General features: G+C 63.7%; 105 protein-coding genes, 7 tRNA genes, 5 pseudogenes and 1 riboswitch (1 of these 118 cut by a window edge). Of the genes and pseudogenes, 46 read left to right on the forward strand and 71 right to left on the reverse strand.

Annotated elements, in window-relative coordinates; all coding sequences use genetic code 11:
* The 3 genes from IAQ70_RS07810 to IAQ70_RS07820 form a co-directional block, all read right to left on the reverse strand.
* Nucleotides 1–854: MFS transporter (locus tag IAQ70_RS07810; RefSeq protein WP_190988760.1), on the reverse strand; the 854-nt coding region annotated here is incomplete at its 3' end.
* 131 nt (nt 855–985) lie between these two features.
* A complete protein-coding gene (locus tag IAQ70_RS07815; RefSeq protein ID WP_190988761.1) occupies nt 986–1,417 on the reverse strand; it encodes a PaaI family thioesterase in 432 nt (143 codons plus the stop codon).
* 186 nt (nt 1,418–1,603) lie between these two features.
* Nucleotides 1,604–2,995 (reverse strand): class I adenylate-forming enzyme family protein, encoded by a 1,392-nt coding sequence (locus IAQ70_RS07820; RefSeq protein ID WP_190988762.1) that lies wholly within the window; start codon nt 2,993–2,995, stop codon nt 1,604–1,606.
* A gap of 228 nt (nt 2,996–3,223) precedes the next feature.
* On the opposite strand from IAQ70_RS07820, the pseudogene panD reads away from it, so the two are divergent.
* Both panD and IAQ70_RS07830 read left to right on the forward strand, forming a co-directional pair.
* Nucleotides 3,224–3,559: pseudogene (gene panD, locus IAQ70_RS23050) on the forward strand (aspartate 1-decarboxylase); the annotation flags it as partial.
* A gap of 310 nt (nt 3,560–3,869) precedes the next feature.
* Nucleotides 3,870–4,438: pseudogene (locus tag IAQ70_RS07830) on the forward strand (adenylate kinase).
* A gap of 208 nt (nt 4,439–4,646) precedes the next feature.
* On the opposite strand, the gene IAQ70_RS07835 reads toward IAQ70_RS07830, so the two are convergent.
* From IAQ70_RS07835 to IAQ70_RS07885, 11 genes are all read right to left on the reverse strand, one after another.
* On the reverse strand, nt 4,647–4,931 hold the full coding sequence (locus IAQ70_RS07835) for a hypothetical protein (RefSeq protein WP_190988764.1): 285 nt from the start codon (nt 4,929–4,931) through the stop codon (nt 4,647–4,649).
* A 173-nt stretch (nt 4,932–5,104) separates the two neighbouring features.
* A complete protein-coding gene (locus tag IAQ70_RS07840) occupies nt 5,105–6,457 on the reverse strand; it encodes an MFS transporter (protein ID WP_190988765.1) in 1,353 nt (450 codons plus the stop codon).
* Between the two features lie 311 nt (nt 6,458–6,768).
* The gene (locus tag IAQ70_RS07845) at nt 6,769–7,254 is read right to left on the reverse strand and encodes a MaoC family dehydratase (protein WP_190988766.1); all 486 of its coding nucleotides are present in this window, start codon (nt 7,252–7,254) and stop codon (nt 6,769–6,771) included.
* 56 nt (nt 7,255–7,310) lie between these two features.
* On the reverse strand, nt 7,311–8,177 hold the full coding sequence (locus IAQ70_RS07850) for an HpcH/HpaI aldolase/citrate lyase family protein (protein ID WP_190988767.1): 867 nt from the start codon (nt 8,175–8,177) through the stop codon (nt 7,311–7,313).
* Complete coding sequence (locus tag IAQ70_RS07855; RefSeq protein ID WP_190988768.1) at nt 8,174–9,937, reverse strand: acetyl/propionyl/methylcrotonyl-CoA carboxylase subunit alpha; 1,764 nt, start codon at nt 9,935–9,937, stop codon at nt 8,174–8,176. The genes IAQ70_RS07850 and IAQ70_RS07855 overlap by 4 nt, the downstream gene beginning before the upstream one ends.
* A gap of 41 nt (nt 9,938–9,978) precedes the next feature.
* Nucleotides 9,979–10,797 (reverse strand): fumarylacetoacetate hydrolase family protein, encoded by an 819-nt coding sequence (locus IAQ70_RS07860; protein WP_190988769.1) that lies wholly within the window; start codon nt 10,795–10,797, stop codon nt 9,979–9,981.
* On the reverse strand, nt 10,794–12,329 hold the full coding sequence (locus tag IAQ70_RS07865; RefSeq protein WP_190988770.1) for a class I adenylate-forming enzyme family protein: 1,536 nt from the start codon (nt 12,327–12,329) through the stop codon (nt 10,794–10,796). Before IAQ70_RS07865 ends, IAQ70_RS07860 begins: the two co-directional genes overlap by 4 nt.
* Nucleotides 12,330–12,546: 217 nt before the next feature.
* Nucleotides 12,547–12,936, reverse strand: a complete 390-nt coding sequence (locus tag IAQ70_RS07870; protein ID WP_190988771.1) for a universal stress protein — start codon at nt 12,934–12,936, stop codon at nt 12,547–12,549.
* On the reverse strand, nt 12,933–13,727 hold the full coding sequence (locus IAQ70_RS07875) for an ABC transporter ATP-binding protein (protein WP_223859501.1): 795 nt from the start codon (nt 13,725–13,727) through the stop codon (nt 12,933–12,935). The genes IAQ70_RS07870 and IAQ70_RS07875 overlap by 4 nt, the downstream gene beginning before the upstream one ends.
* Nucleotides 13,724–15,676, reverse strand: coding sequence for a branched-chain amino acid ABC transporter ATP-binding protein/permease (locus IAQ70_RS07880; RefSeq protein ID WP_190988772.1), 1,953 nt, complete (start codon nt 15,674–15,676; stop codon nt 13,724–13,726). The genes IAQ70_RS07875 and IAQ70_RS07880 overlap by 4 nt, the downstream gene beginning before the upstream one ends.
* Nucleotides 15,669–16,538 carry a branched-chain amino acid ABC transporter permease gene (locus IAQ70_RS07885; RefSeq protein WP_190988773.1) on the reverse strand — a complete coding sequence of 290 codons (870 nt, stop codon included), beginning with the start codon at nt 16,536–16,538 and terminating at the stop codon, nt 15,669–15,671. The genes IAQ70_RS07880 and IAQ70_RS07885 overlap by 8 nt, the downstream gene beginning before the upstream one ends.
* A gap of 167 nt (nt 16,539–16,705) precedes the next feature.
* On the opposite strand from IAQ70_RS07885, the gene IAQ70_RS07890 reads away from it, so the two are divergent.
* On the forward strand, nt 16,706–17,941 hold the full coding sequence (locus tag IAQ70_RS07890) for an ABC transporter substrate-binding protein (protein WP_190988774.1): 1,236 nt from the start codon (nt 16,706–16,708) through the stop codon (nt 17,939–17,941).
* Between the two features lie 75 nt (nt 17,942–18,016).
* Here the strand turns inward: IAQ70_RS07890 and IAQ70_RS07895 are convergent, their stop codons facing one another.
* The gene (locus IAQ70_RS07895; protein WP_190988775.1) at nt 18,017–18,655 is read right to left on the reverse strand and encodes a TetR/AcrR family transcriptional regulator; all 639 of its coding nucleotides are present in this window, start codon (nt 18,653–18,655) and stop codon (nt 18,017–18,019) included.
* A 146-nt stretch (nt 18,656–18,801) separates the two neighbouring features.
* Here IAQ70_RS07895 and IAQ70_RS07900 point away from each other — a divergent pair, with 146 nt between their 5' ends.
* Genes IAQ70_RS07900 through IAQ70_RS07910 form a run of 3 tightly spaced genes read left to right on the forward strand, consistent with a single transcriptional unit; the run spans nt 18,802 to nt 21,757 of the window.
* Nucleotides 18,802–19,911: an alkene reductase gene (locus tag IAQ70_RS07900; protein ID WP_190988776.1), complete on the forward strand. Its 1,110-nt coding sequence runs from the start codon at nt 18,802–18,804 to the stop codon at nt 19,909–19,911.
* A 54-nt stretch (nt 19,912–19,965) separates the two neighbouring features.
* Complete coding sequence (locus IAQ70_RS07905; protein WP_190988777.1) at nt 19,966–20,724, forward strand: SDR family NAD(P)-dependent oxidoreductase; 759 nt, start codon at nt 19,966–19,968, stop codon at nt 20,722–20,724.
* Entirely contained in the window at nt 20,714–21,757 is a 1,044-nt protein-coding gene (locus IAQ70_RS07910) for an MBL fold metallo-hydrolase (protein WP_190988778.1), read from the forward strand. Before IAQ70_RS07905 ends, IAQ70_RS07910 begins: the two co-directional genes overlap by 11 nt.
* Nucleotides 21,758–21,763: 6 nt before the next feature.
* Here IAQ70_RS07910 and IAQ70_RS07915 read toward each other — a convergent pair whose 3' ends face one another.
* The 5 genes from IAQ70_RS07915 to IAQ70_RS07935 are packed head-to-tail and all read right to left on the reverse strand — an operon-like array spanning nt 21,764 to nt 25,818.
* The gene (locus IAQ70_RS07915; RefSeq protein ID WP_190988779.1) at nt 21,764–22,267 is read right to left on the reverse strand and encodes a nuclear transport factor 2 family protein; all 504 of its coding nucleotides are present in this window, start codon (nt 22,265–22,267) and stop codon (nt 21,764–21,766) included.
* Nucleotides 22,264–23,187 carry a DMT family transporter gene (locus IAQ70_RS07920; RefSeq protein WP_190988780.1) on the reverse strand — a complete coding sequence of 308 codons (924 nt, stop codon included), beginning with the start codon at nt 23,185–23,187 and terminating at the stop codon, nt 22,264–22,266. Before IAQ70_RS07920 ends, IAQ70_RS07915 begins: the two co-directional genes overlap by 4 nt.
* Before the next feature lie 53 nt (nt 23,188–23,240).
* Nucleotides 23,241–23,900 carry an EthD domain-containing protein gene (locus IAQ70_RS07925; RefSeq protein WP_190988781.1) on the reverse strand — a complete coding sequence of 220 codons (660 nt, stop codon included), beginning with the start codon at nt 23,898–23,900 and terminating at the stop codon, nt 23,241–23,243.
* Nucleotides 23,900–24,223: an EthD family reductase gene (locus IAQ70_RS07930; RefSeq protein ID WP_190988782.1), complete on the reverse strand. Its 324-nt coding sequence runs from the start codon at nt 24,221–24,223 to the stop codon at nt 23,900–23,902. Before IAQ70_RS07930 ends, IAQ70_RS07925 begins: the two co-directional genes overlap by 1 nt.
* 11 nt (nt 24,224–24,234) lie before the next feature.
* Nucleotides 24,235–25,818, reverse strand: a complete 1,584-nt coding sequence (locus IAQ70_RS07935) for an acyl-CoA carboxylase subunit beta (RefSeq protein ID WP_190988783.1) — start codon at nt 25,816–25,818, stop codon at nt 24,235–24,237.
* Between the two features lie 133 nt (nt 25,819–25,951).
* Here IAQ70_RS07935 and IAQ70_RS07940 point away from each other — a divergent pair, with 133 nt between their 5' ends.
* Together IAQ70_RS07940 and IAQ70_RS07945 are read left to right on the forward strand one after the other, a co-directional pair.
* Complete coding sequence (locus IAQ70_RS07940) at nt 25,952–26,446, forward strand: MaoC/PaaZ C-terminal domain-containing protein (protein WP_190988784.1); 495 nt, start codon at nt 25,952–25,954, stop codon at nt 26,444–26,446.
* 6 nt (nt 26,447–26,452) lie between these two features.
* Nucleotides 26,453–27,649, forward strand: a complete 1,197-nt coding sequence (locus tag IAQ70_RS07945; RefSeq protein ID WP_190988785.1) for an acyl-CoA dehydrogenase family protein — start codon at nt 26,453–26,455, stop codon at nt 27,647–27,649.
* Nucleotides 27,650–27,718: 69 nt separating this feature from the next.
* On the opposite strand, the gene IAQ70_RS07950 is transcribed toward IAQ70_RS07945, so the two are convergent.
* Nucleotides 27,719–28,168: a cupin domain-containing protein gene (locus IAQ70_RS07950; RefSeq protein WP_190988786.1), complete on the reverse strand. Its 450-nt coding sequence runs from the start codon at nt 28,166–28,168 to the stop codon at nt 27,719–27,721.
* 348 nt (nt 28,169–28,516) lie between these two features.
* Between IAQ70_RS07950 and IAQ70_RS07955 the strand changes: the two genes are divergently transcribed.
* Complete coding sequence (locus IAQ70_RS07955; RefSeq protein WP_407682569.1) at nt 28,517–29,041, forward strand: aminotransferase class III-fold pyridoxal phosphate-dependent enzyme; 525 nt, start codon at nt 28,517–28,519, stop codon at nt 29,039–29,041.
* A gap of 509 nt (nt 29,042–29,550) precedes the next feature.
* On the opposite strand, the gene IAQ70_RS07960 is transcribed toward IAQ70_RS07955, so the two are convergent.
* The 3 genes from IAQ70_RS07960 to IAQ70_RS23295 all read right to left on the reverse strand — a co-directional run bounded on the left by IAQ70_RS07960 (nt 29,551) and on the right by IAQ70_RS23295 (nt 34,532).
* Nucleotides 29,551–30,240, reverse strand: a complete 690-nt coding sequence (locus IAQ70_RS07960) for a hypothetical protein (RefSeq protein WP_190988787.1) — start codon at nt 30,238–30,240, stop codon at nt 29,551–29,553.
* A 43-nt stretch (nt 30,241–30,283) separates the two neighbouring features.
* Complete coding sequence (locus IAQ70_RS07965; protein ID WP_190988788.1) at nt 30,284–32,980, reverse strand: FG-GAP-like repeat-containing protein; 2,697 nt, start codon at nt 32,978–32,980, stop codon at nt 30,284–30,286.
* Between the two features lie 748 nt (nt 32,981–33,728).
* On the reverse strand, nt 33,729–34,532 hold the full coding sequence (locus tag IAQ70_RS23295; protein WP_407682570.1) for an IPT/TIG domain-containing protein: 804 nt from the start codon (nt 34,530–34,532) through the stop codon (nt 33,729–33,731).
* Between the two features lie 798 nt (nt 34,533–35,330).
* Between IAQ70_RS23295 and IAQ70_RS07975 the strand changes: the two genes are divergently transcribed.
* Nucleotides 35,331–35,768 (forward strand): AfsR/SARP family transcriptional regulator, encoded by a 438-nt coding sequence (locus IAQ70_RS07975; protein ID WP_190988790.1) that lies wholly within the window; start codon nt 35,331–35,333, stop codon nt 35,766–35,768.
* A gap of 29 nt (nt 35,769–35,797) precedes the next feature.
* Here IAQ70_RS07975 and IAQ70_RS07980 read toward each other — a convergent pair whose 3' ends face one another.
* Together IAQ70_RS07980 and IAQ70_RS07985 are read right to left on the reverse strand one after the other, a co-directional pair.
* Nucleotides 35,798–36,469, reverse strand: a complete 672-nt coding sequence (locus tag IAQ70_RS07980) for a response regulator transcription factor (RefSeq protein ID WP_190988791.1) — start codon at nt 36,467–36,469, stop codon at nt 35,798–35,800.
* Nucleotides 36,466–38,304 carry a sensor histidine kinase gene (locus IAQ70_RS07985; RefSeq protein WP_190988792.1) on the reverse strand — a complete coding sequence of 613 codons (1,839 nt, stop codon included), beginning with the start codon at nt 38,302–38,304 and terminating at the stop codon, nt 36,466–36,468. Before IAQ70_RS07985 ends, IAQ70_RS07980 begins: the two co-directional genes overlap by 4 nt.
* 900 nt (nt 38,305–39,204) lie before the next feature.
* Here IAQ70_RS07985 and IAQ70_RS07990 point away from each other — a divergent pair.
* On the forward strand, nt 39,205–39,561 hold the full coding sequence (locus IAQ70_RS07990; RefSeq protein ID WP_190988793.1) for a hypothetical protein: 357 nt from the start codon (nt 39,205–39,207) through the stop codon (nt 39,559–39,561).
* Between the two features lie 227 nt (nt 39,562–39,788).
* Here the strand turns inward: IAQ70_RS07990 and IAQ70_RS07995 are convergent, their stop codons facing one another.
* From IAQ70_RS07995 to IAQ70_RS08005, 3 genes are all read right to left on the reverse strand, one after another.
* Nucleotides 39,789–39,947 carry a hypothetical protein gene (locus tag IAQ70_RS07995; RefSeq protein WP_190988794.1) on the reverse strand — a complete coding sequence of 53 codons (159 nt, stop codon included), beginning with the start codon at nt 39,945–39,947 and terminating at the stop codon, nt 39,789–39,791.
* A gap of 2,521 nt (nt 39,948–42,468) precedes the next feature.
* The gene (locus IAQ70_RS08000; protein ID WP_190988795.1) at nt 42,469–43,191 is read right to left on the reverse strand and encodes a hypothetical protein; all 723 of its coding nucleotides are present in this window, start codon (nt 43,189–43,191) and stop codon (nt 42,469–42,471) included.
* 618 nt (nt 43,192–43,809) lie between these two features.
* Nucleotides 43,810–44,958, reverse strand: a complete 1,149-nt coding sequence (locus IAQ70_RS08005) for a hypothetical protein (RefSeq protein WP_190988796.1) — start codon at nt 44,956–44,958, stop codon at nt 43,810–43,812.
* 637 nt (nt 44,959–45,595) lie between these two features.
* Between IAQ70_RS08005 and IAQ70_RS08010 the strand changes: the two genes are divergently transcribed.
* Nucleotides 45,596–46,678, forward strand: a complete 1,083-nt coding sequence (locus tag IAQ70_RS08010; protein ID WP_223859505.1) for a pentapeptide repeat-containing protein — start codon at nt 45,596–45,598, stop codon at nt 46,676–46,678.
* Nucleotides 46,679–47,185, forward strand: a pseudogene (locus IAQ70_RS08015) (DDE-type integrase/transposase/recombinase); the annotation flags it as partial.
* A gap of 65 nt (nt 47,186–47,250) precedes the next feature.
* On the opposite strand, the gene IAQ70_RS23300 reads toward IAQ70_RS08015, so the two are convergent.
* Nucleotides 47,251–47,445: a DUF1016 N-terminal domain-containing protein gene (locus IAQ70_RS23300; RefSeq protein WP_223859507.1), complete on the reverse strand. Its 195-nt coding sequence runs from the start codon at nt 47,443–47,445 to the stop codon at nt 47,251–47,253.
* Nucleotides 47,446–48,107: 662 nt separating this feature from the next.
* On the opposite strand from IAQ70_RS23300, the gene IAQ70_RS08025 reads away from it, so the two are divergent.
* The 3 genes from IAQ70_RS08025 to IAQ70_RS08035 all read left to right on the forward strand — a co-directional run bounded on the left by IAQ70_RS08025 (nt 48,108) and on the right by IAQ70_RS08035 (nt 54,338).
* Nucleotides 48,108–52,082 carry a choice-of-anchor D domain-containing protein gene (locus tag IAQ70_RS08025; RefSeq protein WP_190988797.1) on the forward strand — a complete coding sequence of 1,325 codons (3,975 nt, stop codon included), beginning with the start codon at nt 48,108–48,110 and terminating at the stop codon, nt 52,080–52,082.
* A 238-nt stretch (nt 52,083–52,320) separates the two neighbouring features.
* Nucleotides 52,321–53,289 carry a hypothetical protein gene (locus IAQ70_RS08030; RefSeq protein WP_190988798.1) on the forward strand — a complete coding sequence of 323 codons (969 nt, stop codon included), beginning with the start codon at nt 52,321–52,323 and terminating at the stop codon, nt 53,287–53,289.
* Nucleotides 53,290–53,915: 626 nt separating this feature from the next.
* A complete protein-coding gene (locus IAQ70_RS08035; protein ID WP_190988799.1) occupies nt 53,916–54,338 on the forward strand; it encodes a hypothetical protein in 423 nt (140 codons plus the stop codon).
* Between the two features lie 190 nt (nt 54,339–54,528).
* On the opposite strand, the gene IAQ70_RS08040 is transcribed toward IAQ70_RS08035, so the two are convergent.
* Both IAQ70_RS08040 and IAQ70_RS08045 read right to left on the reverse strand, forming a co-directional pair.
* Nucleotides 54,529–54,666, reverse strand: a complete 138-nt coding sequence (locus tag IAQ70_RS08040) for a hypothetical protein (protein WP_190988800.1) — start codon at nt 54,664–54,666, stop codon at nt 54,529–54,531.
* 260 nt (nt 54,667–54,926) lie between these two features.
* The gene (locus IAQ70_RS08045) at nt 54,927–55,397 is read right to left on the reverse strand and encodes a hypothetical protein (protein WP_190988801.1); all 471 of its coding nucleotides are present in this window, start codon (nt 55,395–55,397) and stop codon (nt 54,927–54,929) included.
* Between the two features lie 460 nt (nt 55,398–55,857).
* On the opposite strand from IAQ70_RS08045, the gene IAQ70_RS08050 reads away from it, so the two are divergent.
* Nucleotides 55,858–56,094, forward strand: a complete 237-nt coding sequence (locus tag IAQ70_RS08050) for an HAD family hydrolase (RefSeq protein WP_190988802.1) — start codon at nt 55,858–55,860, stop codon at nt 56,092–56,094.
* 264 nt (nt 56,095–56,358) lie between these two features.
* Here the strand turns inward: IAQ70_RS08050 and IAQ70_RS23305 are convergent, their stop codons facing one another.
* Complete coding sequence (locus IAQ70_RS23305) at nt 56,359–56,748, reverse strand: transglycosylase SLT domain-containing protein (RefSeq protein ID WP_190988803.1); 390 nt, start codon at nt 56,746–56,748, stop codon at nt 56,359–56,361.
* 117 nt (nt 56,749–56,865) lie between these two features.
* The gene (locus tag IAQ70_RS08060) at nt 56,866–57,177 is read right to left on the reverse strand and encodes a LysM peptidoglycan-binding domain-containing protein (RefSeq protein ID WP_190988804.1); all 312 of its coding nucleotides are present in this window, start codon (nt 57,175–57,177) and stop codon (nt 56,866–56,868) included.
* Here IAQ70_RS08060 and IAQ70_RS08065 point away from each other — a divergent pair.
* Together IAQ70_RS08065 and IAQ70_RS08070 are read left to right on the forward strand one after the other, a co-directional pair.
* A complete protein-coding gene (locus tag IAQ70_RS08065; protein ID WP_190988805.1) occupies nt 57,176–57,313 on the forward strand; it encodes a hypothetical protein in 138 nt (45 codons plus the stop codon). The genes IAQ70_RS08060 and IAQ70_RS08065 overlap by 2 nt on opposite strands.
* Before the next feature lie 139 nt (nt 57,314–57,452).
* Nucleotides 57,453–57,755 carry a hypothetical protein gene (locus IAQ70_RS08070; RefSeq protein ID WP_190988806.1) on the forward strand — a complete coding sequence of 101 codons (303 nt, stop codon included), beginning with the start codon at nt 57,453–57,455 and terminating at the stop codon, nt 57,753–57,755.
* Nucleotides 57,756–57,769: 14 nt separating this feature from the next.
* Here the strand turns inward: IAQ70_RS08070 and IAQ70_RS08075 are convergent, their stop codons facing one another.
* Nucleotides 57,770–58,111 carry a hypothetical protein gene (locus tag IAQ70_RS08075; protein ID WP_190988807.1) on the reverse strand — a complete coding sequence of 114 codons (342 nt, stop codon included), beginning with the start codon at nt 58,109–58,111 and terminating at the stop codon, nt 57,770–57,772.
* A 77-nt stretch (nt 58,112–58,188) separates the two neighbouring features.
* On the opposite strand from IAQ70_RS08075, the gene IAQ70_RS08080 reads away from it, so the two are divergent.
* The 4 genes and pseudogenes from IAQ70_RS08080 (at nt 58,189) to IAQ70_RS08095 (ending at nt 61,263) form a co-directional block, all read left to right on the forward strand.
* Nucleotides 58,189–58,509 carry a hypothetical protein gene (locus IAQ70_RS08080; protein WP_190988808.1) on the forward strand — a complete coding sequence of 107 codons (321 nt, stop codon included), beginning with the start codon at nt 58,189–58,191 and terminating at the stop codon, nt 58,507–58,509.
* Nucleotides 58,510–58,619: 110 nt separating this feature from the next.
* Nucleotides 58,620–59,717 (forward strand): integrase catalytic domain-containing protein, encoded by a 1,098-nt coding sequence (locus tag IAQ70_RS08085; protein ID WP_223859514.1) that lies wholly within the window; start codon nt 58,620–58,622, stop codon nt 59,715–59,717.
* Nucleotides 59,621–60,833, forward strand: a pseudogene (locus IAQ70_RS08090) (IS110 family RNA-guided transposase). The gene IAQ70_RS08085 and the pseudogene IAQ70_RS08090 overlap by 97 nt, the downstream one beginning before the upstream one ends.
* A 211-nt stretch (nt 60,834–61,044) precedes the next feature.
* Nucleotides 61,045–61,263: a Panacea domain-containing protein gene (locus IAQ70_RS08095; RefSeq protein ID WP_190988809.1), complete on the forward strand. Its 219-nt coding sequence runs from the start codon at nt 61,045–61,047 to the stop codon at nt 61,261–61,263.
* A 161-nt stretch (nt 61,264–61,424) separates the two neighbouring features.
* On the opposite strand, the gene IAQ70_RS08100 is transcribed toward IAQ70_RS08095, so the two are convergent.
* Entirely contained in the window at nt 61,425–61,880 is a 456-nt protein-coding gene (locus IAQ70_RS08100) for a hypothetical protein (protein WP_223859516.1), read from the reverse strand.
* Nucleotides 61,881–62,389: 509 nt separating this feature from the next.
* On the opposite strand from IAQ70_RS08100, the gene IAQ70_RS08105 reads away from it, so the two are divergent.
* Nucleotides 62,390–62,800: a hypothetical protein gene (locus IAQ70_RS08105; protein ID WP_190988811.1), complete on the forward strand. Its 411-nt coding sequence runs from the start codon at nt 62,390–62,392 to the stop codon at nt 62,798–62,800.
* A gap of 116 nt (nt 62,801–62,916) precedes the next feature.
* Here IAQ70_RS08105 and IAQ70_RS08110 read toward each other — a convergent pair whose 3' ends face one another.
* From IAQ70_RS08110 to IAQ70_RS08120, 4 genes are all read right to left on the reverse strand, one after another.
* The gene (locus IAQ70_RS08110; protein ID WP_223859536.1) at nt 62,917–63,171 is read right to left on the reverse strand and encodes a type II toxin-antitoxin system death-on-curing family toxin; all 255 of its coding nucleotides are present in this window, start codon (nt 63,169–63,171) and stop codon (nt 62,917–62,919) included.
* Nucleotides 63,168–63,290: a hypothetical protein gene (locus IAQ70_RS23055; protein WP_263406491.1), complete on the reverse strand. Its 123-nt coding sequence runs from the start codon at nt 63,288–63,290 to the stop codon at nt 63,168–63,170. The genes IAQ70_RS08110 and IAQ70_RS23055 overlap by 4 nt, the downstream gene beginning before the upstream one ends.
* A gap of 69 nt (nt 63,291–63,359) precedes the next feature.
* Nucleotides 63,360–63,911 carry a hypothetical protein gene (locus tag IAQ70_RS08115; protein ID WP_190988812.1) on the reverse strand — a complete coding sequence of 184 codons (552 nt, stop codon included), beginning with the start codon at nt 63,909–63,911 and terminating at the stop codon, nt 63,360–63,362.
* Between the two features lie 170 nt (nt 63,912–64,081).
* Complete coding sequence (locus IAQ70_RS08120) at nt 64,082–64,852, reverse strand: SHOCT domain-containing protein (RefSeq protein WP_190988813.1); 771 nt, start codon at nt 64,850–64,852, stop codon at nt 64,082–64,084.
* Between the two features lie 271 nt (nt 64,853–65,123).
* Between IAQ70_RS08120 and IAQ70_RS23060 the strand changes: the two genes are divergently transcribed.
* Both IAQ70_RS23060 and IAQ70_RS22670 read left to right on the forward strand, forming a co-directional pair.
* The gene (locus IAQ70_RS23060; RefSeq protein ID WP_263406492.1) at nt 65,124–65,258 is read left to right on the forward strand and encodes a hypothetical protein; all 135 of its coding nucleotides are present in this window, start codon (nt 65,124–65,126) and stop codon (nt 65,256–65,258) included.
* 54 nt (nt 65,259–65,312) lie between these two features.
* Nucleotides 65,313–66,230 carry a DUF2510 domain-containing protein gene (locus IAQ70_RS22670; protein WP_223859538.1) on the forward strand — a complete coding sequence of 306 codons (918 nt, stop codon included), beginning with the start codon at nt 65,313–65,315 and terminating at the stop codon, nt 66,228–66,230.
* Nucleotides 66,231–66,794: 564 nt separating this feature from the next.
* Here IAQ70_RS22670 and IAQ70_RS22675 read toward each other — a convergent pair.
* The 4 genes and pseudogenes from IAQ70_RS22675 to IAQ70_RS08145 form a co-directional block, all read right to left on the reverse strand.
* The gene (locus tag IAQ70_RS22675; RefSeq protein ID WP_317983610.1) at nt 66,795–67,088 is read right to left on the reverse strand and encodes an IS3 family transposase; all 294 of its coding nucleotides are present in this window, start codon (nt 67,086–67,088) and stop codon (nt 66,795–66,797) included.
* Nucleotides 67,089–67,190: 102 nt separating this feature from the next.
* Nucleotides 67,191–67,484: pseudogene (locus IAQ70_RS08135) on the reverse strand (IS3 family transposase); the annotation flags it as partial.
* A 160-nt stretch (nt 67,485–67,644) separates the two neighbouring features.
* Nucleotides 67,645–67,971, reverse strand: a complete 327-nt coding sequence (locus IAQ70_RS08140) for a helix-turn-helix domain-containing protein (protein WP_190988814.1) — start codon at nt 67,969–67,971, stop codon at nt 67,645–67,647.
* A gap of 312 nt (nt 67,972–68,283) precedes the next feature.
* Nucleotides 68,284–68,365, reverse strand: a tRNA-Leu gene (locus IAQ70_RS08145).
* Nucleotides 68,366–68,568: 203 nt separating this feature from the next.
* Between IAQ70_RS08145 and IAQ70_RS08150 the strand changes: the two genes are divergently transcribed.
* The gene (locus IAQ70_RS08150; RefSeq protein ID WP_190988815.1) at nt 68,569–69,174 is read left to right on the forward strand and encodes an ANTAR domain-containing response regulator; all 606 of its coding nucleotides are present in this window, start codon (nt 68,569–68,571) and stop codon (nt 69,172–69,174) included.
* A gap of 101 nt (nt 69,175–69,275) precedes the next feature.
* Here IAQ70_RS08150 and pyk read toward each other — a convergent pair whose 3' ends face one another.
* The 11 genes from pyk to hisI all read right to left on the reverse strand — a co-directional run bounded on the left by pyk (nt 69,276) and on the right by hisI (nt 84,578).
* Nucleotides 69,276–70,760 carry a pyruvate kinase gene (gene pyk, locus IAQ70_RS08155; protein WP_190988816.1) on the reverse strand — a complete coding sequence of 495 codons (1,485 nt, stop codon included), beginning with the start codon at nt 70,758–70,760 and terminating at the stop codon, nt 69,276–69,278.
* A 73-nt stretch (nt 70,761–70,833) separates the two neighbouring features.
* Nucleotides 70,834–72,291, reverse strand: a complete 1,458-nt coding sequence (locus IAQ70_RS08160) for a glutamate synthase subunit beta (RefSeq protein WP_190988817.1) — start codon at nt 72,289–72,291, stop codon at nt 70,834–70,836.
* The gene (gene gltB / locus IAQ70_RS08165; RefSeq protein ID WP_190988818.1) at nt 72,284–76,894 is read right to left on the reverse strand and encodes a glutamate synthase large subunit; all 4,611 of its coding nucleotides are present in this window, start codon (nt 76,892–76,894) and stop codon (nt 72,284–72,286) included. The genes IAQ70_RS08160 and gltB overlap by 8 nt, the downstream gene beginning before the upstream one ends.
* Nucleotides 76,895–77,157: 263 nt before the next feature.
* Nucleotides 77,158–78,363: a prolipoprotein diacylglyceryl transferase gene (lgt, locus tag IAQ70_RS08170; protein ID WP_190988819.1), complete on the reverse strand. Its 1,206-nt coding sequence runs from the start codon at nt 78,361–78,363 to the stop codon at nt 77,158–77,160.
* 5 nt (nt 78,364–78,368) lie between these two features.
* Nucleotides 78,369–79,175 (reverse strand): tryptophan synthase subunit alpha, encoded by an 807-nt coding sequence (trpA, locus tag IAQ70_RS08175; RefSeq protein WP_190988820.1) that lies wholly within the window; start codon nt 79,173–79,175, stop codon nt 78,369–78,371.
* Nucleotides 79,175–80,602: a tryptophan synthase subunit beta gene (gene trpB, locus IAQ70_RS08180; protein ID WP_190988821.1), complete on the reverse strand. Its 1,428-nt coding sequence runs from the start codon at nt 80,600–80,602 to the stop codon at nt 79,175–79,177. Before trpB ends, trpA begins: the two co-directional genes overlap by 1 nt.
* Nucleotides 80,603–80,675: 73 nt before the next feature.
* Nucleotides 80,676–81,497 carry an indole-3-glycerol phosphate synthase TrpC gene (trpC, locus tag IAQ70_RS08185; RefSeq protein ID WP_190988822.1) on the reverse strand — a complete coding sequence of 274 codons (822 nt, stop codon included), beginning with the start codon at nt 81,495–81,497 and terminating at the stop codon, nt 80,676–80,678.
* Complete coding sequence (locus IAQ70_RS08190) at nt 81,497–81,784, reverse strand: HGxxPAAW family protein (protein WP_190988823.1); 288 nt, start codon at nt 81,782–81,784, stop codon at nt 81,497–81,499. The genes trpC and IAQ70_RS08190 overlap by 1 nt, the downstream gene beginning before the upstream one ends.
* A 115-nt stretch (nt 81,785–81,899) precedes the next feature.
* Nucleotides 81,900–82,502, reverse strand: a complete 603-nt coding sequence (locus IAQ70_RS08195; RefSeq protein ID WP_190988824.1) for a Trp biosynthesis-associated membrane protein — start codon at nt 82,500–82,502, stop codon at nt 81,900–81,902.
* Nucleotides 82,499–84,067, reverse strand: coding sequence for an anthranilate synthase component I (locus IAQ70_RS08200; protein ID WP_190988825.1), 1,569 nt, complete (start codon nt 84,065–84,067; stop codon nt 82,499–82,501). The genes IAQ70_RS08195 and IAQ70_RS08200 overlap by 4 nt, the downstream gene beginning before the upstream one ends.
* 103 nt (nt 84,068–84,170) lie before the next feature.
* Entirely contained in the window at nt 84,171–84,578 is a 408-nt protein-coding gene (gene hisI, locus IAQ70_RS08205; RefSeq protein ID WP_190988826.1) for a phosphoribosyl-AMP cyclohydrolase, read from the reverse strand.
* Between the two features lie 136 nt (nt 84,579–84,714).
* Between hisI and IAQ70_RS08210 the strand changes: the two genes are divergently transcribed.
* Nucleotides 84,715–85,359, forward strand: a complete 645-nt coding sequence (locus IAQ70_RS08210) for a TIGR03085 family metal-binding protein (RefSeq protein ID WP_190988827.1) — start codon at nt 84,715–84,717, stop codon at nt 85,357–85,359.
* A gap of 86 nt (nt 85,360–85,445) precedes the next feature.
* On the opposite strand, the gene hisF is transcribed toward IAQ70_RS08210, so the two are convergent.
* From hisF to IAQ70_RS08280, 14 genes are all read right to left on the reverse strand, one after another.
* Nucleotides 85,446–86,222 carry an imidazole glycerol phosphate synthase subunit HisF gene (gene hisF / locus IAQ70_RS08215; protein WP_190988828.1) on the reverse strand — a complete coding sequence of 259 codons (777 nt, stop codon included), beginning with the start codon at nt 86,220–86,222 and terminating at the stop codon, nt 85,446–85,448.
* A 52-nt stretch (nt 86,223–86,274) separates the two neighbouring features.
* Complete coding sequence (gene hisG, locus IAQ70_RS08220; RefSeq protein WP_190988829.1) at nt 86,275–87,135, reverse strand: ATP phosphoribosyltransferase; 861 nt, start codon at nt 87,133–87,135, stop codon at nt 86,275–86,277.
* Nucleotides 87,136–87,225: 90 nt separating this feature from the next.
* Complete coding sequence (locus IAQ70_RS08225) at nt 87,226–87,489, reverse strand: phosphoribosyl-ATP diphosphatase (protein ID WP_056345618.1); 264 nt, start codon at nt 87,487–87,489, stop codon at nt 87,226–87,228.
* Between the two features lie 109 nt (nt 87,490–87,598).
* Entirely contained in the window at nt 87,599–88,084 is a 486-nt protein-coding gene (ribH, locus tag IAQ70_RS08230) for a 6,7-dimethyl-8-ribityllumazine synthase (protein WP_160670188.1), read from the reverse strand.
* 17 nt (nt 88,085–88,101) lie between these two features.
* Entirely contained in the window at nt 88,102–88,833 is a 732-nt protein-coding gene (gene ribA / locus IAQ70_RS08235; protein WP_190988830.1) for a GTP cyclohydrolase II, read from the reverse strand.
* A 10-nt stretch (nt 88,834–88,843) separates the two neighbouring features.
* Nucleotides 88,844–89,560: a 3,4-dihydroxy-2-butanone-4-phosphate synthase gene (gene ribB / locus IAQ70_RS08240; RefSeq protein WP_190988831.1), complete on the reverse strand. Its 717-nt coding sequence runs from the start codon at nt 89,558–89,560 to the stop codon at nt 88,844–88,846.
* Nucleotides 89,557–90,192: a riboflavin synthase gene (locus tag IAQ70_RS08245; protein ID WP_190988832.1), complete on the reverse strand. Its 636-nt coding sequence runs from the start codon at nt 90,190–90,192 to the stop codon at nt 89,557–89,559. Before IAQ70_RS08245 ends, ribB begins: the two co-directional genes overlap by 4 nt.
* Nucleotides 90,192–91,307, reverse strand: a complete 1,116-nt coding sequence (ribD, locus tag IAQ70_RS08250) for a bifunctional diaminohydroxyphosphoribosylaminopyrimidine deaminase/5-amino-6-(5-phosphoribosylamino)uracil reductase RibD (protein WP_190988833.1) — start codon at nt 91,305–91,307, stop codon at nt 90,192–90,194. The genes IAQ70_RS08245 and ribD overlap by 1 nt, the downstream gene beginning before the upstream one ends.
* Nucleotides 91,308–91,481: 174 nt before the next feature.
* A riboswitch (FMN riboswitch) is annotated at nt 91,482–91,636 on the reverse strand.
* Nucleotides 91,637–91,676: 40 nt separating this feature from the next.
* On the reverse strand, nt 91,677–92,357 hold the full coding sequence (rpe, locus tag IAQ70_RS08255; protein ID WP_190988989.1) for a ribulose-phosphate 3-epimerase: 681 nt from the start codon (nt 92,355–92,357) through the stop codon (nt 91,677–91,679).
* A gap of 18 nt (nt 92,358–92,375) precedes the next feature.
* On the reverse strand, nt 92,376–93,941 hold the full coding sequence (locus tag IAQ70_RS08260) for an RsmB/NOP family class I SAM-dependent RNA methyltransferase (protein WP_190988834.1): 1,566 nt from the start codon (nt 93,939–93,941) through the stop codon (nt 92,376–92,378).
* Complete coding sequence (fmt, locus tag IAQ70_RS08265; protein ID WP_190988835.1) at nt 93,938–94,861, reverse strand: methionyl-tRNA formyltransferase; 924 nt, start codon at nt 94,859–94,861, stop codon at nt 93,938–93,940. Before fmt ends, IAQ70_RS08260 begins: the two co-directional genes overlap by 4 nt.
* On the reverse strand, nt 94,858–95,451 hold the full coding sequence (gene def, locus IAQ70_RS08270; protein ID WP_190988836.1) for a peptide deformylase: 594 nt from the start codon (nt 95,449–95,451) through the stop codon (nt 94,858–94,860). The genes fmt and def overlap by 4 nt, the downstream gene beginning before the upstream one ends.
* Before the next feature lie 96 nt (nt 95,452–95,547).
* Nucleotides 95,548–96,408 (reverse strand): cytochrome, encoded by an 861-nt coding sequence (locus tag IAQ70_RS08275; RefSeq protein ID WP_190988837.1) that lies wholly within the window; start codon nt 96,406–96,408, stop codon nt 95,548–95,550.
* Nucleotides 96,409–96,501: 93 nt separating this feature from the next.
* Nucleotides 96,502–96,573, reverse strand: a tRNA-Val gene (locus IAQ70_RS08280).
* 228 nt (nt 96,574–96,801) lie between these two features.
* On the opposite strand from IAQ70_RS08280, the gene IAQ70_RS08285 reads away from it, so the two are divergent.
* From IAQ70_RS08285 to IAQ70_RS08310, 6 genes are all read left to right on the forward strand, one after another.
* Nucleotides 96,802–96,874, forward strand: a tRNA-Gly gene (locus IAQ70_RS08285).
* A 47-nt stretch (nt 96,875–96,921) separates the two neighbouring features.
* A tRNA-Cys gene (locus IAQ70_RS08290) sits at nt 96,922–96,992 on the forward strand.
* Between the two features lie 41 nt (nt 96,993–97,033).
* Nucleotides 97,034–97,108 (forward strand) — tRNA-Val (locus tag IAQ70_RS08295).
* Nucleotides 97,109–97,165: 57 nt separating this feature from the next.
* Nucleotides 97,166–97,238: transfer RNA gene (locus IAQ70_RS08300), tRNA-Gly, on the forward strand.
* A 44-nt stretch (nt 97,239–97,282) separates the two neighbouring features.
* Nucleotides 97,283–97,354, forward strand: a tRNA-Val gene (locus tag IAQ70_RS08305).
* Between the two features lie 235 nt (nt 97,355–97,589).
* On the forward strand, nt 97,590–97,853 hold the full coding sequence (locus IAQ70_RS08310) for an antitoxin (RefSeq protein WP_190988838.1): 264 nt from the start codon (nt 97,590–97,592) through the stop codon (nt 97,851–97,853).
* A gap of 212 nt (nt 97,854–98,065) precedes the next feature.
* Here the strand turns inward: IAQ70_RS08310 and zapE are convergent, their stop codons facing one another.
* Complete coding sequence (gene zapE / locus IAQ70_RS08315) at nt 98,066–99,103, reverse strand: cell division protein ZapE (protein WP_190988839.1); 1,038 nt, start codon at nt 99,101–99,103, stop codon at nt 98,066–98,068.
* A gap of 214 nt (nt 99,104–99,317) precedes the next feature.
* On the opposite strand from zapE, the gene IAQ70_RS08320 reads away from it, so the two are divergent.
* From IAQ70_RS08320 to ybaK, 3 genes are read left to right on the forward strand one after another with little or no spacing between them, the layout of a single operon-like run.
* Complete coding sequence (locus IAQ70_RS08320; protein ID WP_190988840.1) at nt 99,318–100,229, forward strand: sulfurtransferase; 912 nt, start codon at nt 99,318–99,320, stop codon at nt 100,227–100,229.
* 10 nt (nt 100,230–100,239) lie between these two features.
* Nucleotides 100,240–100,701: a SufE family protein gene (locus tag IAQ70_RS08325; RefSeq protein ID WP_190988841.1), complete on the forward strand. Its 462-nt coding sequence runs from the start codon at nt 100,240–100,242 to the stop codon at nt 100,699–100,701.
* Nucleotides 100,702–100,719: 18 nt separating this feature from the next.
* Nucleotides 100,720–101,217: a Cys-tRNA(Pro) deacylase gene (gene ybaK, locus IAQ70_RS08330; RefSeq protein ID WP_190988842.1), complete on the forward strand. Its 498-nt coding sequence runs from the start codon at nt 100,720–100,722 to the stop codon at nt 101,215–101,217.
* A gap of 66 nt (nt 101,218–101,283) precedes the next feature.
* Here ybaK and IAQ70_RS08335 read toward each other — a convergent pair whose 3' ends face one another.
* Complete coding sequence (locus IAQ70_RS08335; protein ID WP_190988843.1) at nt 101,284–102,573, reverse strand: alpha/beta hydrolase family protein; 1,290 nt, start codon at nt 102,571–102,573, stop codon at nt 101,284–101,286.
* Nucleotides 102,574–102,669: 96 nt separating this feature from the next.
* Here IAQ70_RS08335 and IAQ70_RS08340 point away from each other — a divergent pair, with 96 nt between their 5' ends.
* The 9 genes from IAQ70_RS08340 to IAQ70_RS08380 form a co-directional block, all read left to right on the forward strand.
* On the forward strand, nt 102,670–103,161 hold the full coding sequence (locus IAQ70_RS08340) for a hypothetical protein (protein ID WP_190988844.1): 492 nt from the start codon (nt 102,670–102,672) through the stop codon (nt 103,159–103,161).
* 14 nt (nt 103,162–103,175) lie between these two features.
* Nucleotides 103,176–103,685, forward strand: coding sequence for a peptide-methionine (R)-S-oxide reductase MsrB (gene msrB / locus IAQ70_RS08345; protein ID WP_190988845.1), 510 nt, complete (start codon nt 103,176–103,178; stop codon nt 103,683–103,685).
* Nucleotides 103,686–103,843: 158 nt separating this feature from the next.
* Nucleotides 103,844–105,211 (forward strand): DUF6421 family protein, encoded by a 1,368-nt coding sequence (locus tag IAQ70_RS08350; protein ID WP_190988846.1) that lies wholly within the window; start codon nt 103,844–103,846, stop codon nt 105,209–105,211.
* Nucleotides 105,208–105,981, forward strand: a complete 774-nt coding sequence (locus IAQ70_RS08355) for an SDR family oxidoreductase (protein WP_190988847.1) — start codon at nt 105,208–105,210, stop codon at nt 105,979–105,981. Before IAQ70_RS08350 ends, IAQ70_RS08355 begins: the two co-directional genes overlap by 4 nt.
* 16 nt (nt 105,982–105,997) lie before the next feature.
* On the forward strand, nt 105,998–107,113 hold the full coding sequence (locus tag IAQ70_RS08360) for a threonine aldolase family protein (RefSeq protein ID WP_190988990.1): 1,116 nt from the start codon (nt 105,998–106,000) through the stop codon (nt 107,111–107,113).
* Between the two features lie 57 nt (nt 107,114–107,170).
* On the forward strand, nt 107,171–107,824 hold the full coding sequence (locus IAQ70_RS08365; RefSeq protein WP_190988848.1) for a DUF3000 domain-containing protein: 654 nt from the start codon (nt 107,171–107,173) through the stop codon (nt 107,822–107,824).
* A 45-nt stretch (nt 107,825–107,869) separates the two neighbouring features.
* A complete protein-coding gene (locus IAQ70_RS08370; RefSeq protein WP_190988849.1) occupies nt 107,870–109,189 on the forward strand; it encodes an HRDC domain-containing protein in 1,320 nt (439 codons plus the stop codon).
* Nucleotides 109,190–109,309: 120 nt separating this feature from the next.
* Entirely contained in the window at nt 109,310–110,617 is a 1,308-nt protein-coding gene (locus tag IAQ70_RS08375; RefSeq protein ID WP_190988850.1) for a thiolase family protein, read from the forward strand.
* Nucleotides 110,614–111,574, forward strand: partial view of a 3-hydroxyacyl-CoA dehydrogenase NAD-binding domain-containing protein gene (locus IAQ70_RS08380; RefSeq protein ID WP_190988851.1) — the 5' end (the start) only. 1,223 nt of this gene lie beyond the right edge of the window; only the first 961 of its 2,184 coding nucleotides appear in the window; it begins with the start codon at nt 110,614–110,616; the stop codon falls past the right edge of the window. The genes IAQ70_RS08375 and IAQ70_RS08380 overlap by 4 nt, the downstream gene beginning before the upstream one ends.

Here is a 111,574-nt window from a genome sequence, read left to right on the forward strand (position 1 = left end):
GCGGTGATCAGGACCGTTCCACCGATGGCAATGAGCCGGGTGTGGGTGTAACGGTGAACCAAAAATTGCATCAGTCGGGCACCGGCAATAACGCCGAGACCATAACCGGCCGCCAGGACGCCGGCCAAGGAGATCCCCATGCCGGTCTGCTGCAGCGCCGGGACGATATACGTCAACGCCCCCATCAGAACCGCTCCCTCCAGCACAGCAAGCCCGTAAACGCCGAGGGGCCCGCCGGCAAAAGCCCGGCGAAGCTCCACGCGTTCCGTCCTAAAGGGTCCTGGGCCGACCCCGCGCAGGGCGACAAGCAAAGCCAGGGAGCCGAGCGCAGGCAACGCGAAAATCAGGCGCCAATCCACCACGGCGGCCAACGTTCCGGCGGCAAGGGTCGCGATCGTGGTTCCCATGGATGAGTAGATCTGCAGATCGGACAGGCCTTTGGCCCGCAGGATTCCGGTCCGGGTGTCGCCCAGTAGCGTCAACAGGGTTGGATACAGCGCACCGACCATGAGCCCGGTGAACGCCCTGGCCAGGAGCAGGGGGATGTACGCGTTGAACAATGTGCTGGCCACCGCTCCGAGCAGCACTCCGGCAAGGGCCGCCCGCAGCACCGTGATCCGTCCGAAACGGTCGCTGATGAGCCCCCATACCGGTTGCCCAACGGCGTAGAGCAGGGCGTATGCGGCCACGAGTTGAACGGCCTGGCCCAGGGAGAGGTCGGTCCGCTCGGTGAGCACGAGCAGCATGGGCGGCGTGGCGAAGCGGTCGAAGAACGACAAGAATCCTACCGACCGCAGAATGGAGTCGGGCACCTCGTCCCGCCGGTCGCCGGATCGTCGCGCGTGGTCCAGCATCTGGTTAACTCCTCCTCGTCGTTAACCGCCCTCCCGGAGGGCAGCGGTTCAGCAGCCCCGCAGGCAGACAAGCATCGGTCGCACTCTAGGCAGAAGGACCGCCAATAAGGTGCCTATGGGGTGGAGAAGTGCTACTTCCTCTTCTCCATCAACAGGTTGGTGATGCGCATGGTGCACAGCCGCTGTCCTGCCTCGTTGGCGATGAGCACCTCGTGGGTAGTGAGTGTCCCGCCCAGGTGGATCGGTGTGGCAGTGATGGTGATCTGTCCCTGGCGGGCGGAACGGTGGTGCGTGGCCGAAACGTCTATGCCCACTGCAGTCTTGCCCAGGGTGCCGGCGTGTATCACGGCCGCCCAGGATCCCACGGCTTCTCCTACCGCGAGGGATGCGCCGCCGTGCAACAGGCCGAACGACTGCCTGTTGCCCTCCACCGGCATGGTGGCGATCACGCGCTGCACCGACTCCTCCGTGATCTTCACACCCATCTTCTCGTCCAGCTCACCGAGCGTGATCTTCCAGGGCGACGTATCCGTGTCGGGTTTGTCCTCGGACGGGGTGGTCATGTGCTCTCCTTTGAAGGTTGAAGTGTGTGGTGTGCATGTGCGCCGCACTCATGCTCTGTGGTCCTGAGACCGAGCGGACGGACAGTGATGATCTGGGGCCTGTGTTTCGCCATCCTTGGGCCAGCTTGGGCAGTGACCCGTTGGCATCGGCGGGGTGTCTTCCGTGCGCGACACGATTTTCTGTGTCTAGAGCAGGCGATTGAGTCGTGCATCGTTGTTGTTGATCCATTCCAGAAACATCCGGCGGTCCACTTTTCCTCGATCGGTCAGGGGCAGATCGCTCAGTGAGTAGTAGTGCAGCGGCCTTTTGTTCCTGCTTAGGACGGCTTCCAGCCCCCGGGTGAGGGAGGTTGCAGTGAGCCCCCCGCAGGAAGGAACGCTTCCGGCCACCACACGGTGACCGCGCAAGTCATCAGGCGTACCGACTGCCAGTGCAGTTTCGACGCCGGGGATGGAAGACAGGGCGAGCTCGATTTCGTGTGGGTAGACGTTTTGGCCCGCGGTGTTGATCATGTCCGAGCTCCGGCCGAGTATGTGTAAATCGCCGTCTTGAAGGTATCCCTGATCTCCAACGGTGAAGTGGCCGTCCAGGCAACGGAGGGCCTTCCCGTCATCGCCCCACAGGTAGCCCTGACACACCATGGGACTCTTGACGCTGATGTTCCCCGGAGTGCCGTCCGGCAGGGACCGCCCGTGGTCGTCGAGTATCTGTACTTCCACACCGGGGAAGGGCCCGCCAATGGCGGTGCCGGCGGCATCGAGCGGCTCCCCCGCGGCAAAGCCACGACCGGACACGAAGCTGAGTTCCGCGGCGCCGTAGTACTCGAAGATGGTGGCGTTCGGAGCCCAGCGCCTGGCTGCATCCAAGGTCCGGGCGTCCAACTTGGACCCTGCGCAGATGATGGTCCTGATCGAGGAGGCATCTACTGATGCCATGAGTCCACGTTCGCTAAGGAGGCGGAGCATCGTTGGGACGAGAACCAACCTGGTGATCCCGTCATGGATGATTACCGCGTGCGCATCCCCGACATCGAAACTGCGCAGGGTATGGAATTCAGTGCCGGCATAGAGGCACTCAGAGAGTGCGTAAAGGTTCAGACTCGCGGAGAGCGGCCCCGGGGCGAACGTCTTGTCGTCCGGACGGAGGCCGAAAAACTCGATGGACGCGTCAAAAGAGGCCTGCCAGGACCGGCGGGAGCGCGTGAAGGCCTTGGGTGCCGACGTCGTGCCGGCGGTAAAGCCGATGAGGAAGGTCGAGTCGGGGTCGCCGTCTTCCAGCGCGGTGCCGCCCGCACGGGACGGGGAGGAGAGCCTTCGCGTGATCTCTTCCGTGGCCTGCGGCGTCCAAGCCGGATCGAGTACAGCGATCTGTCGTCCGCCGGCTATTCCGGCGCAGTACAGCGCAGCAAACTCGGCCGTGTTGGGTTCGGACAGGATGTACGTTTCCGGCGTCGAGGGGACGAGCTCCTCGGCTGCTCCGCGAAGCTCGGACCAGCTGAATCCACGACCGCCGACGGCGATGGCTGTATCAGCCGGGCGGAGGTCCGCCCACCTCTGGATTCTGTTCAGGAATGGCAAGGGTTCACGTCCTGTTGACTGGCTTGGCTTCTCGCCCGGCAAATGACCCGCCGGCATACGTCATTCATCATGGTCCTTGGGAGAGGCAGCGGTCGTCTGTTCCGGCGGTTCGATGGGGCGGAAATACCCTTCAGTAAGTATGCAACTGAGCATCGACTGAGTCAAGACAAACGTTTGTTCGTATATAGTTGTTCGGTAGATCTTCTCTTGATCAAGGGTGCTTAACGGATGAATCGAAAAATGCTCAAGTCCAGTATCCAGGGGGCAACCATGACTCAGGCTGACCTGCATTATGTGGGGTCGGTGACGGTGGACCTCGACCTTGTGGACGCTGCAGATATCCTGCCCGGTGAGTTGGTCGCGATCCTCGACGGCACCAACGGCCTGCGCCTCGAAACGTATGTCATCGCCGGTGAGCGCGGTTCCGGAGTGCTGGGCATCAATGGGGCGGCTGCACACCTGGTCCACGTTGGAGACACGGTTGCTCTCCTCACGTACGCGGAAATGACAGCCGAAGAAGCCGGGGCTTACCGGCCGGCAGTAGTGCACGCCAGTGAGCGAAACGCGTATCCAACGTCGTGTCGGTCCCGTCCAAGGCGGCCTCGCAGGGACGGGCTGTGGCATCTCCTCCCCTCCAACCAGGGAGCCCCCTTGAGGAGCCCAAGATCCTTGCGTGGGGCGGCCCTATCCCCCACTGATCGTCGTCCTCAGGATGCCTCCTGAGGAGTGCGCCGATGGCCGGTTGTGTGCGGGCAGAACCCAGCTGAACCTGACCGCCAAGACTTGAATGACCAACGCGGTCCAAACTCACCGCATCCACAAAAACCGACGGACAACAGCAGCGTCATTACCAAGGGCTTTAGAGATGACGAAAATGTTGATTATTGGACCACGCGGTTCCGGTAAAGGAACCCAAGCGGAACGTATTTCCGAACGCGTCGGTGTTGTGGCGATCTCGACCGGCGATATCTTCCGCGCCAATGTGAAGGGCGAAACGCCCCTTGGCATCGAGGCCAGGAAGTACATGGACGCCGGGGACTTTGTTCCGGATAGCGTGACCAGCAAGATGGTCCGCGACCGCCTCAGCGAGGACGTCGTCGAAAACGGCTTCCTCCTGGACGGCTACCCGCGCACCTCCGCGCAGGTTGATTACCTCGACGGGATCCTCGCCACGAGCGAGGAGAAGCTCGACGTCGTCCTGCTGCTCACGGCCGACGACGAGGAACTCGTTCCGCGCCTGCGGGGCGTGCGAAGGTAACCGGCCGGAGCGACGACAATGAAGCCGTGATCCGCCACCGTCTGGATCTGTACCACGAGCAGACCGAAGCCGTTGTGGCCAAGTATGCCGAACGCGGCATTCTGACCCAGGTTGATGGCATCGGCGGCATCGATGAGGTCACCGACCGCGTCATGTCTGTCATCAAAGCAACCCAGGCGGCCTGACCCGGCGCCGCGACGAGCCACACAAGCCAGACACGCGCCCGTGTTCACTGAGAGGGCGTGCTTCGTCCCCGCGAGTAGTCCGAGGGTTCAGCATCCTATTTTGGGGAATGTCGGTGTGCCCGCGCTTCCGTCCGCACGGCGGCATATATATACGGAATGTCGCACACACCGCGTCCGATGACGCCTTCTGAAGGTGGGCAATTGGATGCTAGTCGCTTAGCTGATGGGTCAACACTTCAAATTCGTCCACCCCGAGGATTTCCATGTGTTGCTCGGCAGTGGTCTCGGCGCGGATACGGTCCACGACCGGACGGCTGGAAGCAAGAGCATCCTCGTCGTCCCACAGGGTGAGGGCAAGCGACGTGTTTTCTTTTCCCAGCAGGTAATAGATACCTCGGCACCCTGGCAACCCAAGCACTTGCTGGACAGTTTCCTCTGAGGGCTCCCCCGTGCTGCCAGGAGCTGGCCGGTACGTGCTGACGCGAGCGAACATTGTTGATCCTCCAGCAGTCGTGGCGAGCCTGCACGTCACTGAACTATAGGTGGCAAGCCCGGGAGGCTTCGCCTCCTCCCACCAGTAAGGACCCGGGCTCGTGGAAGCGCAAGATTTCGTGAAATCTGCTGCCCCAGCCCGGGTCCTTACCTCCACCACAGTGTGGTCTGCGGTTAGTGTTCCTCGTGGAGTGACTGCTTGTACCGCTCCGGCAGTGTCAGGGTGGCAATGACGGAGATGAGCACCAGTCCGAGTGCGATTGCTGTAAGGGCTACCGTTCCGTTCGTGGTGTTCTGGAAGATCCAGGCCGCGATGAACGGGATGGGGGCGCCGAAGATCAGGCCGGCGAGGGTCATGCCCAAAGCCGAACCCGTGTAGCGCATGCTCGTGGGGAGCGATTCCGAGAAGAACGCTGCCTGGGTACCTGCTGTGACCTGGATGCCGCAGAGGGCCACGGCGATTATGGCCACGCTGGCGGGGTAGTTCATGGAGTTCATGATGGGGAACATGGTGGCAGCGGCGATGCCCTGAAGGGCCAGGCCAAGGAGGAAGGTCTTCTTGCGGCCGATGCGGTCACTGAGCTTGCCGCCGAAAATAGCGGCCGGGATGGAGATCAGGTTGGCCACGAGCAGCAGGCCGAACGTAATCGAGTTTTCGTAACCGAGTTCCTTGGTCAGGTAGTTCACCGCGTAGGTGACGCTGATCCAGAACAGGCCGGCGGATGCGGCCCAGGACAGCACCAGCTTGATGACGGTTCCCGGCCTCTTGGCGATCACGGCCAGTGCACGTTCCTGCGGAACTATTGATTCGGCAGCTTTTTTCTGGTTCTCCTTGAAGGCCGGGGTTTCTTCAACGCGGCGGCGGATAAATACGCCCACTACGAGCAACAGCACGCCCATCAGGAACGGGATCCTCCAGCCCCATGCGGCGAAATCGTCCTTGGAAAGGAACATCGCCAGCCCGGTGAGGGTAATGGACGCGAAGGTTTGCGCCAGCGGAGAGCCGGTGGCGAGGATCCCGCCGAAAAGGCCGCGATGGGCTGCGGGGGCGTGCTCGACCACGAGCACTTGAACGCCGGTGGCCTCGCCGCCGAGGGCGAAGCCCTGGAGGAAACGAAGCACCACCAGGAGTGTCGGCGCAATGAGCCCCGCCACCGCGTAGGTGGGCAGCAGGCCGATCAGGACCGAGGACACGCCCATGAGAATCAGGGTGAACATCAGGACGTTGCGGCGGCCGATCTTGTCACCCAGGGCGCCGAAGATGATTCCACCGAGGGGGCGGGCCACCATGCCCGCCCCGAAGGTGGCAAACGAGGCAAGGATGGCCGAGTTCGTATCGAAGCTGGGGAAGAAGAGGGCGGGGAAGAGGGTCGCCGACAGGGTCCCGTACACGGCGAAGTCGAACCATTCCAGTGCAGTGCCGAACGTGCCGCTCGCCACTGCGGTCCTCGCTGTTTTCGGATCGAACGTAGGTGCTTCGGCCGTTTGGGGCGGGAAAGGCTGGACGGGTGTGGTCAATTCCGACATTGGAACTCACTCCTTGGATTGGTGGAAAATCAGTGGCGTTTGCCGGTCGAAGTCGCGTATGGCGAGTACTGGCGAACCACGCCACTGCTCGGGTACGACTTCGGGGGAGGTCCTGCGTCATAGAGGGAGGCGCCAGTGGCAGCGCCTGAAGAACAAGCGTTCGTTTGTAAGTGTACGGTGTGATGCGCGTCGCATGCAACAGTTTGGGGGCGGAAAGGGCCGTAACGTTTCCGAGTGCGGTTCCCGGGTATTCACCGGGTTAACGTGGCAAGGACCCGGTTTAGACCGGGCCCTTGCCACGATACCTGTGGCTATGCGCCGGTTGTGGCAGTTTCTTCCGCTGGCTGGTCGGCGCGGCGCTTCATCAGGGCCGTCCGGCGGACAACGCAGACCACGTCGTTGTCTTGGTTGTAGCCGCGGTGTTCGATGCCCACGATGCCTGTTTCCGGGCGTGACTTCGATTCCCGCTTGTCCAGGGCCTCGGTCTCCACGCGCAGGGTGTCGCCGAAGAACACTGGCTTGGGGAATTCGATGTCCCGGAAGCCGAGGTTCCCCAGGGTGGTCCCAAGTGTGGTGTCCTGCACCGGAATTCCGGTAACAAGGCCAAGGGTGAAGATGCTGTTGACGATCTGGCGGCCGTACATGCTGTTCTTGGAGAATTCGGCATCCAGGTGCAGCGGCTGGACGTTCATGGTCAGGGCGGTGATCAGCAGGTTGTCCGTCTCGGTGACGGTGCGGGTCACCTCGTGTTTGAGGACGTCGCCAACAATGAAATCTTCGTAGTACATTCCGGCCATGACAGGCCTCCTTTAGTGGTGGTTCGTATGTTTGGATGGTTTAGCTACAAGGCGGATTAGGCGTTGGCTAGTGCCAAAGCTTCGCGTGCGTGGTTGGCATGTGCCAGGTCGATGTGGTCGCCGCGGTAGGAGACGGCGCCGTGGCCGTTGCGCTGGCCTTCTTCAAAGGCGTCGATGAGGCCCTCGTAGTAGTCCTTCAATGTCGCTGTCAGGCCGTATTCCTCGTTGGCGATGGGGGCGTGGGACGGGTGGATGAGGACCTGCCCGGTGTAGCCGAGTCCGCTGTTGTCCTGGGCGAAGGTGCGCATGCCGTCCAGGTTCCGGACTTCCTGCCAGAGCCCCAGCACGATGGTACGGATGCCCGCGGCACGTGCGGCAACCACCACTTTGGAGCGCAGGTAAAGGGTCTCCACACCCGCGGCGGTCCAGCGGAAGCCTACTTCCCGTGAGACGTCCGCATCCTTGGCGGCGGCCGCCATCACACCACCCACTCGTGGGCCGGCCAGGATTTCGTCAACCTTGCTGATGGACGCCGCCGTCTCAAGTGATGGCACCAGTTCCACTGTTCCGCGGTCGATGCCATGGTCCAATTCTGCGGCGGTGACCAGGGCATCGAACCGGACCACGTCGTCCCGGGAGAACAACTTGGGGAGCAGGAAGGCGGTCAGGTTCTGGTGGGTGACCGTGGCAACATCGCGGCCAAAGTAGACCGTGTCCAGGGCGTTGGGGCGGACCAGGATACCTTTCGAACCGTGGTGGGCTTCAAGGGCCTCCCGGGCATTGGCGCGGGCAAGCTCCTTGTCCTGCGGGGGGACGGAATCCTCAAGGTCGATGATCACGGCATCGGCCTCGGAGTTCAGCGCCTTGTCGATCCAGTCCCGTTTGTGTCCTGGGACAAAGAGCAGGGAGCGGTAGGGCTTCATGCCGCAGCCTCCGCCGTGACCTTGGTCAGCAGGATGCCGGCAGCCATGGACTCGCCAATGACGGCGGTGATGTCACCGACGACGCCGGACACGGGTGCCGCGATGGGGTTCTCCATCTTCATGGCCTCGAGGACGAACATCACTTCGCCCTTTGCCACCTTCTGGCCCGGCACTACGTTGATCTTGATGATGGTGCCCTGCATGGGGGCCTTGACGGTTCCGTCACTGACCACCTCGCGCTTGGCCCGTGCCTGCCGGGTACGGCTCACGGCGGCGACGGGATCGAGGGTTGAGGAGTCCGCCGCCACGGCGGGAGCTGCGGCACCGTAGCCACCGGCAGAGCCGTAATCGCTAAAAGTTGGGATGATGAAGAAGCGTCCGGCCACTTCGACGTTGGCGCGGTCCACTGGCTCGGCTTCCGTGAAGTCCACGGATTCCTCCAGCCACAGGGTGCTGAAGCGCAGTTCCTGGAAGTCCGGGTGGGAAACGATGATCTTCGCGGCCGGGGCTGTGGTGGGCAGGCCCTCGATCTGCAACCGGTCCAGGCCGTCGAGCAGGCGCTTAATGGCCGTTTCGCGGTCAGGACCGTAGGCGATCAGCTTGCCGATCAGACTGTCGTAGAACGGCAGCACGGTGTCGCCGGACTCGTAGCCGGCATCAAAACGCAGGCCCTCCCCCTCTGGCGCCTTCAGCACATCTACCGGTCCCGGCGCGGGCAGGAAGCGGCCCTCGGCGACGTCCTCGGCGTTGATGCGGGCTTCGATGGCTGCACCCTTGGGCTTCAGGTTGCCAAGGATGGAGAGCTTCTCCCCCGCTGCTACGCGGATCTGCTCCGCGATCAGGTCCACGCCGTGGACCATTTCCGTGACCGGGTGTTCGACCTGGATGCGGGTGTTCATTTCCAGGAAGTAGAACTTCTCGTCTTCGACCAGGAACTCGACGGTTCCGGCGCCGACGTAGCCCACTTCGCGGGCCAGCCGCACGGCGGACTCGCCCATCGCCTCGCGCAGTTCATCGGACAGGCCAGGAGCCGGGGACTCCTCAACCAGCTTCTGGTGGCGCCGCTGCACCGAGCAGTCGCGGTCACCGATGTAGACCGCGTTCCCGTGGGTGTCAGCGAAGACCTGGACCTCGACGTGGCGTGCGTGGGTGAGGTAACGCTCGAGGTAGACCTCGCCGTTGCCGAAGGCCGCAGTGGCTTCGCGGACGGCTGCGTCGAAGGCTTCCTTGGCCTGGGGCTCGGAGTCGATGCGGCGCATGCCGCGTCCGCCGCCGCCGGCTGAGGCCTTCACCAGTACGGGGTAGCCGTGCTCGGCGCCGAACGCCTCGACTTCAGCGGCGCTGGCAATGGCGCCCTCGGTGCCGGGCGCCAGGGGAACCTTGACGCGGATGGCGACGTCGCGGGCGGCGACCTTGCCGCCCATGGTGGTGATCGCGTGCGCGGAGGGCCCAATGAATGTCAGGCCCGCGGCCGTGACCGCCTCGGCGAACTCCGGGTTTTCTGAGAGGAAACCGTAGCCCGGGTGGATCGCCTGGGCGCCGGACTCGAGGGCGGCTGCGATGATCTTGGGGATGTTCAGGTAGTTTTCGCTGGCGGGGCCGTCACCGAGGTTGATGGCGGTATCAGCCACGCGGACGTGCAATGAGTCAGCGTCGGCAGTGGAGTACACGGCCACGGACTCGATGCCCAGGTCACGGCAGCTGCGGGACACCCGGACGGAAATTTCGCCTCGGTTGGCGATGAGGATCTTGGTGAACATGATGGTCCTTAGTAATAGGGCGCGGGATTCAGGGGCCGAATTCAGCGCAGGATGCAGGCGTTGCGGCATTCGCCGATGCCGGAGATCGAAGTGGTGACGACGCTGCCGTCAACCAGGAATTCCTTGGGGTTGAGGCCGTCGCCCACACCCCCGGGTGTTCCGGTGAGGATCACGTCACCGGGGTTGAGCGTGGTGACCGCCGAGATGTAGCGGACCAGTTCAACCGGGCTGAACACCAGGTCCGCGGTATCGGCCTTCTGCTTGGTGAAACCGTCCACGGTGCAGGAGATCTCCAGCCCCGGCGCGGTGCCGGACTCGTCCGCCGTCAGGAGGAACGGGCCCAGCGGAGTGGTTGCGTCGAAGGTCTTGCCTTGGAGCCACTCGGTTGTCCGGCGCTGGAAGTCGCGGGCAGAGATGTCGTTGGCCACCGTGAACCCGGCAATCGCGGCGCTGGCTTCCTCCTCCGTGGCCCGTGAGACCCGGCTTCCGATCACAACGGCGAGCTCGGCCTCCCAGTCCACGGCCTCTGAGCCGGGCGGCAGGACGATGGGATCGTTGGCCCCGATCAGCGCGTCAGCGAACTTCGCAAAAAGCGTGGGGTGGGTTGGCAGCTCGCGGCCCATCTCCAGGATGTGCTCGCGGTAGTTCAGGCCAACGCAGACGATTTTTCCGGGCGCTGTGACCAGCGGCGCGAAGTCAGCATCTTCCAGCGATAGGTTCGCTCCGTTGTACTGGTCCACGTCCGGTGAACCGGCGCGCAGCCACTCGCCGACGTCGGCAAACGGCAACAGTGCCAGGGCGCCGTTTACCTCGACAGCGGCCGAGGTGCCGCCTTCAGTGCGTACTGTTGCGAGTTTCATGCTCCCCACCCCAGGTTGGCTTTAAGTGTGGACTTCACGAGTTTGCCGGCGGCGGAGCGCGGCAGCTGCTCTGCGCCCATGAAGACGATCTTTTTGGGAATTTTGTACCCGGCCAGATGCGATCGCAGGAACGTGGACAGTTCCTCGCCGCTGGCACTGAGTCCGTTGCGGAGTACGACGACGGCGCGCACCTCTTCGTCCCAGCGGGGGTCCGGAACTCCCACCACTGCGGCTTCGAGGACGGCGGGATGCAGGTACAGAGCCTGCTCGATTTCCGCGCAGTAGACGTTCTCGCCACCGGTCTTGATCATTTCCTTGAGCCGGTCGCGGAAAAAGTAGTAGCCACGCTCATCCTGCACCGCGAGGTCACCGGTGTGGAGCCAGCCGCCGCGGAATGCTTCGGCCGTGGCTTCGGGGCGGCCGTAGTAGCCGGTCATCACGGAGGGTCCCTTGACGCAGATCTCGCCGAGCTCGCCGGGGGCGACCGGCGCACCGAGCGGATCCTGGAGTTGCGCCTCGGCGAGCAGGTATTCCGTGCCGATCGAGCCGTCAACGGAGGGATCGAGCATGTCCTGGGGCTTAAGTCGTGTGACCATGGGTCCGGCTTCGGTCAGGCCGTACCGGAAGTACAGTTCGGCGCCGGGCAGCAGATCCGTGAAGAGCTGCTTGTCCGGCATCCGCAGCAGGCCCGCCCCGGTGTGGACTGCCTTGAGGTGGGTCCTGATGGCCTGATCCGCGAAGACGCCGCTTTCCATGAGGCGGCGCATCATGTTCGGAATCAGGAACGTGTTGGTGATCCGTTCCCGGCCCACGAGGTCCACGATGAGTTCGTCGTTGAACTTCTCGGCGATGACGCTGGTGGCGCCTGCGATGAAGTGCGGGACCAGCCAGCACAGCAATGCGGCGGAGTGGAACAGCGGCGTGACAATCAGGCCGCGTTCTTCCTGCCGGGCGCCCATTTTGCAGTCGTACATTTCGTTGAATGCGTTCGCGCCGGCGGCGCCGTGGGAGACGATGACGCCCTTTGGGGTGCCGGTGCTGCCTCCGGTGTAAATGATGCAGAGGGGGCTCTCGAGAGTGGTGACGTCTTCGAGCGGACCGGAGCCGGTGCGCAGGCCTTCGGTGTCCGGGCCCTGGCGGATCAGCCGCGGCAGTTCCTCTTCTGTGCGGCCGAGGATTTCAAGGGCTTCCTCGGCGTTGGGAATCATGCGTTCTTCGACCAGGAGGACCTTGGCGCCGGTCTCCTTGATGCCGGCGGCAAGTTCCGCCGGGGCCCAGCGCCAGTTGTAGGCGACGTAGGTGCCACCGGCGGCGGCGACGCCAAAGAAGACTTCAGCGTTGAAGACCGAGTTGCCGGCCAGGACGCCAACGTTGTCCCCCGCGCGGATACCGGCGTCCCGCAGGCCCCGTCCCAGGCTCCACGCGCTCTCCGCCAGCTCGGCAAAGGTCAGTCGGCTGACGCCATCGACGACGGCCTCGCGCGTCGGGTAGCGACGGTGGTTTAGTCTGATCCACTCACCAATCGTTCGCATTGTTATCTCCTCGGTCGGGCTGATGTGGCCGTTGCCGGATTCCACCAAGCTTGCACCTCAACGTACAAGCGTTCGTTCGATAGCTTAGTCTGAGATGGTTCCCGCCGCAAGAGGGCGACGGTCCCGCTCCATTCTTCAGGCTGTAGAAACGCGGGAAGCCGACTCCACCGCGCAGTGCGCGCAACGGAGCCGGCTTCCCGGTAGTTATTGCGGATTCTTAGCGTTTGACCGCCAAGACCGGGCACTCCACGCCCATGAGCAGATCCTGGGCTACGCTGCCAAGCACCAGCTTGCCGACGGGGCTTCGCCGCCTCAGTCCTATCACCAGCATCGACGCCGGCAGTTCCGCGGCCAGCTCCTCGATTTCCTCTGCCGCGGTTCGGCCGCGGACAAACTGTTTGAGCTGATACGCCACACCGGAGCCCGCCAGTTCCTCTTCAACTTCGGCCATGTCGGCGGTATCGGAAAAGGCCTTGCTCATGTCTTCTCCGCCGGGTCCGGCGTTGACGACGTAGAGCGGTTGGCCGGTCAGCTTCGCCATTTCGATGCCGCGGGTAACGGCGGCCCGGCCTTCAGGGCGGGGCACATAGGCAACGAGGATGGTCATTTGGCCTCCGAAGGAAGAGCAGTTGAAGGTTGCTCAGGTGCTAAGCCGGGATTGGCATCAGGGGCCGGGTCTGCCGAGGCGCCGAGATAGACCTGCTGGACCATCTTGTCTGCCTTCAGTTCAGCGGACGTGCCGGAGGTCAGGACGCGGCCGCCGCTCATGAGGTAGCCGCGGTCCGCCAAGCCCAGGGCTGCGTGCGCGTTCTGCTCCACCAACACGATCGTCAGACCGGATTCGCGGCGCAGTTCACCGAGAACCTCCATGATCCGCGCGGTCATCTGCGGAGCCAGACCCAGGCTGGGCTCGTCCAGCAGCATCACTTTGGGACGGCTGAGCATGGCCCGGCCGATCGCCAGCATCTGTTGTTCGCCGCCACTGAGAGTGCCTGCCAGCTGGTTGGACCGCTCCGCCAGCCGGGGAAAGATGTCGAACACTCTCTCGATGGTGGCTTTGGCAGTGCCGGAGCGGCGGGACACGTAACCACCCAGGACGAGGTTGTCATGCACTGTCAGAGACGAGAACACCTGCCGGCCCTCAGGGACGAGGACACAGCCAAGCTTGACTATGCCGGCCTGCGAGAGCTTTTCGGTGCCTCGCTCGGCGATCCGGATGTTCCCACGCCGCAGCTTATGGGACCGGGCCACAACGTTAAGGAGGGTACTTTTACCGGCACCGTTGGGGCCGATGATCGTGACGATCTCACCTTCCGCGGCCTCGAACGATACGTCGTAGAGCACCTGCGCCCTGCCGTAGGAGTAGTTGACTTTGGAGACTTCCAGCATCTTGGTCATCGGATTACCTCCGGTTCGAGGGGCTCGTCCACGGCTTTCACGGAGTCGCTCGGGACGCCCAGATAGGCATCGATGACGGCCTGGTCGCCCTGGACTTCGGCAGGGGTTCCAACCTTGAGGGTGGCGCCGAAGTTGACCACGTGCACCCTGTCGGCACACGCCATCACAAACTCCATGTCGTGTTCGATCACCAGGACGGCGATCCCTTCGCGTCCGAGCTGTCGCAGCAGGACCAGCAGGGACTTCTTTTCCGCCTTGTTGAGGCCTGCGCAGGGTTCATCGAGCAGCAGCACCTTCGGGCTTGATACCAGGGCCCTCGCGATCTCGATCTTCTTTTGCTGGCCGAGTGAGAGGTTTTTTGCGTCCTCGGATGCGAACCGGGCCAGGCCAAGACGGTCCAGGACCTCATGCGCCAGCTTGTCCAGTTCCCGTTCCTCCCGAAGGGCTCCGGGGGTCGGGACGGATGAACGGAGCATTCCGATGTGCCCTCGAAGGTGCGCTCCCACCTTGACGGTGGAGAGAACATCCATGCCTTCGAAGAGGCAGGGGGTCTGGAAGGAACGGCTCAGCCCGTGGCGGGCCACAACATGCGCCGGTTTTCCTGTCACTTGCTCATCGAGGATCGAGACCGTTCCCGCCGTTGGCAGGAGGTTTCCGGAGAGCAGGTTGACCAAAGTGGACTTGCCAGCGCCGTTAGGGCCAATAACCGCCAGCACCTCGCCCGCATAGATGTCCAGAGAGATGTCATTGACGGCGGTGACGCCACCAAAGCGCTTCACCAAACCCCGCGCAGAGAGGACTACTTCGCCCAGCGCATGGCCTTCGAGCTCCCGCACGGTATCGTCGGTCACCCGGGCCTGGGCCATGGTGACGTACTCTTCGTCTTGGGTTGCCGGTTCCGCGGTGGCAGGCTTTTTCTTGATCCTTTGGACGATACTCTCCGCCACGCCGACGATCCCGTCGGGCCGCAGGATCAGGATCACCACGAGGAGGGCGCCCAGGACGAGTGTCTGTCCGGCGCCCACAGCTGCAGAGCCCAAAAGCTGCGTCAGGACTCCCTCAATGCTCTGGTGCAGGAATTCCAGCACGATCGCGCCAACCACCGCACCCCATGGCGAACGCATGCCGCCGAGGACGGCGATCACCAGCACGTCAATGGCCGTGGCCACCCCAAAGGGGGGCGGATTCACATACATGACCTGATGCGCATACAGTGATCCGGCCAGGCTACTGATCACTGCGGAGGCAATGAAGACCTTGGTTTTGGATGCCACGATGTCGATTCCGGCCGAGGCTGCGGCAGCCTCGTGTCCGCGGATTGCCTTCAGGGCGCGGCCTTCACGACCAACAGCAAGACGCAGGCAGCCCCACAGGACAAGTCCGACGAGCAGCCAGTTCAGGATCAAGTGCTGGCTGGTGTCGAAGAGTTCGAATCCGAACACGTCAAGGGCCATAAGCGGCAGGCCGGAGGAACCGCCCGTGATTTCAAGATTGTTCACCAGCAGGAAGAAAACTTCGCTCAGCGCGAGGGTTCCCATCGCGAGGAAGTGGCCCCGCAGGCGGAAAATGGGCCGGCCGAGCAGGTACGCTGCTCCGGCGGCCACTCCAGCACTGACAACGATGGCCGCGATTCCCAGCCAGCCAAAGTTCATGGTCAACAGGGCGCTGCCGTAAGCTCCTACCCCGTAAAATGCGCCGACTGCGAGCGAGAACTGGCCTGCGTAGCCGGTCACTGGAATCATGCCCAGTGCCAGCAGTGCCATCAGGCCGACGCTGGCCCCGATGCCCTGCCAGTAGCTACTGAGCCCGAGTCCGGCGGCGGCGACCACGATGATCCACACCAGCGCAGCGGCCCCATGGAACCACCTCAGGCCGTTGCCGGTCGCAGTGCCAGGGTGTGCTGCAGAGGCACGGGCACGATCGTTCTTGGTGATTGAAGACCTAGACACGTTCGACCACCAACTTTCGGGTCAGGCCCTGCGGTCGAAGGATCAGCAGGGCGATCAGGAGGACGAACAGGATGGTCTCTGAATGCGCGGTGGAGATGCTTCGGGAGGCAACATTTTCCACAAGTGCGATGAGGAACCCGCCAGCCAGGGTCAAACCGATTTTGTCGAAGCCGCCCAAGATGGCGGCGATAAAGCCCTTAAGGCCGAGCGCGAAGCCCGCACCGACGGTAATGAACGACGTCGGGACCTGGGTGGCCAGAACCGCGCCGGCAACTGCGCCGGAGAGTGCAAAGGCAACGGTGGCCATGAACGTGAGGTTGATGCCTACCACGCCCGCCGCGTAACTGTTCACGGCGCAGGCGCTGAGCGCCTTGCCGGTGAGCGTGCGTTCAAAAAACAACGCAAGGGCCACGTAGGCGATGAGGGCGATGCCGATGACCCAGAAAGCCTGTTGCGGCAACGATGCCCCGAAGACATTAACCGGCCCGCCGGCCGTGATGGGATCGAACTGACGCGGGCCGGTTCCGAAGATCAGCTGGAGGATTGACCGGATGACGATGCCAACGCCGAGGGTCACGATGGTCTGTACCAGCAGGCCCTGCTTCCGCAGCGGGAAGATCGCCAGGTGGTACATCAGGACGCTGGCAACCGCTCCCGTCAGCGCACCAACACCGATCGCGGCGAGCGGTGGAAGGACAGCCGATGCTACAACCGCCCCGAAAGCCCCGGCAACAGCGATGTCGCCCTGGGCAAAGTTGACCATCCCGGTCATGCGGTGAATCACTACGTAGCCGATGCCCATCGAGCCGTAGATGGCGCCCACTGCTAGCGCCGAAAGCACTAGTTGCAACGCAACTTCCATGAGAAGCCCTTCTCAAACAGGTGGAACCCGGAGACCATCTGGTCCACGGGCCATTGACATACAAGCGTTCGTTCGTTTTGATGGAGTTTACGAGCGTGATCCACGTCATGTCAACGCTCACCCCAACTCACCGCACCGGCAATGCTGCCGGGATGAAAGGCAGACCAATGCGTCTTAATTTGAGTTCCTCATACACCCGGAGGACGTTCGGCTCGATCGCCGCGGCCGGTGTCCTGGCCGCGTCCCTTGCAGCCTGCGGGGGCGGTTCGGCAGGCGGCGGCGCAGCAGGAGGCGGCAGCGAACCCTACAAGGTTGGCGTTCTCGTTGGACTGACCGGAAGCTACGCAGCACTCGGCGAGCCGGAACGCAAGGCCATTGAGCTTTACTTCGAAGACGTCAACGCTGCCGGCGGTGTCAACGGCAAAAAGGTTGAGCTCGTCGTGCTGGACAGCACCAGCGACGAGGGCAACGCCGTCAACCAGCTCCGCAAGCTGGCCACCCAGGAGCAGGTGCACGCCGTGCTCGGCCCCAGCTCCAGCGGCGAGTCCATCGCCCTGAAGACCTTTGCCAAGTCACTGAAGCTGCCCGTCATCTCGCTGGCCTCATCCTCAGCGATCGTTACCCCGGCAGAGGAGACAACCTACATGTTCAAGGAATACACGGACACGAAGCTTTCCCTCCAGGCCCAGCTGGCACTGGCCAAGGAGAAGGGCTGGAAAAAAGTCGCACTGCTGGCCACCAATGACGGTTACGGCCAGGACGCGGTCAAGACGATCGAACCGCTCGTCAAGGATGCCGGAGTCGAACTCGTCGCCAACGAAGTGTTCAACGCGACCGCCACCGACGTCACTGCCCAGCTCTCCAAGATCGCGTCGGCTTCGCCGGACGCCGTGCTGGTGTGGGCCGTGAACCCGGCCAACGCGATCGTTGCCAAGAGCGCGGCATCGATCAACTTTGCCCCGACACTCTTCCACTCCCCCGGCGCAGGCTCACCCGCCTACATCGAAAACTCGGGCGCGGCGGGCGAGGGCACCCTGCTCCAGGGCTCGAAGGTACTCGCGGCGGCGGACGTGAAGGAGGACGACCCCCAGTACAAGGTAGTGCGTAACCTCGTGGACAAGTACACCGCTAAGTACAAAGAGGCGCCGGGCCAGTACTCCGCCAACGGCTGGGATGGCGCCATGCTCCTGGAGAACGCACTCAAGAACCTCGAGGGTGAACCGTCCAACCTCCAGGACACCCGTGACGCCATCCGCGACTCGTTGGAAAACAACACCAAGGAGCTGACCGCTGTCAACGCCGTCTACACCTTCACACCGGAATACCACGGCCCAACCGGGCTTACCGGCCTGACGGTGCTCGCCGTCAAGGACGGAAAGTTCGTTGTGGAAAAGACGTACTAGACCCTGAACAAGCGGGAAACGCCCGGCTGGAGGAGATTCCTGCCGGGCGTTTCCGTGTGTCGTCGTTGGGGTGTGTTACTTGCCAGCGCGCGGCTTCGCAACCGGCCCTACGCGTTTATCAGCGTCCACCACGTTCAGCTCGCGCAAGGCAAGGCGCGTGTAGATCCGGACAATCTCCTCGAGCGGGAACCTGCCACCTGGCTTGAACCAGCTGGCGATATGCGTCGCCTGCGCCACGAAACTGTACACGTGGATCTTGGCGTCGATGACGTCCGCAAGCCCGTCCTTGCCCGCCTCGGATACCAGCTTTTGGAGGAGCATTTCGTAGTCCGCGCGCTTCTTGATGACCACCTCACGCGCGTCCTGGGGCAGTGAGCGCAGCTCGGCGTTGCCGATAAAAACTTCCTGGGCCCGCTCTGCGTGGAAGGTGATGTGCTCGGCAAGCGCGGCCTGGAGCACGTCTACACTGTCGCCACCTTCCGCGGCAGCAATGGCTTCCTCGACGCGTTCGAGCAGATCGTCAATGATCCCGCCCATGATCTGCAGGAGGAGGTGTTCCTTGCTGTCGATGTGGTTGTAGAGGCTGCCGACTTTAAGCCCGGCAACGGAGGCCACCTGGCGTAATGTGGTGGCATCGTACCCGCGCTCAAAGAAGAGCTTGGCTGCGCCTTCCCTAATGGTGTGGGCCGTATTTCGTTCGACTCGTACAGTCATGCTGGCCACCCCCTTCACATCCTCTTCGTAGTTGCTCTCTATCCTAACAAACGTCCGCTTTCGGCGGTCAGGCATTGACACCGCCGGGAACATCCGCAAAACTCAGTTTAACGTACAAACGCTCGTAAGCCCATTAGGAGAACGACTTGGAACAACGAAGCCGCTTGTTCGACAGTGTTGTCGTCGGAGGCCAACTCCTCCGAAACCGGATTGTCCTGCCACCACTGACCCGTAGCCGCGCCACGGACGACGGCGTTCCCACGCGGCTGATGGAGGAGTACTACCGTCAGCGTGCCGGCGCCGGCCTGGTGATCAGCGAAGGAACCGTTATCGCGCCGCAAGCCACTGCATACGCACGCGTGCCTGGACTGTACTCTGCTGAACAGGTGGCGGCGTGGCGCCCGGTGGTTGAAGCTGCCAAGCGCGACGGTGCGGTGGTCTACGCCCAGCTTTGGCATGTGGGCAGGCAATCACATTCAAGCGTCCAGCCGGATGGCCTGCCCCCTAAGGGCCCTTCAGCTGTCCCCATTACGGGTTATCAGTACCGCAGCCCCATCGGGAGAATCCCGTACGAGGTGCCCCGGGAGCTGACGACGGCGGATATCGCCGAGATCGTCGAAGCCTACGGAACGGCGGCACGGAATGCTGTCCGCGCAGGATTCGACGGCGTCGAACTTCACGCCGCCAACGGGTACCTGATCGACCAGTTCCTGAACGACGGATCCAACCGGAGGACAGACCGTTATGGTGGCTCCCTCGAAAACCGGACGCGTTTCCTCCACGACGTGATCGCGGAAATGGCACACTACCTCCCCGCTGAACGCATCGGGGTCCGGCTCTCGCCGTCCTCGGACTGGATGGATGCCCACGATTCAGACAAGCGGCTGCTCTACTCAACGGTGGTCCGCCAGCTCAACGGCCTCGGACTCGCCTATCTCCATCTGGTGGAGCCTGAGATCGCCGGATCCACCACTGTGGACCGTCCCGCCGACTCGATCCCGACCGCCGAACTCGCTGGCATATTCGACGGCGTTGTCATTGTGACGGGCGGACATGACCAGGCCTCCGGCGAGCGGCTCCTCGCCGACGGAACCGCAGACCTCGTGGGCTTCGGCAGGCTGTTCATCGCCAACCCGGACCTCCCTCACCGCTTCCTTATCCAGGCGCCGCTGGAGCCGCTGCGGCATGCGGGCATCTATGGCGGCGGCCCCGAGGGCTACATTGACTACCCGTCGCTGGCTACCAGCGGGAGCTGATCGCGGACCACTGAGCACGGCCACACAACTCGACTTCTTGGAGGACACAGCACTATGAGCAGCACACCTCGGAACATCCTGGTGACCGGAGCTGGCGGCGGCATGTGCCGAGGCATCAACGCACGCCTCGCCGGTGCAGGGCACACCATCGTTTGCGTCGATTTGGATGCCCAGAGCAGCGAAACGGCTGCCAAAACCATCCGGGAAGCCGGTGGAAAGGCGTTCTCTTTCGCAGCAGACGTCGCCGATGAAGCCAGCGTCGGGAATCTCCTCACCGACGTGACTGCAACTGTCGGTCCGGTGCAGGCCTTGGTTAACGCTGCCGGGATTCTGGACCGCAAGTACCTCGCCGACAGCACGGCCGAGTCCTTCCGCCGGGCGTTGGACGTCAACCTGGTGGGCCCGTTCAACCTCATCAAGGCCTTCTCACCCGCAATGATCGAGGGCGGCTGGGGACGGATCATCAACATCGCCTCGATCGCCGGCGTGACGGGCTACCCCTACCCGAGCTATGCGGCATCCAAGGCAGGCCTGGTCAACCTGACGCGTTCCCTCCTCGAAGACTTCTGGGGCACCGGGATCACCGTCAATTCGATCTGCCCCGGGGTGGTGGACACCCCGATGGTCATCCAGGAGGTCCGTGACCAGGTTCGACGGCGTGTCCCCACGCAGACCATCATCGAACCTGCTGAGATCGGGGCCATGATCGCTTTCCTGCTCACCGACGAAGCGCGCAACATCAACGGCGCCGACCTCCTGGTCGACGGCGGAGCCACCCGGCTCTTTTCGCTGTTCAACAACCATGCAGACTGACACCGAGGCCATCACCATCACGGGGACCGCCCAGCGGGAGGCATGGCAACGCCGTGTCCTCCCGCCAGTAGAGGTGGTCGTACCCGGCGTCCACAGCGTACCCGTGGTCTTCCCCGAGAATCCGATGCGATACACCCTGAGCTATGTGCTGCTCGACGGCGACGAATGCGTGGTGGTTGACCCCGGTTTCGACAGCGACGAAGGCCACCGCCAACTCCTTTCAGCCTTGGCCGACCTTGACGTTGGCCCCCGGGAAATCACCGGCATTGTTGCCACGCACTTCCACACCGACCATCTGGGCATGGCGGCGCGCCTGGCCCATGGTTCCGGGGCATGGATAGCCCTGGGCGACAATGAGCGCCGGAACATCAGCGCGTTCGAGGACGCTCACGATGAATCTGCCCTGGACCGCGCACGCATGCGGATATGGGGCGTTCCGGAGGAACGGGTGGCAGAGGCGGCAATGAGCCCGCAGGGGCTTCTTGATATGCGCCTGCTGGCTGATGCCGACCGGAGGCTCGGCGACGCCGATACCCTGTCAGTGGCCGGGCGCAACTGGCGCATTATGGAGACCCCTGGGCACACACCCGGCCACATCTGCCTCTGGGATGACGAGGGTGAACTGGTGCTCACCGGGGACCACATCCTTCCCCGCATCTCCCCCAACGTGTCACTGGAAATCCGTGGCGACACCGACCCGTTGCGGCACAACATCGAATCTCTGCAGCGGATCGCAGGAAATGACCATTACGAGGCCTGCCCTGCCCACGAGTACCGGTTCCGCGGCGTGGGTGGCAGGGCACGGGTGCTCGAGGCACACATTGCGGAGCGTTCCCGGGAGGTCCTGGAAGTACTGGACCAAGGCGCATCGACGGTCCATGACGTCGCCCGGCAACTCACGTGGTCCCGGGGCTGGGAATCGCTGGGCCAACTGCAGTTCCGGCTGGCCCTGAGCGAATCAGCCGCGCACATCCGATACCTGGCGACATCGGGAATCCACGCCGGCGTACCGGGACTCGTCGCTACAAAGTAGACGCCACTAGGCGTCCGGGATCCAGTCCGGGTCCGGTGCGACCAGGCTAGGCATGGGTGTTTGCACCTGTTCGCCCGCCAGCAGGTCGATCCTGGTCCGGACAAGACGCATGACCGCAATGCGCCAGCGTCCGTTGAGGTGCCGGTACTCCTCTTCGTAGAAGCCGTAGCCACGGATTCCGTAGAGTCCGGGGACACTGGCACCCCGGTAGTCCCTGCTGCCGCGGGGCCAGGTCAGATAATCGTGCATGGACCAGACGCCACGGATGGTGCCATTGCCCGTGACTGCCAGCCGGGGCATAAAACCCTGGTGCACCGATTCAACATCGTGCAAAAAGCCCGAGACGCCGCGGATGAAATCGTCGGCGTTTCCGGTTTCGAAAGGAAAGCCGCCGAAAGCCGCGTCGGCATGGAACAGGTTTCGGAGGCTGGGCCATCTCTTGGCATCCAGATGCCTAAAGTAGTCGGACTTGAGGTTCCGGATGTCCTCAAAGTCTTCGGCTCTGGTCACGCTAATTCCTTCCTCTCCTGGTCAGGCGCCGCCTCTGCGGCCGCTGCGCCCGATTGGGCCAGGATGATCCCGGCAATGACGATGGCGGCGCCGACGAGCTGGTTCCAGCTGACTTCCTCGTGCAGCACCAGCGCACCGAGCCCCACCCCTACCAGTGGGGTGATGTAGGCGACGGTCGACGCTGCGGTGGCACCCCATTGGGCGATGATGCGGAAGTTCCAGACGTAGGCCAGTCCAGTGCTCACGATGCCGAGGAGCAGCATGCCAATCACTACCGGGGGTGTCAGCGAAATGTTACCCGTGGCAATGAAGGGCGCGAGGGCCAGCATCATCAATGACGCCGCGACCATCTGGACGGCTGGAACCCCGACCGGATCCGCCGCGAACGGAGACACGTATTTCTTTGTATAGGAAAAGACGACGCCGAAACACAGCACGGCCGCGAGGCAGGCAAGCTGGCCCCACAGATCGACGGCGTCGGCTGTGTAGAAACGCCACGGGGAGAGCACCACAAGAATTCCGATGGCTCCTGTCACGATGCCCGCGGTTTTGCGCGCGGTCACCTTTTCCTGCCGCATGGCCAGCGCGGTCACGGCCGCAGTGGCCAGCGGCGTGGCGGAATTGAGGACGCTGGAGAGTCCGCTCGGAATGCGCTCCGCCGCCCAGGCGAACAGCAGGAACGGTAGGACGCAGCCGACGCCGGCCGTAACCGCCAGATGCGCCCACAGCAACCGCTGCCGAGGCCACGGCCGCCGGGTCAGAGCCAGCAGGAGGCTCAGCGCCAGCGCACCGAGGCAGAGCCTCCCGAGAACCACCTGGCCCGGCGAAAGCCCCTCCACGGCCAGTTTCATCATCAGAAAACTGGAGCCCCACGCTGCACCGAGCAAAACAAACCGAAACACTGCGCCGGCAGGAGTCATGACCAGGTTTCCTTCCCAGGAAACTGGCTGACGCCGTATCCCCCAATGATCACTTAGATAATGACGATTTCCTCGGCAAGGAAGGCGTGAACCCGGGCCAGGACATCCGGGACATCGTCCATGCTTTCGCCCAGGTTGTTGGCTGCTTTCCAAGCAGAAGCCTCATCGTCAAAGCCAACCGCGACGGCTACCTCGGGGATGTGCTCCTCACGGCGCAACGCCTCGCGGACCAAGAGTTCCGCCCCTGGAACCAGGACGCTTACGCCCCAGCCGAGGGCGCCGTCGTACGTTGCGGACAGCTGCTTCGCCCAGCGTTCAACAGCACTCGGTGCAGGTTCGGCCCCTTCGGCCCAGCGTGCCAGCACCCATAGCTTGAATGGCCATGGTGTGTGCGGAGCTTCTGCCGTCACTGGCCCGCCGGTCAGGCCGTTGAGGAAGTTCAGTTCGTCCACAATCAGCTTGTCGGCCACGTCAGAGTCGAAGCCGGCCTGCACTACATCGTTATCGGCGAACCAAAGTTCCACGATGCCGTCCACGTGGTAGCCCCCGCCAGCTCCCGGCTCAAGGACGGTCTCCAGCACGTGGTTTTGCCGGTAAGCCGTCACGCCGGGAAGCCCACGGGCAATGTCAGCATGGGTAGTTGACCAGTGGGTCCGGAATGCTTCCCGGCTCTTGTCGGTGCGGGCCTCAAGGTAGGTGATCCGTTTAGGCATCAGGGACCTGCTGTCACGGGCACGTCGATTTCTTCGGCCAGAAACCATTCGACACTCTCCAGGAAGTGGTGCTCATGGTCGAAGAGCTCTTTGCCTTCGGGCCCTGCGTAGGCAACTTTGACGTCCTCGACGGAGGTGAACCACAGCTCGGCCATGCCGCTGAAGGGCCACGGCTTCCGGTGCTCTATGGCCGGGTTCTGGCGGTACCGGATGATCCCCGGCAGCTTCCGCACGTAGTCCGGGTGCTCGACGTTCCAAAAGTGCAGGAACTCCTCCCGGGTGAGCTCGGGCTTTGCCTTGATGACGGCCACTACCTTGATCATTTGGCGTCCGCCTAGACCGGAGTGACGGCCTGGCGGCGCTCCACGGGGACCATCTTGCGCTTGGAGTACAGCCCCAGCCGCCTCGTCAGATCAGCACGCAGCTCGTTTGCGGGAACCACGGCCTCAACGGCGTTAGCGTTGGCGATCTTGAAAACGTCGATGCCTTCGGCGTACTCGTTGTGCTTTTCGAGGATGAACGCATGACGCTCTGCCGGGTCCTCGATTTCGTGGATCTGGTTGTAGTAGATGCCGTTAACAGCAGCGTCCGGACCCATCAATGCGGGGCGGGCCGTGGGCAACGCGATGACTGCGTCCGGGTTCATGGGGGCACCCGACATGGCCAGGTAACCTCCGCCGTACGCTTTGCGGACCAGGACGGTGATCCTCGGAACCCGGCACTCGGAAACTGCGAAGATCATCTTGGCACCGTGCCGGATGATGCCCTGGCGCTCTACGGCAGATCCGATCATGTAGCCCGCGATATCGACGAGGAAGACAATCGGGATGTTGTAGGCGTTGCAGATCCAGATGAAGCGGGCAGCCTTGTCCGAGGAATCGGGGAAGATGGATCCGCCCATGTGCTTGGGCTGGTTACCCACCAGCCCCACCGGGCGGCCGTTGATCCGGGCGAAACCGGTCAGCATTTCCGGGGCGAACAGTTCCTTGTACGGGAACCAGGATCCTTCGTCCACGAGGGACTCGACGAATTCCTCCATGTCGAAGACTTCGGCTTCGCGAAGGGGAACGATGTCCTGCAGAGTGCGCCCGGGACGCGGCTCGATCGCCGGAGCCATGGGGGCAGGGGTCTCCCAGTTGGCAGGGAGGAAGGACAGCCAGACGCGAATCGCGTTGAGCGCTTCCTCATCGTCCTCCACCAGGACATCGCCCAGTCCGGAGACGGTGCAGTGCATTTCTGCTCCGCCCATTTCCTCCAGCGTGACTACCTCACCGGTGACCATTTCGGCCAGGCGGGGTGATCCGAGGTAGGCCGTGGCGTGGCCGCGGACCATGATGGTCATGTCGCAGAGGGCCGGAACATAGGCGGAACCGGCGGGCGAGGGGCCGAAAAGCGCACAGACCTGGGGGACGCGGCCGGAAATCTGGACCTGGTTGTAGAAGATATTGCCCCAGGCGTGCCGGCCGGCGAAGCTTTCAAACTGCTCGTCGATGCGGGCACCGGCGGAGTCGAAGAGATAAACGATGGGGATGCCGGCAGCATCCGCCTTGGCCTGCGCCTGGATGATCTTCTCGAACGTGCGGTTGCCCCACGTTCCGGCCTTCACAGAGAAATCGTTGGCGATGACGCACACTTCGCGTCCATCAACGCGGCCGAACGCGATGACCACGGCGTCTCCGGGCAGGCCTTCCTCGTAGCGGGCCAACAGGCCGTCCTCGATGTAGTTCTCGTCGTCGAAAAGTATCGCCAGGCGCTGCCGAACCAGGAGCTTGCCTGAATCGGTGATCTTCTTGCGGTTCTTCTCGGAGCCACCAAGGCGGGCCGAAGCGAGCTTCTCGGTCAGTTGTTCGTGCACGGTTGCTGCCGGGACATCGATGTCCGACACCGGCGCGGGGGCGACGATCGTAGCTTCACTCATGTTGAGCCTCCAGGAATTCGAATTGTTGTTCCTCTATTAGTATACGAACGGGCGTTCGTTCGTCTAGTCTTAGAGGGCGGGACTTTTAAGATTCCTTAAGGGATCCACATCACCGACCCTGAACAGGAGAACCATGCACGGCATCGACGCCAAGCAAGTGGCCACTACTCTGCCCCGGCCCAAGGGGCGCCCTGACCACTACTGGGAAGACCTGGTGGCCGGCGATATGGTCCGGACAGCGGGTATGACCATCACCGACGCGCACCTTGTCCAATGGGCGGGCCTTACCGGTGATCTCGTCTCCCTGCACCTGGATGAAACCTATGCGGCAGAGACGCCGTTCGGACAGCGCATCGCCCACGGGCCGCTCACCATGTCCCTAGGCCTGGGACTGATGACGCAAACAGGCTACTTCAGCAACGTAGTGGCCTGGCTGGGCCTGGATGAGGTGCGCGCCCTCGCCCCCGTGTTCATCGGGGACACCATCCATGTCGACGCCACGGTAGCCATGGCACGCGAAACCAAAAAGCCAGATCAGGGCATCTGGAAAATCGATTACTTGGTGCTGAAACAGGACGGTTCAACCGTCATGACGTTCAGCAGCAGCTTCATCATGAAAAGGAAGTAGGCGGCAATGAGCATTCAGGAAGATTTCACCCCGGCCCCTCCGGCCGAGATCACCGAGCCTGCCGAGTTCGCGGCGCTAAGGAAGCGTGTTCGCGCAATGCTCGCTGAGCACGTCACGCCCGAGCGGCTGAACAAGTTCGATGAAGCCGAAGAGTATGACGTCGAGCTGTACCACGAGATTGGCGCTGCCGGCTTTATCAAGCTCGACGGTGAACTCCACGGTCACGGACCAAGGCACCAGGCCCAGGCTGTGGTGCTGGAGGAGCTCGGCGCCGGACCCACCTCCGTGGCCGTCAGCATGGTGGTCCAGTACATGGGCGTCCAACTCCTCCACAGCTACGGCAACCGCGCCCAGCAGGAGAAGTTCCTTGCCCCGCTGCACACCGGAGCCGCCAAGATGTCGTTTGGGCTCAGTGAGCCCGACGGCGGCACGGACGTTGCCCGCGCCATGAAAACCAACGCAACTCGACTGGAAGATGGAAGCTACTCAATCTCCGGCCAGAAGAGGTGGATCGGCGGTGCGATGGATGCGGACTACATCATCCTTCTCGCCCGCACCAGCGAAACCACCCGCTCCGCCATCGATGGCATCACCATGTTCCTGGTCCCCCGCTCCACCCCGGGCATCCGCACCGAGGTCATCGACACCATGGGCATCCGCGGACTGGCACAGTGCGACGTTTACCTCGACGACGTCCGGGTCCCTGCCGCCAATGTCCTCGGCGAACTCGACAGGGGCTTCCGGCAGGTACTGGATACTCTCAACGGAGAGCGGCTCAATGGCGCCGCCGTGGCCCTGGGAATCGCTCGCGGAGCCATGGAAACCGCCGTCGGCTGGGCACGTCAGCGGCACGCTTTCGGGCGTCCAGTGGGGTCCTTCCAGGGGCTTCAGCACAACCTGGTGGATGCCAGCGTGAAAATTGAATCCGCCCGGCTCCTCCTGCGCCAGGCCGCAGAAGCATCCGACGCCGGCGAGGGAACCAACGAGACCTGGTCCGCCATGGCAAAGCTCGCCGCCTCAGACGCGGCCACAACCACCACCGACATCGGCATGCGGGTCATGGCCGGTTGGGGATTCTTCCGCGGCCTGCCCATGCAGCGTTACTTCCGCGACGCCCGGCTGTACACGTTCGCACCCTTGACGGACGAAATGACGCGCAACTACATCGGCGAGAAGCACCTGGGACTGCCCCGCTCGTTCTGACCGGCGCCTACGGACACTAAAGGGGCGGCTGCCTTTCGGCAGCCGCCCCTTTAGTGTGTTTCGGATGAATCAGGAACGGTAGTCGATTTCGAGTTCCGCGATCTCCTGGTCGTGCAGGTTAACAACAATGTTGTCCGGCGTCCGGGTGGTCATCCAGATCAGCTCCTCGGTCTTACTGGCGTTACCTTCGATGTGCGGCATGAACGGCGGCACGAAGACAAAGTCACCCTCTTCGAGGTAAACAATCTGGCCGTAGCCCTCGCCGTAGCGGATAAAACCCCGGCCCTTAAGCACGTAGCCTCCGGTATTGGCTTCGCCATGGTGATGGGCGTCCGAGATCTCGCCCGGACCCGTGTATACCTTGCCGAACCAGAGACGTTCAACAGGGCTGTTCTCCTTGCTGACACCGGAGATGCGCCGGGCGTTCAGTGTCTGGCCGGGTGCGGCCGCCAACTCCTCGGCGCGGTTCACCCGGAACAGGCCCACGTTGCGGTTGATATCAAAGGCCACTTCAGTCATGGCAAATCCCCTCCTGAGGTTTGGTGAACTGCCACCTGCTCTTACTTGGGCTGGCGGCTCAGTTTCAGTATGTCGGCTGCACCTCGACGAGTCAAGACGTACGCTCGTTCGCATTATCGTGGGAGTGGCTCATGATTGAATGGGCGTTCTCTGGCGGGCGTCCGCGAGGTCCCCTGGCCGTGCCGCAGCGCAGCCGGGGTAGGCCCGCACTGCAGCGCAGGCGTCAGCGCCCCGCGAAAATCACCTGGATGCCACCGGCCAGCGGTGTGGCACCCCTAGGCCGGCGTCCCCGGACCTTCCGCTCGGCTTCGCGGCGAGGACGGCACCCGCCATGAGGTGGTTGACGCAATGTCCTCGTGGTGGTCCGCAATCCACGGTTACCGCAACCCGGTGCTTGACACCGCCGCGCGTGGGCAGCTGGAGAGGTTCAGCCATGTCATGTTCGGCGGCCGCACGCACGCCCCGGCGGTGAAACTTGCCGAGCGGCTGCTGGAGATGGCCCCTTCCGCACCGGGGCCGCCCGCTTTGGAGCGGGTGTTCCTTGCCGACTCGGGTTCGGTTGCCGTCGAGGTTGCGCTGTTGCTGGCGGTGCAGCACCAGAACGCATCAGGGAACCCGCAGAGGCAGCGGTTCCTGAGCATCCGCGGCGACACCTTCGCGGCAATGGGGTCTGTGACCTGGTGGACGGCATGCACACTGCCGAAACAGGTCCGCCGAATCAATCCCCGGCGTGCATATCGCTGCGTCCGCCTTGCCATGGATAAGGTCTACCCTTGCCGTGCCGTAGGCTCCAAACCCGCCCTACCAGCTCAACGACGGCAGCTTCGGCAAAAGCACTGCTCCGATCTACGAGACGGACGCGGTATTCGTTGAGCTCCGCGCTGTATTCGTTGCCGACGCGGGCGAACTCGTTGAGACCATCCTAGAAAGGGTATGTCCCGAATTCGGGATTAGTAGGGTTCCCACCAGCAAAAGTCACCTGATTCAAAGCAAGCGCAGACTATGGCCCATCGTGCCCGTGCCATACTGGCGTTCCCACCTGCACTCGTTGGCGGCTGTCGGATTTCGATGGTAGCAACTTCGCCCCCATTTGAATCGAATGCCTTCCATTCCACTACTCGGCCATTCGAAACGTGGGCCACTAGTCTCCGACCTGTGCCATCATCATAAACAACATGTTCGCCGTCTTCTTGCAATGCCTGCTGCACGTTCTCAGTCAGATCACCGCGCGGTTCTGATTCCGTAATAATCAAGTTAGCTTTCATGGTTGCTGATTCCCTTTCAATTATTTGATCCAGTGATGACGTCGACAGCCTCGGCATCATCGCCGCGCTGCAATGCCGCCTGTAAACCCGGGATTCGCTGCTCCGGGGTTCAGTTTCTCAGAAATATAAAACGTTCTGTGATGAAATCCGGTCGTTCCATCCGAAGGCGGTGAGGCTGTTGATTCGAAAGGCTCCTGTGGGGATCCAGAGATTGGAGCCCGCTAAATTGGGAAAATCCCACAGGAAAACATGATCGGCGCTGATGTATGAATCGATGCTGGAGACACGATTGTCGGCGCTGATCCAGCCCCAAAAGAGAAAACCACAAGCAAATTTCTTGCTGTAATTGAAGGTTAAACCTTCCCACTCTAAAATCCGCCAGTAGCAGCCGCCGAGGTTATCGTTGTCATACATCTCGAAAAATCCCTGCCCTGGAGGAGGGCCAGCAGTCAGGGCTTGAGAGACGCTGTGAATTTCACTTCGACGCACTCGGGGCTGGTCGTTGATAGGGGCCTCGTGGGATTCCACGTATGCTGCTGCATCCCGCCGGCTGCTGAAGATGTGCAGCATCTTCCCTGCCTGGGCGTCTCCATCGACCACCGTCGTCAGGGGCTGGCCACGTAGGTCGTATACAGAGCGCGGGTCGACCTGCTGCTCGTCGATCATGGTAGGTAGGCCCGGTGGCTTATGGTTATTGATGTTGAGGTGGGGCGTCGTCGAGGCACTGACTCCGGCGTGCATCAGGGGTGTATCTGATAGCCAAGTCGTAAAGTTTAGCCAGGCTTCTCGGGCGGATGACGCATTCATGTTGCTCCTTACATCTTGTTGCTTGTCTCCGGCCCGACCTAGGTCAGATGCCGTGACCGAAGTCGTTATCGGCGGTGTTGAGTAGCCAGCCGCCAAAACGGGTGCCGTTGGGCTGCATCGTCGGCGCGCTCATCGTTGTGCCGGCCTGTTCCAGGATGCCGAGCCCCCAGGGGCTGCTGACGAGGACCTCGGCACGCCCGTCACCGTCGAAGTCCGCCGCCGTCCCCAGCCTGTTGTCAGCGGTGTTGAGTAGCCAACCGCCGAAACGGGTGCCGTTGGGCTGCATCATCGGCGCAGTCATGGTGGCACCGCTTTGTTTGAGTAAACCAGCTCCCCACGGGCTCACGACCAGGACTTCCGCACGCCCATCGCCGTCGAAATCGCGCGCAGGGCCGAAGCTGTTGTCGGCTGTGTTGAGCAGCCACCCGCCGAAACGGGTGCCGTTGGGCGCCATCATCGGTACGGAAAACGTTCCGCCGGCGAGCTTCAGGATTCCGATCCCCCACGGGCTCGAGACAAGGATCTCCGGCTTCCCGTCGCCGTCGAAATCGCCGACTGGCCCGAACCGGTTGTCAGCTGTGTTAAGCAGCCAGCCACCGAAGCGGGTGCCGTTCGGCGCCATCATCACTGCGTCAAGGGTCGATCCGTTCTGTCGCAGTACACCGATACCCCACGGGCTGGTCACCAGAATTTCGGCCCGTCCGTCGCCATTGAAATCGCCGACCGGCCCAAAAGCGTTGTCGGCCGTATTGAGCAGCCAGCCACCGAAGCGGGTGCCGTTCGGTGCCATCATCGCTGCAGCCATCGTCGCGCCGGCCTGTTCCAGGATCCCGATCCCCCACGGGCTGGTCACCAGCAATTCCGAGCGTCCATCGCCGTCATAATCCGCGGCGGGCCCGAAGCTGTTGTCGCCAGTGTTGAGCAGCCAGCCGCCGAAACGGGTGCCGTTGGGCTGCATCATCGGCGCAGTCATGGTCGCACCAGCTTGCTCCCAGATTCCGATCCCCCACGGGCTGCTGACGAACGCCTCCGCACGCCCGTCGCCGTCATAGTCGGCCACCGGGCCAAGGAAGTTGTCAGCCGTGTTGAGCAGCCAGCCGCCGAACCGGGTGCCGTTGGGCTGCATCATCGGCGCAGTCATCGTGGCGCCGCTTTGCTTGAGCAGACCTACTCCCCACGGGCTCGTGACCAGGACTTCCGCACGCCCATCGCCGTCGAAGTCCGCGCTTCGGCACGCAAACTTGGCGGCAGCCGGAATCAATGTTCGCAAATCCGGACGGTTGCCGATCCGCTGCGTGGCCGGACGCTCGGCGGCGTCCTGCTGCGGGGAACCGTTGCTGCGCAGCAACATCCGCGCCTCCGCCGATGTCAGCCGCCGGATGCCACGGGCCTTGAGCGCACCCTGTACTCCGACGATTGCCCCGGTAACAACCGGTGACGCGCTTGAGGTTCCATTGAAGCCGTCGGTATACCAGAGGTCAGGATTCGCCCCGCCCTGCAGATCGCCGTATCCAGTCGTCGTGACCTCGACCCCCCACCCCTGAGCATCAACCCTGGAACCGTGATTGGAAAAGGCCAGCCGCGAACGATCAGGACCATTGTCATTTCCGTGCGTACCTGGTCGAGGTGCGCCGGCACCAACGACAATCGCGCCCGAGGATGGATTGGCCAAATTAAAAGGGTTCCTCCAGCTCGCCGGAAATCCACTCTGCGGGGTGCCATAAACCGCGTCATCGAAATTCTGTGACCCGTTGCCGGCCGCCTCGACCACGACGATTCCCTTGGCCACCGCGTACTTGATCGCGGCGAAGTCGTCAGGCCACCATTCGATGGCGATAAAGCCGAATTGACCGCGTGGCGGATTGGGTGTGTTGGGTCCCGGACGGTGGATCTCTAGCAGTAGCACGTCCCCGGCGACGAGCTTATCAGCGGCCGCCTTTATTGCGGCCGAGCTGGACTGGTCGTTGAACGACGACGCGCTGATAACTGCGTCCGGTGCGATCCCCGTGATGCCGATTCCGTTGCGGTCGCCGCTGATGACGCCCAGCACGGCCGTGCCGTGGTTGGTATCGGTGCTGGCGGTGCCGGCGACGACTCCGCCCTGGTTGCCCTGCAGGTCCTCATGGGTAAATCGCCAGCCCCACTCGCAGTCGATCACCCGAACACCGGCGCCTCCACCGCCGGGGATAGTCCAGGCAAGCTTCGCGTCCACACCGCCGGGTGCAGCATCCAGATAACCCTGCCGATCAACCCACATCGGCGTCGCAGGCGGTGCATCACTAAGATCCGGCTGCATCGTGTTGAACCGCATTTCCTCCATGTCAAGCTTCGGTGCGGACGCCGCCGGCTTGATATAGGCCGACTCCACCAGATCGTTGGCCTGCAGCTCTTCGGCCAGGCTCTCCAGCTGATCGGCCGGCGCCTCCACGCGGTAGTACGTTGCCAGGTCAGGTACCTCGACCGCAGAGTCGGACGGTAACGCCGCCTCGAGGTCGTCCTGCTGCCGCCGGAGCCGGTCCTCGCTGAGCCCGAACAGGGGGCGGACGACCGCCCCATGCACGTCAAGAATCGACTGCAAGGGGGACACATCAGCTTCCGGTGAGGCCACACCGGAAGCGCCAGCGCGGATGTGCGCGGCCGGCGCGAAGACAGCAATCAATTCGGGGGCTTGTGCGCCCGCAGGTTGGAGCGGCTCAAAAGGTTGCGCGGGGGATGTTGGGGTGGAATCATCTGCGGACATGGCTGGCACTCCTCATAAGGTCGCAACAACTAGAATCGCCGTCAATGGCGAAATTACACGGGCCCCTAAGCGACACGTGCCGGAAGTCATTTGGCTGCAGCTGCATCTCCGGCAGTGCCATTACTTACACTCCCTCGTTGTCTAGCAGGCTGCCTTGATCACCATCAACGGTCCTGGCAATGGCTATGGAATTTGTGCTGATCCTAGGCATTGCTGCGTTACCGGCGCGTTACTGAAAATGATGCTAAACAGCGACACCAAGGCGCCGGAGCGGGGCCATCACGTGCCCCGCTCGCCGGCTCTCAACAGAAGAGGCCGAGAACTGAACCGGAATCTCGAACCGTGCTGCATCGGCAGCAACTCGGGGATGCGAGCCATTCCCGGGCATCAAGCTCGCCCAGACGTCGGCACAGCGTTCCCGCTCGATGCCGGTATGGGGTTCACCCCGGCGAGAGCAGCGAAGGCCGCCTCGGAGCGGAGCCACCATCGCTCATCTCCGTGAGGCCGCACAGTCCGTTAACTTTGCCGTTATAGACGAGGGCGTTTCGTTCCACCAGCTTTATCTCGTTGACGCAGGGGGACAGACCATCTTTCAGAAACGGTTCCAGCACACCGTCGCCGGCCTTGAGCAACTCCAGGAGGCCGTGACCGGCATCCCGGCAAGGCTTGGTTGGTATCGAACGCTCGGAATGCTGCTGGTGGAACGGCTGCATCAGGCCGGGCTGGAGATCTACTGCGTTCCCCGATGTTACGGTGCGGAAGTGATGTTGAAGTCATTGGGAGCCTCCAGGGCACCAGCAGGCTTCACGACCCTAACGGGGACAGGACCGGTGGCGCCAGAAGGTACCAAAGCCGTCATTCGGGTGTCGGTGAAAATGGTGAGACGCGTTGCCTGCTGATCACCAAAAGTCACTTCTATGGCGTCAGCAAACCCCCTTCCCAGGATTGTTACCAGTGTTCCAGCTGGCCCCTTAAGTGGCTCTAGACCAGAAATCGTTCCCATCGTTGCCGGATCCTTCCCTTTTTCCGCAGGGGCCAAAAGCGTTTCAAACACCGACCGTAGCTTTTCGGCTGTTTCTCTTGAAAAGAGCCCTACAAGGGCGGCAGCTGCTGTAATTCCGAACGGATTGACGTCCTCAGACGAGCTAAGCGAGGTGGTCAGTCCTCCGCGCACGACCAAATATGCAATGAGAGCTAGCGCAGCGCCGGTTAGTGGCAGGGAGCAATACATGAGGATCCAGCTGTAGCGGAGAGAGCGGTTTCCGACGTACCAATACAAGGATCTAATTGAATGAATTGCCCCCCCTATCGCACCCGCTATCAGAACAATCATGAAGAGGGATACCTCTCGGTCTATCGGGAAGGCCCACAAGAACAACCTAATATTGTTCGCTGGCTCTCCGCTCCCGCCTTGAGTGTTTGTAATGGCTGGGGGCCAAAACTGAAGCAGCGCGTATACGAGCACAGGCATGAGTAAGAGCATGAGTAGCGCAAGCGCGATGATTCCGCGGGCACCGACGTGATCGCGACCAACTTCTGATTTTGATGGCATAAGGGTCTTCCCAAGATGGCCAGCAGCAATAAGGAACAGTCGACTCAATTGTGCGGCTCCACCGTTACCACCGCGTTACGGGCTGGTACTACGGCTCCCGACGCTTGGACCCGTGACCCTGGCTGGGGGACGAGCCGATTGTTGGCGGAACATCTATCATTCGGATCTGCTCGGAGCCGACCAGGTCCACCTGCGGGTTACAGCCTCCTTGTACGTTTACGCCCGAGGCGGCGGGTCCACCGCCGCCCAGCTGAACTTCAGCGACGGTTCCGCCAGCTAGCTCGGCGTTCCGTGCCTGAATATGAATTAGAGGCACGGCGGTCACCCCGCTGCCCCATGGGAACGGCGGAGGAACCCAGGGCTCCTCCGCCGTTCTTGTTCGCTGTCTCCGACGCTACAGATGACGTTGCCGTTGAAGGCCAAGGCCGCGGTGCTGACATTAAGTGACAGCACGGAAGCGCCGTTCCGGGGCCCTCAGCAGACTGGGAGGACACTTACATCACAGAAGGAACAAGGGATCCGGCAATGACTGAAACTACGTGGACGTTGAATCTTTTGGGCTGTTGGCAGTTACGGCGCCTCGGAAAACCGGTGCGGGTTGGGAGCCGGCAACGTCGCCTGATCACCGCTATGGCCCTCCTTGGGCCACGACCCCGAACGGCCATTGCGGGGCTGCTCTGGCCAGACAGCAATGACCACCAGGCGGCAGCAAGCATGCGGGTGGCACTGTGGCATGTGGCACACGAACTCCCGGGCCTTCTGAGGGACGTGGAGGACCCACTAACCCTGGAGCCCACAGTGGCCGTTGACTTCCACATCCTGCAACACTCCCTGACATACGCAGACGGGGAGCCTGTTCCGCTCGAGGAGTTGCGGACCGGAGAACTGCTGCCCGGATGGTATGAGGACTGGGTCATTGACGAACAGGAGCGTTTCCGGCAACTGCGGGTCATCGCCCTGGACAGAGCAGCAGAGCGGGCGCTCGCCGCGGGTGATGCAGAGATAGCGGAAACGGCGGCGATGGCGGCAATTAACCTCGAGCCTCTGCGCGAAAGCTCGATGATTCTGCTGGTCCGGGCAGAACTCGCTGCCGGTAACATCAACGGTGCCCAGCGTTCGTATCGCCGTTTCCGCAGTCTCTGGCAGGACACGTTCGACCAGGAGCCCAGCTTCCAGTTGGGCCAGTTGATGCGCTCGGAGTTGCGATCGCGCGTTGCGGCGCTCGCTGCATCCTGACAACGAGGTCCCCTTGCACCGATCCCTGCTCAGGGGCGGGGATCGTGTCCAGCACGCAGGTGAGTAAGAACGGCCAGCACTCGCCTGTGGTCCTCTGGCTCAGGGTGAAGTCCGAATTTACGGAAGATGCTGCGGACATGCGCCTCGACGGTACGCTCGCCCATAAACAGTGCCGAGGCTATTCCGTTGTTGGTCCGGCCCTCGGACATTAACGCCAGTACATCCTTCTCCCGACTGGATAAATCCTGACTGTAGCGGTCTGCGGTCCGGGGCCGGGAGACCATCCGAGTGACTAGGTCTGGGTCGATGGCGGTTCCTCCGGTCGCAACCCGCTGCAGTGCGTCCAGGAAGTCGTCCACGTCCGACACGCGTTCCTTCAACAAGTATCCAAGGCTGCAGGCCCCGTTGCTCAAAAGGGCCATGGCATTGTCCGTCTCGATGTACTGGGAAAGCAGCAACACCCCGGTTTCCGGGTAGTCGCGGCGGATCTGTTCGGCCGCCCGGATGCCCTCAAGGGTGTACGACGGCGGCATCCGAATGTCGACCACCGCCACGTCAGGTCGGTGGTTTGCTACCAGGTCGAGCAGGCCCTGTGCCTCCGAGGCCTCCCCAACGACGTCGAGGCCTTCGGAGGCCAGCAGCACCGCCAGTCCCCGCCGCAGCAGGGCCGAATCATCAGCGATCACCACACGCAGGGTCACGGCAGGGACCGCTCGGCGTCATTGACGAAGGGTAGGACCGCGGTGATCGTGGTTCCCCGCCCAGGGGGGCTGGTAACGGTCAGGACGCCACCCAAAGCTTCCGCGCGGTCTGTGAGTCCGAGCATGCCGCCGTCAGATCCAAACTCCGCCCCGCCCCGCCCGTCATCGGTAATAGTCATGCAGAGTTCCTTCGTGGTGCCAGTCAGGGAAATGGCCATGGAAGTGGCCGCCGCGTGCTTGACGGCGTTGGTGACGGCTTCGGCGCAGATGAAATAGGCGGCCAGTTCCACCGTGGGTGGTGGCCGAAGGGGAAGGTCGGTCTTGACTTGGATGGGTAAGGCCGTGCGTTCAGCAAGTGCGGTCACAGAAGCGAGGAGGCCGCGCTCGCGCAAGGACGGCGGGTATACGCCATGTGCCAACTCCCGGAGCTCGGCCACGGCCTCGTTCAGGTCCTGGCCCGCCTGCTCCACGAGGAAGCGTATGTCTTTCGGATCCTGGGCCCGCCGTGCCCTGGCCAGTGCCATGGCGACGGCCACGAGCCGCTGCTGGGCGCCGTCGTGCAAGTCCCTCTCCAACTGCCGCCTGCGGTCGTCCCCGGCCGTGACAATGCGCTGCCGGGAGCGCCTGACCTCGATCAGCTGTTCACGCAGTTGCTGCTCCATATGCTGGTTTTCGAGGGTCAGGGCGGTTGCGCTGCTCAGCGCGGCGAGGAGTTCCGGTTGGTCCTTGAGCGTCTCGTCAAAGACCAGAGCGCCGAAGGGCGTGCCGCTGCGTTCGAGGACGATAGCAGCCCTGCCTGACGTGTCATTGGGCAGGTCCTGTGGCTGCCCGTCGTCGTCGATGAACTGCTCCGCTTCGGCGGACCAACGCCACAGTGCCAGGGTGGGGTCGTGAACGGAGCGGCGCAGGACGCGGATCAGCTTGTCGCTGACAGGTGCCGCGCCGATTTCGACCATGACCTCGCCGAGGGTGCCGCGGGCAAAGCGGTACCGCCATAGTCCGAACAACACCGCAAAGGGCACCACCGCAGTCGCGGGATACTGCCACAACAGCGCTGCCGGCGAGAGGGTCCCCGATAGCTGCACGACCGCCAGAGAAACCCAGATGGTTGCAGCGGTCTTCAGGATGACGGCCAGCCACAGTGGCAGGAATGAGGCTCGATAGGCCGGTGTCCCGGAGCGCCACCGTGCGACCAGGACAGCCACCACCGCAAGGCCCACACAGATTTGGAATACCCTCGCCGTGTTGCCCATCCGGTTGGTGATCTCCGGACTGTTCCACAACAGGAACAGATTCTGCGAGCTTGAAACGTGCCCGGGAATCTGTTGCCGCGGGTCGAAGAAAGCCCACCCGGCGATCGCAATGAACAGCCAGGAGGCAAAGAAAAAAATCACGAACCGTCTCTCCCACTTGCTGCGCAGTACGCCCCCCGGAAAGCACAGGGCCAGCTGCAGCAACGGGGGCTGGTACATCAAAGTCAGTGTCACCCCGAGGGTGAAGGCCAGAGGATGGCTCGACAGCCGCAGGCCGGCCGCCAGCCACATCCATCCCGACACCACGAGCAGCAGACCTGGATTCCGGTTGGGTCTTGTATACCAGGCAGCGACGCCCGCTGCTACGAAGGACAGACCCACGGCGAGGAATAAGAGCAGTTCGGCAACCGAAAACGGGGTCCGGTAGGGATTCTCGCTCCAGCGCAGAACCCCCTGTGCGTTCAGAAACAAGGTGCGGGCGGGATCACTCACGGCAGCTGGGGACCAGTCGACGTTGACCAGCACCAAGGCCACAAGTGAAGCGGTTGCGGCCAGTACACCCCAGAACTGCCGGAAAGTCATACAGAATCCGTCCCCCGGGCTTGCGCCTGCACAATTGTTTGATCTAAGTAGACAGCCTCGCGCGTTATCCAAGCGTTACTGCGCCGGAGTGCGTGTGGCGATGGCGACAGAGCGGTAGCGCTAGCGTTCGGAGTATGCCCTGGCCGCTCCTCCCCTCCCTTCTGCTGCTGTCTATTCGGCTGCTGCTGTACCCCCCCGTTCGGCAATGAAGCCACAAAAAGGGACGGTTGATGGCCTGAAGGATGGCGCGTGGTCTTTGCGGCTTTCTTTGTTGATGCACTCGCTAAAGCCCCAGGGCTTTGGCCGGTTCGAGGATGGGCCAGAATGTTCCGTCGTGCCAGCAGGCTACGTCCGCGACTGCATTCTTGTGACCATAGCTGTCTGACGTCGGGTTTGGGTTGCCCGACATGACAGCCTCTTGGACACCGTCAGGATAGGGCCTAAATAGCGTTCCGGCAGGCCCCTGCTGGAAGCACTTCGAGTCTGATCTGACAGAACTTTGCAAAGAGGCACAACGTCGCCGGTAGCGCCCGCGGTGTCCGTCTCGCCTGCGGCACTCTGGCGCATGCAAGATCTATGAGTCCCGCTTGACATCAGATCAGCGCCTACCGCGGCCTCCTTTCCGATAGACGTGCCGAGTCGCACACCCTTCATTGCCCAGCGACGAGCCCTTCTGGAGGCCGAATACGCCCAACGTTGGTACGCAGGGGTGGCAGCCGTCAGGCCTGCCGACTTCGGGATGGCGTCGCACCGGCAGCTGGCGGACTACTTCGTCAGCATGCTAGAGCGCGTTGGGTACGCCAAGCGCGGTCCGTGTGAAGAAACTGCACCGGATCCGCAGTCACGTCGTGGGCGAGCTGCTCGAAGTGTTGGTCTGCAACTCCACCGAGCTCGACCCAGATGATACGGAAGATAGCCCTGGCGCAGATTGAGATGCTGAAGTCGCCGCAGACCGTATGGCTCGATGCGCGAGGAAACACCGTCTCGATGCCTTGCGATTTCGGGGCCCCGCGCAAGGCAACGGACCTGTCGATCAACGGTCGCGGCGAACGGAAAAAGTTCATCGACTACGTGCACGTCAGCCAGGCGAAGAAAGACGACGGCACCGTTGTGTTCGCCATCCTCGTGGAGGTCGAGATCAAGATGCCGCGAAGAAGGCCGGCAAGCAGATCGGAAGGGCGGACGCCCGCTTCCACCTTGGAGGCAGGGATTTGCTGGTGCTGGAGATTGAGGGCGGCCTCGGGGGGAAGGAACTAGGCGCGAACCAAATCATCTTCGCCTGCACCAGCCGGGACCGCTTTCTCGTCAGGATTGGGGAGACGGAGCAGTTCACGCTTCGGAATACGCGGCGGGGCGGCTATGCCGAGGCTTTCTGGAAGTCGAGCTCGACCTCAAGGCCGCCTCGCTAAAGCGCCTCGTTGACCTCGCCATGCCGTCACGACATTAGGGGCACTGGCGGGCGGGCACGGAGGGAAGTGTGGGGGTCAGTGGCGCCGGCGGAAGGAAAATAGCGACTGGCGCAGTGGCCTGCTGAAGGGGAGGAACAGGAGCGCTGCGAACATGATGGCCGCCACGGCGACTCCCCAGAGCACGTCCCAATCTTTCCAGGCCGCACCGGTTGCGACGGCCGCTGCTACTGCCACAGCAAAGCCTAGGACGTACCTGCGCGCTGGCCTACACGACTGCAATGGGCTCCTGGCGAGACCAACGGGACCCTGCCTGAAGCCCTCTATGTCTGCGCAACCCGAAAGGCCGTCGACGCGCCATCGACGGCCTATTTTGTGCCTCGAATCCACCCAACCCCATTGCCCATAGCCCATTCATTTACTCGTGGGCAATCACGCTTCAGGCCCTCCCCTATGGCCGAGCTATCCACCCCTAGTCGCACCGGCCCATGACCCCGCCAACGCCCACGCTGCCAGCACAAAAGCGCTTCACACCTCTGGCTGTGCCTAAGGGCAGCGAGACTGCACGGTGAAGTGGGTCTGGTTTCCGTGCGGCTGCACCACGAGCAACCTCCGGGCAGGGGTCAGGTCCCCTCCCGTTTAATAATGGAGGCCGCGCTCACCCACGATTTTGAACCGACCAGAAGCCAAAACCGGTTGCTAGTTGTCATTCTGAACTTCGTTGTCGCAGGCTGCTCCCCTGCGCCGTCAAAGTCGCTACAATCCGCTCGTGATCCGGAATTCCCTCCACGCCCACCGATAAAGCAGACGTAAGTGTTGCCAATGTCAACACCCCCTTTGGCAGGACAAACCAGGGCACTCACGACTCCCTTGACGTGTAAAAGGAGCCTTCCACGAAGAATCTCTAACCAAATTCGGCGACGTCATGTTGTGCCCGAAGCCCCGGACCATGAATAAGTGTCGGCCACCCCCGGCCAACTCGACCAAACCGGAACGAGGAGCCATCTAAACCCCACCACAGCAGGCGGAGGGCCCACCAGCCAGGACCCTGAACCCGCCACCCCACACACCTGAACAGGCCCCGCGGCAGCCAGGCCACAGCCCGCGCATCTAGCGTCAGAGGGACGCCACCACAAGCCATGTCAACACGTTAAAGCAAGAACCCCTCTGACGAGGGGTTATGCGTGCCCGAGGTGGGACTCGAACCGGACTCCAGCCCTTGCAAACACTGGGAACTCCCGGAAAACAATCCGGCCCGATCCGCCCCCAGTACGAGCCAATCCGCCGCCCGAAGTGTGCACAATGTGCACACCCCAAAATTGGCCGTTCTGCGCAGCCCGCAACACCAACCGCGCTCCCCCACTGAGAGGGCGCGGTTTGGTCTTTTGCGCTGGCAAAAGTGTGACACCGGCCGGGTTCGCGCCGACCCACGTTCTGACTGATTCCTCCCGCGAGGGACCGAGCACCAAGTGACCGGCAGAACCATCTAACTGTGAAAGCCTTCATGTGGCTACACCTCCTCACCCATCTAATGAGCTTTTCGGCCTACACCCGCATGACCGGCTGCGGCCATCCGGCCTCGCGCCAAGACCATTTCAGCCACGTCGGAAGCGTGCTGCAGGCAGCCACAAGACCCCACGTCCGGAAGGCGCCACCCTACTTAGTTGTGCTGATTCCATGCCCTCGCGACAATACGCTCGGCCGATGACCGGATCCAGGCAGCACCAGACCACGCTTCAACCGGACGAAACGTCCGTTATCGGCGTTCCAAAACAGGCGGGGGAGTGACCTCAAAGGGGGCGTCCGTTCTCATTGCAGATGTCAGTTTTCGCATTCAACGTTGTCAGTGTACGGATTCTGGATGACTCGCACTTGGGCACGACTTCGATATGACCGGGTGGGGTCGCCCGGGAATTTCTGGCACTGACGGCACAGGGGGCGACCCACGTTCAGAACTTACCTGGCGGCAGCCAAGCCGTCACCGCGACGGGAAGGAATGTCAGTCTGGGTCCTGAGGCCAACGGACATCCTGCGGGACTATTCCTCACAGCCGGCACCGTCAGCTGGACCCTCAACCCTGACGGGTCGGAAAATACGTTGTTTTCCGGCAACGGCAGGGTGACTGATGTCTGCCGGCTGGTGGCGCCGTAACCCTGGACAACGTAGGACGCCCCCGGCGACGGCCGGGGCCCCCAGCTACGCACCTCACTGCGTGCCAGGCCAAGAAATCCATCGCTATTCAGGCACTCCCACTACTGGCAGACTCGGACGTGAAAAGCGGTCTGATCATGAGCGGAACCATGGACCCATGGTGGGGTTCAGTTGCAGCCCTATCAGGGACTTCGAGTCCCCTGGTTCTGGATGCCACGCTCTCGCGTAAGGCACCGCCGTGCAGCACCTTGAGTCACTTCCCCTGCGTCGATCCATAGTGCAAATGCTAGCGGGTTGCTCTGACGGAAATTCGCCTAACCCGTTCATGCCTTCCCGCAGCTAAAGGATAGATGAAGCAGCAGCGGATAGCTTCATCCCGCTGCGGGAGCGATCTGTTGTTGGGGTGGACGGAGTTGGCCAGAGTGAACCGGCGCAGCGCCCGAAGTGCGCCTCGATCGGGTTGGTCCACGAGGCGTACGTGGGCGTGCCCAGCGGCCCCATCCAACGGGTCCTGCCGCGCGGGCAGCCGGAACGCCGTCACGCCGTGACCACCGTCAGTGCCGGGCATCTCCGGGATGGCAAGGCAGGGCTGCGGCACTGCAAGGAATCAGGGTGTGAGCAATGCTGTTTGCATCACCCTAACAATTACGTTGATGTTGTCGGATGTACCAGCCGTGAACGTGGCTTTTCTGAAAAATGAGTCGAGCGCCACAAAGTCATTGAGTGAAATCTCACCGCTCGCGGGCACCAGGTACCTCCTATGTTGGTATTCCCCTACAACCTGATTCAGGAAGCTTTCTACCCTCGAAAACATTGACGTGAGGGAATCATCCCGGATATATTCAGCCGGACCAGCGACAGTCGGCCGGTTTCTGCTTATTCGCTGGTCAGCCAGAGGCGCGATACGCTTCAAGCTTTCGAACTCAAGTTGCTGAGCGTTCAGCTCTGTCAGATATTGATCATAGGTCGCTCTGGAGATACTCCGAACACCACTCTCGTTCCGGGTCTCCGCATCTAGAAAGCGCCGGATCCGTTTCACCGCATTGTAGGCGGAGACCGTCCGTCCAAGCATGGAGCGCAGAAATTCGTCCTCGCGCCTGCGCTCATCGAGTCGGATATTTCGACCCTGCTGAAAGTGCTGGACGGCCGCGGTGAGCAATCCGCCGATGAAGCCAACGACGATCAATTGCAGACAGGCCTTGGCCATCTCAAACTCGAGACTTGTATCTGGAGGGTTACGAATCCAAATAACAACTAGGACGACTATGGCACCCACGAATACCGCTGCCAAAACGCCCCCGATGAATCGAAGTTCCTTCCAACCGATCATTCCCGACCTTCCCGAGGCCGTACTCGGACTGTGCACAGGTCCACTTTGTCCTTTCTTCCATCTCCCATCAGGAAGCAACTCATCAGAATCGATGCGAGCCGGAATGTCGAGAGGTAAACAGACAGTATCTGTTTGGCCGTTACAAACTCGTTACAGTGTTGCTCAGGGACAGTGCGTGTTAGCGACAGTATTTAACAGGCAATGTCGTCCGCAAGGGACCCCCGGCCACTATGTTGACGGCGCCGCGTGCGGCACACGCGTGGACTAGCTTCTTCGTGCTGCAGAGATATCAGGACGCCGGCAGTCCAGTCGAAGACCGTCAGGACGCTGCGGGGCTTGGGCGGGAAGCCTTTGCGGGACTTGCAGACGCTGAACTTACGCGCGTGCGGGTTGGCTGCGAAGTCGACAGTCTGCAGGTGCCGCAGCTCATTGAACCGGAGCCCCTTGGAGTAGGCCATCTTGAGCAGCACAGCGTCGCGGTAGGTCGCCTCCCAACGCCTCGATTACTTCGACTTCGTCGTCGGCTTTTGTCGTAGCGGCTGGCGATGGCGCGCGACGCCTAAGGAGGCTAAAGATCTTTCGATCAGCTGCGTCCCTTGCAGGTGTCGGAGTCGAAGTTCACGGCGCGCCCTCCCCACGAACCGTTGCATTCTCGGTGCTCGATCTGGTTGCAGGGCTCGGGTATAAAGGCTCAAGTCTGCCCTCGCCGGGCGGGTGTGGTTCGACATTTGTCCCCCCGGGGAGCCCTTCGAGAAGATCCTGTGCCCGTTTGTCTAGCAGGCGCGAAAGTGCCTGTTGTGCAAAACCGAAGATCAGGGCATAGGCAAGAATTTGGCCTTGGGAATCCAGGCGAGAAAGACCTGGTACAAAGTTGCCCTGAACTGCGACGAGGCCCAAGATGGCAGCCAGCACTCCGAGCGGAACCTTGAGAAAGGCAAGTGCGACCGGCACGTCGTATGGTGTCGACGTCCCTTTCAGGTTCCGGATGGAGAGCGTAGCGGCTGTGGTACCGCCCAACGCCCCTAGGAGTGCCACGACTAAGATGTCGTTTCCCGTTGGCGCTGCCTGCGGCCCTGAAGCTGTGGGACAGTGCGTTGTCTGGGGCGCCGTTGGTGCGTCCGGTGTCAGGTCTCCAGGAAAACAGAAGGGAATGAACGTTGGGTTGTTGTAGACGAACACCACAGCGAGGGACAGGAGCAGAAAAAGGAAGCCGGCTGATGTTAGGACGATGTTCCGGAAGCTTCGGAGCTGGGCGTGCTCTAGGTCGAGTTTCTCGTAGCTGTCACCGACCAGTCGGCGCATGCGAGGCCGCAGATTTTCCAGACTTTCCTGCTGAAGTTCAGCCAGGGTGATGCGTCTGGGGTCGTCCCGATGAAGGGTGGCATTAGCACGGGCAACTACCATCGGTATCTCTGCGCGGAGCTCCGCTGGGCTATATAAGTCGATCAACTGGGTTCGGGCTGCGTGGAGGTTTCGATACGCCGCCTCAACAAGGGTGCCTCGCCACCAGTTGGCGACCGCGCGCGGTGCAGGATCCTTTTTGTTAGCCGCGAGCCGAGCTCGCTGAGAAAAATCGCACACGGCGTCGGCGACGGAATCTTGGTAGGGAGTCAGTGGTTCACGCTTACGTATGGCTCTTACACGGCTCTCAATGCGGGCCGTGTCTACATCGACATGCTGTACCCAGATCCGCCGGCGCTTCTCTGACCGGTCGATCATGACCACGCGGTTTTCTACAGCCGGAGTCCCACTACCCTGGTCGTTCATCGCTACTTCCTCTGAGGACCCACAGCGTGTTAGGTCCAAGATCTGCCAACAACTGGTTTTTCGCTGTCAACCGTGCAACGTGTCCTAGCCGTTACCTCAAACCGGGGCTGCTACCTCAATTCATAGCTACCGGGATATGTTTGCACATTTGAATATGAGGAGAGAGTAATTCGTCGCCCGTTACGGGCGCGTTACTTTCATGCTTCGCATCATTCAAGATTCTCTTCCGTAGCCAGTGTCTGCAGCCAAACCGCCAATCCGGAGAGCCTCATGCGATCTCTGCTCCTCTAACAAATGCTCGTCAAGAATGGTTCTTAAGAATTCAACGCCCCGGATAGGTGCCTGATTTTGGGAGCTCACCGGCGAGTGGTCCCGGTGGTCTCTGTGGCTTCCTTCGTTGATGCAGTAGCTAAGGCCCGAGGGCTTTGACCTGATGCGTTCGAGCATGCGCCAGAATGTTCCGTCCTGCCAGTGGCTAGCGAAGGTTTTGCTCGTTAGTACGCTGCCCTTGAGCTATATACGGACTTGAACGTGCCAGCATTGAGATATGCGGAATCGGTTGAGCAAGGACCAGCGGATTTGGAAGCGACTTCTCACGGACCTACGTGATGGGTCAAAGACGCTAAGGGTCCGGCACGTGAACCTTTTCTTTGCCATTGTCTTCTCCCTGGCGGGTGCCGTCGTGATCGCCATCGCGGCTGCATGGCTACTCGCGCCCCGGCTGAACGTGGGCACGGAGACAACGCCCCCAGCGGATCTAACGAGGTTAGCGCTGACTATCGCTGCTGGCGTTGGCGGAGTGGTTGCCCTTGTTGTGGCATACAGACGGCAACGGGACCTTGAACAAGGCAGATTCGTTGAAGGCTTCGGTGCCGCCGCCAAGCAGCTCGGTGATGCCGACGTCGCCGTGAGGATGGCTGGGGTGTACGCCATGGCCGGTGTCGCAGATCAGGCATCGAAGCTAAAGCGGCAACAGTGCATTGATGTCCTGTGTGGTTATCTCCGGTTGCCCTATTCGCCGGAACTTGGCAACAACCATCAGTCAGGCCGCACGATCAAAAAGCCTTTGTTTCGGAAGGGAGGCCCCGAGGAAGAACTTCGGTTCCAGTACCGCCAGAACGACAAGGAAGTACGCCAAACCATCGTGCGTGTCATTACCGGCCACCTACAGGAAAAGTCGGTACGCTCCTGGTCCTCAAACATTTTTGACTTCACGGGCTCTCATTTTGAAGAGGCTTATTTCTTCGAGGCGATCTTCAATGGCTACGTCACCTTTCAAGGTGCGACCTTCAGCGGCAAGAAAACCTCGTTCCAACGCGCGATCTTCAGCGGCGAGATTACGTCGTTCAACGGGGCGACCTTCAGCGGGCCGACGTGGTTCTACGGGGCGACCTTCAGCAGCGACAACACCTGGTTCACGAGTGCGGCCTTAAGCGGCTCGACCGGGTTCGACAGGGCGACGTTCAGCGGCGACAATACATCGTTCGACGGCGCAACCTTCAGCGGCGACAATACATCGTTTGACGGCGCAACCTTCAGCGGCAAGCACACCTCGTTCAAAGAAGTGAACTTTGGCGTTGGCAAGGTTAGCTTTGAGCGTCCGAAGGTCTGGAATCCACCTCCTGCTTTCGACTGGGATCCAGGGAGGGATAAGCCAACTCCAAAGCCGGCAAATGTTGAGCCACAGGATTGGCCCCCCATCGTACGACCCTCTGACTGAATCAGTGGCCAGCAAACCTTCTACGTTCTCGATGACGAAGGGGTAGCAGACACTGTAGTCTCGACGTTCCACCAGGACGATCCGGCGTTCGGGTACCGGTTCATCGCCGACGAACTCGAAGACCACGGTTTCAGCGCAAGAGAACGGGTGGCGCGGCTGTGCTGCAGCCAGCGGATCTGGTCCGTGTTCGCCAAGAAACGCGGTCTGACCCGTAAAGCCGGCCCGCCGGTGCATGACGACCACGTCCGGCGGGACTTCACCGCGACGGCGCCTGATCAGCTGTGGCTCACGGACATCACCGAGCACCGGACTGACGAGGGCAAGCTCTACCAGTCCGCCATCAAAGACGTCTATTCCAACCGGATCGCGGGCTACTCCATCGATTCCCGGATGAAAGCGTCCCTGGCCGTCTTGGCCCTCCATAACGCGGTAGCGCTTCGGTAGCCGGCAGGAACCGTGGTGCACAGCGACCGTGGATCCCAATTCCGCTCCAACGCCTTCGTGCACATTGAAGACCTCCTTGTGAACTGGACTCTCGACAAGCCCAACTCCACTCGGAGGTCTTCTTTTTGTCACCTAACCACGCCGGTGTTCCTAACGTCCGCGGTTAATACATCTAGGACCGAAAGAGACCAGCCATGGCGCGCTGATCGGGAGGCATACCATTCACGCAGTTCTTGGTCCCGCCATTGGTCAAGAAGGGCGACGTCGTGGCTCCAAATGATTTGTGCAGACACTGTTTGCACAAATTCATTCGGGCCATCCATGCCTCCGCAAGAGCACGCATGTAGTAAAGATTTCTGCGCGAAAAGCCCTTCATGTCCGCGGCACAATTTGGTCCAACGGCATGCGGGACAAATCTACTAGTTCCGAGCCTTTTTGCCGATGGTAGGTGGCCACTGTGGGCTACGCCTGCAACGCTTTGCTTTCCGAGTCCACTGGGAGACTTTAGCCAACGAGTCCTGTCCGGTCGTAACGGGCGAGTAACGCCCGCCAGATACTTTAGGAACATGGATGCTAAAGGGAGGCATGTTTTGGGCCCCTAGCTGTGCTAAGCCGGTCGGTTGGTGACGCGGCTGATGGGTGAGGTTCCTTAGCATTGCGGGGGGCTGCGGGATTCTAGCTGCCGGTGAAGTCCTGGTGACAGGGCCGGCGGTTTGTCACTGAGGCGTAGGGCTTAGCGGAGGACCACGCCGCGAGGAGGACGCGGTTGCAGCGTCCAAGTTTGCCGTTGCTCGGGGGTCGGCAGGGACTGCGATTTGGGGTGCCGGGAGGTTTGGCGAGGCTCGTCCTCGGGGAAGGAGTACATCGTGGCGATCCAAGTTATCCATGAGCTCTTCACGCTTCGAGTTCTTCCGCTCGCAGCCTTGCGCGATCGCGGCCGTTGCTCTCGGCCGGCCCGGATGACCGGGTCAGAGGGAGGCCTCTGATGCCTGCCGGTTCGGGGAGTTGGGCTATTGCCGCCCAGAATTCGGAGATATTGGCCGTGCACGCGGCGCTGTTGCCGAGCGGGAAGGTTTTGTTCTTCAGCGGCTCTGAGCACGACGAAGCACCGCTGGACCCGACCGGTCGGTTCAACGCCACCCGCCTGTGGGATCCTGCTGACAACATTGTCCGGATCGCCGGAGGCCCGGCCCCGGAAGACCTCTTCTGCTGCGGTCACTGCATACTTCCAGACGGGGACGTGTTCGTCGCGGGAGGCACCGAGTATTACGAAGACAAGGCGCTACCGGAACACGCGCGCGTCGACCACTTCACCGGAAGCAGATCGGCAGTCATCTTTGACTGGCGGGGCGAACGGTGGCACCCCGCACCACCCATGGCCCAAGGACGCTGGTATCCCAGCTGCCTGACCGTGGCCGACGGGCGCGTCATGGTTCTGAGCGGTCACGCGAACACTACCTCCGGTCTGCACGAGAACACCTTCGTCGAAACATTCGATCCAGGCACAGGAACCTGGACGGCGCAGTTCGCCACGATTCCCCCGTTGGAGGATACCGGTGGATCTATTAAATTCCTGTCGCGCGAAGTCAGACCCATGGTGTATTATCCCCGCCTGCACCAACTGCCGGACGGGCGAATCTTCTCCTCCACCGCACTCCGGGTAGCCAATGTGCGCCGAACGAGGACGATCGACCTCCCTGGCCGCACGGTCACCGATCTGGGTCCGCCTCCCCCGTTTGGCGACGCCGCAACCAACCCTGCCAACATCTATGCCCGGTCGGCCTTTGCCTCGGTCCTGCTGGCGTTGACCCCTCCTTTCTACGGCGCCCGGATACTGATCTGCGGTCAGCATCAACCGCTCTTCTTCGAGCCGCACAACGCCCACCTCGGCTGGCGGCCGGCGGGGTCCCGAAATCCCAACCCGATACGGGCCTACGGCAACGCGGTCCTGCTGCCGGACAAGTCCGTTTTGGTGGTTGGAGGAGCAACATCCGAGCGGCTGCCCGTTTTGGGTGGCGGAGCGGACACCAGCGCGGTCCACCACGCTGAGCGTTTTGTGCCGGACACCGACACGTGGGAGCCGCTCGCAACGTCTCCCCACAACATCGCCCGTGTCTACCACTCCGTGGCGTTGCTCCTGGCCGACGGGCGGGTATGGATCGCCGGGTCCAATCATGACAGCGACCGCAACCACGCGGGTGTGCGCAAGGACGACCCGACCAAGGGCGACGCCCGCGAGCTCCGGATCGAGGTGTTCTCGCCGCCTTATCTGTTCACGACGGACCCCACCGGCGCCATTGTGCCCGCGCCGAGGCCCGCGATCGGACCAACCCATCTCGGAGCCGGTCACGGCCAGCTGTTCCCGGTCCCCACCCCTGTGCCGAACACCATCAGGAAGGCGCATCTGGTGCGCGCCGGCTCGGCCACCCACGCAATGAACCTGGATCAGCGGCTCATAGTCCTGGAGATCGTTTGGACGGATGCGGCATCCATCGCGGTCAGGATGCCGCCCAATGGAGCGGTTGCGCCGCCCGGCTATTATCTCCTCTTCCTCTTCGACAACGTCGGGACGCCATCCGTTGGCCGTTTCGTGCGCCTCTCCCCTACCTATCCGTTGGCCGAGGTGTACGTGGGCAGGCCGCTAACAATCATCAATGAGCCTGACCCATCCCCGTATCCCGTCCTGGACCTGGGAACAGTGGATGTTGGAGCCTCTCTCCGAGGGCTGATCGCCGTCAGGAACGTCGGAACCGGCCCTTTGCGTCTCAACGATATTGCGTTTTCTGGGGACTTCCTGTCGGAGGACATCCCGCCGGCGCCTTTGCTGGGCTTCCTCGGCCGTCCCCGGAACGTGCAGGCCACGATCATGGGTTCCGGCGCTCAATCGGGAGAATTTGTAAAAGTGGACGTGAAATTTACCCCGACCACGCCAGGGCGCCACGTCGGCAGGATCTTCATCCACACCAACGCCGACGACCTCCCCCATTTCTTCATCGATCTTGAGGCGGACGTCCCGGGACTCGAAATGGAACTTTTCCCCTCCGGAACCAACGGTGTCAGTGTCGAATTCGGGATCGTGGAGGTTGGCACCTCCGCCGTCCGCGAGGTTATGCTCCGCAATCGTGGACCCCTTGATGCCTCCGTCGACGACCTGGTCGTCGACGACGCCGGCCGGAACAGCGGCTTCCAGGCCCCCCAAGTCGTATCCGAACGCCTCGTCCGAGCAGGGCAGTCCCGCACCTTTCCGTTTTTCTTCTCCCCCATTGGCGTCGGACCGGCCCAGACGGTCCTCACTTTGGTCGCAAGGAGCCTTCCGGGTCCGTCCAGATTCACCCGACAACTGAGCATCGTCGCGCATGCCGAAGGCACGGGACCGCGGCTTGTAGCCTCACCTTCGGCCTTCATCTTCGTGCAGCAGTTGATCCGCACCTCCAGCCCGCCCCAAACGTTGACCGTCCGGAATACCGGATCCAGCCCGCTGCATATCTCCAGCATCGTCACCAGCTCCGATTGGGCGCTGGAGCAGCCCATAGACCAGAAGGAAATCTTACCCGCGGGCAGCCTGGATGTCGGGGTGGTATTCCGGCCCGGCACCGACGGTCCACTCACCGGCGTCCTCCTCATCGACAGCAACGCACCCGGACCGTCCGTGTCCGTACCCCTTGAGGGGACCGGCAAGGCGGCGCCCATCGCTTCCCTCTCGCCACCCGCAGTCGCCTTCGGGCCGCAGGTGGTCGGAACCCATGGAATCTCCAGGAAAGTCCACATACTCAACAACGGCGCGGCAGAGCTGCACGTGGCCGCCGTCAGTCTCTTCGGCCCCAATGCGGGTGACTACCAGGTTATTGCTGACAGCTGCACGGGAGGCGCCGTGTCACCCGAGGGAACGTGCGTCATCGACGTGCAGTTCACACCCTCCGCAACCGGGAACCGCGGCGCAGACCTGGAAATCATCGACGACGCGGGCGGCAGCCCTCGCACCGTTTCCTTGACCGGGACCGGCGCGGTAGCACCCATCCTTGTTGCCAACCCGTCCGCCCAGCAATTCGGTCCCGAGCCCCTGCTGGACAGCAGTGAACGTCAGGGCCTCGTGGTGACCAACCAAGGCACGGACCCGCTGACCATCACCGGTGTGGGCCTGACCGGGACTGCCGCCGCCGACTTCTCCGTCGCCGGTCACTGTATGGGGACCACCCTGTCACCCGGTGCAGCATGCGCCCTGGAGGTCATCTTCCGGCCCACGGTGATCGGAGGGCGTGAGGCTGAAATTGTCATCACCGCCGCACCCGCACCTCCCGTAACAGTCGGGCTGGCCGGAACGGGTGTGGGTGCGGCCGCGACGTTCGACCCGGACGCAGTAACCTTTCCGTCTCAGCCTGTCGGGTCGTTTAGTCAGCGGCAGGACATCTGGCTCAAAAATATCGGCAATGCCCCGCTTGCCATCGCGTCTATCGGGGCAACTGGGGACTTCCGCCAGGATAACCACTGCGGCGACCTGTTGCGCCCAGGCGGGTCCTGTCTGATCCGCGTAATCTTCACCCCGATCCTGGCCGGTGGCCGCAGCGGCGCAATCAGTGTCACGGACAGCTCCGGTAAGGTCTACCGGATGCAGTTGGACGGCGTAGGCGTTGAACCGCGCGCCGCCCTCAACAGCGCAACACGGAACTTCGGTGAACAGGCGGCCGGCACGACCGGCACGCCGCAGACCGTGCAGCTGACCAATGCCGGAACCGGACCGCTGATCGTAAACAAGGTCGCCGTCACCGGCGCGAATGCCGACGCTTTCACCACCGGGTCAAACACCTGCAGTGGAGCTGTCCTATACCCCGGCACCTCATGCGCTATCGGTATCACCTTCGCCCCCCAAAGCGTTGGCCCATTTCTGGCCGAAGCCGAGATCGTTACAAACGCGAGCGATAGCCCACACAAGATCAGGTTAAGCGGCACCGGCGTGCCCTGAAGCTCCGGTTTGCTCCTCCCCCCTTCAGGAGGAGAGGACGAGGACGAACCAGAAGGTGCAGACGTTGATGGTCATCGTGGAGGTCCATGCTTCCCAAAGCTTGATGCTGATTTGGTCGTTTTCGATGTTGGGGTGTTTGGCCCTGATAAGCGCCAGTCCGGTTACGGCGACGGTAAGGAAGATTCCAGCCCCAACCAGCCCAGTTACAACCGGAACACCTACAAGGTCTGCTCGAGTAATGGAAGGGGCAGACCTCGAAGCAAGGCAGCGCATCGCCCCCGCGGTCGCCATCCTAGCCAGATTACTCATTTTAGGCGCATTGGCGACTCTCGCCATCATCGCATCAACCGTATACGACCGCTTGACGGCGCCTCCAGCATCCGCGGACCGTGGTGAAGCCGTCTTTGTACTGTCGGATCAGCCGGAAGTGCCCTTCGGCACAATCGATTTTGAGTTCAAAGAGGATGCCGACGGCAATCGCGTTCTAATTAGGATATGGCCAGTAGAAGGCACCCCGGCCAAGACGACCGTCTATCTCGTGTTTCACGGCGAATCGTTCAGATCAAATCCCCAGGGAGTGGGCCATTCTCTAGGCGAATGCACCATTCAGATAGCGTTCGCCGCGAAAGAGCAGGCTTCGTGTGCTGATACTCGAGGGAGAGCCGAGTTACTAAGTGCGGCTCCCCTGGACCGCTTGGGGATGTTCACGGATGCGCAGATTGTCACTGTTTCGACAGATCCCGATGCTCCGGGAAACATAGATGGGGGCTTCATCTTCGTGATCGCACAGTCATCATCCGGGTGGTCGGCCGAGGGCGGGAAACGTACTTCATTCGCATTGCCGGAGATTGGTTCGCCAGGATACGGTCAAACCGATTCCTTCCAACCCACATCATGCATCGGGTCATGCGAAGAACCTCCGGCTTTCGAGTTTGCAGATAAGGACCTTTATCCTCTCGCTCCCCAGCGATCTCTTGCGTCATATACACGAGATGGCACTGTCAAACTGGGATCCGAAACCCGTTTCGACGTTATTCGGCCCGATCCGCTGATCGAAGGTGCCCTGACTTGGGAGAAGATGGGGCGGGGGAGTATCAAGCCCGCCGGATCAATTACGGACCTCCATAAAGAAGAACTCCAATCCCAACAGACCTTCTGGTTCGGAGTTATTGTGGATTGCTTCCGGGCTTTGCCCTCTGGCTCTTGAAATCCGGCACCTACGGCCTGACGAAGCTGTTGAACAATGCCGCAAGATTGTGGCCGGCGTACGTGCCGGGTAGGCGACGTCTGTAATTACCCGCCCGGCCACCCGTGATCATCAACGACATGATGCACACGGTGCTGCGCCGCCGCGCGAACGGCGAATCCGTCGAGGACATCCGACGGACCTGACCATGCCCGCAGGCAAGGGCAAAAAAACGTAGCCCGGCCAGCTTTTACCGTGCACTGGCCGAACACGCCAAGCGGCAGGCGCACTCCGAAGCCACCGAACAGGCCCACACCGAATTCGCCGTGCGAGGTGACTGGCTGCTAGACCGGCTCTCCGCACTTTCAAGTGCCTTCCCGTATCGAGGCCTCGGCACGTCGATTTCCCAAAACCAGTCCAGACGTGACGAAAAGGGTCCACATCTGCGCTTACGGCGCAGGGGTGCCGGATCAGCCGGCGATGCCGGCCGCCGCATCCGGTTCAGCCCAGTCGAGCGCAGCTACGACATGTCGTTCGTTGGGTAGGGCCTGTTGCTCGGCAGCGGGTAGTCTGTCGTATGTGAAGCCGCCACGGCGGCGACACCCACCCCGACGCCGACCGCTGAGGCCTCCACGCCCGACATCGAGATGACACCGCTGCCCGCGGCTCCCGGCGGTCCCGGCCAGGCCTCGGTCCCGCAGGGCTTCGCCGGCGGCGAGCCCATCCCTGACGCGGAGCTGGCCGGCAGCCCCACCGCCAAGCACATGCGCTACATCGCGAGCCGGCTTGACGGCTACCTCGCCGCGAACGGGGTCCCGGCCAACTGGGCACCCAGGGTTCATGAAGGCAACGTTGAAATGACGGAAGAAGAAGGTAAGGACTGCTGGTCGTACATCTCGGTGATCTACACCCAGGCCGAGCAGGACGCCTGGAACAACGACATCCGCACCCCGTACATGTGCTACCCGGACGGCAGCTACAAGCTCAGCGGCTGGAGCGAGAGCGGGGCCGACCCGAAGTACCACGACTTCAACTCCAGCCTGGATACGAGTCCGGCAAGGCGTTTGTGACCGGCTAGGCCGAAGGCTGAACGGCCCTGAGCCAGTGCCAACGGTTGAATTGGACGGCGTGGTGGTAACGCCGGTAACGGGTAACAGCGTTTCTGTTGTTACCCACGTTTGAGCATCCCTGCCACCGAGCAGACACCAGAAGGACTGGCAGTCGCAGCAGGGGGAGTCGCTTGCCGCCGTCATGGCCCGATCAGTGCGGGACCGGTCCGGTGTCCGGATGGGCCGACGCCGTCCGCACCCTGGAGGAGGCACTCCCCACCTGCCCCGGGACCAGCGGGAGCGGCACGTGCAGCTCATCCGCTTCGCCGTCCACGAGGAAATGAAGCATTTGGGCTGACCGTGGCCACGTCCTGAACCCCGAGCACAACTACGAGCTGCTCATCGACGAATCCGCCTACTCGGACGAAGATGACCTGCTCGAAAACGGCCAGGAAGAAAACCGGGAGCGTTGGGAGCTGCTCGCTAACACCGCAGCGTTCCACGGCGTCGCCGTCGACAACTCCGCCACCGTGCAGCAGACCAGCGCCGTCGCCTGAAACCACGAAAGGCCGCTCCAGATCGCTAGGGCGGCCTTTTGCATGGAACGGGTCAGCGCTTGGGTTTCACCAACACGGTCACGAGAAGAGCCAGGATCACGGTGGCCAGTGCAACCGGCAAGATGATGTCGAAGGCGCCAGGTAAGCCCGAGTTGCCACCAGCCATAAAGCCAAGACAGGCAATCGCGCCCAGTGCGCCAAAGGATGCCACCAGCCACGGGGTCGCCCCGCCGCGCTTTCGCTGCTTGGCCAGGATGACAATTCCGGTGACGAGACATCCGATGGATCCGACGATGAGGAAGAAGTTCATCCACCCGTTGAAGGGTGAGCTGGCGCCGCTGTGCCTCGTGAAGAGGAACATGCATGCGGTGAAAATCCCGAAGACAGACATCACCAGGGCCACCACGCCTGTGGCGATGCGCAGTCCCGACGCAGGCAGTTTGGGCTGCCAGCCGGCAGGCGGGTAATACTGGCCGGCCGGGTAGGGATTTGTCTGCTGGCTGCCGGGGTGTTGGGTGTTCAATGGTTCTCCTGCGCTCGGTGGATGTTCAAAGGGACGCCGCCTCCCCATCAGAGCAAGCAGAAGGACCCCCACGGGGTCAGTCTAGGCCGCCCGGGGAGCGTCTACGCATGTCCCCCACACATGAGACATATGAGAGAAAGTTTCGATAAGCCCATCGCCCTCATCGACATGGACGGAAACTGGCTGCAGTGGGGTGTTCGCCTCAACGAAATCCTGCTGCGACTGGACCGTCGTTCCCGAACGTCGATGACGACAAGAGGAGCGGCTGGGATGACTTCGTCGGCACGGGCGGCGACCCGGCGGTACTGAAAGCCGCCATGAACCACCAAGATCTGTACGCGGATCTCGAGCCGGTTCCGAACTCGGTGGAATCCATCCTGGAGAATGGCCGATGAGGGGTGGGACACCTTCCACTGCTCTACCCCGACGTGGACGAACCGGGGATGCGTTCCAGGGAAGCTTGCCGCCATCGACCAGTACTGGTACCGATGCGGTAGACCGGCTCATCCTCACCCACGACAAGACCACGGTCCATGGTGACGTCCTGATCGATGACAAAGGCATCATCACCGGCGCCGCGGTGCCTTCGTCGAAGCACCTGATCCACGACCAGTCCGTGACCGGGGTACCGCGGGTGAGCGACTGGCGGGACAGCCACGGCCACGTCCACCCGCTGATTGACCGCGTCACAGTCTAGATTCGACACCCTCGAAGGGGCTGTACCGCTACCGGCGGCGCGGCAGTCAGGTTGTCGCCGGCGGTAGTGGCGCCGAAAAGCCAACGTCCAAAACCGTCGTGGAGTTCCGCGCACCCGGCAATTCGATGAACGCCACGGGGTCCTGAAGCGCCCCTGACGGGACGCGAACTTACACGGGAGAGCTCCCGCTGATGAATGCCGGCGGGACTTAAGGCGTGTCCTACGAGATGCCCGGGCTACCCCCGTGAGCATCACGGTGACCAATCAGGGTGGCACAGGATCTCCGCGTCTCGGGTTTTGCCGGGCACTGTTGGCTGCCATATCCGCGTGGACGGGCGGCTGGTTTCTGAAGAAAGCGCCAAAGGATCCCACTCGTCGGTGACCTGCAAAGCGTCGGCACACTGGTAAAACGGTGTTTGCGGACACTGATTTGCAGTGACAGATGCAGAATTGCGGTTTTCCATAAGAGCCGCCGGAAACAAGCTGCCGGCCGACCAGCTGGGATGCCCACTCCCTGGAGGTGGGCATGATCTGCATGGTGCCGATGGCGCCAGCCGAGGAGGTGACGTTCTGGCGGAAGGTGGACTCCTGCATCGCGAACGCCAGCCCCAAGGACGGATCGACGCCCATACGGCGAGCAGTGTCCGCAACCATGGCCTTCAGCTCGACCGAGGACGGGGTCGAGGAGGGCGCGGAGGGGGCGATCGCGCTGAGCGTGTCCCCCGCCTTGACGGTGTGGGTGGACGCGGTCGTAGGCTGCGACGGGGCGGGCTATTGTGCCGGGGCGGCATTCGTGCCGGGCCCGACGTTGATCTTCTGGCCCGGGTAAATGACCGTGCCCATGCCCATGTTGTTCGCGGCGAAAATGGCCGCAAGGGTGACGCCGTGCCTGGCGGCAATACCCCTCAAAGTGTCACCGGAGCGGACGGTGTAGGTTCCCGACAGGGAGGCCTGCATAGGTGTAGCATAGGCGACTTGGGTCGCGGCGTGGGCGGCGGTTCCGCTGATCAGACTGGACAGGACGACGGCGGACATGGCCCCGGCGGTGACGGCGGCGCTGAGGCGCCGGACAGGATGACTCATGGGTTCCTCAAAGATGATTTCGGGCGCTGCCGGGGCCCTGGCGGGATCCGGGGCGGCCGGTGCAGTGGAAGACCACCGGCAGAGAAATCCGACGGTGCCCCGGGCAGTCTTCCGCCGCGGCTGCGGGGTCAACTGAGAATATGTGTGCGGTGTCGCCGATTTCCCTCACCGGCTGAATTTCACCCCCGGGTTCACCCCTTGACCGAACGGATCGTAAGACCCTTGTCCTTGGTCAAGGGGAGGTCCATACTGCGAAAATGGACGAGTCAGAGCGTTTGGCAAACGTACAAAAGGCTAATCTCGATGCTGCCAGGGCAGCACGTCACGAAAAATCCCATGCACCGGCGGCTTCAGCATTCGGAATCTGCATCGGCACCATCGGCGCCGCCATCATCGCCCTCGTTCTGAAGAACGCCAAGGCGAATTGCTTCACGCTTTTGGGTCCCCCGAAGACTGATACTTGGTGCGTCACGGTCAAGGCAATAGACGCAAACGACATCACGTACTGGATAATCGGCGCAATTCTGGGTGCCGTCGTCTATGGGCTCGTGTACCTGTATTACTACTACGTCGACTAAGAACGCATTCAGAGTCAGGCCACGCCCCGGCGGGTGATCCGATCGGCCATGTAGGTTGCGTACAGCTCCCGGCCCGTGGGCAGGACGATCATCTGAACCGTCACGATCAGGGCCACCGCGATCCAGTAGGAGGCGGCCGCGTTGCCGTCGATGGCGCCAATCTTTTCCAGCCACGGCAGGATCAGTCCGTCCAGCCAGTGGGTCAGCGGAAAGTGCGCCATCAGCACCACGCCCGAGGCCAAGAAGCGGATCTGGTTGATGAAGATGCCGCCGTCCCGGACGCACCGGAAGAGGGAGACGCCCGAGACGGTCACCACAATGATGCCCACAACGACGGTCAGAATGGGGTAGATCAAAGGGGTCCTCCAGCGCTGGTGCGGTCATCGGGAAACATGCGTAGACCGGCGCACGGCTCTCCGCACACATGAGCGGCATGGACGTGACCTCAATCGCCACCGAATACATGCTCACCCCTTCCGGGACGGACCTGGACACCCGGAGCATCCGGTCCTTTGGCGTTCGGGTGCAGCGCCGCGGGCCCGATCTCTGGGCACTGCTGAGCCTCGGCCAGATCTGGAACGGCACCGAATGGCAGTACGACTACCCGGCCGATGAGCAGGACGCCGCTTTCCGCCGTCTTTGCCTGCGGGACCTGAATACCTCGCTGGAGGTCGGTGCCGGACTTCCCGACACGGTGCTGGTCGCCGGGAAGACGTGGGCCCAGTGGCAGGAAGGGACCGCGTTGACTCATTGAAAACCTCCGCGTAGCCGGATACGTTGCCTCATTTGAAAACCGCCGCGTAGCGGCGTGGTTTCCGACCGGGGCGGCGGTTGGGGGCTATGCCCGTTTTCATGGAGCTAACAATGGGCCAGCGTCAGGCTGTGACAAAGAAGAAAGCCCTCGCGTATAAGAGCGCGGATCGTGCCGGGAAGTCCCGGATCCTGAACGAGCTGGTCGAGCTGACTGGTTGGCACCGCGACTATGCCAGGACCGCACTGCGGGAGGCTCTGGTCCTGAAGGCCGTCAGGCCCAGACCGGGCCGGAAGCTGGTTTACGGCCCTGACCTTCTGCCTCCGCTGATCATGTGCTGGGCTGTGCTGCGGGCTCCTGCCGGCAGGCTGCTGGCCCCGATGCTGCCGGTCCTGGTGCCGCTGTTGCGCCGGGACAAAGAGCTTGAGATCACCGATGCGCAGGCGGACCTGCTGATGCGCATGAGCGCGGCGACCATCGACCGTAAACTGGCCGGCGAACGGGCAAAACTGTTCCCGCGGGGTAGGTCCCACACCAAGCCCGGCACACTCTTGAAATCCCAGATCCCGGTCCGCACCTGGGCCGAGTGGGACGACGCAGTCCCGGGTTTCGTCGAGATCGATCTGGTCGGTCACGAAGGGGGCAACAGCTTCGGCGAATTCTGCTTCACCCTGACAGTGACCGATGTTTCCACCGGCTGGACGGTGAACCGGTCGGTGCGGAACAAGGCGGCCAGATGGGTCTTCGAGGCCCTTGAGTACGTCACCGCGGTGTTCCCGTTCCCGATCATCGGGATCGATTCAGACAACGGCTCGGAGTTCATCAATGACAATCTGCTCGCCTACTGCCATGCCCAGCAGATCACGTTCACCCGGTCCCGGCCGGGGAACCAGAACGACGGTGCCCACGTCGAGCAGAAGAACTGGCCACGGGTCAGGGAACTCGTCGGTTATCTCCGTTACGACACCGCCGCGGAGCTGGGGAAACTCAACGAGATCTGGGAGCTGGACCGGATCCTGACCAACTATCTGCTGCCCCGGCGTGGCCGCTGCAGCCGCCGCTGCTCACGAAAGAGAAGAAGATCATGGAAGTGCTGCACTATCGGTGCGCGGGAATGGATATCAGCAAACGGGACGCGAAAGTCTGCGTGCGCGTCCCGGCCGCCAGGCACAACACATTTACAAAAGTCATCACCGTCACCGGTGCCATGACCCACGAAATCGTTGAATTGCGAAACTACCTGATGGCCGAAAAGGTCACCCTGGTGGTCATGGAAGCGACCGGGGACTACTGGAAGCCCTTCTACTACCTGCTCGATCCAATGCTGAACGTGATCCTAGTCAACGCCCGCCACGCGAGAAATCTCCCCGGCCGCAAAACGGATGTTTCGGACGCCCAGTGGCTTGCCGAACTTGGAGCCCATGGACTTGTCCGGGCCTCCTTCGTCCCTCCGGAACATATCCGCCAGTTACGTGATCTCACCAGATCCCGAACCATCTTCGTCGCCGAGAGAAGCCGAGAGATTCAACGCGTCGAGAAACTGCTCGAGGACGCCAGCATCAAGATCTCATCGGTCGCCACTCGTACATTAGGCGTTTCCGGCAGGGCCATGCGTGAGGCGCTCATCGCCGGTGAACGCGACCCGTTGTTGTTGGCAGACCTGGCCCGCGGACGACTCAAAAACAAAACAGCCCAGCTCGCTGAGGCCCTCGATGGCCGGTTTAACGACCACCACGCCTACGCAGCACAGATGCACCTGGACCACATCGATTCGCTCGACAAAAGGATCAGCAGCCTCAGTGACCGCATCGATTTGGTGATAGCCCCGCTGGCCTGGTGCGTCGACCTGCTCACATCAATTCCCGGTGTCAGCAAGACCGTCGCGGAAATCATCGTCGCTGAAACGGGGGCTGACATGGCCCAGTTCCCCACCGCTGCTCACCTTGCGTCGTGGGCGGGCGTTTGCCCGGGACACAATGAATCTGCTGGCAAGATCAAATCCAGTCAGGCACGCCCCGGAAACACCCACCTCAAAGGCGCACTCGGCATAGCCGCCATGGGCAGCAGTCAGAACCAACGGCACGTTCTGGCCATCACGCTACAAGCGGCTGACATCACGCAGAGGGCCGATGAGGGCATTAGTGGCAATCGAGCATTCCATGATCGTCACCGTCTGGCACATGCTCAGTACCGGCACAGTGTTCGAAGACCTAGGCTCCGACCACTTCCAGAGAACCCACCGCAGAACGACCGAGCGCCACGCCGTCAGCCAACTCCACCAACTTGGCTACGACGTCCAACTCACACCCACCGCCCCGAGAACCTAGACAAAATCGCCCACGCACACCGCCGTACTACGACGGTGCGCTCAGTGCTGCCACCGAATCAAGCGGGTGCATCCCGAACCCTTTATTTTCACGTCAGGCAACAGGGGGACGATCCCTGTCCCCTCGCTTGGTCAGCCGCGTCTGAAGCCGCCTGCGACCATCTTTGATCTCGCCGCAGCCATCCTGGTCCGCACGGGGGAGACCACGACCCATGACACTCTATAAGCTCGCCTACTATTGCCAGGCGTGGCACCTGGTGTGGGAGGACAAACTGCTCGCTGACGCCGACTTCCATGCTTGGGGCTCAGGGCCGGTGAACCCGGACCTGCATGCGTCCCACCGCGGCACGTTCAAAATCAGTGAGGTGCCCGGCAACCCTGACATCTTCGATGAGGACGAGAAACGAGAGTACCGACAATGTTGTCCGTAACTACGGAGGGTTCCGGGCGCTCGAGTTGAGCGGGATCGTCAGGAACGAGGACCCGTGGAGCCGGGCCAGCAGGGCCGCCTGATCGAGGTGGACCGCATGCAGTCCTACTTCGTGGAACTGGACGGTGAGCCGGACGCGACAGAGGATGCCGCTGAGGTGGTCTAGGCGCTGAAAACGTTCACCGTGGTCGTATGCGGGCCCGTGGCATAGGCAGCTTCAAGGCTGTAGGTCCCGGTGGTTGTTCCCTCCGGGATGGTCAGGACCCCGTCAAAGTTACCCTTGTCGTCCGCCACAGTCCCGGCAGGTGCACAGATAGCGGTCCCTTCAGCGGACCGCAACGTAACGGTCGCCTTTGCGCCTGCCTCCCAACCGCCGCCACTGACCGCCCAGTCCAGGCCGGCCATCATGGATGAGTTCGCCGCGACGACCCGGGCCGCGTAAGCCTTGGCTTCCACTTCCTCCTTGGCCTTCTCCATGGCACTCACGGGCCCTACCGCCTGCCCGGCGGAGCCTTCGGCGGCCTGTTCGGCGACCGTCCCGGTGACGGCTTCGACGGTGCAGCCGGTCGAGAGCATGGCAGTGGCCACCAGGACGGCGGTCAGGATGGTCTTCTTCATGGGGTTACCTTTCGTCGGGCTCGCCGGTGGGGCCTCACCAAGGAACATGCGTAGAGGACCAACCTTGGGGTGGCAGTTGGTCTCTGGCCGGCGCTGTAAGTTCATTTCATGGACGATGATCAGGAATGGCAGGCACGGCTGCTCAGGTGCTTCACCGCCGCCCGCGATTGGGAGCAGCGGCTGGCTGCTCCTGAATCACCCGAGCCCGGTAGTTCCCTGGCGGGGGACGATCAGGGCTTGGTCACGGCACCGGTGCGAACGGCGGTGTGGTCCGGGCTGCTTTCAGCCGTTGATCATCTGGCTCTCATGGCCGATCTCGCCAGGGATGAGCTGAACATGCGGCCCACGTCTCTCTACACTCCGGCGCGCGCGGCGCTTTTGGGAGCCTCCCAGGCGGTATGGGTTCTTACCGGCACCGGGAGATCCGCAGGGCACGGGCACTGTCCATTGCGGAGGACGAGCGGCTCAAGCACCGGACGTTCCTAAAGGATTACGCGAATGATAGCCACGTGAAGGACAACTTCAGCCAGGAGTTCATAGCCGACCTGAACAGTCAGATCTCGAAACTGACCAAAGAGATCGCGCGTATCCGGGTGCTGCAAAAAGAACTCCCTAAGATCGACGCCGAAGCCACGACCATGATGAGGGAAGCCGCCGCTCACCTGACCAGTACGGCGCCCGTCGTCGACCAATGGATGCGGCTCGCCTTCGCCTACGAATGGCGGGTCGCCAGCGCGGCGGCCCACGGTCGGTCATGGCCGGTGTTCGTCCGCAAGACTGAGAAGACGAAGACCGCAGACGGGGAGCTGCGCAGCTTCACCACCTCCGCTGGGGAGCTGGGACGGTCAGTGGGTGCCGCCACCTTGATGACCAGTGAGGCATGGCGCCTGTGGGATCTGCGCCGGATCAACCACCTCTAGCCGCTACGGGCCACCAGGTGGGCGCCGATGCGGGCGCTGGATTCTTCCAGGCCCAAGCGTCCTTCGGCGACCCCGACGACCAGGTCGAAGGCGGCATCCGTGCCGAAGTCGTGCCGCTAGCCGTTCAGCCACAGGAACAACACCATGAGGGTCCAGGATGTGCGCTTATTGCCGTCGACCAGCGGGTGATTCCGGGCCGCCGATTCGAGCAGGACGGCGGCTTTGAGTTCCAGGGTCTCGAAGGCGTCCGAGCCCATGACTGTGGTTGCCAGTCGGCCAACGGCCGAGGCCAGGAGCCCCTCGTCGCGGAAGAAGAACCCATAGCGGCCCAGGAAGTGCTTGGTGTCCGCCAAGGTCAGGTGGCTGGTCATGCGTCCTCCAGGCGCTTCAACAGTTCGGCGTCGTTTGTGAGCACGAACTGGAAGCCGACCTCGAGGTCATGACGGCGGCTGTCTTCCTCTGCCGTGCCATCCGGCTTGCTGTCAGCCATGACTTACTGGTCGGCCTTCTTGCGAAGCCGGCGGGCGATGCACCATTCCGTGCCGAAGGCCCACAGAACCTAGACGACTCGGATCGGGTCGAACAGCTTGGCGCGGTGGATCTTTGCAGGGTCATCTTTGGCCGTGAAGTGCAGAATCAACCAGGTCACCGTCAAGCCCGCAGCACCGATCAGCAGGACCGAGCCGATGATCTGGAAGGCGATCTGGATGATCGGTCCAAGCATGGCGAAGATTGTCGGGATGATGACGAAGATGACGAAACCCGCCACCAGCGCTATCACGAGCAGTGGGTTCAACGGCGTGTGCTGCGCGGGCTCCGGCTGCGGAGCCACGGGCTTGGGCGGCTGATAGGGCCGGGGCATATCCTGGACCATGGCCGGAGACATGAACATCGGGAGCCTGCCTGCGCTTGCCGCGGACCGTTGCTCGGCTTGGAAGGCAAGCGTCTTGTGCTCCCAGTTCTTCTTCTCGTATTCAGCTTCCTGCGCCCGCCGGTAGTTGATGTCGTCACGGATGCGGGCGTTCTGGTGCTGACGCTCAGCATTTTCACCACGCATCCGCTGCGTGCGTTGACCGACGGATTCACTGTCGCCAAACCATCCAAAGCCCATGTGCTTCTCCCTGTCCCCCAACCAGGCATCCGCCTGGTCTGTCGATGTTCGGGGGCAAGGTGCAGCTGAAGAGTTCCCCCACGTGAGCTCTATGTGTACGGACCCACAAGAAAGCCGCGCCACCAACGTGGCGCGGCTTTCTTGGCAGCCAGACGTCGCTGACAGGCTGGCTACCGGCGGCTGAGGAGCTTCTGCTTCTGCTGCGCGAACTCATCGGGGGTCAGGACGCCACGCTCGAGAAGGCCTGCGAGCTGCTCCAACTCATCGGCAATGGTCCTTGGCCGTGAACCGGTCGCTGGACGACGCCCCAGGACGGTCCGGAGGACAAGTCCGAGCACGCAAACGGCGGCACCAAAGCCGATGATGCCCCAGTAGATCACCGATTGTTGCGCCGCGGCCGCCCGGCACTCGTCCGAGTAGTTCGAATATTTTCCGCTCATGGCGGTGGCGATGTCGGCGCCGGCGGCCGTATTTTGCGGCGCGAAGGCGCCATTGCAGTTCGGACCCACGTCCACCGTGTACCCCAGGAAGACACCGATACCGATGATTGCGATTCCAAGCATCCACGGCCAGGCGGGGATTGATTGGCCTCGGTCTCCCTGGGTGGCGGAGGCAGGCACTACTGCAGTGAGCGGACGGCTCCGCTCAGCTTCTGCCGCAGATCGTCCGCTGGCGACGAGTGTCCATACCAGGGTGAGTGTGAAGAGGAGGAGCCCGGCGGCGATAACGGCTGCCCAGATGGGTGCGTATTGTTCCGCGTTGGCGCGGCAGGCGTTGAGGGTGGCTGTGACCCTGCCTCTGGCCCCGTCGTCCAGTGACGCCTCCTGGGCAAGGAACGCACCGGAGCAGTATGGCCCCACCGGCAACAGGAAGCCGCCGGCTGTGCCTGCGATTGCAACAGTCATCCCCAGTACTGTCAGCACGACGCGCGGCTTGAACATCGGTCCCCCTTGATCGGTGTAGCTCTCCGCAGAGCATACGTCAGGGCAGCGTCTTCCGAGGTCAGGGGCAAGTAGAAAGCCCCGGACCATCCGCGGCGATGCGTGGCTTTCTCAGGCACATTATCGAGAATTACCTCCGCACGGGTAATGACGCCGAGTCGGACACCAACGACTGGTGGGAGGTATGCACCGAATATGCGTCTCCATCCTGGCCGACTCCATAACGGGACCCAGGTCGCCCGCGAGGCGTGCAACTGCTTCACGATCGTCCGTGACGCCCGTGGGCAGCAGCGACGCCTTCATCTCTGTCGCGGACGCTGCCGAAAAGTGCGAAGCGGAGCAGGTGGATCCTGACCGAGGTGACGATCCGACCTACACCTTGAGCATCATGGCGGCCAGCAACTGAGACGGCTGGGGTGAATGTTCAATTTTCACTCCAACAACATCTAGGATTCCTCATATGCAGACGAAAACGGCCGACGGACTGGTCCGCCTCACAGACACCGCGGTCATCATGGAATATGGCCCGCAGGCCATGCCCGTCAAGGGCGAAGCCTCGCCCCGGGTGGTCCTGTACGAGAACATTCTCGAGATCGACTATCAGGCACCGAAGGTCTTCTCCCAGGGTCACCTTCGCCTGATCCTGCGTAAAGGTCAGACCAAGGTCGACCCCATGATCGACACCTACGCCAGCCGGCTGACGGACAAAAAGGAAGCCGCTGCCCTGTACGAGGCCCTAGGGCAGAAGGTCGCTGGCGTTGAGTATGTCGCCCCGCCACCCTCAAACGAGCCGGAGCAGGTTGACCGCAAAATCAGCGCCGCCGAGGTCAGCCACGCCTTCAAGAACGTGCTTCCGGCAAGCGCGACCTTCCAGGACCTCTCCATGGTCGGCCGTGAACTGCAAAAGCAGGCCGGCCGCGGGCTCCTGCCCCCAAAGGTTTGGCCGGTCGCCGACTGCGAAGCCCAGGTTGATACCGGGGCTGCCATCAGCGCCCGGGTCACAGCCACCCGCGTCGTTGCCGGTGCACTGACGTTCGGATCCACCGGGGCTCTGGTGGGCGCCATCGCCAAGAAGGACCGGACAAAGGTCTACCTGCAGGTCACCACCCCCGACGAGGTCATCCTGAAGGAGGTGCGGGGGCTGGATGAATCGAAGGCCCGCCAGTTCGCCAACAAGATCAACAATGCAGCTGCCACGCACCGGGCACGCCCCACCGCGCAGGACGCAGGCGCATTGATCAAAGCCGCTACAGCGATCACGCCCCCTCCCCCGCCGCCCGTGAGCGTCCCAGCCGGCTGGTATCCTCAGGGCGACGTCCAGCGGTACTGGGACGGGAACGCCTGGACGGACCACACCGCGCCACTGGCACCGCAGTAAGTGCATGACAAGGGCCGCCCCGGGAAGTGAACTGGTCCCCGAAAGTTGGACTCGCAAATGCGATGTCTCCACTTTAGCGGGCCAGCGATCGGCTCTTCGAAGAAGGCTCCGTCCCACTTGGGACGGAGCCTTCTTCCCGTGGCAGCACCACCGCCGTCAACAGGTCGCTGTCTGCGTGACATTATCGTGTGGGTCTATCAGCCTGTCCGTCGGCCCCTGAGTTGTCCGTACCCCTCCTGGCCCGGCGCAACAACACGAAGTTGGCCACGGTCAACACGAGAGACAGCGCAACTAGGGCTCCATACAGAACCTGAACATCCTCACCTTGCGTTTGAGTGAGCATCCCAATCCAGACCAAAGTCATCGCAAACCACAGGACGACCTGAAACAGAAGGAGCCGCGGCCCAGGCATCTCAGGCTTTTTTCCAGGCTCGGTCAAACCCATCGAGTCCGTCGTCCGCAACCAAAAGTTGCGGCGCCCGCCGCGCGTCATGGCCCAACCCTAACCGACACCTCGAAAGTTGGAAACGGGGGGCTGCTATCGCCCAGCGGTGACTGGGTGGCTTAAGCCGCGAGGGTCTGAGCGCGGTATTGAACGGGGCTCAAACCTTTGAGCTTTGTGGAGATTCTTTCGGTGTTGTACCAGTGGATGTATTCGTGCAGCGCGGCTCTAAGTGCTTCGGTGTTGAGGAATCGGACGCGGTGGAAGAGTTCTTCTTTGAGGTGGCCGAAGAAATTCTCTATGACGGCGTTGTCGTAGCAGTTGGCTTTGCGGGACATAGATTGGACCGCGCCGGCGTTCTGCAGGAGTAGGCGCCATGAGGTGTGCTGGTATTGGAATCCCTGGTCGGAGTGCACGAGTGGTTTCTGCCCTTCCTCCAAGGTGTCCAGAGCGCCGCGCAGCGAGGAGTTGGCCAGCTCCAGATTGGGCGAGGTTCCAATGGCGTAGGAGATGATCTGTCAGTCGAAGAGGTCCATGACCGGTGAGAGGTACAGTTTCCTGTCGTCGACGCTGAATTCGGTCACATCTGTCACCCATTTCTGATTCGGCGCATCCGCTTCGAACTGGCGTTTCAACAGGTTCGGGGCCACGACGCCCTGCTCACCTTGGTAAGAGTTGTAGCGCTTCTTCCGCCGAACTTTGCAGACCAGCCGGAGCAAACGCATCAGCTTCAGCACGGTCTTCTTCGCGATCGTCCAGCCTTGCTTGACCATTTCGGTGTGGACGCGGCGGTGGCCGTATCGGGCATGGCTCTTCTTGAGATACTCGTGATTGCGGTTTTGAGGTCTGCTTGCGGGTCAGGGGCAAGGAGTCGGGCTTAGTGATAGAAGAACGTCGACCGGGGCAGCTCGGCGACCTCCAGAAGAACTTCCAACCGGTGTTCGGCCTTGAGAGCGATGACAGCGCGGACCTTCAGCGCTGTTCCCCGTCCCTCAAGGCTTTTACTTTTCCCAGGAAAGCCACCTCTGCCCGCAAGTGCTCGTTCTCGCGGCGCAACCGCTGCAGCTCTGACTCTGGCTGCGTCGGCGCCTTAGGTGGTGAGATCGGCCGGCCAGGTACTTTTGGGCGCAAGACATCTTCGCCGTCGTTGCGGTATATTCGCGCCCACTTCTTGATCAGATCCGGGGAGGACAGCTCAAGCTCCTTCGCCAAAGCCACTTGGCTCTCTCCGGCTTGGAACCGGCGGACCGCGGCGAGTTTGAACTCGAACGTGAACTTCCGGTGGGTTGATTTGGTCACTAGCGCAGTACCTCCGCGAACTCTCCACAGGTTATGGATGCGGATGACAGCTTTCGACCGGACCCCTAGGCTCGTCGCCGCTGACTTCGCGCCCCAACCCTTCTCGAACAACGCTATCGCGGCTTCGCGCTGTTCCTCAGATAACGAACTACTGTTCTGCATAAAACTGCTCCCCGAAAGTAAGGACTGATTTTCTCAGTCCAACTTTCGGGGAGCAGTTCAACACTGATGCGTAGCTACTACACAGACCTCGGCGCGTCAAGGTTTGTCAACAGTCAGAAGACAAAAAGCCGCTGACCTGCGGAAACACTGTGCCCGAGGTGGGACTCGAACCCACACACCTTTCGATACCGCATTTTGAGTGCGGCGCGTCTGCCAATTCCGCCACTCGGGCGCGGAATACGTGGTGCAAACCGGTACGCCCACAGCTGATTGTGAGCAACGCGATCGCTTCACGTACGCGGAATTACTCTACATGCAGATAGGCTAAATTCCAGAATCGCGCCGCTGAAGCCGCAACAGACCATGCAGTTCAAAGTACGGCCGCGGGCGCACCTAAAATGGTGATGTTCCCCCGTACCTTTCCAAGGAGATCCCGTGACTGAACCGACGGAGTCAAACCACACGTCCCAGCCGGCGCGCCGCGTCATAGTGGCCGAAGATGAAACCCTCATCCGGCTCGACATCATCGAGATCCTGCGCGGTGAAGGGTACGACGTCGTAGGCGAAGCAGACAACGGCGAGAAGGCCGTGCAGCTCGCCGAAGAACTCAAACCGGACCTCGTCCTGATGGACGTGAAAATGCCCGTCATGGACGGCATTACCGCGGCCGAGAAGATCGTCAAGGCCCGCATCGCCCCTGTGGTCCTGCTGACGGCGTTCAGCCAGAAGGAACTCGTGGAGCGCGCCCGCGACGCCGGCGCCATGGCCTACGTGGTCAAGCCCTTCACCCCCGCCGACCTCATCCCCGCCCTGGAGATTGCACTCTCCCGCCACGAGGAGATCAAGGCCCTCGAGAGCGAGGTCTCGGACCTGCAGGAGCAGTTCGCCACCCGCAAGCTCGTAGAGCGCGCCAAGAGCCTGCTGACCACCAAGATGGGCCTGACGGAGCCGGAAGCCTTCCGCTGGATCCAGAAGACCTCCATGGACCGCCGCCTCAGCATGCGCGAGGTCGCGGAGACCATCATCAACCAGGTCAACTAGCGGGCCTCGCCGGAACTTCGGCAAGCTCAAGCACCGGGCCTCAGCACAGGATTAAACGGAAGAACCCCTGCCAACCGGCAGGGGTTCTTCCGTTTAACTCGCTAGGACGTCGGCCAGGGGCCGAGCTTCTCCCTGGGAGCACCTTGGCTGCTGTCGCCAAGGCTGCCGGCGTCGGCGAAGTCGCCCACCCTGTGCGCCTTCAGGATGTTGGTGGAACCGGCCTTGCCGGGAGGGGAACCGGCGGCGATGACCACCAGGTCACCGTCCTTCACCAGCTTCATTTCCAGCAGGCTGCGGTCCACCTGGGCAGTCATTTCGTCCGTGTGGCCCACCATGGGGACCAGCACCGGCTGAATGCCCCAGGTCAGCGCCAACTGGTTCCAGACACGCTCCACCGGAGTAAACGCGAACACCGGCCTGATGGGACGCAGACGCGACAGCCGGCGTGCGGAATCACCGGACTGGGTGAAAGTACAGATGTACTTCGCTTCCAGCTGATCGGCGATTTCGACGGCGGCACGGGTGATGGCGCCGCCGCGGGTCTTGGGCTTGGTCCCCAGCGGGGGAACGCGCTCCAGGCCGTGCACCTCGGTGGATTCGATGATCCGGGCCATGACCTTGACGGTCTCGATCGGGTACTTGCCCACGCTGGTCTCGCCGGAGAGCATCACTGCGTCTGCACCGTCGAGGACGGCGTTGGCGCAGTCCGAGGCCTCCGCGCGGGTGGGGCGCGGGTTGTCGATCATGGATTCGAGGACCTGGGTGGCCACGATGACCGGCTTGGCCCAGCGGCGTGCCAGTTCGATGGCGCGCTTCTGCACGATCGGCACTTCCTCCAGCGGAAGTTCCACGCCCAGGTCGCCACGGGCCACCATGATGGCATCAAAAGCATCGATGATCTCGTGGAGCTGCTCCACGGCCTGCGGCTTCTCAATCTTGGCTATCACGGACACGCGGCGGCCTTCTTCGTCCATGATCTCGTGCACGCGCTTGATGTCCGATGCATCGCGAACGAACGACAGGGCAATCAGGTCAACACCGCGGCGCATCGCCCAGCGAAGATCGTCCTCATCCTTTTCACTCAGCGCGGGAACATTCACGGCAACACCGGGCAGGTTGATGCCCTTGTTGTTGGACACCATCCCGCCGACGGTCACCACCGTAACGACCTTGACGTCGTCCACCTCGGTCGCGCGCAGGGCGACCTTGCCGTCGTCGATCAGCAGGGCGTCGCCCACCTTGACGTCTTCGGTGAGGCTCTTGAGCGTGGTGGAGCAGATCTCCTTGGTGCCCGGCACATCCTCGGTGGTGATGGTGAAGACGTCACCCTCGGCGAGCTCATGCGGGCCGTCCACAAACCGGCCCAGACGGATCTTCGGGCCCTGCAGGTCAGCCATGATGGCCACCGGCTTGCCTAGCTGGGCCGCTGCCTTCCGGACGTTCTCGTAGGTGATGTCATGCACGGAATAGTCGCCGTGGCTCATGTTCATCCGGGCCACGTCCACGCCGGCTTCCAAAACCGCCAAGGTGTTCTCAAAGCTGGCAATTGCCGGGCCAAAAGTGGCCACAATCTTAGCGCGTCTCATATACCTACCCTAATAGTGTGCTGCATTGGTTAAGTCGTTGTGGAAGTGAATCCCCGGCGAACTGACCCCTATGTCAGAGAACTGCGATGGCACGGTCTGTCGGGGCCACCGGCGCCGGCAGGATGGTGCTTCCCATGAGGAACCTGTCCACCGCGGCAGCGCACGCACGGCCCTCGGCGATGGCCCACACAATAAGCGACTGCCCGCGGCCGGCGTCGCCCGCCACGAAGATTCCCTCAGTGTTGGTCATGTAGTAGCCGTCGCGGGACACGTTGCCGCGGCCGTCGAATTCGGCACTGACCTGCTCGGTGATCCCGGCGGGCTCGGCCCCGGTGAAGCCCAGGGACAGGAACACCAGGTCCGCGGGAATGATCCGCTCGGTGCCTGCCTTGGGGAGCCGCTTGCCGTCGACGAACTCGGTTTCGGCAACCTTCACGCCGGTGAGCTTGCCGTTCTCGCCCACGAACTCCACGGTGGAGGCGAGGTACGTGCGTTCGCCGCCCTCCTCGTGTGCGCTGGCCATTTCGAACAACGTGGGGAACGTAGGCCAGGGCTGGTGCCCGGCACGTTCGGCCGGCGGCTGCTTGCCGATGGCCAGGGTGGTCACCGAAGCGGCCCCGTGGCGGTGCGCGGTGCCGAGGCAGTCGGCTCCGGTGTCGCCGCCGCCCAGGATCACCACGTGCTTGCCCTTGGCATGGATCTGGTTCTCGACGGACTCCCCCGCGACTACGCGGTTGGCCGGCACGAGGTAATCCATGGCGTAGTGCACGCCGTCAAGGTCACGGCCCGGGATGGGCAGGTTACGGGGCACGGTGGCGCCGGTGGCAACCACCACGGCGTCATACCGGCGGCGCAGCTGCTCCCACGTCACGTCCGTACCCACGGCGACGCCGGTGCGGAAGCGGGTGCCTTCGGCCTTCATCTGCTCGATGCGGCGGTCAACCTGCTCCTTCTCCATTTTGAAGTCGGGGATGCCGTAGCGGAGGAGCCCGCCGATCTTGTCGTCACGTTCGTACACCGCCACCGTGTGGCCCACGCGGGTCAGCTGCTGCGCCACGGCCAGGCCGGCAGGGCCGGAGCCGACGACGGCAACGGTCTTTCCGGTCAGGCGCGTCGGGGGCAGCGGGTTGACCCAGCCGTTGTCCCAGGCCTCATCGGCGATCGAGACTTCAACCTGCTTGATGGTGACGGCAGGCTGGTTGATCCCCAGCACGCACGACGCTTCACAGGGCGCCGGGCACAGCCGCCCGGTCCACTCGGGGAAGTTGTTGGTGGCATGCAGCCGCTCAATCGCTTCCTCCCCCTTGTCGCGCCATGTGAGGTCGTTCCATTCAGGAATCAGGTTGCCCAGCGGGCAGCCCTGATGGCAGAACGGAACGCCGCAGTCCATGCAGCGGCCCGCCTGGGCCTTCAGGACGCCCTTTTCCTGGGCCTCATAGACTTCCTTCCAGTCCATGATGCGGACCGGAACAGGGCGGCGTGGCTGGGTTTCACGCTGGCGTACTTTTAGAAATCCGCGTGGGTCAGCCACCGGTTACCTCCAGGATTCGAGCCCATACTTCTTCGCCGTCGGGGTCAAGGCCCTCTTCGATGGCGTCAAGCCGGGTTTGCAGGACTGCCGCGTAATCGCGCGGCAGCACTTTGGTGATGCGGGCAGCAGTGTCGTCGAAGTTCTCCAGCAGCCGGGCAGCGTGCAGCGACTCCGTTTCCTCAACATGCTTCACCAGCAGGCCGTGGACAATGTCCCGGTCCTCGGCGTCGAGTTCCAAGAGCATGAGCTCGCCGGACTCCAAGGCGTCCTTGTTGACCCGCGTGGTCCGCAGGTCCAGCACGTACGCAGTACCGCCGGACATGCCGGCGCCGAAGTTGCGTCCGGTGCGGCCGATGATCAGCGTCTGACCGCCTGTCATGTACTCGCAGCCGTGGTCACCGATGCCTTCAACGACGGCGGTGGCGCCCGAGTTGCGGACCAGGAAGCGTTCGCCCACCTGGCCGCGCAGGAACATTTCGCCGCTGGTGGCGCCGTAGCCGATCACGTTGCCGGCAATGACGTTGGTTTCGGCCTTGAACACGTTGGTGCGGTCCGGCCGGACAATGATGCGTCCGCCGGAAAGCCCCTTGCCCACGTAGTCGTTCGAGTCGCCGAACAGGCGCAGCGTGATGCCGGCCGGCAGGAACGCGCCCAGCGACTGTCCGGCGGTGCCCGTCAGGGTGATATCGATGGTGTCCGGCGCCAGCACGTCGGTGCTGAACGTCTTGGTCACCGTGTGGCCGAGCATCGTGCCCACGGAACGGTCGGTGTTGATGACGTCCACGGCGATCTTCACCGGACTGCGGTCGGTCAAGGCCTCCGTGGCCATGGTGATCAGGCGCTGGTCGAAGTGCTTGTCCAGCTCGTGGTTCTGCGAGGTCATGTTGCGCAGCGGAGCGTCGTCGTCGAATTCCAGGCCGTGCAGGATCGGGTCCAGGTCCAGGCCGTCGGCCTTCCAGTGGTTGATCGCCTCGCGGGCATCCAGCACCTCGGCGTGGCCGATGGCCTCCTCGATGCTCCGGAAGCCGAGCTCCGCGAGGATCTCGCGGACTTCCTCGGCCAGGAACTCGAAGAAGTTGACCACGAACTCGGGCTTGCCGCTGAAACGGGCCCGCAGTTCCGGGTTTTGCGTCGCCACACCCACCGGGCAGGTGTCCAGGTGGCAGACGCGCATCATGATGCAGCCTTCCACCACGAGCGGAGCGGTGGCAAAGCCAAACTCCTCGCCGCCGAGCAGCGCGGCAATAACAACGTCGCGGCCGGTCTTGAGCTGGCCGTCAACCTGCACCACCACGCGGTCGCGCAGGCCGTTGAGCATCAGCGTCTGCTGGGTCTCGGCGAGTCCCAGCTCCCACGGCACACCCGCATGCTTCAGCGAGTTCAGCGGGGACGCGCCGGTGCCGCCGTCGTGTCCGGAGACAAGAACGACGTCGGCCTTCGCCTTCGTGACACCCGATGCCACAGTGCCGATCCCCACTTCGGAGACGAGCTTGACGTGCACGCGGGCCGAGGGATTGGCGCGCTTCGCATCATAGATGAGCTGCGCGAGGTCCTCGATGGAGTAGATGTCGTGGTGCGGGGGCGGTGAAATCAGCCCCACGCCGGGCGTTGAGTGACGCGTGCGGGCAACCCAGGGGTAGACCTTCTGCGCCATCAGCTGGCCGCCCTCGCCGGGCTTGGCACCCTGCGCCATCTTGATCTGGATGTCGTCGGCGTTGGTCAGGTACAGGCTGGTGACGCCGAACCGGCCCGAGGCGATCTGCTTGACCGCAGAACGGCGTTTGGGATCCAGCAGCCTGTCCACATCCTCGCCGCCTTCACCGGTGTTGGACTTTGCGCCCAGCTGGTTCATGGCAATGGCGAGGGTCTCGTGGGCTTCCTTCGAAATGGAACCGTAGCTCATGGCGCCGGTGGAGAACCGCTTCACGATGCTGGAGACAGGCTCCACTTCCTCCAGGGGAACCGCGGGACGCTCGTTCTTGAACTTGAGCAGCCCGCGCAGGGTCATCAGGTTCTCGGACTGGTCATCCACACCCTTGGTGTAGGACTTGAAAATGTCGTAGCGGCGCTCACGTGTGGCGTGCTGCAGCCGGAAGACAGTCTCCGGGTTGAAGAGGTGCGGTTCGCCGTCGCGGCGCCACTGATATTCGCCGCCGCCCAGCAGCGGGCGGTGGGGCTGCTCGATGCCGCCTTCCGGGTACGCCATCTGGTGCCGGGCCGAAACCTCGGCAGCGATGACGTCCAGGCCCACGCCGCCGAGCTGGGAGTGCGTGCCGGCGAAGAACTCGTCCACGAGCTCCTGTCCAAGGCCCAAGGCCTCGAACGTCTGCGCACCGGTGTACGAGGCCACGGTGGAGATGCCCATCTTGGACATGATCTTCAGGACGCCCTTGCCGAGGCCCTTGATGAGGTTGTAGACGCCGTCCTGCGGCGTAACCCCCACCACGTCGCCGGTGGAGATGAGCTGTTCCACGGATTCCATGGCCAGGTACGGGTTGACGGCGGACGCGCCGTAGCCGATCAGGACCGCGACGTGGTGCGTCTCGCGGACGTCGCCGGCCTCGACCACGAGGGCGGTCTTGGTGCGGTTGGCGCTGCGGAGCAGGTGGTGGTGCACGGCGCTGACCAGCAGCAGCGAAGGAATCGGCGCCCACTGGGCGTTCGAGTCGCGGTCCGAGAGGACAACATACTGGACGCCGCGGTTGATCGCACCGGAAACCTGCTCGCAGATTTCGGTGAGCCTGGCACGCAGTGCGGACTCGCCGCCTTCCGGGCGGTAAAGGCCACGGACCTTCATGGCTATGCGGTCGCCGTCGGGCGTTTCAATATTGGCGATCTTGGCGAGCTGGTCGTTGTTGATGACCGGGAACGGCAGCGAAACCTGCGGCTGCCGGACCTGCTTCGTGTCCAGCAGGTTGCCGTTGGGCCCGATGGCACAGGTCAGCGACGTGACCAGCTCTTCACGGATGGCGTCCAGCGGCGGGTTGGTGACCTGCGCGAAGGACTGCACAAAATAGTCAAACAGCAGCCGGGGACGCTTGGACAGCACTGCCACCGGGGTGTCGGAACCCATGGCACCCAGCGGTTCGGCACCGGTGCGGGCCATGGGGCCGAGCAGGATCTTCAGCTCTTCGGTGGTGTATCCGAAGGTCCGCTGACGGATGTTCACCGACGCAGCGGTGTGGACCACATGCTCGCGCTCGGGCAGGTCCTTGAGGTCGATCAGGTTGTCCTTGAGCCATGCAGCCCAAGGGTTCGCCGCGGCGACGTCGGCCTTGATCTCTTCGTCGTCAACGATGCGGCCGGCGTCGGTGTCCACCAGGAACATCTTGCCCGGGGAAACGCGGCCCTTCTTGACAACTTTGGAGGGTTCGACGTCGATCACGCCCACCTCGGAGGCGAAGATGACCAGGCCGTCCTCGGTGATCCAGTAGCGTCCGGGCCGCAGGCCGTTGCGGTCCAGGGTGGCACCCACCAGGTTGCCGTCAGTGAAGGACACGGCGGCGGGACCGTCCCACGGCTCCATGAGCAGTGAGTGGTATTCGTAGAACGCACGACGTGCGGGATCCATGGTGGCGTGGTTCTCCCAGGCCTCCGGGATCATCATCATGATGGAGTGCGTGATGGGCCGGCCGGAGAGCCAGAGCAGCTCGGCTACCTCGTCGAAGGACGCAGAGTCGGAGGCACCGGGCGTGCAGATGGGGTACAGCTCTTCCGGTGAATCCCCCAGCAGCGGGTTGGCGAGCTGGGACTGGCGGGCGCGCATCCAGTTCCGGTTGCCCTTGACGGTGTTGATCTCACCGTTGTGGGCGATGGTGCGGAACGGCTGGGCCAGCGGCCAGGACGGGAACGTGTTGGTGGAGAAGCGCGAGTGGACAATGGCCAGCTTGGTCTTGAAGCGCTTGTCGGAGAGGTCCGGGTAGAACGGCTCCAGCTGGGCAGTGGTCAGCATGCCCTTGTAGACGATGGTGCGGGAAGACAGGGACGGGAAGTAGACACCGAACTTGTTCTGGGCACGCTTGCGGATCCGCCAGGCCCGGGCGTCGAGCTCATTGTGGCTCAGCTGCTCGCCGGTTGCCGAGGCAAGGAAGGGCTGTGAGAAGTACGGCATGCAGGCGCGGGCCATGGCGCCTACCAGGTCGGCCACGATGGGCACTTCGCGCCAGCCCAGGACGGTGAGGCCCTCGTCGGCGGCGAGGCCTTCGATGCCTGCCTTGGCGGCATCGGCCTCGCGCTGCTCGGACGGCAGGAATGCGGTGCCCGCCACGTACTGCCCGGGCGCGGGAAGTTCGAATTCCGTGACCGCACGGAAGAATTCGTCCGGGATCTGCATCAGGAGGCCGGCACCGTCGCCGGTGCCCTCGTCTGCGCCCACGGCACCGCGGTGCTCGAGGTTGCGCAGGGCGGTCAGCGCGGCGTCGACAATGTCGTAGCCGGGCTCACCGCGGAGCGTGGCGATGATCGCAAGGCCACACGCGTCTTTTTCATTTTCCGGGTTGTATAGACCCCGGGCCTCCGGCAGCGCAGCGAAGCGCTTAAAGGGAGAGACGGGGCCGTCAGATCCTATTTTTTCGGACCAACGTGGGCTATGAAGATGGGTCATTGAAGACGTCCTTCCTCGAGATCGTACGTATGGAAGGGACACCGTTGGCCCCACTTCTGAGCGCCGGTGTGATGGGCACAACAAAGTGTTATTTACAGGAAATTGTAGGCCAGAGAGACCTGCTGAACGAACAGTTACGCAGGCCCCTGACCCGGGCTTGACCGGGCAGCAGCTATCTGCTGTCCGGGCGGGCCCTGTTTGCCACGACATTGTGGGTGTGGGAGCTTCGAGCCGTGACTCTGCTGCCCTGCCTTGCCGGCGGCCTACTTGCTTGTGCCAGCTTCCGGCGCGGATTCCGTAACCTTGTGGCCGGAATTTCCGGTCTCCGACGCCGCAGGGATGGACTTGTTGCCGTCCCTGGATGCCGGGTCCTCTTCCGTTGGGGTGGAAGAATGTCCGGATGCATTTTGGATAACAGGCAGATTATCACGCGATTCACTATCTGAGACAGATGTATCCGCATCGCGGACTGCCGGAGTCCCAGCGGTCACACGGTCACCATCCTTCGCGCTGGTTCGGTCCCCACCATCGGGCTCGCCCGTGACCTTGCCGTCGCCCTCGGCAGCCGGACCACGGCCGGCCAGATAAGGGGTGTCCGGTTCGGGCCGGCCTTTCCGCCCGAGCAGGACGAACACGATAAGCGCCGCGACAAAGACGAAAATACTGGTCCAGACATTGAGCCTGGTGGTGATGCCGAAGAGGTTGATCTGCTCCGCCTCGTCGATGCGCATCGCTTCGATCCACACCCGGCCCAGCGTGTAGTACATGGCGTAGAGCCAGAACAGCCGGGCACGGCGGAAGTGGAACCGGCGGTCCAGGGCGAGCAGGATCAGCACGCCCGCGATGTTCCACAGCGACTCATACAGGAACGTGGGGTGGAAGAGCGTATCCGCCGGCGTACCGGCGGGGAAGTTGGGGTTGTCCGCATCGATCTGCAGTCCCCAGGGCAGCGTCGTCGGCCCGCCGAAAAGCTCCTGGTTGAAGTAGTTCCCCCACCTGCCGATGGCCTGGGCCAAAAGCAGGCCCGGTGCCGCCGCGTCGAGGAACGACGTAAGCTTCACGCCGGCGCGTCGGCAGCCAATCCAGGCTCCCAGGACGCCCAGAACCACGGCACCCCAAATACCCAGTCCGCCGCGCTGGATCTGCGGGATCAGCCAAAGATCACCGGTGCCGTCGAAACCGGGGCCGAAGTACTGGTCCGGCGACGAGACCACATGGTAGAGACGGCCGCCGATGATGCCGAACGGGATCGCCCAGATGACGATGTCCCAGACGCTTCCTTCAGGCGCGCCGCGCCGGGCCCACCTGACGGAGGTCAGCCACAGGCCCGCGATGATCCCGGCCAGGATGCACAAAGCATAAGCGTGGATCCGCAGGGTCCCCCACGGCAGCGGGATGTCGAAGCCGGACCAATCCGGGCTGGGAATGCTCGCCGGCACCAGGGCGGCGGCCTGAAGGAGGATCTGCATCGTGGCTAGGCTACTTCCCTGGCGAGGCCGGCACTCAGGTCGCGGGTAAGGTCTGCGACGGCGGGGACACCGCCGTCGCGGATTGCGGCAACCAGCGCGGTGCCCACGATGACGCCGTCAGCGTAGGCGGCGATCTCGCGGACATGTCCGGCGTTGGAGACGCCGAGCCCCACGCAGACGCGCTCGGCCCCGGCAGCGTGGGTGTCGGCAACGAGTTGCTCAGCGCTGCTGCTGACATCCTGGCGGGTGCCCGTGACGCCCATGATGGACACGGCGTACACAAAGCCCCGGCTTGCCTTCACGGTCATGGCCAGGCGCTCGGGGGTGGACGAAGGGGCCACGAGGAACACCCGGTCCAGTCCGTACTTATCCGAAGCGGCGAACCATTCGGATGCCTCGTCCGGGATAAGGTCCGGCGTGATGAGCCCCGCTCCCCCGGCCTCGGCCAGCCGGCGGGAAAACTCGTCCACACCCATCCGGAGCACAGGGTTCCAGTAGGTCATGACCAGCACGGCCACATCCGTGGCTGCGGTGATCCCGGCCACGACGTCGAACACGCTCTCCACGCGGAATCCGTTGGCAATGGCCTCGGTGGTGGCCGCCTGGATGACGGGACCGTCCATGACCGGATCCGAATACGGAATGCCGATTTCAATCAGGTCGGCGCCGTTCTTCGCCATGGCAATGCCGGCGTCGATGGTGGCCTGGACGTCGGGGTATCCTGCCGGCAGGTAGCAGACCAGGGCTGAGCGCCCGGCATCGCGGGCGCGGTCGATGGCGGCGGCGGACTTGCTGGCCGTCAGTTCAGTCATCAGTGGTCCTCGTTGTTGTCAGCGGCCTTGGTGTCTGCGACGGCTTTGTCGCTAACGGCGGCGGGAGCGCCGGTGGCGGGGACGGCTTCAGTTTCTGCCCGGTCGGAAGGGCCCTTGGGTTTGCGGGTCGAAAGGTTCGTACCCTTGACCTTGCCCTCCTCGTCCAGCATGTCGAACCACTCCGCGGCGGTCTCCACGTCCTTGTCTCCGCGGCCGGAGAGGTTGACGATGATGACCGTTTCGGAAGGGTCGGCGCTGCCTTCGGTCAGGCGCTTGCCCACCTTGATGGCGCCGGCGAGGGCATGGGAGGACTCGATGGCGGGAATGATGCCCTCGGTCCGGCACAGCAGCTTGAACGCGTCCATGGCCTCGCTGTCCGTGATGGGCTCATAGGTGACCCGCCCGATGTCGGCCAGGTAGGCGTGTTCCGGGCCGACGCCCGGGTAGTCCAGGCCGGCAGAGATGGAATGGGACTCGATGGTCTGCCCGTCGTCGTCCTGCATGAGGTAGGAGCGTGCACCGTGGAGCACGCCGGGCTTGCCCAGCGTGATGGTGGCAGCGTGGCGCCCGGTCTCGACGCCGTCGCCGCCGGCCTCGAAGCCGTAGATCTTGACGCCGGGGTCATCCAGGAAGCCGTGGAAGATGCCGATCGCGTTGGACCCGCCGCCGATGCAGGCAACGACGGCGTCGGGCAGTTTGCCGGTCTGCTCCAGGATCTGGGCACGGGCTTCCTCGCCGATGACCTCGTGGAAGAAGCGGACCATGGCGGGGAACGGATGCGCACCGGCCGCCGTGCCCAGGAGGTAGTGGGTGGTGTCAACGTTGCTGACCCAGTCCCGGAGGGCGTCGTTGATGGCGTCCTTCAGCGTCTGGGACCCGTTGGTTACCGGCACCACCGTGGCGCCCAGCAGCTGCATCCGGGCGACGTTCAGCGCCTGGCGGCGGCAGTCCTCGGCACCCATGTAGACGACGCATTCGAGGCCGAGCAGTGCGGCGGCGGTGGCGCTGGCCACGCCGTGCTGCCCTGCACCGGTCTCTGCGATGACACGGGTCTTGCCCATGCGCTTGGCCAGCAGGGCCTGCCCCAGCACGTTGTTGATCTTGTGCGAGCCGGTGTGGTTCAGGTCCTCACGCTTGAGGAAGATCCGGGCCCCGCCGGCGTGCTCGGAGAACCTCTTGGCCTCGGTCAGCAGGGACGGGCGGCCGGAATAGTTCTTGTTCAGCTCCGCGATCTGGGCCAGGAACTCAGGATCGGCCTTGGCCTTTTCGAAGGTGTCCTCAAGCTCGTCCAGGGCGGCGATCAGCGATTCGGGCATCCAGCGTCCGCCGTAACCGCCAAAGTAGGGACCCGGGGCGTGCTTCAGTGAGCCGCCCTGCAGGAATGCCTCCGCGGCGTTGTTGTCAGCGTTCTCTGAGGCTTCAGCCATCGGTCCCGTCCTGTTCAAGTTGATCGTTCAGAAGTGTTGTGCCGCCGGCACCGGTGCCGGCGGTTGCCAGGGGCTAGGCCCGTGCGGCGATGGCGGCAGCGCCGGCAGCGGTGAACTCGGCGATCCGCTCCCGCGGAGTTGAATCGCTCACCAGGGCTTCGCCCACCAGGATCGCGTTTGCGCCGCTCGCGGCGTAATGCGACACGTCGTCCACACCGCGCACGCCGGATTCGGCGATGACCAGCGCTTCGCTGGGGACCAGGCCGGCGAGGGACGCGAAAACGGAACGGTCGACGTCGAGCGTTTTGAGGTTGCGGACGTTGACGCCGATGATGCGCGCCTCCGCCGCCACGGCACGTTCAATTTCGGCTTCCGTGTGCGTCTCCACCAGGACATTCATGCCCAGTTCCCGGCTGAGGGCACTGAATTCCTGCAGCTCGCCGTCCGAGAGCGCCGCCACGATGAGCAGGATCAGGTCCGCGCCGTGGGCACGGGCTTCCCAGATCTGGTATTCGTCGAGCGTGAAGTCCTTGCGGAGCAGCGGAATATCCACGCGGGCGCGGACGGCATCCAGGTCTGCGAGGTTGCCCTTGAAGCGCCGCTGTTCAGTGAGGACACTGATCACGGCGGCACCGCCGTCGGCATACTGGGCCGCGAGTGAAGCCGGATCCACAATGGTGGCGAGGTCCCCCTTCGAGGGACTGCGGCGCTTGATTTCGGCGATCACCTTGAGCTGGTCGCGCGGCGCGTCCGGGCCTCCAAGGGCTGCCCACGCATCACGCGCCGGTGCGGCCATGACGGCCAAATCCTTCAGTTCCGCAAGGGAAACCAGGCGCTTCCTGGCTTCCATATCCTCCCTGACACCGGCATTGATGTCATCGAGAACAGTAGCCATCAGTGGCCGGTGTTCTTCAGCTTGCTGCCTTCGACGCCGTAGCCTGCCTTGCGCATGATGAAGCCCAGGATCAGGCCCAGGACCATTACGCATGCGCCCGCGATGAAGATGGGGGTGTTGGCGATGACAAAGGCGATCGCCGCGATGAGCGCGCCCACCAGCATGACAATCACGCAGGTCCACGCGGCGGGGCTGTTGCCGTGGCCCAGTTCCTGGCTGTGGTCAACGCCGTGGTGCACGGCAGATGCCGGGGCGGTTTTGGACGCGGGTGCGGGTGCTTTGCTCATGTGAATCTCCTCAGGATCAATACTGCTTACATTCTGCCATTTTTTGGCCGCAACCTGCCCATCGGCGGGCGGGGCCGCGGTTCGGGCGGCCTGTTCCGGTCACTGCCGGCGAAGCTCAGGTGGGATCGTCGCCGCGCGAGAGCCTGTCCCAGCTGTCGATCTCGTCCACCGGCCCGGCGGCCGCGGCGGAACTTCCTGCCCCGGCACCAGAGCTGGCCGCGTCGTATTTGGTGCGGGACTTCCAGTACCGGCCCGCCGGGACGATCAGCAGGGCGCCCAGCGCCAGCAGGCTTCCGACGACGACGGCGAGCACCGGGAAAGCGGTCGCCCCGGCTCCCGCGCTGCCTCCGGAGACCCCGGTGGTGGCAGCAATGGAGCCCTGCGCTGCGGCCAGCGGATCAGCCAGCACCGTGGCGGCAGCGGCGATGATGCCGGCCGCGGCGAGGACCACGATGACGGTGATGACCCACCGTGCGATCTTCCCGGCAATGGACGCGGCCAGCCCCCCGGCCAGTGCCACCAGTGCCAGCGCGGTCACTGCGGTGGCTGCCTTACTGCCCTGGACCGCGAGGGTGTTCTGGCCCCCCACCGCCTGGCCGGCCTGGTCCGGGTCGAGGGTGACCGTGATCCAGGTTTGGGTGGTGGTGCCGAAGACTGCCAGGGCCAGCACGGCGATCAGCAGGACCAGCGTGGATTTTCGGGCCCAGACCGGCGTCATTCGCGGGCCTTTCCCGGTTCGGGCAGTGACTCTGCGGTAATGTTGCGCAGCGATCCGGCCGTGTGCACCGCACGGAGGGGGGCGGCGGCCTTGTTCACGGTTTCGATCGCTTCGGTGGGGTTCACCGAATCGGCCACGATGCCGCCGCCGGCCTGGACGTAGGCCCGGCCTTCACGGAGCAGGGCAGAGCGGATGGCGATGGCCATGTCCATGTCGCCGGCGAAGTCCAGGTAGCCGACCACGCCGCCATAGATCCCGCGCCGGTGCGGCTCCAGCTGGTCCAGCAGCCGCAGGGCCCGGGGCTTCGGGGCACCCGAGAGCGTACCGGCCGGGAAGGTTGCCTTGAGGACGTCGTAGGCCTTGGCCTCGGGCGACAGTGTCCCCACCACGGTGGACACCAGATGCATGATGTGGCTGAACCGCTCCACCTCCATGAACTGGGTGACGTCCACCGTGCCGGCCACGCAGACCTTGGACAGGTCGTTGCGGGACAGGTCCACCAGCATCAGGTGCTCGGCGCGTTCCTTCTGGTCGGCCAGGAGTTCCTCGGCCAGGGCCTTGTCGCCTTCAACCGTCTTGCCGCGGGGCCGGGATCCGGCGATCGGGTGCGTAATGACTTCATCACCGGTCACGGTCACCAGGGCCTCCGGCGAGGACCCGACGATGGTGTACTCCCGGCCGTCGGCGTCTTCGAGGCTGAAAAGGTACATGTAGGGGCTGGGGTTGGTGTTGCGCAGGACCCGGTACACGTCCAGGGGTGAGGCTCCGCACTCCATTTCGAAGCGGCGGGAAATCACCACCTGGAAGACTTCACCGTCCACGATGGCTTCCTTGCCCCGGTCCAGCGCCTCCAGGTAAGCCGGTTCGGCCCAGCGCTCCTGCACGCTGGAGGCGAAGTCCAGGGCAGCGGGTTCCAGGACGGAGACGGGCTGCGCCACAGGTGTGCTGACCTTGGTGAGGAGGGCTTTCACCCGGGCCACGGCGTCGTGCCAGGCCTCGTCCACGCGCTCGGAGCTGTTGTCGAAGTTGATGGCGTTGGCGATGAGCAGCACGCTGCCGTCGTGGTTGTCATGGACGGCCATGTCCGTGACCAGGTTCAGTGCCAGCTCGGGAAGGTGGAGGTCGTCTTCGGGCGGGCTGGTGAGGCGCTCCCAGTGCCGGACGGTTTCCCAGCCGAGGAAGCCGACCAGGCCGGACGTGAACGGCGGCAGCCCCTCGAACCTGCTGGTCCGCAGCGCTTCGATGGTGTCGCGGATGGCGTCCACCGGGTTGCCGTCCAGGGGCACGCCTGCAGGGGGCTGGCCGAGCCAGTGGGCCTCGCCGTCCTTCGTGGTCAGCGTGGCCCGGGACTTGGCGCCGATGAAGGAGTACCGCGACCACGTGCCGCCCACCGCAGCGGACTCCATCAGGAACGTTCCCGGCTGGCCATTGGCCAGCTTGCGGTACAGGCCGATGGGCGTCTCAGCATCCGCCAACACCTTCAGCGTGACAGGGATGACCCGGCTGGTGCCGGCGAGTTCGCGGAACTCCTTGAGGCCCGGGCTGATGATTCCAAGGTCCTGCATGGCTATGCTTTTCCGCCTGTTCTTGTGTGCCGCCGCGGGCGGCGTCAGTCTTTATGCTGGCAAAAGTATGAAGCCTGCGGCGGGTTCCGCCCCAGGATGTGGGTCAGAGGGCCGAGCCTGCCTGGACGTCAAGTCCACGCCCGTCGAAGCAGGTCCGGGTGCCGGTGTGGCAGGCCGCGCCGACCTGGTCGACCCTGACCAGCAGGGCATCGCCGTCGCAGTCCATGGCCACGGATTTGACCCACTGGACGTGGCCCGAGGTGTCCCCCTTGCGCCAGTATTCCTGGCGGGAGCGGGAGTAGAACGTGACCCGGCCGCTGGTCATGGTGCGGTGCAGCGCCTCATCATCCATCCACCCCAGCATCAGCACCTCGTTGGTGTCGAATTGCTGGACCACGGCAGCAACGAGGCCGGCGCCGTCACGCTTGAGCGCGGCAGCCACGGCCGGCGGAAGCGGGCCGGCGGCGGGGGCCGGGACAGGTACGGGGGCGGGGGCGGGCTGCTCAGACATCAGGTCAAGTCTAGTGCCTGATCAGAGGGGCCTGAATATTCCCCGAGCGGCATACACATCGTGTGTTACCAACGGCACCCGTGCCATGGCGGTTCCGCTGCCCAACTTCCGCGCTCTCGTGCTAGTTTCACAGGTGATGCGTTACGTTGCCCCGTCCCGAGAAGTCCTCGCCGAAACCCTCCTGGCGGCCGGCCCTGATGCCCCCACCCTCTGCCGAGGCTGGCGCACCAGGGACCTTGCCGCGCACCTTTACCTGCGCGAACGCAAGGCTGCCGTGGGTCTGGGCCTCATCATCAAGAGCCTGTCCAAGGCCTCCGACAAAGCCACCGCCAAGCTCGCCGCCAAGCTGAAGACCTCGGACGACTACACGGGCCTCGTCAACACTTTCCGCGGCGGGCCGCCTGCCCTGTCGCCCATGAAGATCAAGGCCCTGGACGAGAGTTCCAACCTGATCGAATACTTCGTCCACACGGAGGACATCCGCCGGGCCGTTGACCGGTGGGCTCCGCGGGCCCTGGACGAGGCTTACTCGGACGCCCTGTGGGACGAACTCATCAAACGGGCGGCCATCCTGTACCGCGGCGTGGACCTTGGCATTGTGCTGGTGCGCCCCTCCGGCCCCCGGCACGTAGCCAAGCGCGCACCTGTTTCAGTGGCGATCGTCGGCGAGCCCGGTGAACTGCTGATGCACGCCCACGGCCGCACCCGCCATGCCCTCGTCACATTCGAAGGCCAGCCCGACGCCGTCGCCCTTCTCCAATCAGCCGAAGTCGGGCTCTAACTAAGCAACGCGAGGCCACCTTACGCCCGAAAACCTTCGTTTTTTGGGCGTGAAGTGACCTCGCGTTGTGGTTAAGCGGGTGGGGACTAGCGGACTTCGAAGCCTGCCTCGCGGATGGCCTGCTTGACCTGGGCCATCATGTTGTCCGGGCCCCAGTGGAAGATCGAGGCGGCCAGCACGGCGTCAGCGCCGGCGGCCACGGCGGGCGGGAAGTGGGCCGGCTCCCCGGCTCCGCCTGAGGCGATGATGGGCACCTTCACGGCGGCCCGCACCAGCTTGATGAGCTCGAGGTCGAAGCCGTCCTTGGTGCCGTCGGCGTCGATGGAGTTGAGCAGGATTTCGCCGATGCCGCGGTCGGCGGCTTCCCTGGCCCATTTGATGGCGTCGATGCCGGTGCCGGTGCGTCCGCCGTGGGTGGTTACTTCAAAGCCCGACGGCGTTGGCTCGGATCCCGGACGGCTCCGGCGGGCGTCGACGGACAGGACAAGCACCTGCGAACCGAAGTGCCTACTGATTTCGTTGATGACGTCCGGCCGGGCCACGGCTGCGGTGTTGATGGACGCTTTGTCCGCGCCGTATCGCAGGAGCTTGTCCACTTCGGCGACGCCGCGGACCCCCCCGCCCACGGTCAGCGGGATGAAGACTTCCTCGGCGGTTCGCCGGACCACGTCGAACGTGGTCTCGCGGTTGCCCGAAGATGCAGTGACGTCCAGGAACGTGAGCTCGTCCGCGCCCGCGTTGTCATAGCGGTGGGCCAGCTCCACAGGGTCGCCGGCGTCGCGGAGCCCCTCGAAGTTGATGCCTTTCACAACGCGTCCGGCGTCGACATCGAGGCACGGGATGACTCGAACTGCTACAGCCATGGGTACTCCTGGAATTCTCGGGTGGGTTCCGCGGCACTGCGCGGCGAAAGGCTCAGATGCGGCAGGCGTGGATGCTGCTGACCAGGATGGCGCGGGCGCCGAGGTCGTAGAGCTCATCCATGATGCGGTTGGTTTCCTTTTTCGGGACCATGGACCGCACGGCCACCCACTCCGAGTCACGCAGCGGCGAGACGGTGGGCGATTCGAGGCCGGGCGTCAGGGCTGCAGCCTGTTCCACCAGTTCCTTGCGGATGTCGTAGTCCATCAGGACGTACTGCCGAGCCACCAGGACGCCCTGCAGGCGGCGGATGAGTACTTCGATCTCCTTGGCAGTGCCGTTCGCGGCACCGCCCTTTCCGGTGCGGCGGATCAGGACGGCCTCGGACTTGAGGATCGGATCGCCGAAGATCTCCATGCCGGCGGCCTTGAGCGTATTGCCCGTTTCGACGACGTCGGCAATGGCGTCCGCGACGCCCAGGCGCACGGAGGATTCAACGGCGCCGTCGAGCCGGACCACTGTGGCGTTGACGCCCCGCTCGGCGAGGTAGCCGCGCAGCAGCACGTCGTAACTGGTGGCGAGGCGCTTGCCTTCAAGCTCTTCGACTGCCGTGAAGTCCCCTACCGGTCCGGCGAAGCGGAACGTGGAGGCCGCAAAGCCCAAAGGCAGCAGTTCATCCGCTTCCACCTCAGCGTCCAGCAGGAGGTCGCGGCCGGTGATGCCGACGTCGAGGGTTCCGCGGCCGACGTAGACGGCGATGTCGCGCGGGCGGAGGAAGAAGAACTCAATGCCGTTGTCCGGGTCCATCATGACCAGTTCGCGGGTGTCGCGGCGCTGGCGGTAGCCGGCTTCGGACAGCATGGCTGAGGCGGCTTCGGACAGGGAGCCCTTGTTGGGGACGGCTACTCGCAGCATGGGGGGTCTTTCTTGTTGAAGGTCTATTGATCAGGCAAACGGGCCACGGAGGGCACGGGCGGACCGGGAAGTCCGCACGGTGCGCAGTGGCTACAGATGCTTGTAGACGTCTTCCAGGGTCAGGCCTTTGGCGAGCATCAGAACCTGCAGGTGGTAGAGCAGCTGGGAAATTTCCTCGGCCGTTGCCTCATCGGATTCGTACTCAGCGGCCATCCATACTTCGGCTGCTTCCTCCACGACTTTCTTACCGATGCCGTGGACTCCGGACTCCAATTCAGCGACGGTGCGGGAGCCTGCCGGACGGGTGGCTGCCTTTTCACTCAGTTCAGCGAACAGCGTCTCGAAATTCTTCACGCCCTACAGCCTACTTGCTGCGGGCGTGACGGCGCCTGTCGGGCCGACGCATGACGGGCGCGATGTGAGGGAACACACACGCGCCCGCCGGCTGCTATATGTCGAACTGCTACTTGTACTGCTTGAGGAGAACGGCCGTGGCCAGGGCCGCCGTCACTGCTTCATGGCCCTTGTCCTCGCTGGAGCCGGGCAGGCCCGCACGGTCCAGGCCCTGCTGCTCCGTATCGCAGGTCAGCACGCCGAAGCCCACCGGCACTCCGGTGGAGACGCTCACATCAGTAAGTCCCGACGTCGCCGCCTGGCAGACGTACTCGAAGTGCGGCGTGCCGCCGCGGATCACGACGCCGAGGGCAACCACTGCGTCAAAGTGCGGCGCCAGCCGCGCGGCAGCGACCGGAAGCTCGAAGGCTCCCGGAACCCGCAGGACGGTGGGTTCGCTGATGCCTGCGTCCTTGGCGGCACGCAAGGCACCGTCCAGGAGTCCGTCCATGATCTGCGTGTGCCAGCTGGCGGCCACGATGGCAAGCCTCAGTTGGGACGTTTCCGCCGGGTTCAGGGTAGTGAGGTCGATATCTGGTGCGCCGTGTCCACTCATGCGTGTATCTGGTCCGTTCAGTCTTGTTCGAGGGCGAAAGTGTCAGCAGCGGCGCCGGGCACCGTTGCAACGTGGGTGTCCAGCGTCAGCCGGTGCTCCATGCGGTCCTTTTTGGTCTGCAGGTAGCGGATGTTCTGGTCGCGGGAGGGGACCTCGGTGGGCACCATCTCCACCACCTTCACGCCGGCCTTGGCAAGCCGGTTTTGTTTGTCGGGGTTGTTGCTCAGGAGCCGGACTTCGTGCAGGCCCATCTCCGCCAGGATCTGGGCGGCAGCCTTGTAGCAGCGGGCGTCCACAGGCAGCCCGAGCTGCTCGTTGGCCTCCACCGTGTCAAAGCCGGCTTCCTGGAGGGCATAAGCCTTGATCTTGTTGGCCAGGCCGATCCCCCGGCCTTCCTGTCCGCGCAGGTACAGCAGCGTGCCGCCGAACTCGTTGATGAGCTCCAGGGCATAGGCCAACTGTTCGCCGCAGTCACAACGGTAGGAACCGAAGACGTCGCCGGTCAGGCACTCTGAATGGAGCCTGACCAGGGGCGCAACGCCGTCCTTGGGAGGATGGGGGGAGCTCACGGCGAGGTGCTCGGCGCCCGTGACCAGGTCCGTCCATGCCTGCGTAACGAAGTCGCCAAAGGCGGTGGGCAGCTGCACGATAGGGCCGGCGCTCACCGGGTGGTGGGCATGGCCGTTGCTGGCTGCCCCGCGGTGGTGGCCGTTGTTGTGGCTGTCGTCCGAAATTCCGGAAACCGTCATCGTTACTCCTCTACTCCGCCCGGGCGCCCAGCCCGGTGTTACTGTCGGCGGGAACCGCGGCCCCCGCTTCAAGGTAAGCCACCAAGTCCTCAATCGAGATCAAGGGGCACCCGTGTTCGGCAGCGAATGCGCGCAGCCCGTCGAGCCGCATCATTTCACCGTCGTCGTACACAACCTCGGCGATCACGCCCACCGGCTCCAGTCCGGCAAGCCGGCAGAGCTCCACGGCCGCTTCGGTGTGGCCGGGGCGTTCACGCACTCCCCCTTTAACGGCGCGGAGTGGAAAAATATGCCCCGGGCGGGTCACGGCGGCCGGGCCGGCACCGGGATCTGCCAGCACGCGCGCGGTCAGCGCACGGTCCGTGGCGGAAATTCCGGTGCTGACGCCCACTGCCGCGTCGCAGGAAACCGTGTAGGCCGTACCCTTCGCGTCCTGGTTCACGGCCACCATGGGAGGCAGCCCCAGGGCGTCTGCGCGCTCCCCGGTCAGCGGGACGCAGATGACACCGGAGCTGTACCGGATGGTCCAGCCCATCAGGGCCGGCGTGGCATGCTGGGCCGCGAAGATGATGTCACCTTCGTTTTCGCGGTCCTCGTTATCCACCACCAGGACGGGCAGGCCGGCGGCCATGGTGCGGACGGCATCTTCCACGAGGTCAAGCCCCTTGGCTGTGTCGGGGTGCGGCGTCGCCTTCGCGGCGCGCTCGAGGCGGGCTGTAGCGTTCATCGGGTTCCTCCGTTTGCTGCGCCGGTGCTGAATGCCAGCAGCCGTTCGGTGTACTTGGCAAGCACATCCACTTCCAGGTTGACGCGGCTGCCGGTGCTCTTGGCTCCCAGCCCGGTGTCCGCGAGGGTGGTGGGGATCAGCCCCACTTCGAACCAGGGTTCGGTTTCCGCCGCCGGGCTGACCGCCGTGACGGTGAGCGAAACGCCGTCGATCGCAATGGAGCCCTTTTCCGCGATATAGCGGGCAAGGTTGGCCGGCACGGCGAAGCGGAGGCGTTCCCAGTTGCCCACGGCTTCGCGTTCGACCAAGTGCCCGACGCCGTCCACATGGCCTTGGACAACGTGGCCGTCCAGCCGCCCGCCGGCCGGGACGCAGCGCTCCAGGTTGACCGAATCACCGGCGGCGAGCTCGCCGATAGTGCTGCGCACCAGGGTTTCGCCCATGACGTCAACGCTGAAGTCCCTGCCATCAATTTCGGTGGCAGTCAGGCATACGCCGTTCACGGCGATGGACCCGCCGAGGGCAAGTCCGTCCGTGGTGCCCGGCGCATGCAGCCGGAGCGTTGCGCTGGTGTCGCCGTCACGCTCCACGGACAGCACCTGTCCTTGTTCGGCAATAATTCCGGTAAACATCAGTAGCCTCCCATGGCTGGTTCCGCGGCAGTGCGGGGTGGTTGTGGTTCCAAAGCTTCAAGTGGTTCCGGACGGAGGTGCAGCCTCAGGTCGCGTCCCAGCGTCAGCACCGCGCCGCCGTCGGACGGGTCCCATTCCCAGTGCCGGGCGTCTGCGAGCGTCGTGATGCCCAAGCCGTTCAGGGCCGGTGTTCCGGAGCCCAGCAGGGTGGGCGCGAGGTAGACAATGAGTTCATCCACGAACCCGGCGGCAAGGAAGGAGCTGAGGATACGCGAGCCGCCTTCCACCATGACGTGGCGGATTCCTGCCGCGTAGAGCAGCGACAAGGCCTCCTGGGGATCGCGCGTGGGCAGGTGGAGCACGTGGCCGTCGTCGCCGCGGACTGCGGCATCGGCAGGGATCTCCCGCAGTCCCATCACGGCGCGCAGCGGCTGTTTGCCGGTCTCCGCACCTGACGCGTCACGCGCGGTCAGGCGCGGGTTGTCCACCAGCACCGTCTGGGTACCCACCAGAATGGCGTCGATCCGCCCCCGCAGGCCGTGGTTGTCCGCGAGCGATTCCGGGGACGAAATCCATTGGCTGGTTCCGTCCTCCGCCGCGATCCGGCTGTCCAAAGTCTGGGCGATGTGCAGGGTCACGAAGGGCCGTTGGGCGGCTACGGCCAGGAACCATTGGCGGTTCAGCTCGAAGGACTCGACGGCGGCAAGCCCGCTGCGGACCTTGACGCCGGCGTTCCGCAGTGTGGCTGCGCCGCCCGCGGCAGGGTCATGGGGGTCGTCCACGGCATACACCACGTCTTTGATCCCTGCGGCGATGATCGCCTGCGTGCAGGGTCCCGTCCTGCCGCTATGGTCACAGGGTTCCAGCGTGATCACCATCGTGCAGCCCGTCAGGTCCAGCCCGGACGCCTCCGCCTGGTTGATCGCGTCCGCTTCGGCGTGGGGGGTCCCGGCGCCGCGGTGGTACCCGGTCACCAAGCGCCGGCCTTCGGCATCGATCACGACGGCGCCCACCAGCGGGTTCGCTCCGCGCGGCCCGCGCAGGGCTGCTTCGAGAGCTGCGTCCATGGCGGCGGTCTCCGCGGCGCTGAACGCCGTCACGGTGCTCCCGGTCATAGGGCGGTCACCATTGTGGCGTTTTCGGCGTCCCGTCCACGGGACAGCCTGGCTTCAAAGAGCCATCGCATGGGGTTCATCTGTGTGTCGTTCCTTCCCTCTAGAACCGCGATGGCTCCGGGGGTATACGACAGCAGAAGGCCGCGGCGTCGCTATGACGCCGCAGATACAGCTGTACGTGCTTCTCTCATCCAGACTTTAACTGTCGGTACCGGAATTTCACCAGTTCAACCGTCCGCCGGTTCCCTCCCTGGTAGGGGAAAGCGCCGGCTCGCGGGTCGCGGACTATCACCGCCGGTTCGGACTTACACCGACCCCGGAGCACGTATTGTGTGTTGCTATTGTGCCATAACTGCTAAGGGGTCAAGACTATTCCCCGGACCCGCTGCGTAACTTAAGGCTGCCAGCCTCGCGCAGCCGACCGATGGCTGCGGCAGGGTCTGCGGCGCCGTAGACGGCCGAGCCGGCCACAAACACGTTGGCCCCCGCGTCGGCGGCCCGGAGGATGGTTTCCTCGGTGATGCCGCCGTCGACCTGAAGGGCAACCTCCAGCCCGGAGCCGTCGATGGCTGCGCGGGCGCGGCGGATCTTGGGGAGGGTCAGGTCCAGGAACGCCTGGCCACCGAAACCCGGCTCCACGGTCATGATCAGGAGCATGTCCAGTTCTTCCAGCATGTCCAGGTACGGTTCCACGGCCGTGGCCGGACGCAGTGCCATGCCGGCTTTGGAACCACGGGCCCGCAGTTCCCTGGCAAGCTTGACCGGCGCAATGGATGCCTCGGCGTGGAAGGTCACCGACGCCAGTCCTGCGTCGGCGAAGCCGGGCGCCCAGCGGTCCGCGTCGGAGATCATCAGGTGGGCATCCAGCGGGACCGGGCTGACTGCCTGGATGCGCTGGACCACGGGCAGCCCGAGGGTGAGGTTGGGGACAAAGTGATTGTCCATGACGTCCACGTGGACGGCGTCTGCGTTGCTGATCCGCTGCAGTTCGGCTTCGAGGTTGACGAAGTCGGCGGACAGAATGCTCGGGTTGATGCAGCACTGCGGCATGGGTGAACCTTTCACGGGTCAGGCCTTTTTGCGGATCAGGGCCAGGAACATGGCATCGGTGCTGTGGACGTGAGGCCAGAGCTGGGCCGTGGAGTCGTGGCCTGCCCCCAGGTTGCCTGTCAGGCTCACGCCGTCCAGTGCGGCGCCGGCGTCCAGCAGTTCCAGGTCGTCGCGCTTCCGGAGGGCATCGGTGACGACGGCGGTGGTTTCGGCCGGGTGCGGTGAACAGGTCACGTAGGCCACCACTCCGCCGGGTCGGACGGCGTCCAGTGCGGAGGTGAGGAGGGCACGCTGCAGCGGGCCAAGGTCGGCCAGGTCCTTGGGCGTGCGGCGCCAGCGGGACTCCGGCCGGCGCCGAAGGGCACCGAGTCCGCTGCAGGGAACGTCTACCAGGACACGGTCGAAGGATTCGGGCTGTTCAGTTCCCACCTCCCGGCCGTCCCCGGTCCGGACGCGCCAGACATCCTCCGGTACTGCGGACAGGGCCTGGCTCACGAGCTTGGCACGGTGCGGAGCCGGCTCGTTGGCGAGGAGCGTGGCACCCTGTTGCCGGGCGAGGGCGCCGAGCAGTGCGGCTTTGCCGCCCGGACCGGCACAGAGATCCAGCCAGGCTTCGCCGGTGGCACCGGCACCTTCCCCTCCGTTGGTTCGAGGACCCAGGTCAACCGCGGCCATGGCCCGGGCCACCAGCTGCGAGCCAACGTCCTGGACGCGGGTGCTGCCTTCGCGCACCGAGGCGAGCCTGCCGAGGTCACCGCCGCTGGAAAGGGCCGAGCCCTCCACCAGTTCCCCGGGCGTGGCCCCGTTTTCCAAAGCCTCATCCAGGCTGCCCAGGCCCGGCAGGGCAACCAGGTTGACCACCGGCGCGGCGTTGTCGGCTTCCAGCAGGTCGTTGATCTCCGTGGCGGCGCGTCCGTGCGCCACCAGCGACTGGCGCATGGCGCGGACAATCCACTCGGGGTGGGCGTACCGGATGGACGCGATCTTAGTTTCATCGCTTTCGTCGGCGACCAAGAGCTCAAGCCACTCTTCCAGGCTATGTGCCGTGACCTTCCGCAACACCGCATTGATCAGTGCGGACGGGCCGGCGCCGATCACGGCGCGGGCCAGGCCAACTGTCTGGTCCAGGGCGGCGTGGGCCGGAACCCGCATGGCCACCAGCTGATGGACGCCGATGCGCAGGGCGTCAAGGATGGCAGGGTCCAACTGGTTCAGTGGCCGGTCCACACAGCGGGCCAGGATGGCATCGTAGGTGCCCTGGCCCCGCAGGGCGCCGTAGCTCAGTTCGGTGGCGAAGCCGGCGTCACGCTTGTCCAGGCCGTGATGGCGGATGCGGGACGGGAGCACCAGGTTCGCGTAGGCGTCCTCCGCAGCGACAGCCCGCAGGACTTCGAAGGCCACCAGGCGCGCCGGATCCGCCCGGCGTGTGCGCTGCGCGGGGGCGTTCCCGGTGAAACTCTTCTGGGAGCTTCGGTTCCGTTCCCGGCCTTGGGCATTACGCGTGCTTGAATCGCGCGGTCCGCCCTTGCCCCGACCGCTGCCGCCGCCACCCCTGCCGCCTGAAGTACCGCCGGACTCGCTCATTCGAACACCACGCTTTCAAGTGAAGCCATGCCGCGGGCCCAATCGGCCGCGGCCATCATTTTCTTGCCGGAGGGCTGGATCCTGGTCAGCTCCACCGCGTGGGACCCCGTCCCTACCAGCACGTTTTTGCCGTCCAGGAACACCGCCCCCGGTGCCAAGGCCGGGCCGCCGGCCGGTCGAAGCCGAACGGGTTCCAGCTTGACCCTTTGACCTTCCAGCGTGGTCCAGGCCCCAGGCTCGGGAGTAACTCCCCTGGCCCGCCTGCCGATAGCGAGCGCGGGCTGCTTCCAGTCGAGCCGGCCATCATCGATGGTCAGTTTGGGCGCCAGCGAAATATCTCCCATTTGCGGCTGCGGTGCCGCCTTTCCGGCTTCCACCGCTGAGAGTGTCTGCGTGAGGAGCACGGCCCCGCTGTGGGACAGCCGTTCAAGCAGCGCCCCCGCGGTATCGTCCGTTCTGACACTTTCGGTCAGCGTCCCGAAGACAGGCCCGGTGTCCAGCCCTTCCTCCAGCAGGAAGGTGACGGCGCCGGTCACGTCGTCGCCTGCAATGACGGCCCGCTGCACCGGAGCAGCACCGCGCCACGCGGGAAGGAGGGAGAAGTGCAGGTTGATCCAGCCATGAGGGGGCACATCAAGGGCCGCGCGCGGAATCAGTCCTCCGTAGGCCACGATGGCGGCCACGTCCGGTTTTGCGGCGGCAATGTGCGCCGTTACGGCGTCATCAACGCGGGTGGCGTGGATGACGTCGATGCCCAGCTCGGCGGCGCGGGCGGCAACGGGCGACGGCGTCAGCACGCGTTTGCGGCCAATCGGCGCGTCCGGGCGGGTCAGGACGGCAACGACGTCAAAGCCGGCCTTAACCAGGGCATCCAAGGAGGGAACGGCGACCGCCGGTGTGCCGGCGAAAAGGACCCTCATGAGTTCGTGCCTCCACCGAAGCTGGTGCCGCCAAAGCTGCCGCCACCAAAACTGGACCCGACTGTCTTGGCGCGCTTCGCCGTCGTGCGTTCAGTGATGGCGTCGTAGTTGGCATTCCGGATGGAGCGCAGCGCACTCTTCCGGTCTTCGCCCTCGAGGCGGTCGGTGTAGAGGATGCCGTCGAGGTGGTCGGTCTCGTGCTGGAAGCAGCGGGCCAGCATGCCCTCCCCCTCGACCGTGACCGGGTTGCCGTGAAGGTCCACACCGGTGACCTTGGTGGCCCTGAACCGGCGGACGGGGAATCCCAGACCGGGGATGGAGAGGCAGCCTTCCACATGGTCGGCCTGGTAGTCGTCGCTGTTTTCCAAAACCGGGTTGATGATGTGGCCGTCAACCCCGCCCACACGGTAAGTAAAGACGCGTTGGCTGACTCCGATCTGGGGGGCGGCCAGGCCTGCGCCCTCCACGTCCTCCATGGTCTCGGTCATGTCCGCAACGAGCTTGGCGAGCTCGGGCCCGAATTCCGTCACAGGATCGGCCACTGTGCGGAGCACGGGATCACCAATGATGCGGATATTCAGAATGGCCATGTGCTGTCTTTCCTCACGGTGGGTGTTGGCGAACCTATCCAGTTTAGGCGCAGGGGCTTCACTGCCGGGACTGACCCCCTGGTGCCGCCAGTACTGCTAGGCGCTGCGTGCCTGCACTGACGGTGGCGGAGCTACCGGAAGGAGCGCTGTGCCCGCGGCGAGGGTGTCCGCGGACAGCTCCCAGACGCGGCGCAGGGCACAGAACTTCCACCAGTGATGCTTGAGGACCTCCGGGTTGGCGCGGACCGGCCGGACCTCGGTCTCACCAATGGCCACGGCCAGAAGCAGCGGGTTTTCGCCGTACTTCCATGCCTCCCACTCCCCGGCAATCGGGTCCACCAGGCTTTCCTCGGCCTTCATGCCGGCCACGAGCTGCATGACCACCTTGTCATCAAGCGGTTTGACGGTGCCGTCCCGCGTGGTGCCTTTGGTCTTGTAGTCGATGAGGCAGATGCGGCCGTTGATGCGGGCCACAAGGTCCAGCGTCCCGGCATAGCCGACGGACTTGTTCCAGACGGTGATTTCGGGGGCGATGGGTTCCACATCGTAGAGTTCCCACCACTCGTCAAACCGCAGAGCAAAGGCTTCCTCGCCGTTGGCAGCCAGAGCCTCGCGGGTTTCCTTCATGGCGTGCGGCCGGCCCAGGGCCCGGAGCGCCACCTGCTCGCAGTAGTTATGGACACGGTCACCGCGTTTTGCGGCATCATCGCGGTACGTCTCGGCCGCCTTTGAGGCCCGATTGACGGCCTGCCGGATTTTGGCCGGACTGCCCAGGCAGTCGGCGAGCAGGGGGTCCTTGGCCAGGCTGCTGGCGCCCATGTAACCGAACCAGCCGTCCAGCCCGTGCGGCTGCTGGCCGATCACGGTGGTGATGGACGGAACGGAGAACTGTTCGGAGGTGGACCGGGCGTACATCCGGCCATATTCCGTGGCGTGGGCAAGGAGTGGATCAGTCATACAAAGACTCTTTCACAGGGGGCTGACAAAATGCGGGGCACAAAAAAGGTCCGTCCCCGCTCGGCTTGAGCGGAAACGGACCTGATTCCTCGGTGGGCGATACTGGGTTCGAACCAGTGACCTCTTCGGTGTGAACGAAGCGCGCTACCACTGCGCCAATCGCCCCGATGCCTTTGAATGCTAGCGGACCGGACGGGGTTTATGGAAATCGGGATGGCGCCTGCCGCGAATTACATGTCTGTAATTCGAAAAAACCCCTAGATTGCAGGGATCCACGGCCGTCGCCGCCGGTCCGGGATGCCCGATTTGGAGTTTCCCTGAACCTCCTATAGAGTTCTTACTCGTTGGAACGCGAGGAAATGCCCGAAACGGCACGGAATCAACAGTCAACATGCGGACGTAGCTCAGCTGGTAGAGCACCACCTTGCCAAGGTGGATGTCGCGAGTTCGAATCTCGTCGTCCGCTCGCAGGACACTGTCACGGCAAGGGATCTTCGGAACCGGCGCTTACACGGTGGGTTGGCCGAGAGGCGAGGCAGCGGCCTGCAAAGCCGTTTACACGGGTTCGAATCCCGTACCCACCTCGGTGAAAACCATGGTTTTCCGGTTCATCCCGGATGGCAATGGGCGATTGGCGCAGCGGTAGCGCGCTTCCCTGACACGGAAGAGGTCACTGGTTCGATCCCAGTATCGCCCACCAAGCAAGGCAACTTGCTTCATGCAGTATTTTTGGCTCCTGCCGAAAATTACTTCATACGCGGACGTAGCTCAGCTGGTAGAGCACCACCTTGCCAAGGTGGATGTCGCGAGTTCGAATCTCGTCGTCCGCTCTCTTCTCCCCGATACACCCCCACCAAGCCGGTCGTCCGGTTCCGGGCGATTGGCGCAGCGGTAGCGCGCTTCCCTGACACGGAAGAGGTCACTGGTTCGATCCCAGTATCGCCCACAGCAGCAGCTCCCCGTGAGCTGCTTTTTTGTTGCCCGTTTTCCGCCGTTGCCCTATCGGGCCTGGTCCCCAACGCGGTGTTATGACGACCAAACCTGCCAGGGCAGCGGGAGCGGACAACGCATCCGCTGCAAGCGAACGCCCACGACGCCTTATTTCCTTGGCACGCCCCGAAGACAGGGCTAGGATCGTTTGCGGAGGAGCGACCTGGCTCCGCGATTGAAGGGAGGTGCTCGTGGGACTGATTGACGATCTAAAGGGCAAGGCTCAGGGTCTGATCCATGGCAACGAGCAGGCCATCAAAGACGGCATCACCAAGGCCGGGGACTTCGTCGACACCAAGACCGGCGGCAAGTACGCCGGACATGTCGACAAGATCCAGGATGGCGCTTCCAAGCTCGTTGACAAAAACGGAACACCAGGCGAGACCCCTGCCAGCGAGCAGGTACCGCCGGTCAACCCTGTTCCGCCGGTTCCGCCGGTCGACAAGGCTCCGTAACAAGGATTTGGCCGGGGCTTTGCCCTAGTACGTCAAGGAGGTGTGGGTCCCGCCGGGAGGCGGCACCCGCACCTTTGGCGTTTAAGCGGAATCAGCGTGGGCAACCGGGGCTTTCCCCGTCAGATGGTCAAATCCCCACGAAACGCGGCGGGGATAAGTCCGTCCGGCGGGGAAAAGCCGCGCGGGCCTGCAGCGGCGCGGCAGGACCAGGCCTAGGACGGCTCGTGGTTCTGGCCCTCGCGTGCCAACGCGGTCAGGCGCGACACGGCGCGGTAGTACTTCTTGGTGTAGCCGCCGTGCATCATCTCGTCGGTGAACAGCTTGTCGAAGGGGACGCCGCTGGCCAGGATGGGCACATCCTTGTCGTAGAGGCGGTCGGCCAACACCACGAAGCGCAAGGCAACGGCCTGCTCGGTGATGGTTTCCACGTTGCGCCACACCACGCCGTCGATGCCGTCGATGAGCTGGCGGTACCGGCTCGGGTGCACACCGGCGAGATGGCCGATCAGCGAACTGAATTCGTCCTGCGCCACCGTCTTACCATCAAACTCGGCCTTCATCTGGGCAGAGAGCTGGCTGTTTTTCAGCGGGGCCGGGGCCGCCGGCAGGCCGCGGTGACGGAAGTCCTCGCCGTCGATCCGGATGACGTCGAACTGGTCGGCAAGGACCTGGATCTCCCGGGCGAAGTCGACGGCGGCAAAGCGGCCGTCGCCCAGCGAGCCCGGGAGCGTGTTGGACGTCGCCGCGAGCTTCACGCCGGCGTCGGCCAGCTCGCGCATCAGGCGGGACATCAGCACTGTATCGCCCGGATCATCGAGCTCGAACTCGTCAATGCATACCAGCTTGTAGTGGCTCAGGGCCTCTACCGTCTTGCGGAACGACAGGGCGCCCACCAGGTTGGTGTACTCCACAAATGTGCCGAAGGCCTTGGGCCCCGGGGCGGCGTGCCACAGTGAGGCCAGCAGGTGGGTCTTGCCCACACCGAATCCGCCGTCCAGATAGATCCCGGCCCGCGTTTCAACCTTCTTCGCGAAGAGTTTCTTGAACAGGCCGGCGCCGTCCCCTGCACCGACTCCCCCGGCGAAACCTTCCAGCGCCTTGACCGCCGCCGCCTGGGAAGGCTGGTTGGGGTCCGGCCGGTAGCTGGCGAAGGAGACCTGGCCAAACCGGGGTGAAGGATAAAAACCCTTGAGGAGCTCATCCACCGATACCGCCGGAGTGCGTGCGGCAAGCTGTTCGATCTGTACCAAGGTGGTCCGTTCTGCTGGTGGGTTGTCCCCAGAAAGAATACCGGCAACGGCCCGGCCCTCCCCCGCAAGGCCGCCGTCAATGGCCGCCGCGTGACGAAGGCCATATTTCCCCCGGTTAACGGCCGGGCGGACATGCTGGACGGCCATGGCTAGGCTGGAGTGAGGTTCGGACCATGTGCAGATCCGCCATACACCTCGATGAAAGGCCATCACCATGCCCTACGCCGTTGAACAGAACGAGAAGTTTGCCGCCTACGCCAACCCTGAGCGCCTGGTGTCCACTGACTGGCTGGCCGCTGCCCTGGAGTCGGGCGCGGTAGCGGACGGCAAGCTCGTGGTGGTCGAGTCCGATGAAGACGTCCTCCTCTACGAAACGGGACACATCCCCGGCGCCGTCAAAATCGACTGGCACACCGACCTCAACGATGAAGTGACCCGCGACTACGTGGACGGCGAGGCGTTCGCTGCTCTTGCGGCGTCGAAGGGCATCTCCCGTGACACCACCGTGGTGATCTACGGGGACAAGTCGAACTGGTGGGCTGCCTACGCCCTGTGGGTCTTTACCCTCTTCGGCCACGAGGATGTCCGCCTGCTGGATGGCGGCCGGGACAAGTGGATTGCCGAAGGCCACAAGCTGACCACCGACCGGCCTTCGCCCACACGCGGCGAGTACCCGGTGGTGGAGCGCAACGATGCCCCGATCCGTGCGTTCAAGGAGGATGTGCTGGCACACTTCGGCAAGCCGCTCATCGATGTCCGTTCCACCGAGGAATACACCGGCCAGCGGACCCACATGCCGGCCTACCCGGAGGAAGGCGCGCTGCGTGGCGGCCACATCCCGACGGCCGCGTCGATCCCGTGGGCACGTGCGGCAGCAGGCGACGGCACGTACCGCAACCGCGGCGAACTGGAGGCACTCTACCTGGGCGAGGCGGGCCTCAAAGAAGGCGACGACGTCGTGGCATACTGCCGCATCGGCGAACGGTCCAGCCACACCTGGTTCGCCCTGAAGTACCTCCTGGGCTTCGAGACTGTGCGCAACTACGACGGCTCCTGGACCGAGTGGGGCAACGCCGTCCGTGTCCCGATCACCAAGGGAACCGAGCGCGGCACGGTACCGGCGTAAACTGGACCTGATGAATACCAAAGCCCTTCCCGCCGCCCTGGCGGACATAGTTGACGACTTCCAGGCCCTGACCGAACCCGATCGCCTGCAACTGCTGCTGGAATTCTCCCAGGGGCTCCCGGAGCTTCCGGACCGGTTGAAGGACCACCCGGAACTCCTTGAGCAGGTAGTTGAGTGCCAGTCACCGCTGTTCCTGGCCATTGAAACGGAAAAGCACGACGGCGGCCCGGCCGATGCGGTGCGGCTCTACTTCAAAGCACCGCCGGAAGCCCCCACAACGCGGGGATTCGCCGGCGTGCTGCACGAGGGGCTCGACGGGCTCAGCGTTGCGGAAATCCTGGCCGTCCCGGACGACATGCCTGAACTGCTGGGCCTCACGCGTGCCATCACCCCGCTGCGGATGAGGGGCATGACCGCCATGTTGGGACGGATCAAGCGCAAGGTCGCCGCCACCCAACGGCTCGAGGCCTGAGGTCCCACCGGACTGGCCATGGGACGCAAAAGTTCTTCGCAGGGAACGCCGGCAACAGCAGTATTGGCTGCTGCCGGCGTTCCTTTTGTGCTGCACCCGTACGTGCACGATCCGTCCGTGGCCAGCTACGGAACGGAGGCAGCCGAAGCCCTGGGCATCGCCCCGGAAATGGTTTTCAAGACCCTGATGGTCGAAGTGGAAGGCCGGCTGGCAGTGGGAGTGGTGCCGGTCAGCGGAAACCTTGACCTCAAGGCCTTCGCCGCCGCCCTGGGAGCCAAGAAGGCCGCCATGGCCGAGCCCGCTGCAGCCCAGCGGCGCACCGGCTACGTCCTGGGCGGCATCTCGCCGCTCGGCCAGCGCCAGGCCTCACCCACAGTGATTGACGGCAGTGCCCTCGGCCTCCGGAGCATGCTGGTTTCCGGCGGCAAGCGCGGCCTGGACATCGAACTGGCCCCGGCCGAGCTCATCCGGCTGACCTCGGCGGTCACCGCCAACATCGGCACGAACACGCCCTAGCCTTCGTTGCCCCGCGTCGAGATGGCATTTGACGGCAGTTGCGGGCCGGAACACTGCCGCGAAGTGTCATCTCGGCGGCTCGGGTTCCTCCGGACTGCGCTGGCCGGGATTGGTCCGCGGCGCCAGCTGCGTGCGGAGCCACGCCTTGACCAGGCTTTCCCAGCGCTCAGGATCAACGTTCCATTCCTTGGTGTGCCTGGCGCGGCTGAAGGTTTCGAACGTGACCATGTCCGGATTCCGTTCGGCCAGGATGGCAGAGGGCTCATAGGGAACGTACTCGTCGTCGACGCTGTGGATGATCAGCGTAGGCGTGCGGACCTCGACGGCACGCGCCACCCAGTCCATGGCCTTGAGGTCGACGGGCGCGGAAAGGCCGGTCAGCCTGCGTCCCAGCGGGTGGCCCAGCATCAACTGCCCGTAACGCCCCACCAAGGACGGAATCCTGTTCAGCTGGGCGTGGTGGGCCAGCACATTGACCCAGTTGATGACCGGCGCATCCAGGACCAGGGCCCGGATGAGGTGACGGTAACGCGACAGGTCCGCCGTCTGCAGGCAAATGGCGCCACCCATGGACCAGCCGAAAAGGACAATCTCCTCGGCGCCGCCGGCCAGAGCATACTCGATGGCCGCTTCCACATCGCGCCACTCCGTGGATCCGAGGCCGTACCGCCCGTCGTCGGCAGACGGGGCCAGTCCGTCGTTCCGATAGGAGATCAGCAGGCTGGTCAGTCCCAGTTCCCGTGCAGGGGCTACGGCGCGCAGTGCCTCCTGGCGGGTTGCCCCGCGGCCGTGAACCATGATGGCCCATATCCGGGCGCCGCCCTCTGCCTTGACCAGCCATGCCGGCGCCTGGCCGCCGTCGACGTCGATCAGCACGTCCTCGGATGCGATCCCGGCGGCGGCCGGATCCGGATAAAGCGCCCCGCTCCACCACCCGCGGCGGGCGGTGCCGAAGTCGCCGGCGTAGACGGCCTCCACTTCCCGCAGGACTGTGCCGTCCGCCGGCGAGTAGGAGACGATCCGGCCGATCCGGGCGTGTCCCTTGCCGCCGTCGAAAAAGAAGCCGTAGACACCCTCCACGGTTGTTTCCGGCGTGGCGGCCAGGATGACCTGCAGTCCGTCGCCGTCCCGGAGGACCGCCAGGACTTCCTGGTCGGCCGCCCGCTGCTTGACAGGAGTGATCACCCGCCGGGCAAAGTAAAGTGCAAGGGCTGAGGATCCCGTGGCAAGCAAGCCGGTGAGGGCTCCGCCGCCTATGGCGCCGCCCAAAGCCCATTTGGCGCGCAGCGACATGCGGCCGCCGGCGTCAGCAGGGGGTATAGCCGTCAACGTGGGAGTTCGCGTGGAAGGTGCCATGGAACCATTCTTACCGCCCAGGGCCGGTTGGCCACATTTCCACTGCCGTGGCGTCCATCCTGTGCAGGCGCCAGTTCGCACGACTAGGCTGATGGCATGAGCGATCCAATCGTCATTCTGACTGAAGAACCCCTGGGTGCGGATGACCGCGTCAACATCCAACGGCTGGTGGACGGTTCGGACACCCGGCTTGTCCTGCTGGTGCCGGCGAACACCGAGCGGCATCTCCTCGTGGACTTCCTTGAGAATCTGTCCATGCTGGATGTCGCCAAGGCCTTCCGCGACCTGACCGCGCACGCCCCTGATCCCAGTGCTGAGCGGGCGGAGGCTGCAGAGACACTGGCGGTCTCGCTGGCTGCCCTGGCAGGGCTGGGCGGCGGAGTAACCGGCGAAGTGGTGGATGGCGGCGCCGTGAGTGGCCTCGTGGCCAAAGTGAAGGAAATCGGTGCTTCCCAGGCAGTGGTGATCACCCGGCCGCATGCGGTTGCGGACACCTTCCATACGGACTGGGCCAACAAGGCCCAGGACCAGTTGGGGCTCCCCGTGCTCCACCTGTATGCCGGTTCGGGATTTATCGGCGACTCCTGAGCGTTGACCACACTATGAGCATCTTTGGAAAGAGCGTTTTCGGAAACAAGGCCACCGGTTCCATCCCCGCGTCCGCCCTGGGGGCCGGACCCGATGCGCCGGAACCCGCCGTCCGGAAGTCCGACGACGAATGGCGGCAGGAGCTCACGCCCGAGGAGTACCACGTGCTGCGGCAGGCGGGCACCGAGCGTCCCTACACCGGCGAGTATGTGGACACCCACGAAGAGGGTGTTTACCAGTGCCGTGCCTGCGGGGCCGAACTCTTCAGGAGCAACGAAAAATTCGACTCCCACTGCGGCTGGCCGTCCTTCTGGGCCCCCCTGGCTGACGGCACCGTGCGGTACATCCATGACCGCACCCTCGGCATGGAGCGGGTTGAGGTCCGGTGCGCGAACTGCGACTCCCACTTGGGCCACGTGTTTGCCGGGGAAGGTTACGGAACGCCCACTGACCAGCGGTACTGCATCAATTCGGTGTCCCTGAAACTGGTTCCACGGGGAGCAGGCGGGCACGAATCAGCCTAGTCCTGAGCCGCCCAGGCAGAGGCCCGGCCATACCTGGCGGTGCTTCGCCGGCGCCCAAGCATGAGACTTTCTTATGCTTAGCCGTCTTTTGAGTTAGGGACTCTGCTTGCTTGCTACGCTCGCCGTAGATACCCAAGCAATGCGAAAGGCTGTCGTCAATGACCGTCACCATCACCGCCGGCCCCACCAGGATCACCGCCGGGAATCCCGCCTGGCTGAGGGTCAGGACCGCCGCCGAATCCCTGCAAGCACTGCAGATCCAGGACGGTTCAGTGCCTGAGCCGGGCCACCATGCCGCTGCCGCCCTGGAAGTTGCCGCCATCACCGGGGCCGTCAGGGAACTGGCACCGCTCTTCCGGCACGACGCCGCCTACCTGGACGCCGTCGTCGCCGATTTCGAGGCTTGGGCGCAGACCGGTTTCGGCGTGCCGGACTTCCTGTCCTCGCTGCTGGCTTTCCAGCCGCAGCTGCAGCGCCAGGACGGGCTGGCGCACCTTGTCATCTTCCCCATGTACACGCAGAACGGAAGCAGCAGCAGGCTGGTGGAGGCCGTCCTGGTGGAGGTCATCTGGCCCGACTTCGTGGCCGAACTGGAAGCCGGAGCATTTTCCAACAAGCTTTTTGTACCCATCAGGTTCCTGGACTTCACCCGCGGCTACAACACCAATTCGGCCGTACTCTTCCCGGAAACCGTTGCCGTCCGGGAAACGCCCGCCTTCACCTGGGGCGCTATTTTCGCGGACCGCGAAGCTGCCCGCTTCCGCCGCGTCCTGCGTGCGGCGGCGGACATCACCTCCCTGGATCTTCCCGCGGGTGCCGCCGAACTCCTGGCGGACCAGGAGCTGGCTGAGGCCACGTTTGTGATGTGGGACCTGATTCATGACCGCACCCACATGCGCGGGGACCTGCCCTTTGACCCGTTCATGATCAAGCAGCGCATGCCCTATTTCCTGTATTCGCTGGAAGAACTCCGCTGCGACCTCACCGCTTTCCGGGAGTCCGTCCGGATTGAAAAGGACGACGATGCCCGGCCGGAAGCGCGCCGGCACGCAAAACTGGTGCAGTACGCCATCATCTTCGACCGGATCTTCCGCTTTGCGATCACCGGCAGCCGGGTGCGCAACTATGACGGCCTCGGCGGCCAGCTGCTCTTTGCCTGGCTGCACCAGCACCACGTCCTGCACTGGACTGACACCCGGCTCCGCATCGACTGGGACCAGGTGCCGGACGCAGTGATCGCGCTGGGGGCGGCCATCGACGACCTGTACTGGCGCTCCATCGACCGGCCCAAAACGGCACATTGGCTGGCCGCCTACCAACTGGTTTCCAGCACACTCACGCCCAGCCCGGCATCACTCTGGGCCAAGGGCGCCGACGCACTTCCGGTGTCCGGCCCGCCGCGCGGCCTCACGGACCAGGTGCTGGATGACGAATTCCCGCTGTCCATGTTCTACGAGGCATTGGAGAAGAAAATGCGCCCGGTCATCGAATCCACCGCAGGCATCACAGGAGCCTCCGCCCTATGAACGAACACAGCCACTTGAATGTCCTGGTCACCGGCGGCAGCGGACCCTCCGGGATCGCCGTGGCCAAAGCGCTGCGGCAGGCCGGGTTCCGGGTCTTCACCGTGGGTTCAGACAAAGCGCGGATCGACGCCGCGGCAGCAAAAGCGGGCGACGGCGTCACTCCCCTGGTGTGCGACCTTGCTGATTTGGCCGCTGTCCGTGCCCTCCGGGAGGCGCTGGCCGAAACGGCCGGACCGATCGATGCCGTCATCCACCTGGTTGGCGGCTGGCGCGGCGCCAAAGGCATCACGGACCAGAGCGACGCCGACTGGGACTTCCTCGAGCGCGGCGCCATCACCACGCTCCGGAACGTGTCCCGGGTTTTCTACGACGACGTCGCCGCCTCCAGCCGGGGAAGGTTTGCCATCGTCTCCTCCACCGCGGTGGAGAATCCGACGGCGGCGGCCGCCAGTTACGTGGCGGCCAAGGCCGCCGCGGAGGCCTGGACCCTGGCCGTGGCCGACGGGCTGGCCCGCGGGGCCGCCGGCGCAGGCACAGAACTGCGCAGCGCCGCCGTCGTGCTCGTCGTCAAGGCGCTGGTGGACGCCGGACTCCGGCAGGAGCACCCGGAACGGAGCTTCCCAGGTGCCACCGATGTCGACGACCTGGCGGCCGCCGTCGTCGGACTGTTCGGCCGCCCGGCAACCGAGCTGAACGGCCGGCAGCTGCGGCTGGCTCCTGGGCCTGGCTTCCAGGACCTCGCCGCCCTGGACCTGACCTCCCTAGACTGAGAACGTGAGCAAAGCAATGACAACCACGGCACCTGCCGCCACCCGGACCCACCACCCCACCGCGCGGCTGCATGATCCGTCCATCCGCGGCTTCGCGTCGGACAACTACTCGGGCGTCCACCCGGAGGTCCTGGCGGCACTCGCGGCAGCCAACGAAGGCCACCAGGTGTCCTACGGCGAGGACGACTACACGGCCCGGCTGCAGGAACTGATGGAAGAGCACTTCGGCCCGGGCATAGAATGCTTCCCGGTCTTCAACGGCACCGGAGCCAATGTTTTGTCCCTCCAGTCGCTGCTTCCGCGCTGGGGCGCTGTGGTGTGCGCGTCGACGGCCCACATCAACATGGATGAGAACGGCGCCCCGGAACGCATCGGCGGGATCAAGCTGCTGCACGTCCCCACGCCCGACGGCAAGCTGACCCCGGAGCTGATCGACCGCGAGGCGTGGGGCTTCGGCGATGAGCACCGCGCGCAGCCGCTGGCGGTCTCCATCACCCAGACCACCGAGCTGGGCACGTGCTATACCCCGGACGAGGTCCGTGCCATCGCCGACCACGCCCACTCCAAGGGCATGAAGCTCCACATGGACGGGGCGCGGCTGGCTAACGCGGCCGCCCACCTTGGCGTGCCGCTGCGGGCGTTCACGCGCGACGCCGGCGTGGACATCCTCTCCTTCGGCGGCACCAAGAACGGGCTGCTGTACGGCGAAGTGGTGGTTGCCCTGAACCCTGAAGCCGCCCACGGCCTGGTGTTCCTCCGCAAGATGAACATGCAGCTCGCCTCGAAAATGCGCTTCCTCTCGGCCCAGTTCATTGCGCTCCTCGAGGGCGATCTGTGGCTCCGTTCCGCCGCGCACGCCAACGCCATGGCCGCCCGCCTCAGGGCGGCGGTGGAAACGATCGACGGCGTGGAGCCCACCCAGAACACGGAATCCAATGGTGTGTTCGCGGTCCTGCCGGCCGGGGTGGCCGGCCGGCTGCGGGAATCCTTCCGTTTCTATGACTGGGACGAAGCCGCCCGGGAGGTCCGCTGGATGTGTTCCTTCGACACCAGCGAAGAGGACATCGACGCGTTCGCGGCCGCGATCCGCCAGGAGCTTGCGGCCCACCATGAAGGCAGGGCGGCCAGGTAGCATGACCGGCCGACGGCGAGCCTGCGGTGTGTGCCCGGCGCAGTTGCGTAATCTGCGATGGTGAACGCACTCGCCCAGGTTCCCCCGGAATTTCTCCACGCCTTGGGAACCCTCAGGAAGGCCCAATGCCGCAGTGAACTGCGCCTGGCCGAAATTCCGGCGCCGGCGCGGCTGGCCCCGTTCGCCGTGGCACTCGGTGCCGAGGTCATGGCGTCCGGTCCCGGCAGCGGCACCACCCCCGTCCACGGCCCCGCAGCCATGGCCCTGGCCGCAGCCTCCGGCAGCGTGGCCGAGGACGACACCGAGCTGGCCACCGGCCGGTTCATCCTGCTGCACGACCCCGACGGATCCGAGGTCTGGGACGGCGAATTCCGCATCGTCACCTACATCCGGGCCCAGCTCGAGCCCGAAATGGGCAATGACGAGATGCTCGGCACCGTGGCCTGGACGTGGCTTGTTGAAGCCCTGGAGAACCACAAGGCCCCTTACCGGGCCGCCGGCGGGACTGCCACCCGCGTCCTGTCGGAGAGCTTCGGGACGCTTTCGGACCGGCCCGGGTCGATCGACATCGAGCTGCGCGCCTCCTGGACTCCGGCCTCATCGGATGTCACCGCGCACCTGGAGGCGTGGTCCGACATGGTGTGCACGTTCGCCGGCCTTCCCCCTCTGCCCGACGGTGTCTCCGCCCTTCCGAACCGCCGCCGGAACTAGGGCCGGTCATTGTCATTGAACAGGGATCGGTAAACTGAAGGAATCATGACCCCTCACATTCCGGATAACACCACAGCCGGCGCCCCGGCTGATGACACCACTTCCCATATCACCGTGGAAGGCTTCGACAGCCAGGTCCCCGTCGTCATTGACCTCGATGCACCCCGCGACGGCGTGCCGCTGGTCATTGAAACGCAGTCCGGGCTGGAGCGGTGCGCGGCCGCCATCGCCGCCGGAACCGGACCCGCAGGAGTCGATGCCGAGCGCGCCTCAGGATTCCGCTACGGCCAGCGCGCCTTCCTGGTCCAGATCCGCCGCGAAGGCTCCGGCACCTGGCTGATCGACCCCGAACCGTTCGATGACCTCGCCATCATCAACGATGCCCTCAAAGGCGTGGAATGGATCCTCCATGCCGCCAGCCAGGACCTGCCCTGCCTGCTGGAGCTTGGCATGTGGCCGGACAAACTCTTCGACACGGAGCTGGCCGCACGGCTGGCGGGTCTGCCGCGCGTGGGCCTGGCCGCCGTCATCGAACAGCTGCTGGGTTTTGGCCTGGCAAAGGAACATTCTGCCGCGGACTGGTCCACCCGGCCGCTGCCGGAACCCTGGCTGCGCTATGCCGCCCTGGATGTGGAAGTCCTGACGGAGCTGCGCGAAGAACTCATCGAACTGCTGCTGGCCGACGGCAAGCTGGAATACGCGGAGCAGGAATTTGCCGCGATCCTCGCCGCCGGCGTGGCCCCGCCCAGGATCGACCCCTGGCGCAAGACCTCGGGCCTGCACCAGATCCGCGACCGCCGCCAGCTGGCCGCAGTCCGTGAGATGTGGCTCGAGCGGGACTCGCTGGCGCAGAAGCGCGACGTCGCGCCGGGCCGGCTCCTTCCCGATTCCGCCCTGGTCTCCGCGGCCAAGGCCCTGCCCTCCACCGTGCCCCAGCTCCTGGGCACCAAGGGGTTCCACGGGCGGGCGGCGCAGCGCGAGGCGCCCAGGTGGCTCCGGTGCATCGCGGCCGCCAGGGAGCTCGAGGAACTTCCGCCCCTGCACCTGCCCACCAACGCCCCTCCCCCGCCGCGTGTCTGGGCTGACCGCGATCCCGAGGCCGCCCAGCGCCTGTCCACGGCCCGCCCGCACCTGCAGGCCAAGGCCGACGAACTGAACCTGCCGATGGAAAACCTGCTGACGCCGGACTACCTGCGTCGCCTTGCCTGGCGGCCGCCGTCGGACCTCAACGAAGAAACGGTGGCCGCCGAACTCAGCTCCCTGGGTGCACGCGAGTGGCAGATCGGCCTGGTCGCGCCGCTGATCACGGACGCCTTCCTCAACCCGCAGCCGCTGCCGGACAAGGAACCCAAGGAGAGCAAGTAACACCCCTCACCGGACCCCTTGCAGACTATGTTACTCGTGAGTAACATAGGGACGACTGCCGTCCGGCCGAGCGCCGCCTGTTAGCCTCGGACGGCGCCAATGTCTCGATGAGGAGTAAACGTGAGCCAAGCCCGCCACAGCGGAGAACACAGCAGCGGATCCCCACGCGCTGTCCGCGACGTCGTTTTTGTTGACGGCGTCCGCACCCCCTTCGGTAAGGCCGGCGAGAAAGGCATCTACGCCGGCACCCGCGCCGATGACCTGATGGTGAAGTGCATCCGCGAACTGCTGCGCCGCAACCCCGCCCTGCCCCCGGCGCGGATCGACGAAGTAGCCGTAGCCGCCACCACCCAGACCGGAGACCAGGGCCTCACCCTCGGGCGCACGGCCGCCCTCCTGGCCGGGCTCCCCCGCACTGTTCCCGGCTTCGCCATCGACAGGATGTGCGCCGGGGCAATGACCGCAGTCACCACGACGGCGAGCGGCATCGGCTTCGGCGCCTACGACGTCGTGATTGCCGGGGGTGTGGAGCACATGGGCAACCACCCGATGGGCTCCGGCGCCGACCCGAACCCGCGCTTCATGTCCGAGCGGCTGGTCGATCCGGCCGCACTGAATATGGGCAACACGGCCGAAAACCTGCATGACCGCTTCCCCGCCATCACCAAGGAACGGACCGACGCCTACGCTGTCGCCTCCCAGGACAAGCTGGCGGCGGCTTACGCCCGCGGGCAGATCCAACCTGACCTCGTCCCCGTGGCGTCCCTGAAGCAGGGCCAGGGCTGGACGCTGAACAGCGTTGACGAGCCGCCGCGGCCGGGCACCACGCTGGAGGACCTCGCCGCCCTGCGGACTCCCTTCCGCGCCCATGGCCGCGTGACGGCAGGCAACGCGGCCGGCCTGAACGACGGCGCCACTGCCGCGGTCCTGGCATCCTCCGAGGCCGCCGCGGAGCTGGGCCTGCCAGTCAAAATGCGCCTTGTCAGCTACGCCTATGCGGGCGTCGAGCCGGAGGTCATGGGCATCGGCCCCGTTCCCGCCACCGAGAAGGCATTGAAGAATGCGGGCCTCAGTATTGAGGACATCGGGCTTTTCGAGATCAATGAAGCCTTCGCCGTGCAGGTCCTGAGTTTCCTGGACCACTTTGGAATTTCCGACGACGATCCCCGGGTAAATCGTTACGGCGGCGCCATCGCGGTTGGGCACCCCCTCGCGTCGTCAGGCGTCCGGCTGATGAACCAGCTCGCCCGGCAGTTCGGGGAAGACCCGTCCGTCCGCTACGGCATCACCACCATGTGCATCGGCCTGGGCATGGGGGCCACCGTCATCTGGGAAAACCCGCACCATGCCCACTACAGCGGTGCCGCCTCCAGCGCGGCAGCCGCCGAAACAGCCGCCGCAGCACCCACCGAAGGAGCTGCCGCATGAGCGCCGCAGATTTCACCAAGCTTGCCGAACTCTTTCCCGATGAAACTGTGACGCACTCCTACGTCCAGGACGTCGAACTGCAGGCGGCACCGGGCCAGCCAAGCCCTGGAGTCTTTGCGCTGATCACCCTGGACAACGGTTTGGACCACTCCAAGCCCACCACCCTGGGCCCGAACACCCTGGTTGAGCTGGGCACGGTACTGGAGGGGCTGAAGGAGCGTGCCGCCCGCGGTGAGATCGTCGGCGTCGGCGTCACCGGCAAGCCCTACTTCCTCGTCGCCGGCGCGGACCTGTCCGCCGTCAAGTCCTTGGCGAACCGCGAACACGGCCTGTGGATGGCCCAGCTCGGCCACGACGTTTACGCCACGCTCGCCAACCTCGGCGTACCCAGCTTCGCCTTCATCAACGGCGTGGCCCTGGGCGGCGGCCTGGAGATCGCCCTGCAGTCCACCTACCGCACCGTATCCACGGGAGCCGGCGCCCTGGCGCTGCCTGAAGCCTTCCTCGGACTGGTCCCGGGCTGGGGCGGCGTCTACATCCTGCCCCGCCTGATCGGTCCGGAGAACGCGGTCAAGGTCATGATCGAGAACCCGCTCAGCAACAACCGCACCCTCAGCGGGCCGCAGGCCTTCGAACTCGGCATCGCCGACGCCCTGTTCGAACCGGCCGACTTCCTGGAGCAGTCCCTCCTCTGGGCCGCAAAGGTCATCACCGGTGAGGTGTCTCCCGGGCGGGCCAACGCCGTCGATCCCGCAGACCCCGCCGTCGCCGCGCGCTGGTCAGCAGCGGTCAAGGCGGGGCGTGCGCTGGTGGAGGCCAAGACGTCCAACGCGTCCCCGGCACCGGCCAAGGTCCTGGACATCCTCGAGGCCAACCGCACCATGAGCCAGGCCGATTCCGCTGCACTCGAGTGCGAGACCCTGGCCGGGCTGATGCAGAGCGATGAATTCCGCTCCA

The organism is Pseudarthrobacter sulfonivorans (assembly GCF_014712225.1).
Lineage (GTDB): Bacteria > Actinomycetota > Actinomycetes > Actinomycetales > Micrococcaceae > Arthrobacter > Arthrobacter sulfonivorans.

What these genes read in the sequence shown, in the direction of transcription:
- ybaK (WP_190988842.1), top strand. Translation starts at nt 100,720, where the DNA reads ATGGGACGCAAAAGTTCTTCGCAGGGAACGCCGGCAACAGCAGTATTG.
- IAQ70_RS08195 (WP_190988824.1), bottom strand. Translation starts at nt 82,502, where the DNA reads ATGACGCCGGTCTGGGCCCGAAAATCCACGCTGGTCCTGCTGATCGCC.
- IAQ70_RS08100 (WP_223859516.1), bottom strand. Translation starts at nt 61,880, where the DNA reads ATGAAGAAGACCATCCTGACCGCCGTCCTGGTGGCCACTGCCATGCTC.
- trpC (WP_190988822.1), bottom strand. Translation starts at nt 81,497, where the DNA reads ATGGCTACTGTTCTCGATGACATCAATGCCGGTGTCAGGGAGGATATG.
- IAQ70_RS07875 (WP_223859501.1), bottom strand. Translation starts at nt 13,727, where the DNA reads ATGACCAAGATGCTGGAAGTCTCCAAAGTCAACTACTCCTACGGCAGG.
- IAQ70_RS07855 (WP_190988768.1), bottom strand. Translation starts at nt 9,937, where the DNA reads ATGTTCACCAAGATCCTCATCGCCAACCGAGGCGAAATTTCCGTCCGG.
- IAQ70_RS23300 (WP_223859507.1), bottom strand. Translation starts at nt 47,445, where the DNA reads ATGGATGGCCCGAATGAATTTGTGCAAACAGTGTCTGCACAAATCATT.
- IAQ70_RS08025 (WP_190988797.1), top strand. Translation starts at nt 48,108, where the DNA reads ATGCCTGCCGGTTCGGGGAGTTGGGCTATTGCCGCCCAGAATTCGGAG.
- IAQ70_RS08245 (WP_190988832.1), bottom strand. Translation starts at nt 90,192, where the DNA reads ATGTTTACCGGAATTATTGCCGAACAAGGACAGGTGCTGTCCGTGGAG.
- hisF (WP_190988828.1), bottom strand. Translation starts at nt 86,222, where the DNA reads ATGGCTGTAGCAGTTCGAGTCATCCCGTGCCTCGATGTCGACGCCGGA.
- ribD (WP_190988833.1), bottom strand. Translation starts at nt 91,307, where the DNA reads ATGACCGGGAGCACCGTGACGGCGTTCAGCGCCGCGGAGACCGCCGCC.
- IAQ70_RS07945 (WP_190988785.1), top strand. Translation starts at nt 26,453, where the DNA reads ATGAGCATTCAGGAAGATTTCACCCCGGCCCCTCCGGCCGAGATCACC.
- ribH (WP_160670188.1), bottom strand. Translation starts at nt 88,084, where the DNA reads ATGAGTGGACACGGCGCACCAGATATCGACCTCACTACCCTGAACCCG.
- IAQ70_RS08065 (WP_190988805.1), top strand. Translation starts at nt 57,176, where the DNA reads ATGGGTTCCTCAAAGATGATTTCGGGCGCTGCCGGGGCCCTGGCGGGA.
- IAQ70_RS07860 (WP_190988769.1), bottom strand. Translation starts at nt 10,797, where the DNA reads ATGAAACTCGCAACAGTACGCACTGAAGGCGGCACCTCGGCCGCTGTC.
- IAQ70_RS07925 (WP_190988781.1), bottom strand. Translation starts at nt 23,900, where the DNA reads ATGCCTAAACGGATCACCTACCTTGAGGCCCGCACCGACAAGAGCCGG.
- IAQ70_RS08350 (WP_190988846.1), top strand. Translation starts at nt 103,844, where the DNA reads ATGACCGTCACCATCACCGCCGGCCCCACCAGGATCACCGCCGGGAAT.
- IAQ70_RS07885 (WP_190988773.1), bottom strand. Translation starts at nt 16,538, where the DNA reads ATGGAAGTTGCGTTGCAACTAGTGCTTTCGGCGCTAGCAGTGGGCGCC.
- IAQ70_RS08340 (WP_190988844.1), top strand. Translation starts at nt 102,670, where the DNA reads ATGAGCGATCCAATCGTCATTCTGACTGAAGAACCCCTGGGTGCGGAT.
- IAQ70_RS07910 (WP_190988778.1), top strand. Translation starts at nt 20,714, where the DNA reads ATGCAGACTGACACCGAGGCCATCACCATCACGGGGACCGCCCAGCGG.
- rpe (WP_190988989.1), bottom strand. Translation starts at nt 92,357, where the DNA reads ATGCCGCAGTGCTGCATCAACCCGAGCATTCTGTCCGCCGACTTCGTC.
- IAQ70_RS07850 (WP_190988767.1), bottom strand. Translation starts at nt 8,177, where the DNA reads ATGAAGCCCTACCGCTCCCTGCTCTTTGTCCCAGGACACAAACGGGAC.
- def (WP_190988836.1), bottom strand. Translation starts at nt 95,451, where the DNA reads ATGGCCATTCTGAATATCCGCATCATTGGTGATCCCGTGCTCCGCACA.
- IAQ70_RS07965 (WP_190988788.1), bottom strand. Translation starts at nt 32,980, where the DNA reads ATGTCCGCAGATGATTCCACCCCAACATCCCCCGCGCAACCTTTTGAG.
- IAQ70_RS07950 (WP_190988786.1), bottom strand. Translation starts at nt 28,168, where the DNA reads ATGACTGAAGTGGCCTTTGATATCAACCGCAACGTGGGCCTGTTCCGG.
- IAQ70_RS08000 (WP_190988795.1), bottom strand. Translation starts at nt 43,191, where the DNA reads ATGATCGGTTGGAAGGAACTTCGATTCATCGGGGGCGTTTTGGCAGCG.
- IAQ70_RS08110 (WP_223859536.1), bottom strand. Translation starts at nt 63,171, where the DNA reads ATGACCAGCCACCTGACCTTGGCGGACACCAAGCACTTCCTGGGCCGC.
- IAQ70_RS07905 (WP_190988777.1), top strand. Translation starts at nt 19,966, where the DNA reads ATGAGCAGCACACCTCGGAACATCCTGGTGACCGGAGCTGGCGGCGGC.
- hisG (WP_190988829.1), bottom strand. Translation starts at nt 87,135, where the DNA reads ATGCTGCGAGTAGCCGTCCCCAACAAGGGCTCCCTGTCCGAAGCCGCC.
- IAQ70_RS07920 (WP_190988780.1), bottom strand. Translation starts at nt 23,187, where the DNA reads ATGACTCCTGCCGGCGCAGTGTTTCGGTTTGTTTTGCTCGGTGCAGCG.
- IAQ70_RS08370 (WP_190988849.1), top strand. Translation starts at nt 107,870, where the DNA reads ATGACCCCTCACATTCCGGATAACACCACAGCCGGCGCCCCGGCTGAT.
- IAQ70_RS08210 (WP_190988827.1), top strand. Translation starts at nt 84,715, where the DNA reads ATGCGTTACGTTGCCCCGTCCCGAGAAGTCCTCGCCGAAACCCTCCTG.
- IAQ70_RS07940 (WP_190988784.1), top strand. Translation starts at nt 25,952, where the DNA reads ATGCACGGCATCGACGCCAAGCAAGTGGCCACTACTCTGCCCCGGCCC.
- IAQ70_RS07865 (WP_190988770.1), bottom strand. Translation starts at nt 12,329, where the DNA reads ATGCGAACGATTGGTGAGTGGATCAGACTAAACCACCGTCGCTACCCG.
- IAQ70_RS08080 (WP_190988808.1), top strand. Translation starts at nt 58,189, where the DNA reads ATGGACGTGACCTCAATCGCCACCGAATACATGCTCACCCCTTCCGGG.
- lgt (WP_190988819.1), bottom strand. Translation starts at nt 78,363, where the DNA reads ATGCAGATCCTCCTTCAGGCCGCCGCCCTGGTGCCGGCGAGCATTCCC.
- IAQ70_RS22670 (WP_223859538.1), top strand. Translation starts at nt 65,313, where the DNA reads ATGCAGACGAAAACGGCCGACGGACTGGTCCGCCTCACAGACACCGCG.
- IAQ70_RS08320 (WP_190988840.1), top strand. Translation starts at nt 99,318, where the DNA reads ATGCCCTACGCCGTTGAACAGAACGAGAAGTTTGCCGCCTACGCCAAC.
- IAQ70_RS23055 (WP_263406491.1), bottom strand. Translation starts at nt 63,290, where the DNA reads ATGGCTGACAGCAAGCCGGATGGCACGGCAGAGGAAGACAGCCGCCGT.
- IAQ70_RS08200 (WP_190988825.1), bottom strand. Translation starts at nt 84,067, where the DNA reads ATGCAGGACCTTGGAATCATCAGCCCGGGCCTCAAGGAGTTCCGCGAA.
- IAQ70_RS08120 (WP_190988813.1), bottom strand. Translation starts at nt 64,852, where the DNA reads ATGTTCAAGCCGCGCGTCGTGCTGACAGTACTGGGGATGACTGTTGCA.
- IAQ70_RS08060 (WP_190988804.1), bottom strand. Translation starts at nt 57,177, where the DNA reads ATGAGTCATCCTGTCCGGCGCCTCAGCGCCGCCGTCACCGCCGGGGCC.
- pyk (WP_190988816.1), bottom strand. Translation starts at nt 70,760, where the DNA reads ATGAGACGCGCTAAGATTGTGGCCACTTTTGGCCCGGCAATTGCCAGC.
- IAQ70_RS08040 (WP_190988800.1), bottom strand. Translation starts at nt 54,666, where the DNA reads ATGCTTCATTTCCTCGTGGACGGCGAAGCGGATGAGCTGCACGTGCCG.
- IAQ70_RS08335 (WP_190988843.1), bottom strand. Translation starts at nt 102,573, where the DNA reads ATGGCACCTTCCACGCGAACTCCCACGTTGACGGCTATACCCCCTGCT.
- IAQ70_RS07985 (WP_190988792.1), bottom strand. Translation starts at nt 38,304, where the DNA reads ATGACTTTCCGGCAGTTCTGGGGTGTACTGGCCGCAACCGCTTCACTT.
- IAQ70_RS08365 (WP_190988848.1), top strand. Translation starts at nt 107,171, where the DNA reads ATGGTGAACGCACTCGCCCAGGTTCCCCCGGAATTTCTCCACGCCTTG.
- IAQ70_RS08355 (WP_190988847.1), top strand. Translation starts at nt 105,208, where the DNA reads ATGAACGAACACAGCCACTTGAATGTCCTGGTCACCGGCGGCAGCGGA.
- hisI (WP_190988826.1), bottom strand. Translation starts at nt 84,578, where the DNA reads ATGTCTGAGCAGCCCGCCCCCGCCCCCGTACCTGTCCCGGCCCCCGCC.
- ribA (WP_190988830.1), bottom strand. Translation starts at nt 88,833, where the DNA reads ATGACGGTTTCCGGAATTTCGGACGACAGCCACAACAACGGCCACCAC.
- IAQ70_RS08275 (WP_190988837.1), bottom strand. Translation starts at nt 96,408, where the DNA reads ATGACTGATCCACTCCTTGCCCACGCCACGGAATATGGCCGGATGTAC.
- IAQ70_RS07930 (WP_190988782.1), bottom strand. Translation starts at nt 24,223, where the DNA reads ATGATCAAGGTAGTGGCCGTCATCAAGGCAAAGCCCGAGCTCACCCGG.
- IAQ70_RS07935 (WP_190988783.1), bottom strand. Translation starts at nt 25,818, where the DNA reads ATGAGTGAAGCTACGATCGTCGCCCCCGCGCCGGTGTCGGACATCGAT.
- gltB (WP_190988818.1), bottom strand. Translation starts at nt 76,894, where the DNA reads ATGACCCATCTTCATAGCCCACGTTGGTCCGAAAAAATAGGATCTGAC.
- fmt (WP_190988835.1), bottom strand. Translation starts at nt 94,861, where the DNA reads ATGAGGGTCCTTTTCGCCGGCACACCGGCGGTCGCCGTTCCCTCCTTG.
- IAQ70_RS07845 (WP_190988766.1), bottom strand. Translation starts at nt 7,254, where the DNA reads ATGGCCGGAATGTACTACGAAGATTTCATTGTTGGCGACGTCCTCAAA.
- IAQ70_RS08035 (WP_190988799.1), top strand. Translation starts at nt 53,916, where the DNA reads ATGACACCGCTGCCCGCGGCTCCCGGCGGTCCCGGCCAGGCCTCGGTC.
- IAQ70_RS08085 (WP_223859514.1), top strand. Translation starts at nt 58,620, where the DNA reads ATGGGCCAGCGTCAGGCTGTGACAAAGAAGAAAGCCCTCGCGTATAAG.
- IAQ70_RS08030 (WP_190988798.1), top strand. Translation starts at nt 52,321, where the DNA reads ATGGAAGGGGCAGACCTCGAAGCAAGGCAGCGCATCGCCCCCGCGGTC.
- IAQ70_RS07960 (WP_190988787.1), bottom strand. Translation starts at nt 30,240, where the DNA reads ATGAATGCGTCATCCGCCCGAGAAGCCTGGCTAAACTTTACGACTTGG.
- IAQ70_RS07835 (WP_190988764.1), bottom strand. Translation starts at nt 4,931, where the DNA reads ATGTTCGCTCGCGTCAGCACGTACCGGCCAGCTCCTGGCAGCACGGGG.
- IAQ70_RS08325 (WP_190988841.1), top strand. Translation starts at nt 100,240, where the DNA reads ATGAATACCAAAGCCCTTCCCGCCGCCCTGGCGGACATAGTTGACGAC.
- IAQ70_RS08005 (WP_190988796.1), bottom strand. Translation starts at nt 44,958, where the DNA reads ATGAACGACCAGGGTAGTGGGACTCCGGCTGTAGAAAACCGCGTGGTC.
- IAQ70_RS07990 (WP_190988793.1), top strand. Translation starts at nt 39,205, where the DNA reads ATGATACGGAAGATAGCCCTGGCGCAGATTGAGATGCTGAAGTCGCCG.
- IAQ70_RS08095 (WP_190988809.1), top strand. Translation starts at nt 61,045, where the DNA reads ATGACACTCTATAAGCTCGCCTACTATTGCCAGGCGTGGCACCTGGTG.
- IAQ70_RS07890 (WP_190988774.1), top strand. Translation starts at nt 16,706, where the DNA reads ATGCGTCTTAATTTGAGTTCCTCATACACCCGGAGGACGTTCGGCTCG.
- IAQ70_RS07955 (WP_407682569.1), top strand. Translation starts at nt 28,517, where the DNA reads ATGTCCTCGTGGTGGTCCGCAATCCACGGTTACCGCAACCCGGTGCTT.
- IAQ70_RS07840 (WP_190988765.1), bottom strand. Translation starts at nt 6,457, where the DNA reads ATGTCGGAATTGACCACACCCGTCCAGCCTTTCCCGCCCCAAACGGCC.
- IAQ70_RS07870 (WP_190988771.1), bottom strand. Translation starts at nt 12,936, where the DNA reads ATGACCATCCTCGTTGCCTATGTGCCCCGCCCTGAAGGCCGGGCCGCC.
- trpB (WP_190988821.1), bottom strand. Translation starts at nt 80,602, where the DNA reads ATGGCTGAAGCCTCAGAGAACGCTGACAACAACGCCGCGGAGGCATTC.
- IAQ70_RS07815 (WP_190988761.1), bottom strand. Translation starts at nt 1,417, where the DNA reads ATGACCACCCCGTCCGAGGACAAACCCGACACGGATACGTCGCCCTGG.
- msrB (WP_190988845.1), top strand. Translation starts at nt 103,176, where the DNA reads ATGAGCATCTTTGGAAAGAGCGTTTTCGGAAACAAGGCCACCGGTTCC.
- ribB (WP_190988831.1), bottom strand. Translation starts at nt 89,560, where the DNA reads ATGAACGCTACAGCCCGCCTCGAGCGCGCCGCGAAGGCGACGCCGCAC.
- trpA (WP_190988820.1), bottom strand. Translation starts at nt 79,175, where the DNA reads ATGACTGAACTGACGGCCAGCAAGTCCGCCGCCGCCATCGACCGCGCC.
- IAQ70_RS08115 (WP_190988812.1), bottom strand. Translation starts at nt 63,911, where the DNA reads ATGGGCTTTGGATGGTTTGGCGACAGTGAATCCGTCGGTCAACGCACG.
- IAQ70_RS08260 (WP_190988834.1), bottom strand. Translation starts at nt 93,941, where the DNA reads ATGAGCGAGTCCGGCGGTACTTCAGGCGGCAGGGGTGGCGGCGGCAGC.
- IAQ70_RS23305 (WP_190988803.1), bottom strand. Translation starts at nt 56,748, where the DNA reads ATGGTTGCGGACACTGCTCGCCGTATGGGCGTCGATCCGTCCTTGGGG.
- IAQ70_RS08360 (WP_190988990.1), top strand. Translation starts at nt 105,998, where the DNA reads ATGACAACCACGGCACCTGCCGCCACCCGGACCCACCACCCCACCGCG.
- IAQ70_RS07895 (WP_190988775.1), bottom strand. Translation starts at nt 18,655, where the DNA reads ATGACTGTACGAGTCGAACGAAATACGGCCCACACCATTAGGGAAGGC.
- IAQ70_RS23295 (WP_407682570.1), bottom strand. Translation starts at nt 34,532, where the DNA reads ATGCCATCAAAATCAGAAGTTGGTCGCGATCACGTCGGTGCCCGCGGA.
- IAQ70_RS08190 (WP_190988823.1), bottom strand. Translation starts at nt 81,784, where the DNA reads ATGAGCAAAGCACCCGCACCCGCGTCCAAAACCGCCCCGGCATCTGCC.